The sequence below is a fragment of the Amycolatopsis sp. MEPSY49 genome (assembly GCF_051337345.1).
In the GTDB taxonomy this organism is placed as follows: Bacteria; Actinomycetota; Actinomycetes; order Mycobacteriales; family Pseudonocardiaceae; genus Amycolatopsis.
In genome coordinates, this window is record NZ_JBDLYJ010000004.1 from 677,383 (window position 1) to 784,190 (window position 106,808).

Consider the following 106,808-nt stretch of genomic DNA (forward strand, 5'->3'; position numbering starts at 1 on the left):
GGGGTAAGGGGTCTTCTCCAGGCGCGTTGTTCCTGAGTGGCTCAGTCGTGCGCCGGGCCGCCGGTCCGCACCGCGGCCAGCAGCCCCCGCCAACCCGACGCGGGCAGGCGGAACGCACCACCCTCGGGGTCCTTCGAGTCGCGCAGCGCGGCCCCACCGTCGACGAACGCGACCTCGACGCAGTCGTTCCCGCCGCCGCTGTGGCTGCTCTTGCGCCACCGCGCCCCGGAGAATCCGTCTTCCATCGTCCCCACTCCTTACTGTGTCCTCGGTTCCAGTTGGTGCACCGGAGCCGGTACGGCCGCCTGTTCGGCGAACCGCCCGGCGGCCTCGGCGATCAGGTCCACCGAGTCGTCCGGCTTCAGTGCGGCCGCGCGCAGATGGTCGAACATCAGCCCGTAGCGCCGGACGTCTGTGGGCTCCTCCAGGTAGAGGCCGCTGGACGTGCTGTCGTCGACGTAGACGACGTCCGGGTCGGCCTGTTCGGGGAACCCCATGATCAGGAAGGGGCCTTCCATGCCCGGGTGCGCGCCGGCCCCGAACGGCACGACCTGGATGGTCACGTTCGGCTTCTCGGCGACCGCGACCATGCGGTAGAGCTGCTCGGCCATCACCTCGGGGCCGTCGACGACCCGGCGCAGCACGGCTTCGTCCATCACCGCCCAGTACTCCGGCGGCGGGGTGTCCGACAGCAGCTCCTGGCGCGCCATCCGGGCGGCGACGCGGCGCCGGATCTCGGCGTCCTCGGCGTCCGGCCGCAGCGCCCGGATCACCGCGCGGGCGTAGCGCTCGGTCTGCAGCAGCCCCGGCACCAGCAGCGCCTGGAACGCGCGCAGCGAACTGGCGTCGGCCTCGAGCCCGACGAACGTGCCGGTGAAGACCTCGTTGTAGGCGTGCCACCAGCCGCGCTTGCGGGCCTCCCTGGCCAGCTGGACGAGCGCTTCCTGCTCGTCGCCGGTGATCCCGTAGAGGGCCAGCATGTCGCGGGCGTCGCGCGGGGTGACCCCGACGTGGCCGGTCTCGATGCGGCTGATCTTCGACGCCGAGCACTCGAGCTTTTCGCCCACCTCGTCGATCGTCAGGTCCGCGGCTTCGCGCAGCCTGCGCAGCTCGCCCGCGAGCCTCCGGCGGCGAACCGTGGGGCTCTGTCCCCTTGCCATGGCGCACCTCCGGGTGTCGACGGCGTCGTAGCCGAACGCTCGCTGCCAGTATCCAACATGAACGGTCGAGTAATCGCACGGCACCGATTACCCGAACCGGTCCCGCGTCGCTTCTGCAATTTGCAAAATGCTTCTGTATGCTCGCACCCTGCGCGACGACAGGCCGCAGCCAGGGCACGGCGGGCTTCTCCCCCAGCCCCGCGCCGAGCCTGTGATCAGCGTAGACGATGGCCGGGCGGTACGCCGCGCGATCATCGGCGGAGAGGCCCGGGGCCGTCCCCCGATCGGTCCCGGACCTCTTCCCCGGCCTCGATGCCCTATTGGCGGAATGATTATTCCGCGCATTTGTCGCCCGTAAGGGTGATTACCCGACCGGTGTCAGAGGACGCGCAGGAGTCCTTCTTGGACGACCGTCGCGATCAGCGTGCCGTCCTCGGCGAAGAACCGGCCCGTGGCCAGGCCCCGGGCACCCGACGCCGTCGGCGAGACGCTGTCGTAGAGGAACCATTCGTCGGCGCGGAAGGGCCGGTGGAACCAGAGCGCGTGGTCGAGGCTGGCGCCGAGCACCTTGTCGGTGTCCCAGTAGACGCCGTGGCGGGCGAGCACGGAGTCCAGCAGCGTCATGTCCGAGGCGTAGGTCAGCACGCAGACGTGCAGCAGCTGCTGGTCGGGCAGCTTCCCGTCGGCGCGCATCCACACCTGGTTGCGCGCGGGCAGCTCCCCGGTCTCGCGGGTGACCCACGGCGGTTCGTTGACGTAGCGCAGGTCGATCGGCCGCGGCCGGCTGTGCGCGCCGATCGCGTAGCCCTCGGCGCGTTCCATCAGCGTCGGCAGCGTTTCGGGCGCGGGCACGCCTTCCGGCATCGCCTCGGCGTGCTCGATGCCCGGTTCGTCCTTCTGGAACGACGCCGAGAGCGAGAAGATCGCCTTGCCGTGCTGGATGGCGACGACCCGGCGGGTGGTGAACGACCGGCCGTCCCGGATGCGGTCGACCTCGTAGATGATCGGGACGCTGGGGTCGCCGCCGCGGATGAAGTACGCGTGCAGCGAGTGGACCCGGCGTTCCTCTCCGACCGTGCGCCCGGCCGCGACCAGCGCTTGGCCGGCGACCTGCCCGCCGAACACCCGCACCGGCGAGTGGGCGGGCGAGACGCCGCGGAAGATGTTCTCCTCGATCTTCTCGAGGTCGAGCAGCGCGATCAGGCGGTCCAGCACCGGCTGGCCGCCACCCGGGATCTCCAGTTCGGTGGCGGCCGTCCTGGCCATTTCAGTCATGGCCAGACCCTATGTGCTGCGGGGGCGGGACGTCCCTTATGCGTGGTCGTCTTCACCGAGGCGGTGCACGTGGATCAGGTTGGTCGAGCCGACGGTGCCCGGCGGGGAGCCGGCGACGATGACGACCAGGTCGCCCTTCTGGTACTTGCCCATGTCGAGCATGGCGTGGTCGACCTGCTGGATCATCTGGTCGGTGGACTCCACGCGCGGCACGATGTGGGTGTTGGTGCCCCAGGTCATCGACAGCTGGCTGCGCACGCAGTCTTCCGGCGTGAACGCCAGCAGCGGCAGCCGCGTGTGCAGCCGGGCCAGGCGGCGCACGGTGTCGCCGGACTGCGTGAATGCGACCAGCGCCTTGGCGTTGAGGCGCTCGCCGATGTCGCGGGCGGCGTAGGAGATCACGCCGCGCTTGGTGCGCGGGACGTGCGTCAGCGGCGGGACGACCGGCGAGTCGGTCTCGACCGCCTCGATGATCCGGCCCATGGTCTGCACGGTCTCGATCGGGTACCGGCCGACGCTGGTCTCGCCGGACAGCATGACCGCGTCGGTGCCGTCGAGGACCGCGTTCGCCACGTCGGAGGCCTCGGCGCGGGTCGGCCGGGAGTTGTTGATCATCGACTCGAGCATCTGCGTCGCGACGATGACCGGCTTCGCGTTCTCGCGGCAGATCTGGATGGCGCGCTTCTGCACCAGCGGGACCTGCTCCAGCGGCAGCTCGACGCCGAGGTCGCCGCGGGCGACCATCACCGCGTCGAAGGCCAGCACGATGGCCTCGAGGTTGTAGACGGCCTCGGGCTTCTCGATCTTGGCGACGACCGGCAGCCGGCCCTTGCCGACCCGGTCCATCACCTGGTGGACGAGGTCGATGTCGGCGGGCGAGCGGACGAAGGAGAGGGCGATGAAGTCGACGCCCAGCTCCAGCGCGAACTCGAGGTCCTCGATGTCCTTGTCGGAGAGGGCGGGCACGGAGACGTCCATGCCGGGCAGCGAGACGCCCTTGTTGTTGCTGACCGGGCCGCCTTCGGTGACCTCGCAGACCACGTCCGGGCCCTCGACGCCCTTGACCACCAGGCCGACCTTGCCGTCGTCGACGAGCAGGCGGTCGCCGGGCTTGGCGTCCTTCGCCAGGCCCTTGTAGGTGGTCGAGACGCGGTCGTGGGTACCGGCGACGTCCTCGACGGTGATCCGGACGACGTCCCCGCTGTGCCACTCGACCGGCCCGCCGGCGAAGGTGCCCAGGCGGATCTTCGGGCCCTGCAGGTCGGCGAGGACGCCGACCGCCCGCCCGCTCTCGGCGGCGGCGGCCCGGATGAGGTCGTAGACCTCCTTGTGGTCGCTGTGGCTGCCGTGGCTGAAGTTCATCCTGGCCACGTCCATGCCAGCGTCGACGAGGGCCCGCATCTTCTCCGGCGTTGCGGTGGCGGGGCCCAGGGTACAAACGATCTTCGCGCGTCGGCTCACGTTCGCACAGCGTAGTCCCTCTTCGCGCGTTCGTCTGTACCGATCCCGAAAAGTTCAGAAAAACTGTTCAGAAACCGGTCGCGGCCAGGGGGCGTCTCCCGAGTTGCTCGGGTGCTGGGGTGGGGTCGGGCCGGCGGACATGACGTGAATGACTCATTCATGTCGCCTGGTGACATGAATGAGTCATTCACGTCATCCAGGGGCGGGGCCTGCCCGCGCGGCACAACCGAGCCGCCCGGCGCCTGTGCGGCTAGCGGCGAGGCAGCTCGCTCGGCCCGACGCGGTCACGGGCCCACTCGTTGAACTCGCGCACCTGCCGCCACGCCTTCTTCACCCGCTCGAGGGCGCCCCGCTCGTGCAGGACGTCGTCCGGCTCCCAGACGCGGACCGCGTAGACCGAGCGGTAGCGCAGCAGGTCGAGGCGCGGGTGGTCGGCGTCGAACCCGCGGGGCTTCGACTTCAGCCGGTCGCCGCGGATCTCCCAGCCGGCCTTCTCGAGCTTCTTCAAGATCTTCTCGAGCGCTTCGCCGTGCAGCTCGGTGTCGACGGCCTTCCGGAACCGCGCGATCTGGTCGGACGCCAGGTGGAAGCAGCCGCCGCCGACGCGCAGACCTTCGGGACCGACTTCGACGTAGTACGCGCCGCCGCCGCGGCCCTGCTCGATCACCGCGCCGCAGTGGGTCTTGTACGGCGTCTTGTCCTTGGCGAACCGGACGTCCCGGTAGGGGCGGAACACCTTGGGCTCGCCGAAGCCGTCGGAGAACTCCGGCGCGAGCTCGGCGAGCAGCGCCTCCATCGGGGCCCGGACGTCGGACTTGTAGGTCTCGACGTGGTCGTCCCAGTAGGGCTTCGAGTTGTCCTCCACGAGACCGTCGTAGAAGTCGACGGCGTACTCGCCGAATCCGCTGAACTTCACGGGGAGGAACGATAATCGGGGGCACCGACACTTTTCGCGCCGGTGCCCCCGGGGTCCTACTTGGCGACCGCCGTGATCAGCTCGCCGTTCGTGGTGTCGCCGGACAGCTCCCAGAACATCGCGCCGCCGAGCCCCTGCGTCTTCGCGTAGGAGATCTTGCCCGCGATCGTCGCCGGGGTGTCGTAGCTCCACCAGTTGCTGCCGCACTTGGCGTACGCGGTGCCGGCCACCGTGCCGGTCGACGGGCACGACGTCTTGAGCACCTTGTAGTCCTCGATGCCCTGCTCGTACTTGCCCGGCGCCGGGCCGGTCGCGGTGCCGCCCGGGGCGCTCTGCGTGACGCCGGTCCAGCCGCGGCCGTAGAACCCGATGCCCAGCAACAGCTTGCTCGACGGGACACCCTTGCTCTTCAGCTTCTGGATCGCCGCGTCGGAGTAGAAGCCGGCGGAGGGGATGCCGGAGTACGACGTCAGCGGCGAGTGCGGAGCCGTCGGGCCCTGCGCCGCCCAGGCGCCGAAATAGTCGTAGGTCATCACGTTGTACCAGTCGACGTACTGCGCCGCGCCGCCGTAGTCGGCCGCGTCGATCTTGCCGCCACTGGTGCCGTCGGCGGTGATCGCCGAGGTGACGAGCTTCGACCCGAACTTGGCGCGCAGGGCGGCCATCAGGTTCTTGTAGGCCGCGGCACCGCTGGTGTCACAGGAAAGGCCGCAGGAGTTGGGGTACTCCCAGTCGATGTCGATGCCGTCGAACACGCCGGCCCAGCGCGGGTCGTTGACGAGGTTGTAGCAGGAATTCGCGAACGCCGCGGGGTTCTGCGCGGCCTGCCCGAAGCCGCCGGACCAGGTCCAGCCGCCGAACGACCAGAGCACCTTCAGCCCGGGATGCTTGGCCTTGAGCTTCTTGAGCTGGTTGAAGCTGCCGGCGAGGGGCTGGTCCCAGGTGTCGGCGACGCCGTCGACGCTGCCCGCGGCGTCGTAGGTCTTCTGGTAGTCGGCGTAGGCGTCGCCGATCGCGCAGCCGCCGTTCGTCACGTTGCCGAAGGCGTAGTTGATGTGGGTCAGCTTGCTCGCCGAGCCGGAGGTCTCGATGTTCTTGACGTGGTAGTTGCGGTCGTAGACACCCCACTCGGTGAAGTAGCCGACCACCTTGCCGACGGAGGCCTCGGTGGCGGCGGTGGCCACCGGAGCGGCCGCGGCACCCGCGACGAGGCCCGCGGCGGCCGCCACGGTCAGCAGCGCCGAGAAGCTCTTCCTGCGGAAACGGGACATGCCTTCTCCCTTCGGAGAATTACTGACAACCAACGGGGACCACGTGGTGGAGACCACACCTACGGTAAGTGGACTAGACCACTAGGTCAATGGTTCAGACCAAGCAGCCCGGTGGTCGGCATGTGCATTCCTTGACAGGAATATGCCCGGCGGAGCACATTTCGGGGGTGATGCAGACGTTCGAGGTGCTGGCCGAGCCCCGCCGCCGCACGATCCTGGACCTGCTGCGCGACGGCGAGCGGTCGGTCGGCGAGCTGGTCGAGGAGCTGTCCCTCAGCCAGCCCGCCGTGTCCAAGCACCTGCGGGTGCTGCGCGAGGCGGGGCTCGTGACGGTGCGGGTGGCGGCCCAGCGAAGGTGCTACGCGCTGCGGCCGGAGCCCCTGGCCGAGGTCGACGCGTGGCTGGCGCCGTACCGCGCCTTCTGGTCGGACCGGCTGGACGCGCTGGAACGCCGGCTGGACGAGACCGATCCCCGCTGACGCCGCCGCGATGTCAGGAAAGGGTCGTTCATCGCGTCCGAGGACCTGAACGAGTCGTTCATGACCTCGCGTCAGGGCCGCTCGGGCGCCGGCGCCGGGCCGAAGGCCAGCCCGCGGTCCGCCGCGCGCCGCTCGCCCCACTCGTACAGCGCCTGCAGCGCCGGGCGCAGCTCCTCCCCCGCCTCCGTCAGGTGGTACTCGACGCGCGGCACCCGGCCGTCGAACTCCACGCGGCGCACGATGCCGTCCGCGGCCAGCTCGCGCAGCTGCTGGGTCAGCATCTTCTCGCTCACCCCCGGCATGCGCCGCCGGAGTTCGCCGTACCGGTGCGCACCCTCCTTCAGGTGCGCCAGGATCACCGGCTTCCACTTGCCGCCGATCAGGTCGACCGCCAGCTCCACCGCGCAGTGGTACCGCTTCATCTCGCTCCTACGCACCGGAAAGTACGTGGTTGCCCGCCCGGAAAACCACTGGTTGCCTGAGCGGGTGATCGTGCCAGAAACCCCCACCCTCTACGACTGGGCAGGCGGCCACGAAGCCCTCGTGAAGCTGTTGACGATCTTCTACGGCCACGTCCTGGAAGATCCGCTGCTCGAACCCGTCTTCCGCGGCATGGACCCGGAGCACCCGAAGCACGTCGCGGTGTGGCTCGGCGAGGTTTTCGGCGGGCCGGCCGAGTACTCCGCGAGCCGCGGCGGCCACGCCCACATGGTCGGGCGCCACCTCGGGCGCGCCATCACCGAAGAGCAGCGCCGCCGCTGGGTGACGCTGCTGCTCGACGCCGCCGACGAGGCCGGCCTGCCCGCCGACCCCGAGTTCCGCGCCGCGTTCGCCGGCTACCTCGAGTGGGGCAGCCGGCTGGCCGTCCTCTTCTCCGCGCCCGGCGCCGAACCGGACCCGCACGAACCCGTACCGCACTGGGACTGGCCCAGGCCGCCCTGGCAGCCACCCGCGTCCTAGCCGCATAGTGAGGGGCAGCTGAAAGGAGGCTGCCCTTGATCCGGGTGGACGGCCGGACCCTCAGGTGCGCCGACGTCGTGACCGCGGCGCGCACCGACGGGCCGCTGGGTATCGACGTCTCGATCGCCGCGCTGCGCGCCGCCGAGCACGCGTGGAAGCTCGCCGAGGACCTGAGCACGCGGCGGGTGGTCTACGGGCGCACGACCGGCGTCGGCGCGAACAAGGACGACACCGTCGAGAGCTCGCGCGAGCACGGCCTGCGCCTGCTGCGCAGCCACGCGGGCGGCAGCGGTGAAGAAATGCCGCCGGGCCAGGTGCGGGCGATGATGCTGATCCGCCTCAACCAGCTCCTCACCGGGCGCTCGGGGATCAGCCCCGAGCTGATCGGCGCGCTGGCCGACGCCGTCCGCACCGGCGCGCTGCCGCTGGTGCACCGGCTCGGCGCGATCGGCACCGGCGACCTCGCGCCGCTGGCCGAGACCGCGCTGGCGCTCACCGGGGAACGCGGCTGGGTCGGCGGGCACGTCCCGCCGGTGCCGGTGCACGCGGGCGACGCGCTGGCGTTCATGAGCAGCAACGCCGCGACGCTCGCCGAAGCGACCCTCGCCGCGATGCGGCTGGACACGCTGACGCGCGCGAGCCACGCCGTCGCGGCGCTGACGTACGTCGCGCTCGACGGCAACCCCGAGGCGTACGCGACGCCGGTGCACGAAGCGCGTCCGCACGCCGGGCAGGTCGCGTGCGCCGCGGAGATGCGGCGGCTGCTGGGCATGCACCAGACGCCGAAGCCGGGACGGCGGATCCAGGACCCGTTCGGGCTGCGGGCGTTCCCGCAGGTGCAGGGCCCGGCGCTGGACGCGATCCACTACCTGCGGGACGTCCTCGCGGTGGAGATCAACGCCAGCACCGAGAACCCGATGATCTCGACGGTCCACGGCGACGCGTACCACCACGCGCACTTCCACACGGCGTACGTGTCGACCGCGCTGGACCAGGCGCGCGCGACCGTGCACCAGGTGGCGGAGCTGTCGGTGGCGCGGCTCGGCGACCTCGTCGAGCCGGAGTTCACCGGGCTGCGGCCGTTCCTCGCGGCGGGTCCGGCGGGCAGCTCGGGCGTGATGATCCTGGAGTACGTGGCGCACGACGCGCTGACGGAACTGCGGCAGGCGGCGCTCCCGGCGACGCTCGGCACAGCGGTGGTGTCCCGCGGAATCGAGGACCACGCGAGCTTCTCGACGCAGGCGGCGCGCGCGGCGACGGCGGCGTGCGGGGCCTACCAGCAGGTGCTGGCGTGTGAGCTGGTGGCGGCGGTGCGCGCGCTGCGGATGCGCGAGGCCGACCTGGTGGACCTGCCGGTGCGCGACGCGTTCGAAGCGGCGTCTTCGGTGCTGGACGAGAGCGTCGACGACCGCCCGCTGACCGGCGACATCGCCGCCGCGGTCGGCGTCCTGGACACCCTCGCCCGGATCTAGCGTGAACCCGAACCGCCCGATCCGCCAATAACGGGAGCAAGTGGCGGACGACAGGCGGGCGGTTCATGAGTTCACCAGGCGCGGCCGACGCGGAGATCATCGCGGCGTCGCTGCGGCACCCCGAGCGGTTCGCGGCGGTCTTCGACCGGCACGCCGCGCACATTCACCGCTACCTGGCCCGGCGGCTCGGCGGCCAGCTCGCCGACGACGTCCTGGGCGAGACGTTCCTGGCCGCCTTCACCGGCCGCGGCCGCTACGACCCGGCCTTCCCGGACGCGCGGCCGTGGCTCTACGGCATCGCCACCAACCTGGTCGGCAAGCGCCGTCGCGAGGAGGCACGCGAGTACCGGCTGCGCGCCTCGCTCGGGCCGCCCGCCGCCCAGGAGGGGCACGCGGACCGGGTGGCCGCGCGGGTGAGCGCCCAGGCGATGAACGACCGGCTCGCCGCCGCGCTGGGCGGGCTCGCCCGGGGTGACCGGGACGTCCTGCTGCTGATCGCCTGGGAAGGCCTGGCCTACGACGAGGTCGCGGCCGCGCTGGGCATCCCCGTCGGCACCGTCCGGTCGCGTCTGAACCGGGCCCGCAAGAAGGTCCGCGCGGAACTCGCGCCCGCCGAGGAGGTCTTGAACCGTGGATGAGCTGCAGCTGCTGCGCGACTTCGCCGGACCGGCGGAGCTCCCGGCGCGCGACGACCTCGCCCGGCAGCGAACCGAGCTGCTCGCCGCCACGACCGCGCGACGGCCGGCGCGGCGCTGGGTGTGGGGCTCGGTCACCGCGGCCGGGCTCGCCGCGGCCGCCACCGCCGTCTTCGCGCTCACGCCGACGACCCCGCCGGCCCCGCCGGCGGTCGCCGGACCCGTCGACATCCTGTACCGGGCCGCCGCGGCGGCCCGGGCCCTGCCGGACGTCGAGCCCCGGCCGGACCAGTTCCTCTACAGCAGGACGCGGCTCGCGGACGGCCGGGAGAACGAGTTCTGGGCGTCGGCGGACGGGACCCACGACGGGCTCCAGGTCCTCTTCGGCCACGAAGCGGAAATCGCGGGCTGCCGCGACGGGAAGCGCGTGCAGCGGGAAGGCCGCGGGCGAACGGTGACCAGCCGGTGCGAGCCGCGTCCGGCCGCCCACCCGGACCTGCCGACGGACGCCGACGCCATGCTCGCCTACCTGCACCGGAGCACCTACGGCGAAGGGGACACCCTGCACGACCTCGGCAACGAGGTCGTCGAACTGGCCGGCGGCTACCTCCGGCCGGCGGCACGGGCCGCGCTCTACGAGGCCGTGGCGAAGGTGCCCGGGCTGGTCGCCCGCACCGACGCGAAGGACGCCGCGGGCCGGCCGGTCCTCGGGATCACCTGGGACAGCACGACCGAGCACGGGATCGGCAACCAGGACGAGTTCCTGTTCGACCCGGTCACTTTCGCCTACGTCGGCTCCGGAACGACCGGCGCGGTGGTGAGCCAGGGCATCGTCGACGAGGTGCGGCAGCGCCCCTGAACGCGCGAAGGGCCGCCCCGGAACTCCGGAGCGGCCCTTCGCGGCCGAGACTCAGCCGAAGAAGACTTCGGCTTCCTGGTAGCGCTCGGCCGGGACCGTCTTCAGCTCGGCCGTCGCCTCGGACAGCTTCACGCGGACGATGTCCGTGCCCTTCAGCGCCACCATCACGCCGAAGTCGCCGTCGGCCACCGCGTCGACCGCGTGCAGGCCGAAGCGGGTCGCCAGGACGCGGTCGTACGCCGTCGGGGTGCCGCCGCGCTGGACGTGGCCCAGGACCACCGCGCGGGACTCCTTGCCGGTGCGGTGGGCGATCTCGTCGGCGAGCCAGGTGCCGATGCCGCCGAGGCGGACGTGCCCGAAGGCGTCCTTCTCGCCGGTGAGCAGCTTCTCCTCGCCGCCCTCGGGCAGCGCGCCCTCGGCGACGACGATGATCGGCGCGAACTCCTTCTCGAAGCGGCTCTCGACGTAGGAGACGACCTGGTCGACGTTGAAGTGCCGCTCCGGCACCAGGATGACGCTCGCGCCGCCGGCGAGGCCGGAGTGCAGCGCGATCCAGCCGGCGTGCCGGCCCATGACCTCGACGACCAGCGCGCGGTGGTGCGACTCGGCGGTGGTGTGCAGCCGGTCGATCGCTTCGGTCGCGATGGAGACCGCGGTGTCGAAGCCGAAGGTGTAGTCGGTGGCGCCGAGGTCGTTGTCGATCGTCTTGGGCACGCCCACGACGCCGACGCCGTCGTCGGTGAGGCGCTTCGCGACGCCGAGGGTGTCCTCGCCGCCGATCGCGATCAGCGCGTCGACGCCCTGGTCGGCCAGGACCTGCTTGATCTTGTCGACGCCGCCGTCGACCTTGTACGGGTTGGTGCGCGAGGACCGCAGGATGGTGCCGCCGCGGGTCAGGATGTCCTCGACGTCGTTGAGGCCGAGCGGCCGGCTGTCCCCGGTCAGCGGGCCGTTCCAGCCGTTGCGGAAGCCCACGAGGTCCCAGCCGTGCACCTCGATGCCCTTACGCACCACGCCGCGGATCACCGCGTTGAGCCCCGGGCAGTCGCCGCCGCCGGTCAGCACACCGACACGCATGAGAAGCCTCCGTCTGTTCTCTGGAGATGACAGTCACATTTCGTCCAGGGCCAAGCGTAGCGGCAAACGTCTTGATCGGTGCAGCCCGGACCACCTGCCGAATCGGTCCGGCTCCGGGGTGTGCTACCTTGGCGCCGTGCAGCGCTATTTCTGGTTTACGAAGCCGGCCCCGGGTGGGCACGGCGGCGTGAACCTGCGCTGACCTCCACCCCGAGCCGGATCTCGAAACCGGCTCGGCGAATCTTCCGCGGGTCGGTGTCCACCAGGAAGGACCACCCCCGCGATGACGCTCTCCGCCGGACCCGCCGCCATCGGTGACCTCGACGCCGCCCGCACGACGTCGATCAGTCCGCTCATTTCGCCCGCGCTGCTGCGCGAAGACCATCCCGCCGGCCCCGCCGTCGCCAAAGTCGTGCGGCAGGGCCGCGCCGAGACGGTCGACATCCTCGACGGCCGGGACGACCGGCTGCTCGTGGTCGTCGGCCCGTGCTCGGTGCACGACCCGGAAGCCGCCCTCGACTACGCCCGCCGGCTGTCGGCGAAGGCCGACGAACTGCGCGACGACCTGCACGTCGTGATGCGCGTGTACTTCGAGAAGCCGCGCACCACGCTGGGCTGGAAGGGCCTGATCAACGACCCGGACCTGGACGGCACGTTCGCCGTCAACAAGGGCCTGCGGATGGCGCGCAAACTGCTGCTCGACGTCTCCGAGCTGGGGCTGCCGGTCGGCTGCGAGTTCCTCGACCCGATCACGCCGCAGTTCATCTCCGACATCGTGACGTGGGGCTCGATCGGCGCGCGGACCGCGGCGAGCCAGGTGCACCGCCAGCTGTGCAGCGCGCTGTCGATGCCGGTGGGCATCAAGAACTCGACCGAGGGCGACGTCCAGGTGGCGGTCGACGCGACCCGCGCGGCCGCGGCGAGCCACGTGTTCCCGGGCATCAACACCGACGGCCTGGCGGCGCTGCTGACGACGACGGGCAACCCGGACTGCCACGTGATCCTGCGCGGCCACAACGGCGGCCCGAACTACGACGCTTCGACGGTGGCGGACACCCTCGCGCGGCTGGCGAAGTCGGGGCTGCCGGAGCGGGTGATCATCGACGCTTCGCACGGCAACAGCGGCAAGGACCACGTGCGGCAGGCCGCGGTGGTCCGCGAGCTGGCCGCGCGGATCGGCTCGGGTGAGCGCGGGATCGCGGGGCTGATGCTGGAGAGCTTCCTGGCGGCGGGCCGCCAGGACCTCGACCTGGGGCACGCGGAGAAGCTGACGTACGGCCAGTCGATCACCGACGCGTGCTTGGCTTGGGACGACACGGCTCCGCTGCTGGACGAGCTGGCCGCGGCGGTCCGGGCGCGCCGCTGAGAGGTCCCCGGCCTGGGGGTCCCCCGGTTTTCACGTTACCGGGGACCCCCGACAGTTCCGGGCCTCGCGGAGGCCGGCGGCGCGAACGGTCCTTTCGCGCCGCCGGAAGATCAGCGCAGCAGCGGCAGTGCTCCGACCAGCCGGTCGACGCGTTTGCGCGGGCCGTGCAGGGCGACGCCGACGCCCGCCAGGTCCGCGGTGGCCGTGGCCGCCATCCTGGCCGTGTACTCCTCGTAGGTGCGGCAGCGCTGGGCGAGCGCGCTGAAGGCGACGAAGAACAGCTCGTCGTCTTCGGCGGCCGCCCGGACGATGGCGGCGATCTCCGCGCGCGAGGCCGTCAGGATCGGCAGCGGCACGTGGATGATCCCCGGGTGCGCGACGCCGTCGGCGTCCTCGACGTCGGCTCCGACGAGCCCCTCGACCCGGTGCCCGAGGGTCACCGAGAGGACGCCCGCGGCGTTGGCCGCCAAGCCCGCGGGCAGCTCGGCGCCGACCACGACCGCGCACTTGTGCCGCGCCTTCACTTCCGGCTCCCGAGGAACACGCCGGCGAGCACCACGGCTCCACCCAGCACCTGCCACGGCGTCACGCGCTCCCCCGCCAGCACCACCGCCCAGCCGAGCCCCGCCACCGGAACGACGTTGAGCAGGTTGACCGCGACGCTCGGCTCCAGCCCGCGCAGCCCGTGGTTGTACAGCAGAAAAGCGGCCACCGAGCAGAGCACCGCGAGAAAACCGATCCGCAGCACCGTTCCGCCGGAGGGGACGCTCCACCGGGAAGTCTCCGTCAGCGACAGCACGACGAAACCACCCGCGCCCGCCAGCGTCTGGTAGTACGTGACCACGATCGGCGACGCACCCGAGCCGTCGCGGCGCGCGACCACGTTGTAGGCCGCCCACGCGAAGCCGCCGGCGACCAGCAGGAGATCGCCCCACAGGCGGTGGCCGCCGGGCTGATCGCGCACCACCAGCCAGACCCCGGCGAGCGCCACCAGCATGCCCACCAGCCGGACCGGCGAAAACGCGGCGCGGCCGGACAGGGCCAGGGTGATGATCGGGTAGGCGGCGACGATCAGCGTCGCGTCGGACGCCGTCGCCAGGTCGACGCCCGCGTTCTCCAGCGCGAAGTACGCCGTGATCCCGAGCAGGCCGGCGAACGCGTAGGACATGCGCTGCCGGGTGGACGGCCGGGGAAAGCGGCGCGCCGCGACGCCGAGGACGAGCGCGGCGAGCACGAACCGCAGCGCGCCGAGCGTCATCGGCGGGACCTCCGCCAGCGCCACCTTGGTGACCGCGAACGAGCTGCTCCAGATCAGCGCGGCGGCCAGGACGGCGGCCACCGAGAGGCCACGCGTTTCTGTGATCATGGCGCGAGACTAAGCAGCGAACGGACGAACCCCGGCGAACGGCGTGTTAGATTCGGCAACCGACCGAGAACACCGAATCGGACACCAGTGCGAGGAGAGTACGGGCCGGATGGACGAACTGGATTCGGCGCTGCTGACCCTGCTGCAGGAGGACGCCAAGCAGACCAACAAGGAGCTGGCGCGCAAGCTGCACATCGCGCAGTCGACGTGCCTGGAGCGGGTACGGGAGCTGACCCGGCGCGGGATCGTGCGCGGACACCACGTCGAAGTCGATCTGAAGAAGATCGGCCGGCCGGTGCAGGCGATGGTGGCGGTGCGGCTGCGCCCGCCCGACCGCGCGGTGATCGAATCGTTCCGCGCGTTCGTGGCGGGGCTGCCGGAGGTGCTGTCGGTGTTCGTGATGTCCGGCAGCGACGACTTCCTGCTGCACATCGCGGTCGCCGACAACGACCACCTCAGCGGGTTCGTCCTCGACCGGCTGACCCAGCGCAAGGAGATCGTCGACGTGCGGACGTCGGTGATCTTCAGTCACGTCCGCCGCACGGTCGTCACGCCGGCGGACTGACCGTCAGCGGCGGTGGAAGTACTCGTCGATGACTTCCCAGCGCGCGAGGTTGTGCTTCGCGTCCGCCAGCGCGTCGTGCTGGTCGGTGGGGGCCGACGGCAGCTTCGGCTTCCCCGCGTCCTCCCAGCGCTGACGCAGATCGCGGGTGAACCGCGGCAGCTGGCGGGGCAGCGCCGGCATCGGGCCCCACAGCTGGGCGAGCGCCACGTGGTCGTACGCGGCGAACCAGGCCCACAGCTCGATCCCGCCCGGCGGCTTGCCGAAGAACTCCAGCAGGTCGGTGCGGATCTTCTCGCGGCTGCGCCACGCCTTGTCGGCCGGCGAGGGCAGCTTGTCCAGGACGTTGTCGCGGACCCACTGGCCCGCCTTCGCCGGGTCGAACTCCGTCGACACCGCGTAGAACTCGCGGCCCCGCTCGTCGACGACACCGATGGACACCAGGTCGATCGTCACGCCGTCTTCGATGAACTCGGTGTCGTAGAAAAAACGCACCGGTGAACCCTAGTGGTGGGTCAGCCGACCTTGGATTCGGGCACCCGGGCCGCGTCCCGCGAAGACGGCTGAGCGGGCACCTCGGGCTTCACCCCGGCGGCTTCGGCGGCCAGCAGCTCCTTGGCCTTCGCCGCGTAGATGTCCACGTACTCCTGGCCGGACAGCTCCATCAGCGCGTACATGATCTCGTCGGTGATCGACCGCTCGATGAAGCGGTCCCCCGCGAGGCCCTCGTAGCGCGAGAAGTCCAGGGGCTTGCCGAAGCGGACCTCGAGGCGGCGCGGCCACCACATCTTCGAGCCGATCGGGTTGACCTTGTCCGTACCGATCATCGCCACCGGGACGACGACGCCGCCGGACTCCAGGGCGATCCGGGCGACGCCGGTCTTGCCCTTGTACAGGCGGCCGTCCGGCGAGCGCGTGCCCTCCGGGTAGATGCCGAGCAGGTGGCCGTCCTTGACCAGGCGGGTCGCGGTGTCGAGCGCGGCCTGCGCGGCGTTGCCGCCGGACCGGTCGATCGGGAACTGGCCGACGCCGGTGAAGAACCACTTCTTGAGCAGGCCCTTGAAGCCGGGCTCGGTGAAGTACTCGGACTTGGCCGGGAAGGTCACCTTGCGCTTGACCCGCAGCGGCATGAAGAACGAGTCCGCGACCGCCAGGTGGTTGCCCGCCAGGATCGCGCCGCCGGTCTCCGGGATGTTCTCCGCGCCGACGACCTTGGTCGGCCACAGCGTCTTGAGCAGCGGTCCGATGAATACCCACTTCATGAGCCAGTACAGCACCGGTGCCTCAGTCCTCCATCGCAGCTCAGCCCCATTCACCCGCGCCGGACAGCCTACGAACCCCGGTGGCCGCCGCACAACGGAGACCACCCGGTTACCACGCGGGCGCGATCGATCTCACAGGGAATTCCGGGCCCGGCCGGACCCCCACAACGCCCGCGAGCCGTGAGAGCATGGACGAATCCACCGCTCACACGGAAGGCGATCGCATGGGCGTGCTCGCCGGCGCGGAACCGTTCGGCCACACCGGTTCGGCCGAGACCGGGTTCCTGCTCTGCCACGGGTTCACCGGCACCCCGGCGAGCATGCGGGCCTGGGGTGACCACCTGGCCCGGGCCGGGTTCACGGTGCGCTGCCCGCTGCTGCCGGGGCACGGCACCCGCTGGCCGGACCTCAACCGCACGACGTGGGAAGACTGGTACGGCGCCGTCCGCGAGGCGCTGCTCGCGCTGCTGTCGACGTGCCGGACGGTGTTCGTGGGCGGCCTGTCGATGGGCGGCACGCTCACCCTGCGCCTGGCCGAGGAGTTCGGCGACCGGATCGCCGGGATCGTCCTGGTCAACCCGTCGGTGACCCGGCTGAAGTGGGACACGCGGCTGCTGCCGGTGCTGGGCCGGATCGTGCCGTCGGTACCGGCGATCGCGAACGACATCAAGAAGCCGGGCGAGACGGAGCTGGCCTACCCGCGCACGCCGGTGCGGGCCGCGGCGAGCCTGGCGAAGCTGTGGGCGGTCGTGCGCGCGGACCTGGCGAAGGTGACCCAGCCGGTGCTGCTGCTGCACTCGTCGGTGGACCACGTCGTCGAGCCGGTGAACTCGCAGCTGGTGCTGCGGGGGGTGTCGAGCACCGACGTCACCGAGGTCGTGCTGGAGAACAGCTACCACGTCGCGACACAGGACAACGACGCCGAAGTCATCTTCACGCGTAGCGTCGAGTTCGCGAAGACGCACGCCGCACAGCCTGAGGAGACCGCATGAGCCGGGGGAAGGACGGGCCGGAGGACGTCGACGCGACGTTCGCCGAGATCGTCGCCGACCTGCGGGCCGACGGGTTCGGGCTTCCCGAAGAAGACACCGCGGGCACCGTCGACAAGGCGGAGCCCGGGCTGGGTGTGGAGAGCGAGTCGCGCCGGACGCCGGACCGGCCCGTGGAGCCGCCCGCCGCGGACACCCCGCCGGAGCCCGGCTGGCGGTCCGGGGGCACGTCGTGGGACACGACGATGTTCTCCGACGACCCCGCCGGCGACGACGAGCACTACATCCCGCCGGAGCCGCCGCCGCTGCCGCGGCCGAAGATGGGCGCGTTCCTGATCCTGCTGCTGTTCCTGGCCGGGCTGTTCCTGCTGATCCTGCCCGGCGCGATCGGCGTGGGCCCGACGGTGGCGACGCCGCTGGGCATCCTCGCGCTCGCGACGTCGATCGCGTTGCTGCTGCTGCGCGTCCGGCAGGGCCCGCCGCCCGGCGCCGACCCCAGCAACGGCGCCCAGGTCTGATCCGCCGAAGCGATGCACATCGAGTTCAGCCCTTCGCGGCGATCGACCGTCGGCGCGGAGTGGGAGCTCGGCCTGGTGGACCGGCGCAGCGGTGAGCTGTCGTCGGTCGCCGAGCAGATCCTCGAGGCCGTCCGGCCCGACGGGCGGGTCGAGCACCCGAAGATCAAGCAGGAGCTGCTGCTCAACACCATCGAGGTCATCACCGGCGTCTGCGACACGATCGCCGAGGCCAAGGCCGACCTGGCCGGGTCGCTCGACGTGCTGCACGGCGTCGCCGACCCGCTCGGCGTCGAGATGTTCTCGGCCGGGACGCACCCGTTCTCGAACTGGTACCAGCAGAAGGTCACCGACAAGGAGCGGTACGCGAAGCTGATCGACCGGACCCAGTGGTGGGGCCGGCAGATGCTGATCTACGGCGTGCACATCCACGTCGGGGTCGACCACCGCGACAAGGTGCTGCCGATCCTCGACGCGCTGCTGAACTACGCGCCGCACCTGCAGGCGCTCTCGGCGTCGTCGCCGTACTGGGGCGCCGAGGACACCGGGTACGCGTCGAACCGGGCGCTGATGTTCCAGCAGTTGCCGACGGCCGGGCTGCCGTTCCAGTTCCGGAAGTGGGCGGAGCTGGAGAGCTACGTCGAGGACATGTTCACCACGGGCGTGATCGACCACTTCTCGGAGATCCGCTGGGACATCCGGCCGGCCCCGCACCTGGGCACGATCGAGATGCGCGTCTGCGACGGGCTGCCGACGCTGGAGGAGGTCGGCGCGATCGCGGCGCTGACGCAGTGCCTGGTCGACGACTTCAGCGAGCGCCTCGACGACGGCGAGGTCCTCCCGGCGCTCCCGCCGTGGCACGTCCAGGAGAACAAGTGGCGCGCGGCCCGCTACGGCACCGACGCGATCATCATCCTGGACGCGGCGGGGCGCGAAAGGCTGGTCACCGACGACGTCGCCGACCTGCTGGACCGGCTGGAGCCGGTGGCGCGGCGGCTCGACTGCGTGGCCGAGCTGCGCGACGTCGAGACGATCCTGCGGTACGGGCCGAGCTACCGGCGGCAGCGGGCGGTCGCGGAGGCGCACAAGGGCAGCCTCAAGGCCGTGATGGCGTCGCTGGTCGCCGAGATGCGCGACGGCATCCCGAAGGACTAGAGCTTGTCGAGCCGGCTGCGCAGCGTGCCGGGGCCGAGGATCGACGCGCCGAGGGCTTCGACGCGCCCCTTGAGCTCCCGGTCGGCCGTCGCGACGAGGGTTTTCCCCTTTTGCTGCGCGACGACCTCGACGATCTTCGAGTCGCCATCGGTGTCGGCCGCGACGACCTCGACGCCTTTCGTTCCCGTGACGTGCTTGGCCTTGCCCTCGACGACCAGGATGATCCGGGGCCACCAGGACACGGTGGCGTCGCCGGGATCGGGCACGCCGGCTTCGGCGAGTTTCGCGAGCTGGTCGCGCAGCCGCTCGGCGGCGCCGTGCCGGTCGCGCCACCAGCCGTCCGGCCGCGAGCCGACGACGTTCGCGCCGTCGACGACGAGGACGAGCTCCTGCCCGACGCGGTCGCGAAGGGCGGGCCAGGCGGCGGCGAAGTCGCGGTGCAGCCGGTAGCCGGGCACGTCATCGGGGTCCACCCAGCGCACCTCCGCACTTTCGGTGTTGGCGACCCGCGCCTCGGCGCCGTCGGCGAGGGCGAGCACGGTGGTGTAGCTCCAGTCCCCATGGTCCACCACGGAGGCCGACACCGCTCGGAAGGCGTCGGCGGGAACGGAGGCTTCTTCGAAGGCTTCACGGGCGGCTGCGGTCACGGCGGTCTCGCCGGCTTCGATGGCCCCGCCGGGCAGCGCCCAGGTACGGCCGTGGTGCACCCACCAGGCCCGCCGCTGCAGGAGAACGCCGCGAGCGGGATCGACGAGCAGCAGGCCGGCGGCACCGTAGCGCCCCCAGTGCAGGTGCCCGCAGGAACACTTGACGAAGACGCTCGCGGACGGGGCACTCACCGCTCCAGCCTGTCACAGGTCGCGGCCGGATCGCTGGCCCGATCCAACCGCGGATCGTTCCGAGCAGCCCCCGTTTTCCACGCTACGGGGAGGCACCGACAGTTCCGCGCGGGTCGATGCCGGAAGGTCTTGAATGCCCTCCGCCGGCAAAGGGGTGTGGGCCCAGCTCGCGGCAAAAGGCCACGGCAGCAGACAGACCGGAACGGAAGACGGAGCCCACACCCCCGGCAACCCCGATCCGAAGCCAGAACACGGCCGGCGGCGCCGGGTCAAGGCATCTTTCCCGCCTTGACGCGGTGCCGCCGGCCGTAGTCACAATCGGGCTTCGGGGTTGCGGGAAGACTGCCATCGGGCGCGGCAAGCGCCACTGGGCGCGGCAAGCGCCACTGAGCGCGGCAAGCGCCACTGAGCGCGGCAAGCGCCACTGAGCGCGACAACTGCCGTTGGGCGCAGCAGGCGCCATTAGGCGCAGCAGCTGCGGTTGGGTGAGGCTGGCGCGGGTGGAACCAGGCGCTGAAGGGCCGACTGCTGGGTGGAGCGGCGACCGGTGGAGCGCCCGCTGCCAGTGATCGACCACGACACGAGGCGATCACCGAACGTGAGCGGCCGTTCCGAGCAGCCCCCGATTTCCACGCTACCGGGCACCACCGACAGTCCCGCGGGGTCGCGCCGGAACGACGTGAATGACTCATTCATGTCACCAGACGACATGAATGAGTCATTCACGTCACCTGCCGGGGTTCAGACCGGGGTCTTGGCCGCCTCCAACGCCAGCGCCGCCGCGCCGACGATCGCCGTGTCGTCGCCCAGGTGGGCCGTGCGGATCCGGGCCAACGGCCGGTGCCGCGCCCCCGTGATCGCGCCCGCGTAGTGCTCCCGAGCCTCGTCCAAGAACAACGGCGCCGACTCCGACACTCCCCCGCCGATCACGATGATCTCCGGGTCGAACACGTCCGCCACCAGCGCCAGGCCTTCGCCCAGCCACTTGGCCAACTCCGCCATCGCCAGCTGCGCGATCGGGTCACCGTCGCGAGCCGCACCCGCCACTCGCCGTCCCGTCACCGAGCCCGGGTCGCCCGCCACCTGCGGGGCCAGCACCGTCGAGCGGCCCGGATGGCGCGCCAGCAGCTCGACCGCCGTCGCCGCCAACGCCGTTCCGCTGCAGTAGCGCTCCCAGCAGCCGTACTTGCCGCACGGGCACGGCCGGCCGCCGCGGACCACCGTCAGGTGGCCCAGCTCCGGCGCCACGCCGTACGCGCCGCGGAACAGCTTGCCGTCCAGCAGCAGCCCCGCGCCGATGCCCGTGCCCAGTGCCACCAGCGCCGCGACGTGGGCGCCGCGTGCCGCGCCGAAGCGGTGCTCGCCCACCATCGCCGCGTTGACGTCGTGCTCCAGCAGCACCGGGAGGCCGACGCGCTTCTCGATCCGGTCCGCGACCGGCGCGCCGCGCCAGGCCAGGTGCGGCGCGAACATCACCGACCGGCGGTCGCGCGCCACGAATCCGGCCACGGCCAGGCCGACCCCGGCCACGTCGTGCCGGTTGCGCAGGTCCTCGACGACGCCCGAGATGGCGTCCTCGAGGGCGCCCTCCTCGCTCGGCGTCGCGACGCGCGCCGTGTCCAGCAGGGAGCCGCGCTCGTCCACCACGCCGGCCCGGACGCTCGTCCCGCCGACGTCCACCCCTATCGTCCGCACTCAGCTCTCCCACTCGTCTCGCCTGCGGACGGTGATGTGCTGCACCCGCACCGAAACCGAGGCGTCCGCCGGGGGCCGCGGCGCGGGCCGGAACCCGGGCATGTGCACGCCCTCGTCCGGCTCCCAGCGGTCCGCGAGCACCGCCCGGAGCAACGCCACGAGCTGGGCCAGCTGTTCCAGCAGCTTCGCGGCGAACTCGGGACGCTCACCCCGCACCACCGCGACGATCGCACACAGCGGGCACCAGCCGCACGCCGAGCCCTCGGCTTTCGCCTGGTCAGGGTCCCCGTGGCCGGCGGCGACGACGCCGTCCAGCCACGGCGCGGCCTTCTCCACGACCATCTCGACCAGCAGGCGGATCTCCTCCGCGAGCCGCGGCCCGGCCGTCTCGTCCTCTTCGCTCACCCGCGTCCCCGGTTCCCGGCCAGGCTCACGACCAGGCCGTCGGCGTCGGATTCCGCGCCGGTGATCCGGCACGGCCGCAGCGACTCCGGCAGGGCGATGAGCCTGCGGAAGCCGTCCACGGTGATCGCCAGGTCGTCGTCGACGCGGGCGAGGTCGACCTCGGCGTCCCGGCTGAGCGGGATCGCGATGCGCAGCGTGTACCCGTCCGGCGCCGGCCGCACGCGCAGCAGCGGGGTGACGGGGGTGCCGTCGCCGGCCAGGGGGTCGCCGCCGCGGTAGAGCTCGGCGGCGATCTCCAGCAGCGCGGGCAGCCCGACCGGTTCGACGGCCCGGTGCTCGACGCGCGACACGGCTTCGAACCCGGCTTTCGAGAGCTCGGCCAGCACGGCGTCCTGCTGGGTCCGGCGCGTGCGCAGCCACGACGCGGCGCCCCCGCGCCAGAACCCGGGCGCGGGCATCAGCCGGTTGGCGATCAGCCCGTCGACGGCGATCCCGCGCAGGGCCAGCGAGCTGAGCGTGCGCCGCGCCTCGGCGACGACCACCCGCTCCGGCGTCAGCACCAGCCGGACCGTGGTCACCGACGGCTCGGTGAGCAGCGCGCGCAGGCCGTCGAGGTGGGCGCCGAGCCGGCGCACGGAATCGGTGACGCGGCGGCCGAACACGCGGGTCAGGTAGCCCGAGACGGCTTCGGGCAGGGAGAGCAGCCGCAGCGTCTCGGCCGTCGGCCCGCAGTCGACGACGATGGTCTCCCACGGCCCGTCCTCGGCCAGCCGGCGGACCTCGGTGAGCGCGAGCAGCTCGTCGACGCCGGGCAGCACGGTGAGCTCTTCGGCGTCCAGGGTGTCGAGGCCCGCGCCGGACAGCGCCATCTGCAGCTCGGCGCGCAGCCGGTGCCAGGTGGTGTCCACCAGGGTGCGCGAGTCGATCTGCACGGCCGAAAGCAGCGCGTCCACTTCGGACGGTTCGGCGCCGAGGGTGTGGCCGAAGGCGTCGCCGAGCGAGTGCGCCGGGTCGGTGGACACGACGAGGGTCTTCCTGCCGCGGGCGGCGAGCGCGGCGCCGGTGGCCGCGGCCAGCGTGGTCTTCCCGACACCCCCCTTGCCGGTGAACAGCAGGATCCGCACGCGGCTACCCCTCGGCCCGCTTCTTCAGCTCCTTGAGCGCGGTGTCCATGACCATCTTCTCGGCCTTGCGGCGCAGCAGCCCGATCATCGGCAGCGCCAGCTCGACCGAGAGCGTGTAGGTGACCCGCGTCCGGCCGCCGAGGTCCTCCAGCGCGTACCGGCCGTTCTGCGCCTTCTGCATCTGGCCCTTGACCAGGTGCCAGCTGACGCCGAGGCCGTCGGCGTCCCAGTCGTACTCGAGGGTGTAGACGTCCTTGATCGGGCCCGCGTCGAGCGTGAGCTTGACCTGCTTGGCGCGCCCGTCACCGTCGGTGTCGAGGACCTCGGTCTGCCGGACGGCCTTGGCCCATTCCGGGTACGCGGGGAAGTCGGCGATCACGGCCATCACCCGGCTGGGCTCGGCGTCGACCTCGATGGACTGTGTGGACTGCTCGGCCATGGGACGAAGCGTAGCCGCCGCGGCCGGTCACCAACGCAGCACGTACGGCTGCCCGGTCTCCTTGAAGTGACCCACGTTGCGGCACTCGGTCAGGCCGACCCGGGCGCGCGGCGCCAGGGGCTGGTGGACGTGGCCGAACACCGACCAGCGCGGCCGCTGGGCGCGGATCAGGTCCAGCAGCGCCGTCGAGCCGATCTCGCTGCGGCGCGCGACGACGTCGTAGGTCAGCTCGGGCAGGGCGGGCGGGCCGTGCGTGCAGAGCACGTCGACCTCGGTCAGCGCGGCCACGCTCGCGTCGTAGTCCTCGCGATCCCGCAGGTAGGGGCGCCAGGCGGCGCCCTTGCGGCGGCGCGGGACGACCCCGTCGGGCAGCAGCGCGCCGCCGACGAATCCGAACCGCAGGCCGCCGATCTCGGCCACCTCGCCGTCGAGGACCTGGATGCCCTCGCCGGCGAACTCGGGCCACAGCGCCGGGGTGTCGACGTTGCCGGGGGTGGCGTAGGTGGGCGCGGTCATCGCCGCGAAGAGGGCCGCGTACTGGGTGCGGATGGCTTCGTCGACGGCGCTCGCCGGGTCGTCGAGGCTCGCCCAGAGCTCACGCGAGTAGGCAACGGTTTCGTCACGGGTGCCCTCGCGGCGGAGGCGGGCGAACCCGGCCACCTTCTCCGCGCCGAACAGGGCACCCATGATGCCCTTCTCGTGGTCGTGGTAGTCGACGAAGTCGATCAGGTCGCCGAGCACGACCAGGGCGTCGGCCCCGTCCCCGGCCCGCTTCAGCGCGTCCGCGTTGCCGTGCACGTCCGAGACGACGTGTACCCGCACCCCTGGCCCCCTAGCTCTCCGTTCGCGGAGGAACGCCGGGCTCGCGCCCGTCCTCCAGGATCTCCTTGAGCCCGAGTGCGATCCCCTTCGCCGCGCGGGCCCGCCGGTCGAACTCCCGGCGCAGGTCGCGCGGCGCCAGCGCACGAGGCGCCCCGGCCGCATCAGCAGGCGTCGCCCGCAGGAAGTAGTGCAGCAGGGTGCCGTCGAGCACCGGCTCGAGCCAGACCTCCATCGTACCGACGAGCGCGCCGCGCACGGTCCAGCGCAGGCCCTTGTCGCCCCGGTCGGTGTAGACCTCCAGGACCAGGTCGGGCCAGTAGCGCGTCCACGATCCGGGATCGGCGAAGACGGCGGCCACGGTGGACGGCGGGACCGCGAGGAACGTCTCGTCGACGACGTCGATGGCGGGCGGTGCGTTCACGTGCGAAGAATGTCACGCCCTCGCCGTGCAGGGTCGATCAGCATGGTCTTAAGGTGCTCACCACGCTAAGTTGACTGGCGGGTAACAGCGGTGTCGCCCACCGCACGCGTTGAACACGGAGGTCCACGTGCGCGAATACAGCGCTCCCGCCGGGAAGCCGGTGGCCGACGACGAGAACATGTCCGATGTCGTCTGGGCGAACGCCGAGCGGTTCTCGGACGTGGTGAGCTTCCGCCGCCAGGTCGACGGAACCTGGCTGGACGTCACCGCCAAGGAGTTCGCCGGCCAGGTGCTGGCCGTGGCCAAGGGCATGGCCAAGGCCGGGATCGGCCGCGGCGACCGGGTCGCGATCATGTCGAAGACCCGCTACGAGTGGACGCTGATCGACTTCGCGATCTGGGCGGCGGGCGCGGTGACCGTGCCGATCTACGACACGTCCTCGCCCGAGCAGGTGTACTGGATCCTGTCCGACTCGGCCGCGAAGGGCGTGTTCGTCGAGACGAACGCCCACGCCGGCGCGGTCAACGAGATCCGGGACCGGCTCACCGAGCTGGACAACACGTGGCAGATCGAGGGCGACTCCCCCGCCGTCGAAGAGCTGGCCGCGCTGGGCGCTTCGCTGTCCGACGACGAGCTGCACGAGCGCCGCCGCGAGGTCAGCGCCGACGAGCTCGCCACCATCGTCTACACCTCGGGCACGACCGGCCGCCCGAAGGGCGTCGAGCTGACCCACCGCAACCTGCTGGCCGAGATCCGCGCGGACATCGAGGCGTTCCCGCAGCTGATGGAGCAGGGCAACTCGCTGCTGGTCTTCCTGCCGCTGGCGCACGTGCTGGCCCGCGCGATCGCCGTGACCGCGCTCACCGCCCGCGTCACCCTCGGGCACACCCCCGACGTCAAGAACCTGGTCGCCGACCTGGGCACGTTCCGGCCGACGTTCGTCGTCGCGGTGCCACGCGTGTTCGAGAAGGTCTACAACTCGGCGAAGCAGAAGGCCCACGGCGACGGCAAGGGCAAGATCTTCGACGCCGCCGAGGCGGTCGCGGTCGAGTACAGCCAGGCGCAGGACACCGGCGGCGCCGGGTTCGCGTTGAAGCTCAAGCACCTGGCGTTCGACAAGCTCGTCTACGGCAAGCTGCGCGCGGCCCTCGGCGGCCGGTGCGTCGCGGCGGTGTCGGGCGGCGCCCCGCTCGGCGCGCGGCTGGCCCACTTCTTCCGCGGCATCGGCGTCCCGGTGTTCGAGGGCTACGGCCTGACCGAGACGTCCGCGGCGGCGAACGTCAACACGCAGACGGCGTTCCGCGTCGGCACGGTCGGCAAGCCGGTCAACGGCACCTCGGTCCGCATCGCCGACGACGGCGAGGTGCTGCTCAAGGGCGACGTCGTGTTCCGGGCGTACTACAACAACCCCGAGGCGACGAAGGAAGCGCTCACCGACGGCTGGTTCCACACCGGCGACCTGGGCGAGCTGGACTCCGACGGGTTCCTGAAGATCACCGGCCGCAAGAAGGAGATCATCGTGACGGCGGGCGGCAAGAACGTCGCCCCGTCCGGCCTCGAGGACACGATCAAGGCGGCCCCGCTGGTCAGCCAGGCGATGGTGGTCGGCGACCAGCGCCCGTTCATCGCCGCGCTGGTGACGGTGGACGAGGAGTACTTCCCGTCGTGGAAGTCCCAGCACGGCAAGCCCGCTTCGGCCACGGTGGCCGACTTGGCCGCCGACCCGGACCTCCTCGCGGAGATCCAGGCCGCGGTCGACGAGGCGAACAAGATGGTGTCCAAGGCCGAGGCGATCAAGAAGTTCACGGTGCTGGCCAACGACTTCACCGAGGCCGGCGGGGAGATCACGCCGAGCCTGAAGCTGAAGCGGAACGTGGTCTCGAAGAACTACGCGAACGACATCGAAGGCCTCTACAAGAAGTAAGCGTCACTCGAGCCGCTGGGCCGCGACGAAGTCGCGGTACCAGCGGAAACTCGCGCGCGGGGTGCGTTGCTGGGTCGCGTAGTCGACGTGGACCAGCCCGAACCGGTGCTTGTACCCGTGGGCCCACTCGAAGTTGTCCAGCAGCGACCAGCAGAAGTACCCCCGCAGGTCGACCCCCGCCGCCGCGGCCGTGCGGGCCGCCTCGATGTGCTCGTTCAGGAACGTGATCCGCTCGTAGTCCGCGAAGTCACTCCGGTCCGCGTACACGCAGCCGTTCTCCGTCACGTACATCGGGGGCAGCCCCGGGTAGCGGTTGTGCAGGCCCACCAACGCTTCCGTGAGCCCCTCCGGCTCCACCGGCCAGCCCATGCCCGTGCGCGGGACGTCCGGTAGGCGCGTCGTGTCCACCCCGATGTCGGTCACCGTGCGCTGCGCCGGGTCGGGCTCGCGGTGCGGGGCGTCCGCCACGTGCAGCCGGTAGTAGTAGTTGACGCCCAGGTAGTCCAGCGGCGCGCCGATCGTCTCGAGGTCGCCGTCGAGGCGGAACGAGAAGTCCGAGACGCCGCTGAACATCGCCGCCAGGCCCGGGGCGTACCGGCCGCCGAACAGCGGGTCGGTGAACTGGCGGCGCAGCAGCGTGTCCTGGCGGGCCGCCGCCGCGGCGTCCGCCGCCGAGTCCGACGCCGGGACCACCGGCGACTGGTTGAGCACGATCCCGAACTGGTGCTGCGGCGTCGCCTGCCCTCGCATCGCTCCGACGGCCAGGCCGTGCCCGAGCAGCAGGTGGTGGGCGGCGGCGAGCGCGCCGTGCCCCTCGCGCGCGCCCGGTGCGTGGCGGCCTTCGCCGTAGCCCGCGACCGCGCACGGGTACGGCTCGTTCAGCGTCGTCCAGTGGTCGACGACGTCGCCCAGCTCCTCGTGCACCAGCGCCGCGTACTCGGCGAACCGGTGCGCCGTGTCCCGGGACCGCCAGCCCCCTTCGTCTTCCAGCGCCTGCGGCAGATCCCAGTGGTACAGCGTCAGGAACGGCTCGATCCCCTGCTCCCGCAACGCCTCCACGAGCCGCCGGTAGAAGCCGAGGCCGCGACGCTCGAAGCGGCGCCCGTCCGGTTGGACGCGCGGCCAGGACACCGAAAACCGGTACGAGTCGACACCCAGTTCGCGGAGCAGGGCGAGGTCGTCGCGCCAGCGGTGGTAGTGGTCCGCCGCCGGCTCGCCGGTGTCGCCACCGGCCACCGCGCCGGGCACCCCGGCGAAGGTGTCCCAAATGGACGGTCCGCGGCCGTCCGCGGTGGTGGCGCCCTCGATCTGGAACGCCGAGGTCGCGACGCCCCAGCGGAAGCCGGGCGGGAAACTGGTGGTCACAGTGAGCTCCGGAGGGGTCAGCCCTTGAGCGCGCCCTGCATGATGCCGCCGACGATCTGGCGGCCGAACAGCAGGAACACGAGCAGGACGGGGACGGTGCCGATGGTCGCGGCGGTGAGCACGAGCGTGTAGTCGGTGGTGTACCCACTGGCCAGAGTGGACAGTGCGGTTTGGACGGTCGGGTTCTCCGGCACCAGCACGACCAGTGGCCAGAAGAAGTCGTTCCACGCCTGCATGAACGTGAACAGCCCGAGCACCGCCGCGGCCGGGCGGGCCGCCGGCAGCGCGACGTGCCAGAACAGCCGCAGCGAGCCGCAGCCGTCCATCCGCCCGGCCTCCAGCAGCTCCAGCGGCAGCGCGCGTTCGAAGTACTGGCGCATGAAGAACACGCCGAACGCGGTGACCAGGCCCGGCACGATGACCGCCTGCAGCTGCCCGGCCCAGCCGAAGTCGGCCATCATCATGTACAGCGGCACGACGCCGAGCTCGGTCGGGATCGCCTGGGTGGCGACGACGATGAGCAGCAGCAGGGTCCGCCCGCGGAAGCGCAGCTTGGCGAAGGCGAACCCGGCCAGCGTCGAGAACAGCACGACGGACACGGTGATCGTGCCCGCCACGATCAGCGAGTTCCCCAGCGCCAGCGCGAAGTCCGTCTCGTCGAAGACACGCGCGATGTTCTCGAACAGGTGCCCGCCGGGGACGAGCACCGGCGGCACGCTCCCGACCGCCTCCGTCGTCTGCGAGGAGACGACGAACGACCAGTACACGGGGAACGCCGAACCGGCCAGGATCGCGATCAGCGCGGCGTAGGTCCACGGGCTCGCGACCCGGCGCGCGATGCGCCGGGCCCGCCCGGGTACCGCCGGCGGCGCGGGTGCCGCCGGGGTCAGCACGGTGGTCATGTCCGCTCCTCAGTCCGTTTGGATGCGCCGGGTCACCAGGTACGACAGGCCCGCGACGAGCATCGTGGCCACGGCCAGGATCAGCGCGATCGCCGAGCTGTAGCCGAAGTCGTACTTGGTGAAGCCCTGCTCGTAGAGGTAGAGCGCGGCGGTCTGGAACTGCCGGTCCGAGCCACCGGTGGCGGCCGCCGTGCCGGGGTTGAACAGCAGCGGCTCGGCCAGCAGCCGCATGTTCCCGGTCGTCGCGATCACCGTGGAGAAGATGATCTGCGGCCGCAGCAGCGGGACGGTGATCCGCCAGAACTGCTGCCACCCGCGGGCGCCGTCGAGCGTCGCGGCCTCGTACATGCTCGACGGGATCGCCTGCATCGACGCCAGGAAGATCAGCGCGTGGTAGCCGGTCCAGCGCCACACCACCATCGCCGCGATGGCGGTGTGCGAGCTGGCGGTGCCGGCCTGCCAGTCGACCTGGCCGGCGCCGAACCAGCTCAGCACCCAGTTCACCAGGCCGAAGTCCCGGCCGAACAGCTGCGCGAAGATGATCGTCACCGCCGCCACCGAGGTGATGTTCGGCAGGATCATCCCCATCCGGAACAGCGTCCGCCCGCGCAGCCTGCGGTTGAGCAGGTGCGCGATGCCGAGCGCGAACAGGATCTGCGGGATCGTGGTCAGCAGCCACAGGCTGACCGTGTTCCCCATCGCGTTCCAGAAGTACGGGTCGTGGAACAGCAGCTGCCGGTAGTTGCCGAACCCGATGAACGTCGCGCCCTCGGCGTCGAGCAGGTTCCGGTCCTGCAGCGACACGAAAGCCGTGTACAGCAACGGGAACAGCCCGAAGACGCCGAAGATGAGGAAGTACGGGCTGATGAAGCCGAACGGCGACAGCTTGACGTCCCACTTGTGCCGCCGGTCGGCCCAGCTCAGCGTTTCCTTCAGTGCCATTACTTGATCTTCTTGACGTCGTCCACGAGCTGCTGCCACGCCGCCGCGCCGTCCTGCTTGCCCTGCTCCACGCGCTGCATCGCGTTGCCGAACTCGGTCTGCACGTCACCGGCCTTCGGGCCCTGGTACTGCGGGTTCAGCTTCTTGGCCGCGTCGGTGAAGAGCTTGCCCACGGGGGCGTTGTTGAAGAACGGGTTGGTGTAGCCGGTGATCTTCGGGTCGTCGTAGAGCGACGGCGTCGAGGGCAGCAGGCCCTGGCTGGTGAAGACCTTCGCCTGCTGCTCGGGCGCGGTCAGCCAGGCGGCGAGCTCGGCGGCTTCCTTGGTGTGCTTGCCCTGCTTCGGCACGGTCAGGTACGAGCCGCCCCAGTTGCCGCCCCCGCCGGGCACGGTCGCGACGTCCCACTTGCCGGCGGTGTCCGGCGCCTGGTCCTTGATCTTGGTCATCATCCAGGCCGGGCAGGTGACGGTGGCGAACTGGCCCTGGGTGAACCCGGTGTTCCAGGTCGGCGTGCTGTAGAGCAGGCCGGCGGAGAGGTTTGCCTTGACGGCGTCGACGACCTGGTCCCAGCCGGTGCGCAGCGCGGGGTTGCTGCCGACCACGAGCTGGTCGTTCTGGTCGTAGTAACCCACGGGCGCCTGGCCGAAGATCGCGTTGAGCACGGTCGGGCCGCCGTCCATGAACTTGACGCCGTTCGGCGCCTTGGCCTGGAAGCGCTTGCCGGTCTCGAAGAACGCCTGCCAGGTGGGCCAGAGCGCGGAGACGGCGTCGCGGTCGGCGGGCAGCTGGGCCTTCTCGAACAGGTCGCGGCGGTAGCAGATGGCCAGGCCGCCGACGTCGGTGCCGTAGCCGATCTGCTGCCCGCCCTTGCCGAGCGAAGCCGCCCACTTCCAGCCCAGCCAGCGGTCCTTGAGCTTGTCGCCGCCGACGGTGTTGAGGTCGACGAACTTGTCCGGGTTCGCCTTGAACTGGGCGACGTACCCGGTGTCGATCGCCTCGATGTCCGCGGCGCCGCCGCCGGTGGCCAGGTGCGCGGCGAGGTTCTTGTGGTGGTCGGAGTAGGACGCGGTCCGCTCGGTGATCTCGATGTCCGGGTGCGCGGCCTGGTACTCCTTGATCAGGTCGGTGTAGCCGAAGTTGCCGAAGAGGCCGAGGCTGAGCTTGACCTTCCCGCCACCGCCGGCGTCGCTGCTCCCGCAGGCGCTCAACGCGGTGACCGCGGCCAGGACAGCGCCCGCCACGGCGATCAGGCGGGTCCGTCGGGTTGTCGTTTTCGGGCGCATGAGATCTCCGTTGTTCTGCGGGCCGGTCGGAAAACGCGGGACCCATGAGAGCGCTCCCAGTGGTCATCCGTCAAGTAACGAAATAGTAACGCAGCTCGGCATTTACCCTGTCAGAGATCATGTGCTAACAATGTAACCGGTTACAGCTGCGCCATTCGAGGCTTCGCCTCGGTCGGGGGCTCCGCCACCCGAACCCCCGAAAAGCAGCAGTGGAGGTCAGGATGGTCACCGCCCGCGAGATCGCCCAGCTCTGCGGGGTTTCGGTCGCGACCGTGTCGCGGGTGTTCAACCGCCCCGCCACGGTCAGCGCGACGACGCGCGAGCACGTCGAGCGCGTCGCCCGGGAACTCGACTTCTCGCCGAACGAGTCGGCGCGGGCGCTGTCGCGGCAGCGCTCGGCGATGGTCGGGCTGGTCTGGGACACCGACCACCGGCGGCCCGGCTGGCGGCACCCGTTCCTGCAGGACCTGTTGCTGGGCCTCAAGTCCGCGCTCAGCTCGCACGGCTACCACCTGCTGCTGCTCGCGACGAGCGACGACGCCCGCGACCGCAACCCCGGCGTGTCGCTGGCCGACCCGGTCGCGTACGTGAGCATGACCCGCCGGCACCACCTGGCCGGGCTGGTGCTGATCGACAGCGGGACGGACGCCGACGCGTTCGGCACGTTCGCCCAGTCCGGGTTGCCGTGCGTCGCGGTGGACGTGGCGCTGTCCGGGCCGCGGGCGACCTACGTGACGTCGGACAACGCCGCGGGCGCGGCGGAGGCCGTCCGCCACCTGGCCGCGCTCGGGCACCGGCGGATCGCGACGATCACCGGCCCGCGCGGCAACGCCCCGGCGGCCGCCCGCACCGACGGCTACCTGCGCGGTCTGGCCGATGCCGGGCTGGCTGCACGCGAGGACTACGTGGTCACCGGGGACTTCTACCGCGAGAGCGGGTTCGTCGGGATGCGTCGGCTGCTGGCCCGCAAGGACCCGCCGACGGCGGTGTTCGCGGCCAGCGACGAGATGGCGGTCGGCGCCCTGCTGGCGGCCCGCGCGGCGGGGTTGCGGGTGCCGGACGACCTGGCGGTGGTGGGGTTCGACGACATCGAGGTGGCGTCCCTGGTGGACCCGGCGCTGACGACGGTGGCCCAGGACAAACCGGGCTTCGGCACGGCGGCGGCGGGCGCGCTGCTGGCGATGATCGACACGGGTGTGGCCCCGGACCCGGTGCGGCTGCCGACGAAGCTGGTGGTCCGCGACTCCTGCGGGGCGTGAGTCAGCTCTTGAGGTACTCCGCGCGGATTTCGCCAAGGACGCGCCGCGCTTCGGTGGCCTCGCGGTCGTCGCGGCCCCGGGTGCGGGCATAGGTGCCGAGCGCCTTCCAGAGCGCCCAGCCACGGCCGCGGGCCCACTCCGCGTCGTCGACGGCGAGGCGCTCGCGGAACGTCCGCCGGCCGTCGCCGGTCAGCAGCGTCCACGCGATCGCCAGGTCGCAGGCCGGATCGCCCACCCCGCACGTCCCGAAGTCGATGACCGCCGCCAATTCCCCGTCGGCGAGCAGGAGGTTTCCCTCGGCGACGTCGCCGTGGAACCAGCTCTCCACGCCGTCCCAGTGGGCGTCCAACGCGGTCTGCCAGACCTCGCGGGCCCAGTCCTGGCCGTCGAGCGAACGCCGGACCAGGTCGTCGAACGTCCGCAGGGTGCCGCCGCGGAACCAGTTGTGCTTGCCCGGCCGGGGCGCGCCGTCGGTGTCGATGCTCCGCAGCGCCGCCAGGAACCCGGCCAGGTCGGCCGTGAACCCGACGGGGTCGGCGACGCGCTCAAGCCGCGCGGGCTCGCCGGCCAGCCACGGGTGGATCGACCACGCGAAGGGGTAGTCCGCGCCGGGCCGGCCTTCCGCCAGCGGGACGGGGATCGGCAACGGCAAAAGCGGCGCGAGCACGGGCAGCCAGCGCTGTTCCTTGTCGACCGCCAACGCGTATTCGGCCGCGCTGGGCAGCCGCGCGGTCATCGCGTCGCCGAGGTGGAAGGTCCGGTTGTCCCAGCCTCCGTTCGCGACCGGCCGCACCGGGAGGTCCGCCCACCGCGGGAACTGCTCGGCGACGAGCCGGCGCACCTGGTCCGCGTCGACGGTGATGCGCTGGGACGGCGGACCGAGTGTGCTCACCAAGCGACCTTCGCGGCCCAGTCGATGTGGTGCTCGTAGACCCAGCCCGGCTTTTCGCCGACGTCCTGACCCGAACTCGACGCCACCAGCTTCTCGACGCGCTCGCGGCGAAGTCCTTCGTACGCCGCGAAAGCCGACGCCGGGTCCGGCAGGTCGCGCAGGCACTGCGCGAGGACGACGCCGTCTTCGATCGCCATCGACGCACCCTGCGCGTCGGCCGGGGCCGCGGCGTGCGCGGCGTCGCCGACGAGCACCATTTGCGGCGTCGACCAGATCCGCGTCCGCGGGAAGTCGTAGGAGTGGCCGCCGAACACCTCGTCCCCGGTGGCGGCGATGATGTCCGCGCAGGGCAACGGTTCCCCGGCGAACGCCGTGTGCGCGAATTCGCGCCATCCCGCCGGGGTCACGGCCGCGATCTCCTCGCGGGAGCGCTCGGCGTCCGGGATGCGGGCGAACCAGAACGTCGCGCCGTCCGGGCCCGTCGTGAAGCCGAAGGCCGCCTTGCTGCCGCGGACCATCCGGTAGATCCCGGCCGCCGACGGAAGCCCGGGCGCGCGCGTGTAGCCCCAGACGACGGTCTGGCCGGTGTAGCGCGGTGCGTCGGCGGCCGGGTCGATCAGCTGCCGGACGACCGAGTGCAACCCGTCCGCGCCGACCAACACGTCACCCGTTTCGGTGGTGCCGTCGGCGAACTCGGCCGTGACCCCGTCCGGGCCCGGTTTCGCGCCCACCAGGCGCTTGCCGCGCTCGATCGGGACACCCCGGCGCGCGGCTTCCTCTTGCAGGACGCGGTAAAGCGTCGCGCGGGTGAGCGTGCGCGGCCCGTCGAGGCCTTCGGTGCCGAACTCGCGCCGCCCGACCGTCTCCCCGGTCGGGGCGACCAGCTCGACGCCGTACGCCGCGAAGGAGCTGTCGATCACCGGCTGGTCGGCGCCGATCGCGCGCAGGGCGTCCATGCCGTTGTGCATGATCGTGAGGAAGGCGCCGATGTCGTCCCCGCCGGCCGCGTAGGCCTCGAAGACGACCGGGTCGTGCCCGGCCAGTTTCAGCGCCATCGCCGTGACCGTGCCGGAAATCCCGCCACCCGCGACCAGTACCCGCACTCCGCGCCCCCTCGTGAACTCCGCGTGCCGCCGCTCACGACGTTACCGTGAGGGCGGCACGCGGCGCTCACTCCTTGGCGCCACTGGTGGCGATGTCGCCGTTGAGGCCCCGGGGGTAGAAGCCGCCCGAGGACACCTTGTCCGGGTTGAGGTAGGCGATGTTGAGGACGCGGTCGGCCGAACGCCCGAACGCGATGCCGTTGGCGTCCGCGGGGACGAGGTTCGCCTTGCCGTCCTTGAGCACGCCTTCGTCGTCGTCCGCCTTGCCGTCGAGGCTGTCGCGGGCGTCGGAGATCTTGTTCGTGACGTCGCCGAGGCCGCGTTCGAACAGCTGTCCGCGCACGATGCCCGCGTGGTAGGCCTCGACCGCGAGGATGCCCGCCGCGGCGTCGAGGAACGTCTTGTTGTTGACCAGCGGCGCCGCGCCCTTGTAGGCCGACACGCCGACGTCCTCGAAGAGGAACGCGGCGAGCAGGAAGTTGTTCTCGCTGGCGAACGGGTCGAAGGTCTGCTTCTCGTTGATCACCCCGGCCGCCTGCATCGCGGCGGTGAAGCTGTTCTGGAAGTCGATCTCCGGCTGCGCGACGGCGGCTTTGTCGAGCGCCTTGCGCAGGAAGTTCACGTGCGCGACCTCGTCGCCGGCGATCTCCTGGACGATCTGCTTGGTGTGCTCGCTCTTGAACTTGACGGCGTGCCCGCCGGAGACCTTGCCGAGGTTGCCGACGCCGTTGACGTACTTCTCGTTCAGCCCGTAGCCGTAGGCGGCGAACGAGTACAGGTTCGCCTCGAGGTACTCCAGGTTGAGCGCGAAGTTCAGCACCGCGGCGTCGCTGGCGGCGGCGTCCTGCGCGTTCTGCTCCGGGTACTGCGAAGTCGCGCCCGCCGAGCCGAGGCCCAGCGACAGCGCGGTACCGAGCGCACCGGCGCCCGCGACGCCGAGTCCCGCCGCTCCCGCAGCCTTGAGGAAGCGGCGGCGGTCGGTCGCGTTCTCCGCGCTGCGCTCGATGAGCTGCTCTGTGTAGCGTTTTCCGAACACCGGGGGACGTCCTCTCGTGACGAGTTCGTCCACCTCACCCAACGGTCATACGTACCCGGACGGCCCCCGGCTCGGTCAAATCGGGAAAAAGTTCTTCCCGATTCTGTTTGTGCAGGTCAGGCGCGTTCCGCGGCGGCGAGCCGGACGCACACGGCGAGCGCGCGGACGGCCTCCTCGACGTCGGCGAGCTTCGGGAAGGTCGGCGCGATCCGGATCACGGCGTCGGCCGGGTCGGCACCGTGCGGGTGGGTCGCCCCGGCGGGGGTCAGCGCGACGCCGGCCTCCTTCGCCAGCCGCACGACCTCCTTCGCGGTGCCCTCGGGCACGGTCAGCGACACGAAGTAGCCGCCGGTCGGCTTGGTCCAGGACGCGAGGTCCGACAGCTCCTCGGTGAGGATGCGGTCGACGGCCTCGAACTTCGGGCCGATGATCTCGGCGTGCTTGCGCATGTGGGCGCGGACGCCGGCCTCGTCCTTGAGGAAGAGGGCGTGGCGAAGCTGGTTGACCTTGTCCGGGCCGATGGTGCGCTTGCCGATGTTGCCGATCCACCAGGCGAGGTTGGCCTCGGACGCGCCGAAGAAGCCCACGCCGGCGCCGGCGTAGGTGATCTTCGAGGTGGAGCCGAAGACGAACACGCGGTCGGCGTTCCCGGCCTCGGTGGCCAGGGCCAGGATGTCGGCCAGCGCCGGCTCGTCGTCGGTCAGGTGGTGCACGGCGTAGGCGTTGTCCCAGAAGATCCGGAAGTCGGGCGCCGCGGTGGTCATGGTGGCGAGCCGCCGCACGACGTCGTCACTGAACGTGACGCCGGTGGGGTTGCTGTACTTGGGGACGCACCAGATGCCCTTGACGGCCGGGTCCTCGGCGACCAGCGTCTCGACGGCGTCCATGTCCGGGCCCTCGGCGGTCATGGCGACCGGGACGAGCTCGATGCCGAAGCGCTCGGTGAGCGCGAAGTGGCGGTCGTAGCCCGGGACGGGGGCGAGGAACTTGAGGACGGGCTCGTCGGCCCAGCGGCGCTCGGCCCCGGGGAGCTTCGACAGCAGCGCCTGAACGACGGCGTCGTGCATCAGCTCGAGGCTCGAGTTGCCGGCGGCGAGCAGCTGCTCGACCGGGACCTGCAGCGCGCCGGCGAAGATGCGGCGCAGCTCGGGCAGGCCCTTGAGGCCGCCGTAGTTGCGCACGTCGGTGCCGTCCTCGGCCTTGAAGGAGCCGTCACCGGGGAGGGTCAGCAGGCCGTTCGCGAGATCGAGCTGCTCCGGGGAGGGCTTGCCGCGGGTGATGTCGAGGGAGAGGCCGCGGTCGACCAGGGCCGCGTAGTCGCGGCGGGCCGTGTCGACGTCGACGGAAGCAGTGGTCATGCCGTCAACGCTAAACCCGGCGTCGATACCATTTCGGGGCGGGTCCTGGCTAGGGTGGCAGGTGTGCATTTGGTAGTCCACGCCGACCAGCGCCAGTTCTCGTTGCGCGACTCGGGTTCCCGGCTGGACGGCAGCGGCTGGACGCCGTCGGCGGTCGAATCTCACCGGATCGGGGCCGAGCCGGGCGGAATCGCGATCGCGACGGCGCGGTCGGATCTGGTGGAGTCGTCGGTGGAGTTGCTGTCCTCGCCGCCGGCTTTGTCTTCGTCGGCCGAGCACGTCGTGGAAGCGGATCTTCCGGTTCCGAGCGGCCGGCTGGTGATTTCCGGGCCCGCGGACTACCCATCGCAGGAAAAGTTCTTTTCGGTGTTGCCGGGGTTGTACCGGGCGCGGGTGTCGTACGTGCCGGCCGGGCCGCCATCGGTCGACTGGAACGACCACGAGTACGGGGAGCACTACCGGTACGTGGTGGAGATGTGGCCGGTGTCATCTCCGTCGGGGGTCGAGGTGCTGAGGCAGGGCGCGTCCGTTTGGGACGGATAGGTGCGTTGGGTGGGTTCACCTGGTTCGGGGGGCGGTTGGTTCGGCAGCGGGGGTCGCGATGGGCTTGACGTTGCGGCCGGGGATGGCGCCCTGGTTTCTGGGCGGAGTTCGCCCGAATTCGTCGTGGTGCAGGCAACCGGCGGCAGATACAGACTCGGACGGCGAGCGCCGGATGCAGGGTCATCCTGTGCGGGGCGATTGCGGCCCTTTGAAAGATGTGGGTTGGCGGGGTGGTTTGGAGTTGCTACGCCTCGGAGCAACCGACAGCGCAGATCGGCGCGGCGCCCGGGTTGACTGCCCGATGCACGGTCACCTAGCGCGCGGCGAACGCGACCCTTGAAAGATGAGACCTGGCGAGGCGATTGGAGCTGCTACGCCTCAGAGCAGCTCGCGGGTGGCGGGCTCTCCTACGCGGGTCTGATTGGCTTCAGACGGAGCAGCGGCCGGAGTTGCGGTGTTCGGCGGAGCGCCTTCCCGGATGAGCGGTTGGCGTGGGTCGTGGGTGCTCGGGCGGGTTTGTGATCTGGACGTGGGTGTAGGCCCGTAGCCGTCTGGCTGCGGGCCTTTCCCGTATTCGGTTGTCACGCTGCGAAGGGCAGCGGGTCATGCAAGTTGTTGCGCCTGGGTTTTCGTTCCCTGTCCAAGAACGCTGGTGGCAGGAACTCCGGTAGACCGTCGGCGGCGATGCGGACTTCCCAGCCTGAGCGGTGCAGTAGCCGGTGGTGGTGGGCGCACATCAGGACCAGGTTGGTCAGGTCTGTTGCCCCGCCTTCGGACCAGTGGTGGATGTGGTGGCCCTGGCAATGCCTCGGTGGGCGGTGGCAGCCGGGGAAGGCGCAGCCTCGATCTCGCAGGTAGAGCGCTCGGCGCAGGCCCGCGGAGATCAAGCGGCGGAGGCGACCCAGGTTGAGAGGTTCGCTTTTCTCGCCGAGCACCGCGGGGATGATCATGGCGTCGCAGGCGTGGACCCGGGCCTCGGCCGCCGTCATCGTGCCGGTGTCGCCCAGCGTTGCCTCGCCGAGACCGGACTTCAAGTCCTTCAAATGCACCGCGACCATCACGTGGGCTCGCTCGCCCGCCTGCATCGGCAGGCTTGGCGAGTTGAGGGCCAGATCGACGGCGTCGGAGAACGCGTCGCCGTAGCGTTCCTGCGGCGACCGCAGGTCGGCGCCTTCGCCGGTGCTGGTGCGGCGTTCGGCCAACGCGTCGAGCAGGGCGCTGGCCCGGGTTCCCGTTTCGTCGTCGAAACGACCGTGCAGCTCCCACACTCCGGTTCTTTTGCGGCGGAGGGACAGTTCACGGTCGGGGATCGCGGGTTCGGCGGTGTCGGGTTCGGGGCCGTCGGGGTCGAGGTGGGCGATGATGCGCGCCCCCAGGGCGGCGACCTGCTTGTGGCCCGCGTCCTCGGCCAACCCCAGCAGGTGCTGCTCGGCATCCTCGCGATGCTCCGGCGGGATCTGCGTCAACGCTCCGACGATGGTGTCGATCATCGGGTTGCTCAGCCGGCCCTCGGCGGCGGCAGCAGCGGTCGCGGGCGCGACGGCGGGGGCGCTGTCGAGGTGGTGGCCGGGGTGGAGGGAGCGGGCTCGTTTGACCATCGTCTCGGCCGCGGACTTCGGGATGTCGGCCAGGTGCTCGAGAAGCCGCGCGACGGAGCGGTAGCCGAACAGCTCCATCACCCCGCGGGACTCGATTTCCGCCAGCAACGCACCGATCTCCGCCTCGGCGGAACGCACCACGGTGAGCAGCGCGCAGATGCGATCGGCCAGCACCGTCGCATCCGTCTGCCACACCGCTTCCGTTGCCATACAACAAGGTTAGCCGAACCCGAACGCATGATCATCACACGATCAGGTGCCGAACAAAACTCCGGCAGGGGCACCGCCGCGTGGGGAATCGGCGCTCTCGCACCCAGCGGCGAAAGACCATGAGAAGCGCCGATTTCCCACGCCCCGGCGAAGCCGTCATCTTGAAAAGCCGACCCACTACAAAGCAGTCAGAGAAGCAAGCTTCCACCGACCATCAACCCGCTTGGCAACAACACCAAGCTGAGCAACGGAAGAGGACGGCGCACCCCCACCCTGACCAACGGTCTGCTGATCCAAGAACAGCAAGAGCGAAGCATCATCCCCCACCAAAGACCGCACACCCACAGCCCGAACAGTAGTAGTCCGCACGAGCTTCTCGGCCACAGCCCGCGTACGAGCCGAAGCGAACTGGTCCCGATACTGACGGACCGCATCGCCCACCAGAACTTGAGAAGCCGCCCGCTCGGTACGATCCAGATTGGCGTAGTCGTAGGAGAAAACCGACTTCACGGCATCACTGACCTCAGCGGCAACGGAAGCAGTCCCAGCAGAATCCACCAAGGCCTGGTTGTCCCCCGGAGAAAGCGAAGCCGTCTCGATGCCGAACCAGACGGCGCACCCCAAGGCAAGAGCCACAACGACAGCCAACACCCGAGTCACGACCCGGCCGCCTGCACACCCGAGATCTTCCAGCCGTCAGGGGAACGGGAAACGTCCACAGTCAACCGGTTCAGGCGAGGAGCAGCAACCGATCCGCCCGTCGAGACCCGGACGTCCAGCACTGCCAGCAGCCGGGCCGAACCAGCGGCGACATCGATCTCCGTCACCGCCGCCTGAACCAGCGACGCGGAAGAGACCGTGCGAGCGGTGGAAGCCCGATCGATCTGCACCTGGCGGTCCCCGGCGAGATCCTTCCCGTACTGCCCCGTCGTAGCCGCGATCCACCGGTCCACGTCGGCGCCGGCCGAGCGGTAGTCGATCGTGTTCAGCGTCACCAGTTCCGGGCCCGCCGCCGCCAGGACCGCGTCACGCTCACGGCCGCGAGCGAAGGAATCGTCGGCGGCCGCCCGCCACCAGGACCAGCCCGAAAACGCGGCTGCCAGAACCGAAAGCACCGCGGCCACGACGAGAACTCTCACGGCGCGCCCAACAGCCGGCCGAGGCCCCCGGAAGAAGGACCGGTCAACAGGCTCAACATCCCCGGCAGCTGAGCCTGCGCAGGCGAAGACGCAGTCTGCGAAGGCGCAGCCGGGATGGCCGGCGGCTTACCCGCGTAAGGCGCGTTCTGAGCCCCGCGCACCCCGGTCGGGCTGCCCGGCGGCTCGGCGCAGTACGCGTTCATGTTCACCGGGCCCTCAGTGAGATCGTTCGCCGGACGCTGCTTCGTCCCCTCATACCCCTTCGTGCACGAAGCCGGGTCGAAGAAGTTGAACACCACACCCAAATGGCCCGTGCCGTCCGGGGACGTCGACGGCGAGAACGCCCCGATGATCGGGTACGCCACCAGCAGTTCCTCGAGGGAGTCGCGACGGGACGACGTGATTTGGGCCGTGGTGAGCAAGTTCGCGAACAGCACACCCAAGTCGGTGCCGGACGCGGCGAGCACGTCGCTGATCTGCCGGCTCAGCTGCGGCGCTTCCGCGATCACCCGCCGCAGGTCCGGATCGGACTTCTTGAGCTGACCCGCGATCGTCTTCAAACCCGCGGCGAAGTCGGTGATGTTCGCCGCCTGCCGCTGCTGCGTGTCCAGGACCACCCGCGAGTTCGACAGCAACCCCTGCGTCTGCGGGACGTACTGCGCGGCGACGGCGGTCAGCGAACCCGTGCTGTCCAGCAGCTGCTGCAGTTCCGGCCCCGCGCCCGCGAACGCGTTGTACGTCTCGTCCACGACCGTCCGCAGCGACTCCGGGTGCACGCTCGCCACCAGATCGTCCAAATGCGACAGCACGGTGTCCGGCGACGGCGGCAGCGACGTCTTGTCCGCCGTGATCACCGAACCGTCCTTCAGATAGGGCCCGCCGTCGTGCAACGGGAGGAGGTCGACGAACTGCTCCCCCACCGCCGACCGGTTCGCCACCTGCGCGTGCGCGTCGGCCGGGATGTCCGGGGCGCCCGCGTCGATGTCGAGCGCCACGTCGACGCCGTGCTCGGTCAGCGTCATCCCGGTCACCCGCCCGACCGTCACCCCCCGGTAGGCGACTTCGGAGTTGACGAAGATGCCGCCGGAGTCGGTCAGCTGCGCCGTGACGACGTAACCGCGGCTGCCGAAGAGCCGGTCCAGCCCCGCGTAGTGGCCGCCGGCGTACACGACCGACACCACGGCGATGACGACGAACGCGAACAGCTGGATCCGGATCTTGCGCGTGGTCACTTGCCACCGCCGATCAGGCCGAGCAGGCCGCCCAGCAGGTCGGGCCCCGCGGACTGCGGGACCGAACCGAGGTCGGGCAACGGCAGCGGTGGCGCGATGGTGGAAGGCTGCCCGGACGGCAGCGCGATCGGCGGTTGCGACGAGTTCGTGAAGTTCGAGATCAGCGTGTCGAGGTCGAGGTTCACGTTCGCCTCGACGTTCGCGTAGTCGCCCTTGACCACGTTGCCCGCGTAGTCCGGGAACGGGTACGTCAGCAGGATCTGCAACGCGTTCGGCAGATTGGAACCCGCTTCGCCGAGCTTCGTCAGCGTCGGCTGCAGCGCCTTGAGGTTCGCGACGAGCTGGTCGCGGCTCTTCGTCACGGTGTCGACGGCGACGCCGGACAGCGTGTTGAGCGCGTTCAGCATCCCGACGAGCTGGTCGCGCTGGTCGGTGACGACCTTCAGGCCCGGTGCGAGATTGTCGAGCGCGTTCGTCAGGTTCTGCGTCTGGCCGGCCAACGTCTGCGACAGCTTCCCGAGGCCGTCGATCGCGCGGAGGATCTCGGTGCGGTGCCCGTCGAGCTGGGTCGCCAGTTCGTCCACTCGCGACAGGAGCGCGCGGATCTCCGGCTCGTTGCCGGACAACGCGTCGTTCAGCTCGTGGCTGATCTTCTGGATCTGCTCGACGCCGCCGCCGTTGAGCAGCAGCGAAAGTGCGCCGAGCACCTCCTCGACTTCGGGGTTGCGGTTGGTGCGCCCGAGCGGGATCTGCGCGCCGTCGCCGAGGTGACCGGTGGCCGGCTCGGCCGTCGGCACGCTCAGCTCGACGAACTTCTCCCCCAGCAGTGACGACTGCTTCAGCTCGGCGCGCGCGTTGGCGGGCAGCGCGATGTCGCCGTTTACGGTCATCGCGACCAGCGCGGACCGCGTGTCCGGCGTCAAAGAAATCTTGTCGACCCGGCCGACGGCGACGTCGTTGACCTTGACGCTGGACTGCGGCACCAGGTCGAGCACGTCGGTGAACAGCGCGGTCACGTGGTACGGGTGGTCGCCGACGTCGGCGCCGCCCGGCAGCGGCGTGCCGTAGAGGCCGTTGAACCCGCCGTCGCTGCAGGCCGCCAGCACGAGCACCCCGGCGAGCACTCCCGCGAGCCGCTTCACTTCGCACCGCCCGAAAGCTGCTCCATGACGTCGACCAGCGGGAGCGGCAGCGGTGGGAGGGTCCCGTTCTGCAGCGAGTTGAGCACCTGCGGGATGGTCGGCAGCTTCAACGCGCCGTCCAGGACGGGCGCCAGCTGCTTGCAGATGTTCCCGAGCGTGTCGGGCACTTCCTTGGGCGTGAACGAGCTGATCAGCCGGCACACGGTGAGGATCGGCGGGTTGGTCAGCTCGTTGAGGTTGTCGCGGACGGCGATCGTGCCCGACGCCGCGTCGTAGGAGTTGATGAAGTTCGTCGCGCCGGTCGGGGCGATGTCGAGGACTTCGGCGAGCGCGGCCCGCTGGTCGACCAGCACCTTCGACAGCGACGCCAGCTTGTCCACATTGGACTCCAGGGCTGCCTTGTTGTCGTTGACGAACGTCTGGACGTCGCCGAGCGCCCCGCCGAGCGACTGCAAAGCGGCGCCGACGTCGGAAGAGTCCGCCGCGAGGAACTGGCTGACGTCGGCGACGCGGCCGTAGAACTCGTTGAGCTGCTGGTCGCTCTGAGCGAGTGCACCGGTGAAGGAGTTCAGGTTCTGCACGGTGGAGAACAGGTCGTCCTTCGAGCCGTCGAGGGTCTTGGCCAGCTCGGCAAGCTGTCCGACCGTCGAGTTCAGCGAAGCGCCGTTGCCCTTCAACGTGTTCGCCGCGGTGTCCAGAACGTCTGACAGGGCACCGTCCTTGTTGGCGCCGTTGGGTCCCAGTGCCGTCGACAGCTTGTCCAGGCTCGAGTACAGGTCGTCCAGTTCGACCGGTGTCGCCGTGCGGTCCTTCGCCAGCACCGTCCCCGAAGCCAGGACCGGACCGCTGTCGTACGCGGGAGTCAGCTGGACGTACCGGTCGCTGACCAGGCTCGGCGCGACGACGACCGCGCCGACGTCGGCAGGCAGTGACACGTCGTCGACGCGCATGTCCACGCGCACCGCGTCGCCCTGCGGCGTGACGTCGGTGACCTGCCCGACCGGCACGCCGAGCACCCGCACCGACGAACCCGCGTAGAGCCCGACGGTCTTGCCGAAGTAGGCGGACAGCTTCGTGCCGGTGGATTCCCGGAACACCAGCCACAGCCCGGCCGTCACCACCAACGCGAGCACGCAGGCGAACGCCAGCCACGTGACCAGGCTGCGGCCGCGGTAGGTCCGGATGGTCATCGGCCGCCCACCCCCTGGTTCGGCGCCGCGATCGGCGGGGTGCAGCCTTCGGGGTTGATGGTCACGACGCCGGCGTTGATGGTCGGCGGCAGCAGCCCGCACAGGTAGCCCTCGAACCAGCGGCCGTTGCCGGTCGCGTTCGCGCCGACGCGGGCGAACGGCGCCATCAGCTGCAGGCTCTTGTCGAGGTTGCCCTGGTTGCGCTGCAGGATGTCGGTCACCTTCCCCAGCTTGTCGAGCGTGGGCTTGAGCTGCGCGCGGTTGTCCTGGACGAGTCCGGTCAGCTGCTGCGAGAGCTGCTGGGTGCCGGTGAGCAGCGCGTTGATCGCCTTCTTGCGGTTCTGCAGCTCGCCCAGTAAGAGGTTTCCGTCGCTGATCACGCGTTGCAGCTGGGCGTTGCGGTCGGACAGCGTCTTCGACACCTGGCTCGTGTTGGCCAGCAGCGTGTGCAGGTCACTGTCGCGTGAGGACACCGTCTTGGCCAGCGACGACAACCCGGTCAGCGTGTCCTTCAGGTACTGCGGGCTGTCCTTGAGGCTGTCGGACAACGCGGTGAAGCTGTCCGCGAGCTGCTGGGTGTCGATGTCGCCAACCGTCGTCGACAGCTGCTCGAAGGCGTCCTGCAGCTGGAACGGCGTGCGCGTGCGGGCCTGCGGGATCGTCGAGTCCGGCTCCTGCGCGCCGTCGCCCTTCGGGTCGAGCGCGAGGTACTTCTCCCCCAGCAGCGTCTTGATTTCGATCGACGCCGTCGTGGCGTCGCCGACCCGGACGTCCTTGACGCGGAACCGGACCAGGACCTGCTTTCCCCGCAGGGAAACCGACGACACCGTGCCGACCTTGACCCCGGCGACCTCGACCTCGTTGTCCGGCGCCAGCCCGGCGGACTCGCCGAAGTACGCCGAGTACGTCGTGCCGTTGCCGAAGAACGGGAGCTGGTCGGAGAAGTACGTCGTGGCCGTGACGAGCACGATCAGCACGAGCGCGACCGCGCCGACGCCTGCCTGGTTGCGATCCTTCAGCGGCTTCACGGACCACACCTCTCCGCGCGCTGGGTGCCGGGAAGCGGGACGATCGGCACGGTGATGTCGAGCGAGGAAATGCCGATGGTGCCGGTGATCCCGCACAGGTAGTAGTTGAACCAGCTGCCGTAGCTCAGGGTCCGGGTGAACTTCTGCAGGTTGCCCGGCAGCACCTCGAGCAGGTGGTTGAGGAGTTCGCCGGAGTCGCCGAGGTTCTGCGACAGCACGCCGAGCTGCGCGACGTCGTCCTTGAGCGCCGGACGCGCATCGGCCAGCAGGCCCGTCGTGGACACGGCGAGGTCGCCGAGCGCGCTGACCGCGTCGCCGATCGGCTTGCGCTGCTCGGCCAGCCCGCTGACCAGCTTCTGCGTCTGCTCGATGAGGTCGCCGAGCTGCGGGCCGCGGGAGTTGACCGTGCCGAGCACGGTGTTGAGGTTCGCGATGACCTGGCCGATCACCTGGTCCTTGCTCGCGATCGCCGTCGTCAGCGACGCGGTGTGCTGCAGCAGGCTGGTGATCGTGCCGCCTTCGCCCTGGAAGACGCTGATGATCTCGGCCGAAAGCTGGTTGACATCCTTGGGGCTCAACGCCTTGAACAGCGGCTTGAAGCCGTTGAACAGCACGGTCAGGTTCAACGCGGGTTTGGTGCGTTCCGGCGGGATCGTGCCGCCGTCCGGCAGCGCCTTGTCCCCCGGGACGTCGGTGCCGAGCGCGAGGTACCGCTGGCCGACGAGGTTGCGGTACTTGATGGTCGCGGTCACCGTCTCCGGCAGCCGGTAGGTGTGCTCGACGTCGAACCGGACCTGGGCGAGGTTCCGCTCCCCCGCTTTGACTGCACTGACGACCTCGATCGTGTCGACCTGCCCGACCTTGACGCCGGCGATGCGGACGTCGTCGCCTTCCTTGAGCCCGGACGCGTCGGTGAACTTCGCCAGGTATCCCGACGTCTCGCCGAAGTTCGTGTTCGCGATGGTGGCCGCGAGGACCCCGGTGAGCAGCACGGTGACGACGGCGAACACCGCGAGCTTGATCAGCGACGGGACGAAACTCCTCACTTCAGCTCCACCTCCGCCCCGCGGTAGAGCGGCCCGACGATCAGGCCGGCCCAGCCGGGCACGTCACCCGGCGAGGTGCCGAGTGCGGGCGAGGCGAGCAGGTCGATCAGGTCGTTCTCGTAGGCCGAGCCGACGATCGTGCCGTCGCCGCCGATGGCGCCACCACCGGCGGGCAGCTCCTCGGGCGGGTACTTCGGCGGCGGAGGCTTGGTGGAGCCGTCCTTGATCGCGCCGTCCGGCGGGTACTGCGGCCACACCCCGGGATGCGGCACGCTCGGGTAGCAGCGCGGGCCGCGCTTGTCGTCGTACTTCGGCTCGTCGACGCCGGGGAGGTACTTCCCGCGGCTGGCGGCGAACTCGATGGTGACCCGGCTGACCTCGGGGTGCGCGGTGCCCTTGCCGAACGCCAGCTCCGCGCGCGGCACGGACTCCGCGAGCTGCCGCATCAGGCACGGGTACTCGGGCGCGTACTTCGCGAGGACGTCGAGCGTCGGCTGGACGGCCGTGGTGAGCCGGATCAGGTTGTCCTTGTTGACCTGCAGGAAGCTCGTGAGGTCCACGGAAGCCGCGGTGACGGTCGCGTAGAGGTCGGTCAGCTGCGCGCGCTGGTCGACGATCGTCCGGCTCGTCGTCGTCAGGTCCGACAGCGCCTGCAGGAGGTCCGGCGCCGCCTTGTCGTAGGTGTTCGCGACGTTGGCGAGCCCGGTGATGTCGGCCTTGACGTCCGGCAGCGACGGGTTCAGCTTGCCGAGGTAGTCGCTCAGCTGGACAAGCGTCTGGCCGAGCTGCTTGCCGCGGCCGTCGAGCGCGGTCGACACCGCCGTCAGCGTGCTCGCCAGCTTTTCCGGCTGGACGGCCTGCAGCAGCGGCATCACGTCGTCGAGGACCTTCTGCAGCTCGATCGCCGCGCTGCTGCGGTCCTGCGGGATGACGTCGCCGGCCTTGATCGGGCCCTCGGACGTCTCGGGCAGCTGCAGGGCGACGTACCGCTCGCCGAACAGCGTCTTCGGTAGCAAGCGCGCGGATACGTTTCGAGGGATGACGTGCGTCTTGTCCGGGTCGAGGGCCAGCTCCAGCTCGGCGTGGTCGCCCTTCGCCAGCACCGAGCGGACTTCGCCGACGAGCATGCCGCGTACCTTGACGTCGCCGCCCGTGCGCAGCTGGCTGCCGACGCGGTCGGTCTCCAGCTTCACGAGCGTCACCGGCGTGAACGCCTTGTTGTAGAGGGCGAGCGTGAACGCGATGAACAACGCGGCCACGAGCAGGAAGGCGAGCCCCAGCACCTGGTACCGGAGCCGCTGCCAGAGCTCGCGCCTCATCCGGAGATCCTCACCGTCGTGTTCGCGCCCCAGATGGCGAGGGACAGGAAGAAGTCCAGCACCGAGATCAGCACGATCGACGTCCGCACCGCGCGGCCCACGGCGACGCCGACGCCCGCCGGGCCGCCGCTGGCGTTGAAGCCGTAGTAGCAATGGGACAGGATCACGAGCACGCTGAAGACGATCACCTTCCCGAACGACCAGAGGACGTCGCCGGGGGGCAAGAACAGCGTGAAGTAGTGGTCGTAGGTGCCCGCGGACTGGCCGTAGAGCCAGATGGTGATCTGCCGGGACGCGAGGTAGCTCGACAGCAAACCGACCGCGTACAGCGGGATCACCGCGGCGACACCGGCGAGCACCCGCGTCGTCACCAGGTACGGCATGCTCGGGACGCCCATGACTTCGAGCGCGTCGATCTCCTCGGAAATCCGCATCGCGCCGAGCTGGGCGGTGAAGCCGCAGCCGACGGTCGCGCTCAGCGCGAGGCCGGCTGAGAGCGGTGCGACTTCGCGGGTGTTGAAGTAGGCGGAGATGAACCCGGTGAGCGCGGCCGTGCCGAGCTGGTTGAGCGCGGAATAGCCCTGCAGGCCCACGATGAGGCCGGTGAAGAGCGTCATCCCGATCATGACGCCGAGCGTGCCGCCGATGACGGCGAGGCCGCCGGTGCCGAAGCAGACTTCGGTGAGCAGGCGCAGGGTTTCCCGGCTGTAGCGGCGGATCGTGCGCGGCGACCAGGCGAGCGCTTTCGCGGCGAACGCGAGCTGCTTGCCGAGCCCTTCCAGGCTCTGGCCGGGGCGCGCGATGTACTCGAGCGTCCGGTCGGTGTCGACGGCGGTCATCACATGGCCTTCGGCGGGACGATCCGCAGGTAGATCGCGGTGAGCACGACGTTGATGAGGAACAGCAGCAGGAACGTGATGACGACGGCCTGGTTGACGGCGTCGCCGACGCCCTTCGGCCCGGGCGGCGGGTTCAGCCCGCGGAACGCCGCGACGACGCCGGCCACGAAGCCGTACAGCAGCGCCTTGATCTCGCTGACCCACAGGTCGGGCACCTGGGCGAGGGCGTTGAAGCTGGCCAGGTACGCGCCGGGCGTCCCGCCCTGCAGGACGACGTTGAAGAAGTAGCCGCCGAGCACGCCGACGACGCTGACCAAGCCGTTGAGCAGCACCGAAACGACCATCGCGGCGAGCACGCGCGGCACGATCAGGCGCTGGATCGGGTTGACGCCGAGGACCTCCATGGCGTCGATCTCTTCGCGGATCTTGCGCGCGCCGATGTCCGCGCAGACCGCGCTGCCGCCGGCGCCCGCGACGAGCAGCGCGGTGATCAGCGGGCTGGCCTGCTGCACGATGGCGAGCGCGCTGGCCGCGCCGGTGAACGACTGCGCGCCGATCTGCGCGGTCAGCGAACCGAGCTGCAGCGCGATCACCGCGCCGAACGGGATGGCCACCAGCGCGGTCGGCAGGATCGTGACGCTGGCGAAGAACCAGCACTGCTGGATCCATTCGCGGGCCTGGAACGGGCGTTTGAAGATCGCGCGCAGGACTTCCCAGGAGAGCGTCGCGAGGCGGCCGACCTGGGTCAGGGCCGCGGTTCCCGGGAGCGTGCCCGTGCTCTCGCTCACCACACCTCCCAGTAGGTCGTCGCTGACCTCCGAGTGTTCTCCATACCCGGTGCCCGATTTTCGTTAGCGGTGTTAACTGATCGTCAGAAGCTCAGGTTGAGCGCGTGCGACGCCGTGGCGCCGCCGTCCGCGACGAACTCCGCCCCCGTGCAGTACGCGCTTTCGTCGCTGGCCAGGAAGAGGACGAGCTTCGCGATGTCCTCCGGCTGCCCGACCCGGCCGAGCGCCACCTTCTTCCCGACGTACGACATGTCGACTTTCTGCCCGCCGGCGGCGGTCTCGACCATCCGGGTGTCGATCGCGCCGGGGTGCACCGAGTTGACGCGGATGTGCTTGCGGCCGAGCTCCATCGCGGCGACCTTGGTCATCCCGCGGATGGCGAACTTGCTCGCGGTGTAGGCGACGAGGTAGGGCATCCCGGCCAGTCCCTCCACAGAGGACACGTTGACGATGGAGCCACCGCCGGCGGCGGTCATCGGTTCAACGACCGAGCGCATCCCGAGAAACGCCCCGATCTGATTCACCCGGATGACGCGCTCGTAGTCGGCCAGCTTCGTCTTGCCGAGTTCGGAGAAGTGGAGGATCCCCGCGTTGTTGACCAGCACGTTCGGGGCGCCGAACTCGGTGGCCGCCCGGTCGACGGCAGCGGCCCAGCCGTCCTCGTCGCCGACGTCGAGGTGCTGGTAGACGGCCTGCTCCCCCAGTTCGGCGGCGAGCTGCTTGCCCTCGTCGTCGAGGATGTCGGCGATCAGCACCTTGGCGCCCTCGGCGACGAACGCGCGTGCCGCGGCCTCGCCCTGGCCGCGCGCGGCCCCGGTGATCAGGGCGATCTTCCCGTCCAGCCTCATGACTCTCCCAGGATCTCGGTGGCGGCGAACATCCGGCCGGGGTCGCGGCCGGCGAAGAAGGCGCTGACCGACGTCTCGAGCTCGTCGAGCGACCAGCGGTGCTCGATCCGCGGCGGCTCGACCAGGGCGACCGTGCCGCCGTGGACGACGAACACCTGCCCGTTGACGTGCTCGGCCGCGGGCGAGGCGAGGTAGGCGACGAAGGGGGCGACGTGCTCGACCGAGAGCGGGTCGGCGCCCTCGGCGGGAGGAGCACCGAACACGCCCTCGGTCATCGCCGTCCGCGCGCGCGGGCAGATCGCGTTGGCGCGGACGCCGTACTTGGCCAGGCCGCGGGCGGCCGACATGGTGAGCGCGGTGATGCCCGCCTTCGCGGCGGCGTAGTTGGGCTGCCCGGGCGAGCCGATGAGGAACGCCTCGGACGCGGTGTTGACCAGCCGGCCATACACCGGCCGACCGTCCGCTTTGGACTTGTCGCGCCAGTACTTGGTGGCGTTGCGGGACAGCAGGAAGTGCCCGCGCAGGTGGACGCGCAGGACGGTGTCCCACTCGTCGTCGGACATCGAGAAGAGCATCTTGTCGCGCAGCACGCCCGCGTTGTTGACCACGATGTCGAGCCCGCCGAGGTCGAGCGCGGCGGCCATGAGCGCGTCCGCGGTGGCCCGGTCGCCGACGTCGCCGGCGACCGCGACGGCCTTGCCGCCTGCGCCTTCGATCTCTTCGACGACGTCCTTGGCCTCGGTGATGTCGTTGACGACGACAGTGGCCCCGCGCGCGGCGAGGGCGAGGGCTTCGGCCCGTCCCAGTCCGGCGGCGGCGCCGGTTACGATCGCTGTCCTGCCGGTCAGGCTCACGCGAGGCCTCCTCATCGAGTCCTGTGACCGCGCCTACACTAGAATCTGTTCTTTCTCTTCGCAAGGGGTTCAGTGAACAGTGCTAACCGGCGATGAACAGGGCGTTCTTCGGACAGCCTTTGACTGCATCTGTAACTTGTTCTATCCGATCGGCCGGTACCGGACCCGGCTGGATGACGAGCTCCTCGTCGTCGTCCAGGTCGAAGACGTCCGGCGCGAACCCGACACACACCGCGTTCGCCTCGCAGAGCGAACGATCGACGCCGATCTCCATGCTTCCTCCGCCGCGTGAGTCCTGGTACAACTAGAACAGGTTCTACTATAACGCCGGATCGGGGTGACGGGTGCGGATCGACTACACGCCGGAGCAGCGTGCGCTGGCCGCGGAGCTTCGGGAGTACTTCGCCGAGCTGATGACGCCGGAGCGGCGGGAGAGCCTGCGCGCGGGTGGCGGCGAGTACGGCGACGGCTTGGCGTACAAGGAGATCGTCCGGCAGCTGGGCAAGGACGGCTGGCTCGCGCTGGGCTGGCCGAAGGAGTACGGCGGCCAGGACCGGTCGATGCTGGACCAGCTCATCTTCACCGACGAAGCCGCGATCGCCGGGGTGCCGGTCCCGTTCCTCACGGTCAACACCGTCGGGCCGACCATCATGCGCTACGGCACCGACGAGCAGAAGGCGTTCTACCTGCCGAAGATCGCCGCGGGCGAACTGCATTTCTCGATCGGCTACTCCGAGCCGGAGGCCGGCACCGACCTCGCGTCACTGAAGACGCGGGCGGTGCGGGACGGCGACGAGTACGTCGTCACCGGGCAGAAGATGTGGACGAGCCTGATCGAGTACGCCGACTACGTCTGGCTCGCCGTCCGGACCGATCCGGACGCGAAGAAGCACCGCGGGCTGTCGATGTTGATCGTGCCGACGTCCGCTGAAGGCTTCTCGTGGACCAAGGTGCACACGGTCGCGGGCGCGGGCACGAGCGCGACCTACTACGACGAAGTGCGCGTTCCGGTGTCGGCGCGGGTCGCCGAGGAGAACGCGGGCTGGCCGCTGATCACCAACCAGCTCAACCACGAGCGCGTCGCGCTGACGTCGGCGGCGCCGGTGCGCAAGGCCCTCGCCGACGTCCTGGCGTGGGCGAAGGAAACCGGCGCCATCGACCAGGAATGGGTGCGGGTGCACCTCGCGCGCGTGCACGCCGGAGCGGAGTACCTGAAGCTGCGGAACTGGCGGATCGCCTGGGCGGCCGCGGCGAGCGAGCTCGGGCCGGCGGAGGCGTCGGCGACGAAGGTGTACGGCACGGAGTTCGCGATCGAGGCCTACCGGCTGCTGATGGAGGTGCTGGGCGCGGCCGCCGTCGTGCGCGACGGCTCGCCGGGCGCACTGCTGGCCGGGCGGATCGAGCGGCTGCACCGGTCGGCACTGATCCTCACCTTCGGCGGCGGCACCAACGAGATCCAGCGGGACATGATCGCCGCGACCGCCCTCGGCCTGCCCGTCACGCGCTAGGAGCGTTCCATGGACTTCACCCCTTCCGAGGCGTCGGCCGACCTCGCCGCGCTGACCCGGCGGATCCTCGCCGGCAAGGCCACCCACGACCCGCACGGCACCGGCGGCTTCGACGCTCCTTTGTGGACGGCGCTGGGGCACGCGGGCGTGCTCGACGCGGCACTGCCGTCGTCGCTGGGCGGCGGCGGGTTCGGCCTGCTGGAACAGTGCGCGGTGCTCACCGAGATCGGCCGCGCGGTGGCGGCGGTCCCGTACCTGCCGTCGATCACGATGGCGGCGTCGGCGCTGGCCGAGTTCGGCACGCCGGAGCTGGTGGACCGCTGGGTGCTGCCGGTGCTGCGAGGAGAACGCGTTCTAGCGGTGGCGCTGTCCGGGTTCACCGCGACCGACGGTCTCCTGTCCGGTTCGCAACCCGCGGTCGCGTTCGGCGCGTTCGCCCACGGTTTCCTGGTCGCCGCCGCGGACGAGGTCTTCCTGGTCGACGCGACCGCGTCCGGGGTCTCGGTGCGGCCGCAGCAGACGACCGACCACGCGGACGCGTGCCTGCTGGAGCTTTCGGACGTAGCGGGGACTTCGCTGGGCGACATCGGCGAGTGGCTGCGGCTGCGCGGGACGGCCGGCGTGTGCGCGCAGCAGCTCGGCGTCGTCGAGCGATCCCTGGAGCTGACGGCGGCGTACGCGGCCGAGCGCAAGCAGTTCGACCACGTCATCGGCGGTTTCCAGGCGGTCCGGCAGCGCCTCGCGGACGCGTACGTCGACGTCGAGGCCGTCCGGCTGACGTCGCTGCAGGCCGCGTGGCAGCTGGCTTCGGACCTGCCCGCCGCGGAAGCGGTGGCGACGGCCAAGTTCTGGGCCGCGGAGGCTGGTCACCGCGTGGCCCACACGACGGTGCACGTCCACGGCGGCGTCGGCATCGACGTGGACCACGAAGTGCACCGCTACTTCACGGCGGCGAAGCGCCTCGAATTCGAGCTGGGCCCGGCGACCCCGCAGCTGCTGGCGCTCGGGAACCTGCTGGCCGGTTGATCGGCACCCCTGTCCCACCCCAGTAAACCGGTAGTTCGTTGATTACCAACGGTAACTTCGGGTGAGTGAAAATCGGACTGAACATCGGGTATTGGGGTGCCGGGGACGACTGGGCGAACCTCGAGCTGGCCGGGGAAGCCGACCGCCTCGGGTTTTCCGTGGTGTGGGTGGCCGAGGCCTACGGTTCGGACGCCGCGACCGTGCTGGCGTGGCTGGCGGCGCGGACCGAGCGGATCGAGCTGGGCAGCGCGATCCTGCAGATCCCGGCGCGCCGCCCGACGATGACCGCGATGACGGCGGCGACCCTGGACAACCTGTCCGGCGGCCGGTTCCGGCTCGGGCTCGGGGTTTCCGGCCCGCAGGTCGCCGAAGGCTGGTACGGCGTCCCGTTCGGGAAACCGCTGGAGCGCACGCGTGAATACGTGGAAATCGTGCGGAAAGCCCTGCGGTACGAACGGGTCCGCCACGACGGCGCCCATTTCCGGCTGCCGCTGCCCGGCGGCCCGGGCAAGGCTTTGCCGCTCGCGGTGCCGCCGGTACGCGAGCACATCCCGCTCTACCTGGCCTCGCTCGGCCCGAAGAACCTCGAACTCACCGGGGAAATCGCGGACGGCTGGCTCGGCCTGTTCTTCTCGGCGGAGCACGGCGGCGAGGCACTCGACCGGATCCGCGCGGGCCGCGCGAAGATCGGCGAAACCCTGGCCGGCTTCGACGTGGTGACGACGGTCCCGCTGGCGGTCGGCCCCGACTGGCGCCGGGCGGCCGACCACGCCCGGCCGTACGTCGCGGGGTTCGTCGGCGGAGCGGGCAGCCGGGAGCGCAATTTCTATCGCGACCTGGTGGCCCGCATGGGCTACGAAGCCGCGGCCGACGAGGTCCGCGAGCGGTACCTGACGATGGACTACGCCGGCGCGATGGCGGCGATCCCGGTGGAGTTCCTCGACGCGACGTCGTTGCTCGGCCCGAAGGAGCGCATCGCCGACGGGCTGCGCGCGCTCGCCGAGGCGGGGGTGACGACGTTGGCGGTGTCGCCGACGCATTCGGACGTGGAGGTCAACCGGGCGGCGCTGCGGTGCGCGGCGGAGGCTTTGGAGCTGGCCGGGGTGGGCGACTGACGCCGTCACTGCTCGGCGGCGTACTGCCAGAACTCCTGCATCAGCGGCGTCGGCTCCGGGCTCGTCATCTCGACCTGCGTCAACAACACCGTCACCGTGCCCGTCGCCGGGTGCAGGTGCCAGGCCGTGCCCGCGCCGCCGACCCAGCCGTAGCGGCCCGGGACCTCCCACGGCCGCGTCGCCTGGACGTCGACCGAGCCGCCGTAGCCCCAGCCCTGGCCGTGCAGGAACAGCCGGCCGGCTTCGCGCTGGGCCGGGGTCAGGTGGTCGGTCGTCATCCCGTGCACCGACTGCGCCGTCAGCAGCCGGTGGCCGTCGACCGTGCCTTCGGCCAGCAGGAACCGGGCGAACTTGAGCAGGTCGTCGGCCGTCGAAACCAGGCCCGCCGCGCCGGACGGGAACGCAGGCGGGCTGCTCCACCGGCCCTCCGGCGAGTCGATCAGCCGCAGCCCGCTCTCGCCGGGCCGGTACGCGCTGGTGAACCGGCCCAGCGCGGCGGTCGGCACCGCGAACCCCGTGTCGGCCATGCCCAGCGGCTCGAACAGCCGCTCGGCCAGGAACTCCGGCAGCGGCCGGTCCGCCACCCGCGCGATCAGCGCGCCCTGGATGTCCGAACCGGTGCCGTACAGCCACGCCTCCCCCGGCTGGTGCAGCAGCGGCACCTGCGCCAGCGCGGCCAGCCACTCGTCCGGCGCCAGCGCCCGCGGGGCCGCCGCCGGATGGCCCAGCACCTGCAGCAGCAGGTCGACCGCGGGCAGCGTCATGTCCGCCGCGAGGCCGTACCCGCAGCGGAACGTCAGCAGGTCGGCCACCGTGATCGGGCGGACGGCGGGCACGACGTCGTCGACCGGCCCGGCCGGCGTCCGCACGACCACCGGCGACGCCAGCTCCGGCAGCCACCGCGCGATCGGGTCGTCCAGCGCGAGCTCGCCGTCGTCGACGAGCAGCAGGACCGCCGCCGCGACGATCGGCTTGGTCAGCGACGCGATCCGGAACAGCGCGTCGCGCGCCATCGGCACGGTGCCCTCGGCGTCGGCCGAGCCGACGGCCGCCACTTCGAGCCGGCCGCCGCTCGCGACGAGCGCCACCGCGCCCGGCACGTCCTCGATGTGCTTGGCCAGCACCTCGGTCAAGGTCACCATGGTCAGTCCAGGGGGTTGATGGCGCGCAGGCGCCGCGGGCCGGTGTCGGGCCGCGACGGCGGCGGCCCCAGCACGAGACGGGCGTTGGCGACGAAGGCGCCGTCCGGCGACGCCAGGATCGGGTCGAGCACCAGTGACCGCACCTCCGGGTTGTCCTCGGCCAGCGCGGCGACGCGCAGCACCATGTCCTGCAGGGCGGCGAGGTCGGCGGGCTCGTCCCCGCGGTAGCCGGTGAGCAGCGGCGCCGTCCGCGGCTCGCGCAGCAGCGTGGCCGCGTCGACGTCGGTGAGCGGCACCGCCCGGTACGCGCGGTCGCCCAGCAGCGTGCTGACCAGCCCGGACAGCCCGAACGACACGAGCGTGCCGAACGACGGGTCGTCCTGCAGCCCGATCACGCACGACAGGCCCTTCGGTGCCATCCGCTGGACGTAGACGTCGTCGTCATCGGAGATCTCGCGCAGGGTTTCGTAGGCGGTGCGCACGGAATCCTCGGACGCCAGGTCGAGCCGCACGCCCGCCAGGTCGGGGCGGCCGCGCAGCCGCTCGTCGACGGCCTTGAGCGTCACCGGGTAGCCCAGCTCGGCCGCCGCGGCAACGGCTTCGTCCACTGTGGACGCCACGCGGAACGGGACGACGTCGATGCCGTAGCAGCCCAGCAACCGCACGACGTCGGTGTCGGACAGCAGCGTCGTCTTGCCGTTCTCCGCGTCGAGCAGTTCCCGCACGAGCCCCTGCGCCTGCTCGGTGTGGGTCCCGGCCGGCCGCACCAGCGTGCCCTGCGGGCGCTGCCGCCACGCCGCGTACCGGATGACCCCGGCGAGCGCGTTGACGGCGCGTTCCGGGCTCGGGTACGACGGGATCGAGCCGCGCGTCGGCACGCCGTCGCCGGTCGAGACGGCCAGTTCGTCGGGGACGCCTTCGGCGGCGAGGAACGTCGAGACGATCGGCTTGCGCTGCCCGAGTTCGACCACGGTTTCGCGCAGGGCGCGCGCGTACGCCGTGCCGGGGATGGCCACCGGCGGGGCGAACACGACGACCAGCGCGTCGGTGTCCGGCGAGGTGAGGGCTTCGCCGACCGCCTTGGCGAAGTCGTCCGGGCTGGCCTGCGGGCCGACGTCGACCGGGTCGAAGGCCAGCCGCAGCCCCTGCATCCGCGCGGTGTCGGCGGCCAGGAGCCCGATCGCGCTGGAGTTGCCGACGATCGCGACCCGCGGCCCGGCGGGCAGCGGCTGGTGGGCGAACACGAGCGCGGTGTCGAACAGCTGCGCCAGCGACTCCACCCGCACGACACCGGCCTGCTCGAACAGGGCTTGGACGCTGGCCTCGTCGATCTCCGTGGACGTCGCCGCGAGCTGTGGGCGGACCGCGTGCCGCCCCGACTTCACCGCGACGATCGGTTTCGTGCGGGCCAGCCTCCTCGCCAGCCGCGCGAACTTGCGCGGGTTGCCGAAGGACTCGAGGTACAGCAGGACCAGGTCGGTGTCCGGGTCGGTTTCCCAGTACTGGAGCAGGTCGTTGCCCGAGACGTCGGCGCGGTTGCCCGCCGAGACGAACGTCGACAGTCCGAGGCCGCGCGACTCGGCGTCGGCGAGGATCGCGGTGCCGAGCGCGCCGGACTGGCAGAAGAACCCGGTGCGCCCGCGCACGGGCAGGCGCGGCGCGAGGGTGGCGTTCAGCCGGACACCGGGCGCGGTGTTGAGCACGCCGAGGGCGTTCGGGCCGACGACGCGCATGCCGTGCGCCCGCGCCTCGCCGACCAGCCGCAGCTCGGCGTGCAGGCCGTGCGGCCCGGCTTCGGCGAAGCCGCTGGAGAGGATCAGCAGCGTCTTGACGCCCTTCGCGAGACAAGCGTCCAAAACGGACTCGACGGACTCGGCGGGCACCGCCACGACGGCCAGGTCGACCGGGTCCGGGATGTCCAGCACCGACGCGTACGCGCGGACACCGCGGACCGAGCGGTGCTCCGGGTTGACCGGGTAGACGGTGCCGGTGAACGCGGCGGCGAGCAGGTTCGCGAAGGCGACGTGGCCGACCTTGCCCGGCTCGGCGGACGCGCCGATCACCGCGACCGACGTCGGGTGCAGCAGGTTGTGCACGCTGCGCGCCTCGGCGGCCTGTTCCCGGGAGCGCGCGACCGCGAGGGACTCCTCGGTCGGGTCGATGTCGAACTCCAGGTGCAGCACGCCTTCTTCGATCTCGCGGCTGACCTGGTAGCCGGCGTCGCGGAAGACGCGGACCATGGCGGCGTTCTCGGCGAGCACCTCGGCGACGAACCGGCGCAGCCCGCATTCCGAGGCGGCCGCGGCGAGGTGTTCGAGGAGGATCGAGCCGAGCCCGCGGCCCTGGTGCGCGTCGCTGACGACGAAGGCGACCTCCGCCGACGGGCCGTGGTCGAGCCGTTCGTACCGGCCGACCGCGACGATGTCGTCGCCGAGGAAGGCGGCGAACGCGACGCGGTCGTGGTGGTCGACGGTGGAGAACCGCTTCAGGTCCTTCTCGGGGATCCGCGGGTAGGCGCCGAAGTAGCGGAAGTAGCGGGTGCGCTCGGACAGCTTGGCGTGGAAGGCGACCAGGCCGTCGGCGTCGGTGGGGACGATCGGGCGCAGGTGGACGGTGCCGCCGTCGGACAGCACGACGTCGGCTTCCCAGTCGCGGGGGTAGTCGAAGGGATCCCGGCCGGTCATCGTCAGTCCCTGGGGTCGTCCGGGTCGAGGCCGTGCAGGGGGAAGACGGCGCGGCGGGTGTCCCGGACGGCGACGTCGACCGGGTCGTCTTCGCCGTCGCCCCACGGCTTGAAAGCGGTCTCCCGGTCGTCGGTCATCGCGCTGGGGAGGTCGGCGTGCGGGGCGGCCTTGGTGACGGTTGAGACCCAGCCGGGCGGCAGCGGCGTCGCGGGGGCGACGTCCCGGTCGAGGACGGTGGCGATCAGGTGCGTCCACGACCGCGGGACGACGCGGATCAGCTGGTACCCGCCCCCGCCGACGGCGATCCACTTGCCGCCGGCGTAGGTCTCGGCGAGGTCGCGGAGGGTGGCGTAGATGGTGCGGTGGCCGTCGACGGAGAGCGAGAGATCGGCCAGCGGGTCTTCCTCGTGCGAGTCGACACCGCACTGGGTGAACAGCAGCTGCGGCTCGAAGTCGGCGAGGAGTGACGGCACGACGGCGTTGAAGGCGCGCAGCCAGCCGGGATCGCGGGTGCGTGGGGGCAGCGGGACGTTGACGGAGGTGCCGTCCGCTTTTCCGCGGCCGGTTTCGGCGGAGTAGCCGGTGCCGGGCCAGAGCGTGAAGGGGTGCTGGTGCATCGAGATGGTGAGGACGCGGGGGTCGTCGTAGAAAGCAGCTTGGACGCCGTCGCCGTGGTGGACGTCGGTGTCGATGTAGGCGATGCGCTCGAAGCCGTGGTCGAGCAGCCAGCTTATGGCCACGGCGCAGTCGTTGTAGACGCAGAACCCGGACGCCTGGTCGCGCATGGCGTGGTGCAGTCCCCCGGCGATGTTGACGGCCCGGGTCGCCTCCCCTTCGGCGATCTTCCGGGCGGCGAGGAGGGTGGAGCCGACGACGAGGGCGGAGGCGTCGTGCATGTCGGTGAAGACGGGGTTGTCGGCGGTCCCGAGCCCATGCCCGACATCCCACCCGACGAGCGGCGCCTCCCGCACGGCGGCGATGTATTCGGGGGCGTGGATCCGGAGGAGCTCCTCGTCGCCGGCGCCGGTGGGGATGAGCAGGGGGACGTCGTCGAGCACGCCGAGCTCGGTGGCCAGCCGGACGGTGAGCTCCAGCCGGACGGGGTTGAACGGGTGTTCGCCCCCCAGGTCATAACCGAGAAGGGCGGAGTCCCAAACGACGGCCGGCGACATGCGGTCGACTCTAGTGCCGATCGGGGGAACGCGTGGACCGGAAGTGGCGGGCGCGGGGTAGCCCACCGGGGCGGCGGCAGCTCGGCGGGCTACCCGGCGCCGGCTCGCGATGGCACGGCCGGGCAGGTCGCCGGCGCAGCCGGCTCACCGGCACGGCGGCGGCTCGATGCCGTGGACTGCCATCCGCCGGTCCGTGGTGGCGCAGTCAGGCAGCTGCCGCCACGGCCTGCTCGCCGAAGCGGGCGGCGGCACTAGCGCGATGGCTCAGCCAGTCCGGTGCTCGCCGTCCTCGGCGCAGGGCAGCTGCCCGCCGCTGCATCACAGGCCGGCAGGCTTATCTCCTGCGTCCCGGCTGCCCACCCACCGCTCCACGGTGGCGGCCGGGTGAGTCACCCCGCCGGCCTGCTGGTGCTCAGCCGGGCAGGTCGCCCGTCGCGGCCGGGCGCTGCGGGTCGCGGGACCAGTGGGACCACGAGCCCGCGTACAGGCCCGCGCCCGGGTGGCCTGCCAGCTCCAGCGCCAACACCACCGAACTCGCCGTCACTCCCGAGCCGCAGTACGCGCCGACCGGCTCGCCTGGCCGCAAGCCCAGGTCCGCGAACCGGGCGGCGAGCTGCTCGGGCGCGTGCCAGTGACCGTCGTCGGTTGTGTGGGCCGCGAACGGGGCGTTCACCGCGCCCGGGATGTGTCCTGCCCGCGGGTCGACCGGCTCGGTCTCGCCCGTGTAGCGCGGCTTCGCGCGCGCGTCCAGCAACAAGCCGTCGCGGGCCAGGGCCGCTGCCTCGTCCGCGTCGAGCACCGGCATGCCGCCCGGCCGGACCGTGATGTCGCCCGGCTCGGGCGCCGGCTGCTCCGTGCTCACCCGGTGACCGTCGGCGGTCCACGCAGCGTAACCGCCGTCGAGCACCGTCACCTCGTCGTGGCCGGCCCAGCGCAGCAGCCACCACGCCCGCGCGGCCACCGAGCCGTCGGCGTCGTCGTAGACCACCACCGGCGCGCCCGTGCGGACGCCGGCCGCGCGCAGGTCGCGCTGCAGGTCGGCCGGGTCGGGCAGGGGGTGCCGGCCGCCCTCGCCCGGCTCGGCCGCGAGCACGCGGTCGAGGTCGGTGAAGACCGCGCCGGGCACGTGGCCTTCGCGGTAGGAATCGGCGCCGGGCGGGCCGGCGAGCCGCCAGCGGACGTCGAGGACGACGGGCCGGTCCCCGGCCGGGCCGGCCAGCGCGGCGGCGAGGTCGGTGGTGCTGATCAGCGGACGCATGCCTCCCATCTTCCTGCGGCCGCCCGCCCGGCCGCGCCGGGGTGCGGACATGTCCGTCACCGGCGAGTTGTCACCGATCTGGCCGAAAGCAGGCGGAGACGGACCGGAGCGATCTCCTCGTGGTGCCGGTTTCCGCCGTGGCTGCCGGTCCGATCGGTAACCATCGGCGCAGTATCGCCAAGGCCCGCCGCCGCTGTCGGGGTCAACGACTACGATGAGCAACGCGGACGAAGGGGACAGCGTGAACGATCTCATCGACACCACCGAGATGTACTTGCGTACGATCTACGAGCTCGAAGAAGAAGGTGTCGTTCCGCTGCGCGCCCGCATCGCCGAGCGCCTGCAGCAGAGCGGCCCGACCGTGAGCCAGACCGTCGCCCGGATGGAGCGCGACGGCCTCGTCGTGGTCGCCGACGACCGGCACCTCCAGCTGACCGACCACGGCCGCGAGCTGGCCATCGCCGTCATGCGCAAGCACCGCCTGGCCGAGCGCCTCCTCGTCGACGTCATCGGGCTCGAGTGGGAGCACGTGCACAACGAGGCGTGCCGGTGGGAGCACGTGATGAGCGAGGCCGTCGAGCGCAAGCTGGTCAAGCTGCTCGACCACCCGACCACCTCCCCCTACGGCAACCCGATCCCCGGCCTGGACAAGCTGGGCGACGGCGACCCGGCCCCGCCCGCGGAGGCCGACCTCGTCCGGCTCGACGAGTTCGCCCGCACCGGCGGCGGCCGCGTCGAGATCCGGCGCATCGCCGAGCACGTCCAGCTGGACGAGTCGCTGATGACCGAGCTCAAGTCCGTCGGCATCGTGCCGGGCGGCACGGTCACCATCGGCAAGGCCAACGGCGGCACCGTCGAGGTCACCGGCGGCGAGACCACCGCCCAGGTCGCCAGCTCCGCGCTGCACGCAGTCCTGGCGCAGGCCAGGTGAGCCCCGCTTCGGAGGCCGTGGCGGCGTTCCGCACGGTCCACGGAGTCGCGCCCGCCGGCGTGTGGTCCGCGCCCGGGCGCGTCAACCTGATCGGCGAGCACACCGACTACAACGACGGCTTCGTGCTGCCGTTCGCCCTGCCGCACCGCCTGGCCGCGGCGGCCTCGCCCCGCGAGGACGGCGTACTGTCCGTGGCCACTCTGGGCGACGACGGCCAGCTCCAGCGCTCCGGCGAACTCAAGATCGCCGACCTTGCGCCGGGCACGGTCGACGGGTGGGCCGCGTACCCGGCGGGGGTTGCCTGGGTGCTGCGCGACCAGGGCTTCAGCGCCGGCGCCGACCTGGTCATCGCCGGGGACGTGCCGTCCGGCGCGGGCTTGTCCTCCTCCCACGCGCTCGAGTGCGCGGTCTCGCTGGCGTTGCTGGGCCTGGCCGGGCTGGAGCTCGGCGCCCCCGGCGACCGCGTCCCGACGCGTCCGCAGGTGGCGCGGTGGGTCCAGCGCTCGGAGAACGACTTCGTCGGCGCGCCCACGGGCCTGCTCGACCAGACGGCGTCCCTCTGCTGCACCGAGTCCCACGTCCTGTTCCTCGACGTGCGCTCCGGCGAGCAGGAGCAGGTGCCCTTCGGCCTGGCCGACGCCGGGCTGCAGGTGCTGATCATGGATACCCGCACGAAGCACTCGCACGCCGAGGGCGGGTACGGCGAGCGCCGCCGCGGCACCGAGCGCGCCGCCGAGCTGCTCGGGGTGAAGGCGCTGCGCGACATCACCGTCGAGGGGCTCTCCGCGGCTCTCGACCGGCTGCCCGACGACCTGGTGCCGCTCGTCCGGCACGTCGTCACCGAGAACCAGCGGGTGCTCGAGGTCGTCGAGCTGCTGCGCGCCGGACGGCTGGCCGACATCGGGCCGTACCTGGACGCCTCGCACGTCAGCATGCGCGACGACTACCGGATCTCCACGGCCGAGCTGGACCTCGCGGTCGACTCGGCGCGGGAGGCCGGCGCGCTCGGTTCGCGGATGACCGGCGGCGGCTTCGGCGGCTCGGCGATCGCGCTGGTCCGCGACGCCGACCTCGACGGGGTCAAGGCGGCCGTCGAAGCGGCGTACGAAAAGGCCGGCTACCGGCGGCCGCGGATGTTCACCGCGGTGCCGTCGCGCGGCGCGGGCCGCGACGAGGTCTGAGGCCGCGCGGGTCCGCGCGGGGCAACCCCCGGGCGGACCCGCGCGTCGGCCAGGGGGAAGACTGTGGCGCACAGTCACCCTCGACAGGAAGGCCTGGACGTGTCGGAGCAGAGCAACGCCCTGAAGCTGGTCGTGACGGGCGGAGCCGGGTACGTCGGCAGTGTCTGCGCCGCCCGGCTGATCGAGGCCGGGCACCAGGTCACCGTCGTCGACGACCTGTCCACCGGGCACGCCGACGCCGTCCACCCGGACGCGCGGTTCGTCGAGGGCGACGCCGCCGAGGTGGCGGGCAGCCTGCTGCGCGAGGGCTTCGACGGCGTGCTGCACTTCGCGGCCAAGTCGCTGGTCGGCGAGTCGATGACGGAGCCGGCGAAGTACTGGGAAGGCAACGTCGTCACGTCGCTGCGGCTGCTCGAGGCCATGCGCGAGCACGGCACGCCGCGCCTGGTGTTCTCCTCGACCGCGGCGACCTACGGCGAGCCGGAGCAGTCGCCGATCCCCGAGTCCGCGCCGACCCGGCCGACCAACACCTACGGCGCGACGAAGCTCGCGATCGACCACGCGATCACCAGCTTCGCCGGCGCGCACGGACTGGCCGCGGTGAGCCTGCGGTACTTCAACGTCGCGGGCGCGTACGGCGCGTTCGGGGAGCGCCACACCACGGAAACCCATCTCATCCCCCTCGTCCTCCAGGTCGCCACGGGCGACCGCGAAAAGATCCAGATCTTCGGCGACGACTACCCGACGCCGGACCACACGGCGATCCGCGACTACATCCACGTGGTGGACCTCGCGGACGCGCACCTGCTGGCGCTGAAGAGCGCGACGGCGGGTTCGCACCGGATCTACAACTTGGGCAACGGCACGGGGTTCTCCGTTCTGCAGGTGATCGAGGCTTGTCGTGAGGTGACGGGCCACCCGATCCCGGCGGCGGTGGCGCCGCGGCGGGCGGGCGACCCGTCGGTGCTCGTGGCGGCCAGCGACCGGGCCCGGGAGGACCTGGGGTGGAAGCCGGAGCGGACCGAGCTGGCGGAGATTGTGCGGGACGCCTGGGAGTTCACCCAGGCTCGACGGGGCTGAGGTCCCGGGTCGTTCGGACGGAGTCGCGTACTCCGGAGCTGGCAGGAACGGCTGCCAGCCGCGAGCCTGACCGCCGTCGACCGGCGGCGGTCAGGCTCGGCCGGCAGCACGCGGCCCCGGAACGCCTAGGACGCCAGGCAGCTCACCCGGACTCGACCGGGCGCGCACAGGGCGAAGAACCCTCTGCGCCCCACTCCGACTGGGCTCCCACCAACTCCGTGAGTCCACAATCGACAGTCACCGGCGAAACCGCCTCCGCCTCCTCGAACTCCGGTGGCTCCAGCCCGAACCCGGACACACCTGCCGGGTCCGCCGCCAACGCCAACCCCAGCAGCTGCTCGGGTGGCATGCCGCGGCGCAGCACTGTTCTCAACAACCCGGCCAGCACGTGATCCGGGTCCGCCTCCAGCGCGTTCTCCAAGGCCATGCCCGCGAAAGCCCCGTCGCCGCGCATGAAGGACGTGTATCCCAACAGTGTTGCCGCTTCGGCTCGCTCCGGTGCCGGGAGTTCCTGGACCAGCGTCAACCACAGCCGCTCGGCCTCGCGCGCCGGTGGGGTGTGGGGCGGGACCGCCATGCCCAAGCACGCGTCCCGGATTTCCGGGAGCGTCAACGCGCTCGCCAGCAGGACCGCTTGCTCGTCCGTCGGCGAGCCCGCGCCGCGGCGTTGGCGCTCGAACGCTGCTCGGATCACCGATGCCGCCTCGGAAACGCATGCCGGCTCGGGCCAGGGCAATGACGACGTGCCGGACAACGACGCACTCCGGCGGGCCACTGCTTCCGGGGAACGGGGAGCCAGCAGCGCCTCCAGCTCTTCACGGCTGTCGAACGCGACCCAACCGGCTTCCGTCGCCGACGCTGCCGCGACCGTCGCCCGGGGGTCCGGGAGCTCGCCGTGGCAGTCCGGGTCCGTGTAACAGCCCCACGGCGCTCCCTCGGTGATGTCCGCGGCCCACAACGCGTGCAGCACCGGGATGCCCAGCTCGTCCAGCGCGTCGGCCAGCTCGGCCGCGAAGCCCGCGTGCGGCGGCGGGCTGCCGGGTCTTCGGCCGCCGCCGATCAGCGCCAGGGTCACGGCCGTCGGCGGCGACAGGACGTACCTCGCCGCGAGCGCGCGGGCCTGCCGCGTCCGGTCTTCCGGGTGCGGGAGATCGCCGCGCAGGACCAGGCCCACGCGGTCGGTGCGGTGGCCGAGCAGGACGACGGAGTTCGCGGGCCGGAACCCGATCAGGTACGGGAGCGCGGCCAGCAGCAGCGCGGGATTTCGGAGTTCTACCGGCGGGCGGCCGGTCGGGGTGGAAGTGGTCATGCCTCCAGCGTGGGGCAGGACGGGGCCGGATGGGGCGGGGGCGGCGAATCTGTGGATGGCCGGGGCCGATGTGGACGGAACCGGGCGGGCGGCGCCCGGGCGGCGGGTTTTTGTCGGTGGGGCGGGCTAGGGTGCCCGGCCCCACCGACCGGTCCGACCTCAGCCGCAGTGCTCGAACCCGCTCTCGTAGGTGTTGCCGCCCACCGAGCCGCCCCACTTCACGCAGGTGGCGGCGGCGGTCTTCTTCACCGGCCCGGCGTAGTAGGTGAAGCTGCCGGAATCGGTCACCCGCGCGGAACCTTCGACCTCCAGGAACGCCGACACCGGGCTGGCCGTGCCGAGCGACGTCGCCTTCAGCGTCGTCACGCAGTTCGCCTTGGTCGAGGAGTTGTACAGCAGGTACGCCGTGCCCGAAGAGTTCGCCAGCGCCTGCTGGTCGACGACCGAGAAGCCGTCCCCGCAGACCTCTTCGGCGGAGTACGGGTTGCCGCCGCAGTTGTTCTTGCTCGTGAAGTTCGTGTGGCCGTAGTACGGCACGGCGACGCCGTTCAGCTTCGCCTTCTGCACCACGCCGTCCAGCCGCTCTTCGAAGTGCAGGTGCGGGCCGGTGACGCCGCCGGTCGCGCCCGCCTTGCCGATCTCCTTGCCGAGGGCCACGGACTGCCCGACCGAGACCTCCTGGGCCGACAGGTGCGCGTACCGGGTGCGCCAGCCGCCGCCGTGGTCCAGTTCGATCCACTTGCCGTAGCTCGTGCTGCCTTCGTCGGCCACCCGGGTCACCGTGCCGGACGCCGAGGCGAGCACCGGCATGCCGGTGATGCCGTCCTTCTGGAAGTCGACCGAGTACGCCGGGCTGTGGCCGCTGAACGTCGCCGCGGTCACGGTGACCCCGCACTTGAACGGCACCTGGAAGTTCGGCGCCGCCGACGCGGGCGCCTGGCCGGCGAGGGTGAGGCCGAGCGCGGGGAGCGCCGCGGCGGCGGCGAACACGGCGAGCCGTCGCAACCTGGACATGGGGCTTACCTCCTGACGAACGGGACAGCTTGACCCCACGAAGGGAAGCCCCCGTCGGTACATTTTCCGTACAAGCACCCGCGGAGGACACCCGGAATGACACCCCCACGACCTCGGTTCCCCACGGCGCAGGGCTGGCTGCGCTGGGGGCTCATCGCGGTGCCGATGGTCACCGCGATGCACCGCGCGGACGCGCTCGCCTGGGTGCTGATCGGAATCACCCTCGTCCTGTCGATCCCGATGCCCTGGATCGCCGACCTCGGCGCCCGGAGGACGTCGGCGGTCCTGTCGCTCGCCGTGATCGCGGCCGCGGGCGCGCTGTGGGTGGTCCTGCCGGGCAGCTGGGCGACGGTGGCGATGTTCAGCACGACGTTCTTCGTGGTGCTGCGGCAGTCCCCGGTGCCGGTCGTGCTGGCGGTCGTGCTGAACGCCGCGCTGATCACCGCGGCCTGGGTGGCCCACCAGGACCTCTGGGAAAGCGCCCTGTCGACGTATGCGGTCCTCGCCGTGATCGTGCTGATGGGGCTGAACCGGCGGACGCGCAACGCCCGGGTCGAACAGACCGAGCTGGCGCTGGCCCGCGCGCAGACCGCCAACGAGGAGCACGCCCGCGCGGCCGCCCTCGCCGAACGGGCCCGCATCGCCCGCGAGCTGCACGACGTGCTCGCGCACTCGCTGGCCGGGCTGTCCCTGAACCTCCAGGGCGCCCGGCTGATGCTGGTGCGCGACGGGGCGAGCCCGGACGCCGTCGCGCAGATCGAACGGGCGCAGAAGCTGGCGTCGGACGGCCTCGCCGAGGCCCGCCAGGCCGTGGCCGCGCTGCGCGAGGACGCCGTGCCCGTCGAACGCGCGATCGCCGACCTGCTGGCCGCCTACCGGCTGGACAGCGGGGCGCGGGCGGACCTCAAGGTCGAGGGCGAACCGCGCGAACTGGACGCGGCAGTCGGCACCGCGCTGGTCCGCGCGGTGCAGGAAGCGCTGGCCAACACGCGCAAGCACGCGGCGCAGGCCGACGTGGACGTCACGCTGGGGTACACCGACAGGTCGGTGGAGCTGACCGTGGCCGACCGGCAGGGCAGGCGGCCGCCCGACGCGCCGGCCGCAGGCTACGGTTTGCGCGGGATGAACGAGCGGGTCGCGCTGCTCGACGGGCGCCTGGACAGCGGGCCGGGGGAGGACGGATGGCGGATTCACCTGACGGTGCCGGCGTGACGCTGCGCGTCGTGCTGGCCGACGACCAGGCGGTGGTCCGGGAAGGCCTGGTCACGCTGCTCGGGCTGCTGCCCGGCGTCGAGGTGGTCGGCGCCGCCGCCGACGGCCTGACCGCGCTCGACCTCGTCGCCGAGCACCACCCCGACGTCGTCCTGGTCGACTTGCGGATGCCGCGCTGCGACGGCGTCGAAACCACCGAACGGATCCGCGCCGAGCACCCCGGCACCGAGGTCGTCGTCCTGACCACCTACGCCGACGACGAGTCGCTGCTGGCCGCGTTGCGCGCCGGCGCCCGAGGTTTCCTCACCAAGGACGCCGACGCCGAAGCCATCGCGCGGGCCCTGCGCTCGGCGGCCGCCGGGCAGTCCACAGTGGACGGCGAACTGCAGCGGCGGCTCGTCGAAGCCGCCACCCGCAGCACGCCCCGGCGGGTCAAGGAGGTCGAAGGCCTGACCGCCCGCGAGATCGAGGTGCTGCGGCTGATCGCGGCGGGCCTGTCGAACACGGAGATCGCGCGCACGCTCGTGGTGAGCGAGGCGACCGTGAAGACCCACGTGAACCACCTGTTCGCCAAGGCCGGGCTGCGGGACCGCGCGCAGGCGGTCGCCTTCGCCTACCGGGCGGGCATCGCGGACTGACTCACCCCGCGGGCGGGATGTTCGCGTTGTGGTGGAACACGTTCCGCGGGTCGTACTGCGCCTTGATCCGGGCGAGCCGCTCGTACTTCGCGGGCCCGTAGGCCGTCCGGACGCGATCCGCTTCGTACTCCGCCATGAAGTTGACGTAGCCGCCCGAGTTGTCCGCGAGCGGCGCCAGCGCCGCCCAGAACTCCCGCACCCAGGCCCGGTCGGCCGCGAACGACTCCGGCTCGGGGGCGACCGCGGAGATGCCGATGACGAGGCCGGGGCGCCGCGAGCCGCCGAACGCCGTCGCCTCGTCGTCCACCGCGTGGTACGCGCCGCGCATCGGGAAGATCGGCATGATCGACATCGGCGAGGTCTTCCGCGGCAGGAAGTCCGCGATGACGTCGATGACCTCGTCGGTGAACCCGTCGGCGTAGACGGCCTTCTCGTAGCCGAGGATGCCCCACGGCGCGGAGTCGTCGATCATCCGCTGCAGCTCGACGTACGGGATCGGCGAGACGAACTCGAACAGCGGCGCCGGCCCCGACCGCGCCGGCCGGATCGCCTCGGCGTGCTGCTCCTCCCCCGCGAAGCCGGCGATGATCAGGGCGTAGCCGGGGCGGAAGTGGTGCTCCTCGGGCACGAACGGCGCCGGTGGCGCGTTGAGCCCGGCGACCAGCGTGCCCAGCTCCGCCGGCAGGGTCTCGAGCACCTCGCGGATGTGGCGCAGCGCTTCCACCCCGTCTTCGGCCGGCCAGAAGAACATTCCCAGGTGGACGAGTGGGCCGACGGGGTGCAGCCGGAACTCGAACTCGGTGACGACGCCGAAGTTGCCGCCGCCCCCGCGCAACGCCCAGAAGAGGTCGGGGTGCTCGTCGGCGGACGCGCGCAGGACCTCGCCGTCGGCGGTGACGACCTCGGCCGAGAGCAGGTTGTCGCAGGACAGCCCGTGCTTGGCGGTGAGCCAGCCGAAGCCGCCGCCGAGGGTGAGCCCGCCGACGCCGGTGTGGCTGATCGTGCCGCCGGGCACCGCGAGCGCGTGCTCCTGCGCGGCGGCGTCGACCTGCGCCCACGTCGCCCCGCCGCCGACGCGCGCGGTCCGGCGCTCCGGCTCGACGCTGACCGCCTGGAGGGAGCTGAGGTCGATGCAGACGCCGCCGTCCACGACCGCGGCGCCGCCGAAGTTGTGGCCGCCGCCGCGCACCGAGACGTCGAGCGCAGCTTCCCGCGCGTACGCGAGCGCTGCCGCGACGTCCGCGGGCCCGGCGGGCCGCACGACGACAGCGGGACGGCGGTCGATCTCGCCGTTCCAGACCGATCGGGCGACGTCGTAGCCGGCGTCGCCGAGGGTGAGGAGCGATCCGGTCAGCTGGGCGCGCAAGCTCGCCAAGGTGGGTTCGGCGGTCGAGGTCATGGCGGTTCCTCTCGCAGCGGACAGAACCCCCATAAGTCGCCTGACCTGCGAAGATCGTTACATTGCGTGGTCTTCGGCGGCCGGGAGGAGACGCTGCGTGAACCCCGCCGCGGCCAGCCGGCCGAACGCCCGCTCGACGCCGGCCGGGACGGGCTGCGGGATCGCGAAGCCGCGCGCCGCGTACTCGGTGATCCGCTGGGTCTCGCCGACGAGCATGCTGACCACGCGCTCGACGTCCTCTTCGCCGGTGACGTGGTCCTCGAACGTGGCCGCTTTCGACGCGCATACGACGTCGACGCCGGGCCAGAGCCGCTTCGCCGTCGCGTAGGCCCGGCGCTGCTGGTACGGCCGCGTCACCAGCGTCACGGTCCGGATCCCCCGCTCGGCCAGCAGCCGCCGGGTGAACGCGATGTTGTCGCCGGTGTTGCGGGCCGCCGGCTCGACCAGGATCACGTCGTCGGGCACGCCCAGCTCCAGCGCGATTTCGCGGTAGTGGACCGCTTCGCCGCGCGGGAAGCGCTCCACCGTCGTCGGCGCGTTGGCGCCGGTGAAGACGACGAGCGGGAAGCGCCCGGCGTGGAACAGCTCGGCGGTGTGGACGGCGACGCCGGGATCGCGGCTGCCCAGCCCGATCCCGACGTCGGAACGCCGTGGTTCGTGCCGCAGGTCGTGGTACTCCCACAACGTGCGGACATCGGCGTCCAGGTGCTCCGGCAGCATCAGCCGAACGCGGCTCGCAGGGCCGGCTTGCCGCCCGTCACCGGCAGCGTCACCGACGTCTTCGTCAGGTCCAGCGCCAGCCCCGCGCCCGGCTTGGGGCGCAACGTGTAGTCGTGGTCGCTGGAGGCCAGCAGGAACTCCAGCCGGTGCCCGGCCGCGAGGACGTAGTCCTTCGGCATCAGCTCGACGCCGATCCGGTAGGTCTGCCCGGGCGTGATCGGCTCGGTGCGGGCGGGTGACGTCCGGTTCTGCGGGTCGGTCCAGCCGCGGCTGATGATGTGGGACGTGCCGTCGGGGGCGCGGTCGAGGAGGATCGCCGAGACGTTCGCCGCGGGCCGGTCGAACGCCAGCGCCAAGTCGGCGCGCGCGGTTCCGGAGAGGCGTACGGACTGCTTCGCCGCCGAAGTCGCGTACAGCAGCCGGTTGCCGGACGAAGCCAGGCCGGCCAGCTGCTCGATGGTCTTCGACGAGTCGTCCGCGAGGGTTTCGACGGCCGCGGTGCCCGGCACCGGGTGGCGGGTGTCGATGGCGCCCTTCGACTTGCCGCCCGGCCACGGGTAGACGCGGACGTCGGCGGTGCCCGGCGCCGGCCAGTCGGCCTCGTCGGTCCACGACAGGTCCTCGCGCTGGATCGTCGCCTTCGGCTCGTTCTGGATGCCGTTGTCGATGCCGTAGAGGTAGTGCGACATCCACTTGTTCAGCGTCGCGAGCCAGACGTCGCGCCGCAGCGAGTACGGGTCGGCGTGGCCGGCCTGGTGCAGCCAGATCTTGTGCTCGACACCGCGTGCCTTGAGCGCTTCGTACCACTCGGCGACCTGGTCGGTCTTGACGTTCCAGTCGTTGAGGCCGTGCACCGCGAGGACCGACGCGTGCACCTTGGCGACGTCGTTGCGGTAGTTGCGGACGTCCCAGAACGGCGTGTAGTCGCCGGTCACGCGGTCCTGGTCGCGAGTCAGGCCGTCGATCACCGGGCGGCAGACCTGGCGGTCGGCCCGGGTGTAGACGTACTCGGCGAGCACGTCGGCGTCCTCGCCCTGGAACCCGCCGGCCGCGACGACGGCGCCGTCGTTGCGGTAGTACTGGTACCAGCTGGAGATGGCGGCGATCGGCACGATCGTCTCCAGGCCCTCGACGCCGGTGCTCGCGACGGCGTTCGGCAGCGTCCCGTTGTAGGAGACGCCCATCATGCCGGTCTTGCCGGTGCTCCAATCGGCCTTCGCGGCGGCGCCGTTCGCGTCTTTCGCGGCCGCGCGGCCGTTGAGCCAGTCGACGACCGAGCGCGCGCCGATCGTCTCGTTGACGTCCCCGGTGGTCGGGCAGCCGGTCGAGAGGCCGCTGCCGAGCGACTCGCCGTACACGACGGCGAACCCGCGGGCGGTGAAGTAGTCCTGGTAACGCCAGGTGATGGGGGTGGCCGGGCCGACGCCGTGCGCGGCGACGCGCGGGCCTTCCGGGCCGCGGGCGTACCCGGGCGCGTACAGCTCGACGTCGACGTCGTGGTTCGCGATGTCGTTGCCGCCGGCGTAGTACGGGCTGGCCTGGTAGACGACGGGGACCTTCAGCCCCTGCTGCGTCGCGCGCGGGCGGACGATCTGGGCGTGCACGAGGTCGTCGGCGCCGTCGTGGTCGCTGTCGACCGGCGCGGTGACCCAGACGTCTTCGCGGACGACGTCGGCCGGGTCGAACACCGGTTGCGCCTGGCCGCCGGTGAAGACCGGGGCGGGCGGCGCGGCTTCGGCGGGCACCGCGGTCAGCGGCAGGGTCGCCAGTGCGAGGAGCAGGACTGCGGTTCGTGCGGCTTTCACTCAAACCCCCAAGCCGGGCGAAGCGGACGGGTTTCGAGACTTCCGTCCCGGCCGCGGGGGTGTCAAGAGACTAACGTCGGGGGCATGCCGACCGTGGAAGCGCCGATCGCCGCCGTGACCGTCTACCCGCAGCAGGCCCGGATCACCCGCCGAGGCCGCGTTTCGCTTGACGGCGGACCGCGAGTCACGTTCGCCGGGCTCCCCCTGTCGCTCGACCCGGGCTCGGTGCGCGTCACCGGCACGGGTCCCGCGCTGATCACGGGAGTCGACGTCCGCACCGAGCGGCACGCGTCCCCGGCCGACGCGGCGTTGCGGGCATTGGTGGAGCAGCGGCGCGCGGACCAGGCGACGCTCGACGGCGTCGTGGACGACGAAGCGGCCGAAGCGATGAAGGTGGATCTGCTGACTTCGCTCGCGAAGCGGAGTGGTGGCAGCTTCGCGAAGGCGCTGGCGGCGGGGACTGCCGAGCCGTCGCGCGTCACCGAGGTGACCGATGCTTTGAGTTCGCAGCTGGCTTCGGCGTTGAAGGCACGGCGGGTTCTTTCGGACCGGATCACGCGGCTGCGCGAGGACCTCGCCGCTTTGGATCGGCGCATCGAATCCCACAGTGCGCGGTCCGAAGAGGACAGTACGTCGGTGGTGGTGGAGCTGGAGATTTCGGATGCTTCCGGTTCTGCGGAGCTGGAACTGTCCTATGTGGTCCCCGGGGCCAGCTGGGAGCCGGGGTACGACGTCCGGGTGCGCGGGACCGAGGTGACGGTTCTTTCTTATGGTTTGGTCAGCCAGTACACGGGTGAGGACTGGCCGGAGTGCGAACTCGCTTTGTCGACCGCGCGGCCGGCGGTTTCGGTCGTGGTACCGGAGTTGTCGCCGTGGTATTTGGACCGGGTGCATCCGATCCCGGCGGCTCCGGCGGCGGCTTATGGCGGTTCGGGGGGCGGGATTCCGGAGGGGGCGCGTCTTCGTGGTTTCGCCGCTGCTGCCGCACCCATGGCGCCCAAGTTGGCTTCGGTCGAGCAGGGGACGACGGCGGTGACGTATCGACCTTCGCGTCCGGTAGCGGTGCCCTCGGGAGCGCAGGGGCACCGGACGACGTTGGCTCAATTGGATCTCACGGCCTCGCTCGGGTATGTCACCGCGCCGGTGTTGGCCGAGGAGGCGTACTTGCGGGCCACGGTTGTCAATACGTCTTCGTTCGCTTTGCGGCCGGGGCGGGCATCGGTGTTCCACGACGCCGAGTTCGTCGGGACTACTTCTTTGGAGGCTTGGGCGCCTGGGGAGGAGCTGGAGCTGGCGTTGGGGGTGGACGACCGGATCCGGGTCGAGCGGGAGCTGGTCCGGCGGACGGCTTCGAAGGCGACGTTGTCGGGACAGCGGCGGCGGGAGGCGGAGTACCGGATTTCGGTGGGGAATCACGGGCCGCGTTCTGCCGTCGTCACGGTGCTCGATCAAACGCCGGTTTCGCGGGATGACGGGATCACGGTTCGCGATGTGAAGACGTCGCCGGAGCCGGTGGAGACCTCGGAGCTGGGTGAGTTCACCTGGAAGTTGACGTTGGAGCCGGGGCAGACCGGTGAGGTGAAGCTGTCCTACCGGGTGGATGTGGCGAAGGGCGTGGAGCTGTCGGGCTGGCGGGAGTGACCCACGTACGAGATCAGTTCTTGTAGTTCTCCCAGTATCGGATCACGGCCTGGACAGCTGTAGCGGCGCCGGCCACGGCCAAGCCTGTCGGTGTGGAGAAACTGCTCAGTTTGGCGACCACGAAACCGGCCACCGGCAAAGCGATGATCGACAGCAATTCCGGCATCGAAAGGGAGTGCAGCCGCCACGCCCACGTCTTGAGCGGAGCGGAGCGCGCTGAGCAAGCGGCCGGAATCGCGCGGACGGCGCGCTCCAGCCGGACGTACGGGTCGGCTTCCATTACCGCGAGGGAAAGAACCGCCAGGAACTTACGGAGCTCTCTCCGTTCGGCTCCCGATTCCGGCCTCGGGACACTGGTCATGGCGTCGAGGAAAACGTTCTTCACCTTGTCGGTCGTGACCAGGTCGCCTGCTTGATGACCACGACCGCTCAGCCGCAACAGTTCGCCGGGAACAGTCGCCGCGGCCCGCCGCAGGAGGGCTCTGAGCTCCCGGATCCGGATCTGTTCGAGACGGGCCGGGTTGCCGTACCGACAACGAAAGGACGTACCGGATCCGACGAGGTCCACGCTGCCCAGCTCGTCCAACAGCTTCGCGATCTGGCGCTGGATCCGGTTGCCCGCGAACCGCGCACCCCAGGCACCCACGAACAAGTAGATCTGGGGAATCAGACTGGGGCCCATCGCGAGTGGCACAACCCCGAGCCACTCGTCGCGTGGCGCCGGCTGGACCAAATCGTACCCGAGATGACCCAGCACCAGGCTCGCTCCGACCAGGTAAAAGGGCCCGTACGCGAAGCGGTGGGCGCTCCAGCGCGCCCGCCGCGCTTCCGTAGCGGAACACAACCCTTCCTGGACGAACACCGCGAAGTCTCCTAGGTTTCTTTCGCGAAAAAGGCTGTTTCTCAAGCGTTCCAGCACCGCCGTCACACCGATTCCCTCTCGCCGAAGCCCTGCCGTCGGACCCTAGTGGGTGCCTACGACAGTTCGGGAGAACCGGAACAACGCCGAGGGCCGGCTACCCGTTGTCGGGTGAGCCGGCCCTCGCGCGCCAACGCTCCTCAGCCCTGGGAGATGTATGCCTCCAGCTGTTCCTGGCTCTTCTCCAGCTGCTCCATCCGGTTCTTCACGACATCCCCGATGGAAACGATCCCGGCCAACCGCCCCTCGGCCAACACCGGCACGTGCCGGATCCGCCTCTCCGTCATCAACACCGACAGCTGGTCCACCGAGTCATCCGGCGTGCAGCTCGCCACCAGCTTCGTCATGATCGATGACACCGGGCCCTCCAGCAGACCCGGGCCGTGCTCGTTCAGGCGCCGGACCACGTCTCGTTCCGACACGATCCCCGCTATCGATCCGTCCGGGGCGACTACCACCATCGCGCCCACGTTGTGTTCGGCCAGGCCGGCCAGCAACGCGGTCACCGTGGTCTCCGGGGTGACCGTTGCGACCGCCGACCCCTTCTTGCGCAGCAGATCCGCAATCCGCATGGCGATCCTTCCCGTCGGTGAGCTGGATCACCACAGGGTAAGGGTGCCGGGACCCGGGCGAAAGTCCGGCAAACGGGGCGTTCTCGTGGTATTCAAACCGATTCAGCCGAGACGCTCGGCCAGGCCGTCCAGTGCCGAGCGGATCCCCGCCGCGTAGTCGTCGTCGCAGAGGGCGTCGAGGCGGGCTCGGGCCAGTTCCAGCTGCTCACGGGCCGCCCGCAGGTCACCCAGTTTGCGGTAGTCCTCGCCCAGGTTGAGGTGCAACGACGGGTAGAACCCGCGCACGGCCAGCGACGAGTGGTACTCCTGGGCGCGCGAGTCGGTCAGTGAGTCCGCCGCCGCCAGTGCGCGCAGGTCCCACTCCAGCTCCTCCGCCGGGTCGTCGCAGACGTCGGCCATGTGGTGCGCCAGCGCGACGCGGTGCAGCGGGTCGCCGTCCGGGCCGATCGACGCCCACAACGCCGTGAACGTCGCGTACGCCCCCGCGCGGTCGCCGCCGATGTGCTGCCGCAGGCCGGCGTCGATCGCCACCATCACGTCGTCGGTCACGCCGCTCCCCCGTCCGCCAGCTCGCGCAGCCGGGCCAGTCCCGGCCCGATCCGCTCGGTCGCGACCGCACCGTAGCCGAACACCAGCCCGTGGCGGCGCTCGCCCACGGCGAAGTCGCCCAGCGAGTACAGCCGAACGCCGGCGCGGCGGGCGCGGCGCACCAACGACGACAGATCCACCGACGAAACCGCGCTCACGTGCAGGCCGGCCGAGGACGGCAGCAACCTCAAGAAGGACAACTCGCCGACGAGCGACGACAGCAGCTCGTGCCGCTCGCGGTAGACCTTCCGCATCCGCCGGACGTGCCGCGCGAAACCGCCCTCGGCCATGAACGCCGCCAGCGCCGCCTGCTCGACGTTCGGCGCGTGCCAGTCCGTGAGGTACCGGGCCTTCACCAGCGCCGGCACGAGCGACGGCGGCGCGACCAGGAACCCCAGCCGCAGCGCCGGCGAAAGCACCTTCGAGAACGACCCGACGTACACGACCCGGCCGCGGGAATCCAAGCTGTACAACGGTTCCAGCGGCCGTCCGGTGTAGCGGAACTCCGTGTCGTAGTCGTCCTCGACGAGCACGGCGTCGTGCCGCTCGGCCCAGTCCAGCAGCTCGAGACGACGCTCCAGCGACATCGACAACCCCAGCGGGTACTGGTGCGACGGCGTCACGTACACCAGCCGCGCCTCCGCCGGGATCGCGCTGACCACGATCCCCTGGGCGTCGACCGGCACCGGCGCCACCCGCACCCCGCGCGCGGCGAGCACCAGCCGCGGCGGCGGGTAGCCGGGGTCCTCGACGGCGGCCACGTCACCCGGACGCAGCAGCACGCGCCCGACCAGGTCCGTCGTCTGCTGGGCGCCGGCGGTGACGACGACCTGCGCCGCGCTCGCCCGGACGTCCCGCGACACCCCGACGTGCCGCGCGATCTGGTCGCGCAAGACAGCAAGTCCCTGCGGGTCGCCGTAGGTCATCAGGTCGGCCTGGCCCGCACGCAGCCGCTGCGTGACGAGCCGGCGCCACGTGTCGAACGGGAACCGCGTGAGGTCCGGGACGCCGGGCCGGAAGTCGAACTCCGGCGCCGGCGCGAACGGCGCGGGCGGCGCCGGCACCGCGTCCCACTCCGGCAGCGGGCGGACACCCGACACCGACGACGACGCGGGCCGCGTCTGGAACGAAGCCGTGACGAACGTGCCCGCGCCGACGCGCCCGGCGAGGAACCCCTCGGCGGTGAGCCGGTCGTAGGCTGCGCTGACCGTCGTCCGGGAGACCGCCAGCCGCTGCGCCAGCTCCCGCGTCGGCGGCAGTGCCTCGCCGGGCCGGATCCGGCCGTCCAGGATCGCCGCGCGCAGCTGCCGGTAGATCGCGTCGCGGTGCCCGCGTGTGCCGGTCAGGTCGATGTGGACGTCCACCACCCCAGATTGGCACACCGGAAGAGGCGTGGGTTTGGCACTTCTCGTGGTCCGCTCCCCCGCCTAGCGTGCGGAGCATGGATCTCCGCGAACTCGACCGCCGCACCCTGCTCGTCCTCGACAAGATCGTCGCCGCCGCCAAGCCGGAAGACCTCTCACGCCCGACCCCGTGCGTCGGCTGGACCCTGGGCGACCTCCTCCGCCACCAGGTCAGCGAGAACCACGCCTTCGCGACCGCGGCTCGCGAAGGCGAAGCCCCGGACTGGGACGCCGGGGACCTCGGCGACGACGCTGTCGCGGCCTACCGCGCCTCCGTCGACGACTTCCTCAAAGCCTTCGCCGACGACGCCGTGCTGGAGCGGCAGCTCACGATCAACCACTTCGGCACGTTCCCCGGCACGATCGCCGCGCACATGCACCTCGTCGACACCGTCGCGCACGGCTGGGACCTGGCCCGCACGCTCGGCCTGCCCTACGAGCCCGACGCCGAAGCCGTGCACGCCGCCCTGCAGCTGGCCGAGCGAATCCCGGACGAGGGTCGCGAGAAGAACGGCTCCTTCGCCCACAGCGTCGAGACAGGACCGGACACGAGCGAGCTCGACCGGTTCCTCGCCCTGCTCGGCCGCGACCCGGGCTGGACCGTCAGCTGATGTCGGCGGGCGCGGCGCTCCACGTGTCGCACGCCTTGGTGTTCTTGCCGTCGTAGCCCGCCTTCGCCCACGACAGCTGGTGCTCGCGGGAGCCGTGCGTGTCGCTGTCGTTCGCGCGGCCGTAGTCGGCCACGGCGGCGTTCGCCAGCGACCGGCTGATCGACCCCGAGCCGGCGACCGCGGCCAGGAACAGGGCGCCGAAGCAGTTCGCCTGCAGCTCGATCCGGCGGACGACCTCCTTGTCGGCCGCGCTGTCCTCGTCGGGCGAGGTCATCTTGTCCGCCGCCGCGGACAGGATGCCGCTCTCGCGCTGCACGTGGTGGCCGTACTCGTGGGCGATCGTCGCGATGTGGCGGGCCTTGTTGAGCCCGGCGTCCGAGAGCATCCAGTCGGTCGGGGCGTAGATCGTGGTGTCGCCGCCGCAGTAGTAGGCGACGGCCTCGTTCTCCGTCGGCGCCGCGCCGCACGCGCTGTGCTCGGGCAGCGTCACCGAGACCGTGGCGGTCAGCGTCGGCTCGTTCGCCCTCTGCAGCGCGGGGCGCCACGACTGCTCCAGGCAGTCGACGAGCGCGCTGTAGTACGCCTTGAGCTGCGCGGGCGCCCGGCCGAGGTCGGGCAGCGCGCACGTCGCGGGCCCGGGCGTGATGCCGGCCGACAGCAGCGGGTTGCGCGCCAGCTCCGGCACCGGCTTCGCGGGCTTGCCGTCCGAACCGCCGCTGTACGCGCGGCCGGTGTCGACGCCTTGGGCGACGTACGCGTGCCCGTCGACGCGGTGCGGGATGGTGGCCGCGATCAGCGAGATCGCCAGCACGACGATGAGCACCCCGGCGACCGCGCCCCAGAGCCGGCTGCGCGGCGGGGCGATCGGGACGGGCGGCGCGGCGGCCCAGTTCGGCGCCCAGGGGTTCGGCTCCGGGGCCCACGCGGGTTCCGGCGACCGGTCCGCGGCCGGCGGCGCGGGAAAACCGGACATTCCGTCGTCGTTCACGTGCTCCCCCTGCTCAATGGCATCAGCATACGGATCGCCGGAGAGGGAAGGATCACGAAACGGGAACACGTCCCGGTGGCCACCGGGACGGCCCTCGGACGAGACTGTGGGCATGAGTGTCGAGGACCCTTACCTGTGGCTGGAAGACGTGACCGGCGACGACGCGCTCGGCTGGGTGCGCGCCCGCAACGACGAGACGCTGGCCGAGCTGACCCGCGGCGCGCGTTTCGCCGAGCTTCGTGACGAGCTGCGCGAGGTGCTGGACGCCGACGACCGGATCCCGTACGTCCGCCGCCGCGGCGAGTTCCTCTACAACTTCTGGCAGGACGCGAGCCACCCGCGCGGCCTGTGGCGGCGGACGACGCTGGAGTCCTACCGGCGGCCCGAGCCCGAGTGGGAGCTGTTGATCGACGTCGACGCGCTGGCCGAGGCCGAGGGCGAGAACTGGGTCTGGCAGGGCGCGACCGTGCTGCGGCCGGACTACCGGCGTGGCCTGGTCGAGCTCTCGCGCGGCGGCGCGGACGCGACGGTCGTGCGCGAGTTCGACCTCGACGCGCACGAGTTCGTCGAGGGCGGCTTCACCGTGCCCGAGGCGAAGACGCGGATCGGCTGGATCGACGAGGACCGCGTCTACATCGGCACCGACTTCGGCGAGGGCACGCTGACCAGCTCGGGCTACCCGCGGCTGGCCAAGGAGTGGCGCCGGGGCACGCCGCTCGAAGAAGCCGTCACGGTCTACGAAGGCAAGCCCGACGACGTCTCGATCGGCGCGTCCCACGACCCGACCGAAGGCTTCGAACGCGACTTCGTCAGCCGCGCGATCGACTTCTACCGCTCCGAGCTCTACCTGCGGACGCCCGACGCGCTGGTCAAGATCGACGTCCCCGACGACGCGAGCGCGTCCGTCCACCGCGAATGGCTGCTGGTGCGGCCGCGGACGGCGTGGGCGGTCGGCGGCACCGAGCACCCCGCCGGGTCGCTGATCGGCATCCGGTTCGACGACTTCCTGGCCGGCGACCGCGCCTTCGCGACGCTCTTCACGCCCGACGACCACACCTCGCTCGACTACTGGGCCTGGACGCGCCACCACCTGCTGCTCGGCACGCTGCGCGATGTCCGGACCGAGCTGCGCACGCTGACGCCGGGCCCGGACGGCTGGACCGAGGAGCCGCTGTCGGGCGGGCCCGAGTTCGGCAGTGCGGACATCTTCGACACCGATCCCGACGTCAGCGACGAGTACCTGCTCAACTCCAGCGGCTTCCTCCAGCCGTCGACGCTGAGCTACGGCCATGTCGGCGAAGAGGTCGAGGTGCTGAAGCAGGCTCCGGCGTTCTTCGACGCTTCGGGCATGAGCGTCGCGCAGTACTTCGCGACGTCGGAGGACGGCACGAAGATCCCGTACTTCGTCGTCCGGCCGTCCGGCGCCGAAGGCGGCCCGACGCTGCTGACCGGTTACGGCGGCTTCGAGGTGTCGCTGACGCCGTCGTACAGCGGGATGATCGGCCGCGGCTGGCTCGCGCGCGGCGGCACGTACGTCGTCGCGAACATCCGCGGCGGCGGCGAGTACGGCCCGAGCTGGCACACGCAGGCGATCAAGGCCGAGCGTCACCGCGTGTACGAAGACTTCGCCTCCGTCGCCGCGGACTTGGTCGAACGCGGGATCACGACGCCGTCGCGGCTGGGGATCCAGGGCGGCAGCAACGGCGGCCTGCTGATGGGCGTGATGCTGACGCGCTACCCGGACCGGTTCGGCGCGATCGTCAGCCAGGTGCCGCTGCTGGACATGCGCCGCTACCACCTGCTGCTGGCCGGCGCGTCGTGGATGGCCGAGTACGGCGACCCCGACGAAGCCGCGGAATGGGAGTACATCGCGAAGTACTCGCCGTACCAGAACGTCCACAGTGGACGAACCTACCCGCCGTCGCTGTTCGTGACGTCGACGCGCGACGACCGCGTGCACCCCGCCCACGCCCGCAAGATGGTGGCGCGCATGCGTGAGCAGGGGCACGACGTCCGCTACCACGAGAACATCGAAGGCGGCCACGGCGCCGCGGCCGACAACGAGCAGCTGGCGTTCAAGTGGGCGCTGGTCTTCGAGTTCCTGTGGGAGCAGCTCACGAAGTACTGAGCCGTTGGTTACCAATCCGACCACAGTCACGGCCGGATGGCTTTCGTGGCAACGGTTGCCTGCCGCTCAGGGGCCGGCCTACTTCAGGTCGGATTGGTAACGCGGGCGAGCACGACGCCGCCGACGATCAGGGCCAGCGCGGCCACCCGGCCGACGCTGAGCGGGTCCTTGGTCACGACGACGCCGAGCACGATCGCGCCGACGGCGCCGATCCCGGTGAACACCGCGTAGGCGGTGCCCACCGGGACGGTGTCCATCGCGCGCGAGAGCAGGTAGACGGCGGCGGCGCCGAGCACGAAGCACAGGAGCGTCGGCCACGGCCGCGTGAAGTTCTCGGTCGGCTTGATGCTCTGCGACCAGGCGATCTCGACGAGCCCGGCGAAGACGAGCGTCACCCAGCCCATCAGAGCGCCTTCAGTGCGGCTTCGCGCGACGCGACCCGCTCGCCTTCGCGGGCGGCCAGGTGCGGGTCGACCAGGGCGTTGGTCAGCTCGGCGTGCACGAACCGGACGTCGTCGACGTCGTAGTGCCCGGCGATGAAGTCCCGCAGGTAGCGCTCGTGGTGGTCGAACGGCGCGCGGGGCGTTCCCGGCGCGTACGTCCCGCCGCGGGCGCCGGCGATGACGAACGCCTTGCCCCGCAGGGACATGCGCGGGAACGTCACCTGGTCGATCCACGTCTTGAGCGCCGCCGGGATCGAGAAGTTGTACATCGGCGCGCCGATCAGGACGACGTCGGCTTCGAGCAGTTCCGCGAGCAGCGGTTCGACGATCGCCCAGGCCTGCTTCTGCGAGGGCGTTTCGACGACGTCGGCGTAGTGCGCCGGGTCGGTGATCCCGGCCGTGAGCAGGGCGTCGCAGATCTCGGTCCACGCCTCGCCGATCACCGGGACGGGGTCGGCGGCGAGGTCGCGGTAGGTCCGGGTGCCCGTCCAGCCGGCGGCGTAGCGCGCGGACAGCTCGCGCGAGAACGACGTGCGGCGGGCGCTGGAGTCGAGGTGCAGCAGGTGGGTCACGGTTCCTCCTCAAGTGGACGCGGTGTCCGCTTGACATCAACTGGACGCCTCGTCCGCTTATTCCCTAGGCTGCCGCCATGCCCGAACGCGCCGACGCGGCCCGCAACCGCGCGAAGATCCTCGAGGCGGCGGAGGAGCTGTTCACCGCCCGCGGCGCGGCGGACGTGACGATGGAGGACATCGCCCGCGCGGCCGGCGTCGGCCGCGGCACGCTCTACCGCCGTTACCCGGACCGCGCGGCGATCGCCGTCGCGCTCCTGGACGAGCACGAGCGCCGGCTGCAGGAGTCCCTGCTGCGCGGTGACCCGCCGCTGGGCCCGGGCGCGCCGCCCGCCGAGCGGCTGGCCGCGTTCTACGCGGCGATGGTGGACCTGCTGGAGCGGCACGCGAACCTGGTGCTGGGCACGGAGGTCGGCCACTCCCGCTTCACGACGGGCGCGTACGGCTTCTGGCGAACGCACGTCAAGGTGCTGGCGGCGGGCGCACCGGACCCCGACGTCCTGGCCGACGTCCTGCTGGCCCCGCTCGCGCCGGAGCTGTACCTGCACCAGCGCGCGCGGGGCGTGACGCCGGAGCGGATCACGGCGTCGCTTTCGGAATTGGCCCGTCTCCTTTAGACGAGGCCCCGCGGCCGGGCGCGCTTCGGGACGTAGCGCGGCCTCGGCTTCGGCTCGTCGCCCCGGACCTGCGCGAGGGCGGCTTCGAAGGCGGTGAGGACGTCGGCGACGAAGACGAGCCGTCCGACGCCGAGCCGGTGCAGCGCCGGCCCGTGATCGGCGGCAACGGTGACCGCGACACCGAGCAGCAGTACCCGCCAGGCGCCGAACACCGCGGCGCGCACGGGTTTCGGGAGGCCCGCGAACCCGATCCGCAGGCGGTGGCAGTGGAAGGGCACGTGCCGCTCCTCGTCGGCGAGGATCCGGGCCGCGACCTGCGTGACGAGCGGATCGTCGCCGCCGTCGCGCAGCGCGCGGTAGTACCGCAGCGCGACGACCTCGGCGATGAGCAGCACCATCAGCTCCAGCCGCAGCCCGAGGGCTCGTCGCAGCCGGACGAACACGGTGTCGGACCAGTGCTGTTCTATCGTCGGCACGCCGGCGGCGTTCAGGAGTTCGGCGAGCATGCGCGCGTGGTTCTGCTCCTCGGCGACGAAGAGCTTGACGGCGGCGAGGTAGTCGCCGCCGCCGGCTTTCGCGATGAGGTTGGCGCCGTCCCCGGCCTCCCCGACCTGGAACCGCTGCACGCTCTTGGCGACGTCGGGGTGGAGCCGGGCCCCGCGCTCCCAGGGCGGGTCGTCCCGCCGGCGACGACGTTCGGCTTCCGCTTCGAATTCCCGCAACCAGTTCATCGGGCCCGATGATGCCGGGTCGTCGTGGACTTCCCGGGCGCGTCCGGTGGAGATCTCGTGAAGGTTGACGTGCTAGCTGTCTAGAATGCTAGCATGCTGTCATGGCGGACAAGGACGTCAAGCAGTTCAACGTGTACCTCCCCGTGGACCTGATCCGGGAGGTCAAGCACCACGCCGTCGACCACGGGCAGTCCCTCTCGGCCCTCGTGACCGACGCCCTGCGCCAGTACCTGGCCAAGACCGAAGGAGACCAGCGATGACCATCGAAGCCGTGTACCTCGAGACCCACAACTGGGGCAAGGCCGCCAAGTTCTTCCAGGCCCTCGGGTTCGAGCTCGACTTCGCCACCGACCACAACTCGGGGCTGCTGCGCAACGGCGACGGCCCCTACGTCTTCGTCGCCGAGGTGCCCGAGAGCCGGCCGACCGGGATGAAGATCGTCCTCAAGGGCGACGAAGTCACGCCCGACGTCGAGGTCGTCTCCCCCTTCGAGGACACCCACTTCGGGACGCGCGAGATGACCGTCCGCGACCCCGACGGGCGGGAGTGGATCCTGCAGGCCGGGAGCTGACGTGGAGCGCACCCTGGGGATGCTCGTCGTGATGACCGGCGTGCTGATCGCCGCGGTCGACGGGACGGTCGTCGTGCTCGCCCTGCCCGCCATCCAGGAGGACCTCGGCATCTCGCTGTCGTCGGTCACCTGGGTGGTCATCGGCTACCTGCTGGTCGTCACGGTGCTCGCGACGCAGCTGGGGCGGCTCGGCGACCTGTTCGGCCGGGTGCGGATGTACCGGGCCGGGTTCGCGGTGTTCGTCGCCGGCTCGGTGCTGTGCGCCCTCGCCTGGGACGGGGGTTCGATCATCGGGTTCCGGGTGGTGCAGGGCCTCGGCGCGGCGCTGATCGCCGCCAACAGCGGCGCGATCATCGCCGAGCTGTACCCGCCGGCCGAGCGCGGGCGCGCCTACGGGTTCAACGCCCTCGGCTACTCGGTCGGCTCGGTGGTCGGCGTGCTGCTCGGCGGCGTCATCGTGACGTCGGTGTCGTGGCGGTGGATCTTCTGGGTCAACCTGCCGATCGGCGCGGCGGCGCTCGTGCTGGCCCTGCGCGTCCTGCACGACCGCGGCGAGCGGACCCGACGGCGGCTGGACCCGGCCGGCATGGTCACCCTCGGCCTCGGCCTGTCCGGGGTGTCGTGGGCGATGACGTCGCTGGCCGCGGAACCGCTCCGGTGGACCCACCTCGCCCTCCTGGGCGGCGGCCTGCTGCTGCTCGGGGTCTTCGTGCTCGTCGAGCTGCGGCACCCGGAGCCGACCGTGGACCTGTCGCTGTTCCGGGTCCCCGCGGTGGCGCCGTCCCTGCTGGCGTCCCTGCTCCAGGGGCTCGGCAGCTTCGCGGTGCTGTTCCTGGTCATCATGTACCTGCAGGGGCCGCGCGGGCTGAGCCCGATCGACGCGTCCTTGCTGCTGCTGCCGGGCTACCTGCTCGGCGCCGCGGCCGGCCCGTACGCGGGGCGCCTCGCGGACCGCTTCGGGCCGGTGCTCCCCGCGACCGGCGGGCTCGCGCTCTCCGTCGTCGCGCTCGTGGTCTTCTCGCGGATGACGACGACCAGCAGCCTGTGGCTGCCGGCGATCGGCAACGTCGTGCTCATGATCGGCGGCAGCTTCTTCTACCCGGCCAACAGCTCGGCCGTGATGAAGGCCTGCCCGCCCGAGCGGCTGGGGATCGCCTCGGGGGTGCTGCGGACGTTCGCGAGCGTCGGCATGGTGCTCTCCTTCACGACGGCGATCCTCGTCGCGGCCCAGGCGGTTCCGCGCGGCACGGCGTTCGCCATCTTCGTCGGCACGGCCGGCCTGGACGGCCCGCTCGCGACGGCGTTCACCGACGGGCTGAGCACGGCGTTCGCCGCTTTGACGGTGGTCATGGCCGCCGCCGCGGTCCTTTCCGCGATCCGCGGCAGGCGCACCGAACCGTCGATTTCCGGGTTAAACAGTTGACTACCTGAGCGTGTGATTCAGCGCGATTCACACCGACATCATTTGGTGCCCGGCCTACGCTGTTCCGGTGCCTTTCCGCCGTTGTCCTCCGGCGGGCGGGTTCGCCGCACCGATCGGGTATCCACGCAGGTCAGAAGGCCGGTTTGCCGGGTACCGTCCGAAGTGGGCAGATGTTCTGTCCCGGCGCCCGGAAACCCCGAGAATTCCCGGGAGCCGCAGCCAGGAAGGAACCCCGATCAACCATGTCCACATTGCGTCGACTCGCCTTGGCGGGCGCATTCGCATTGCCGATTTCCCTGGTCGCCGTCGCCCCGTCGTCGGCCGGCACGTTCGACGGCCCCTATGAGCCCTGGACTCCCTGGAGCCACTTCGAAACCTCCGGCAGCTACGCCGGGATCGGCGGCGCGGCCACCACCGAGACCGAGGGCGGTTCCGACTGGTGGGGCCACCACTGGTCGGAGAGCGACAGCGCCTTCGCCGGCATCGGCGGCGCGGGCGTGACCCACAGCGAGGAGTCCGGCACCGACGACGACTGGGACGACGACGACAACGGCTGGTCCGGCGACTGGGACGACGACGATGTGGCCGTGACCCACCACGTCCACCACGCCGTGTCCCACCCGGACCCGGTGGACACCGCGGACCACGTCACCTACACCCAGCCCGCGGCCGACACCGACGACGATGACGACGCCGACGAAGCCGACGACAACGCCGGTTACGTCCACGAGGCCCACTGGGCCGGCGCGGACGGCGCGTCCTCGACGCACATCGCGAGCCACGCCGGTGACCACTACGCCACCTACGACTCGGGCCACCTGACGGCCGGTCCCGACGGCGCGTCGTCCGAGGGCGTCCACGCGCTGGCGGTGCCCGGGTACGCCGGTTACCACAACTGGTACACGGCGGCCGGCACGGGCGGCACGGCCGTGCACTCGGTGACCGCGGAAGCCGACGCCGACGCCGACGACCACGGCTGGCAGGACTACGACGAGGACTTCGACTACGACTCGTACGACGGCTGATCCGCGAACACCCGAGCCGGGCCCGCACACGCGGGCCCGGCTCGTTCGCGTTCAGGGCCGCGGCGCGCGGGCCGCGATGCCGTCGAGCACGACGGCCAGGCCGAAGGCGAACACCTCCTCGGCGGTCCGCTCCTCCCCTTCGATCACCCGGCGGGCGAACTGCGGGTACTCGCCGCTCTCGATGACTTCGCGGATGTACGGGCCGACGCTCGCCTGCCACTGTTCCTTCGTCAGTCCCGATCGGCGCTGGGCCTGCAGCTCGGCCAGTTCCTGCGTCACCGTGCCGAAGACGTACGCGAGCACCACGTCCACTGCCCCGGCCGCGAAGGTGATGTCGCCGGTCAGCGGCGCCGCCGCCGCGAGGGCGGCTTCGTGGCGGCGCAGCGAGTTCGTCCCCAACGCCGGGCGACCGGGGATCTCGCCGCTCAGCCACGGATGCCGTAGCAGCGTCGCGCGGACCTGGTGGGCGACGCTTGCCAGGTCGGCGCGCCAATCGCCGGTGAGCTCGGTGTGCTCGGCACCCTTGACCTCGTCGATCATCAGGTCCAGCAGCTCGTCGCGGCTCGCGACGTAGCGGTAGAGCGACGCCGTGCCCGAGCCGAGGTCGGCCGCGACCCGGCGCATCGAGAGCGCCGGCAGGCCCTCGGCGTCGGCGATCGCGATCGCCGTCCGCACGATCTGCTCGACGCTCGGTGCCTGGCGCCGCGGGCTGCGCCGCTCCTTGGCCCAGACCAGCGCCGGCTCGTCCGCCATCGTCGTCCTCCCGTCGTCCGTTGCGAACAGCGTACCGGAGTGGATACGGTGTAGCCATAGTGAGAACACCGTATCCACAACTGGGGGTCACCATGTCACGCGTCCTCGTCGCCGGCGGCGGCACCGTCGGCCTGTCCATCGCGCTCTTCCTCGCCTGCCACGGCGTGCCCGCGCTCGTCGTCGAACGCGCCGACGGGCCGTCCGCGCACCCGCGCGCCACCGGCCTCGGCTTCCGGACCTTGGAGTTCTTCCGTCAGGCGGGGATCGCCGACGCGGTCGAGGCGGTCGCCGTCCGGCGCTCCGCCAGCCTCGGCAAGATCTCCGCGCCGACCCTGCTCACCGCGGATCTGCCCGACACGCCACCCGCGACGCCGAACAGCCCGAACGTCGCCGCGTCCCGGCACAGCCCGAGCGTGCTGCGCGGCACCTGCCCGCAGGACCGGCTCGACTCGGTGCTCCTGACCGCGGCACGCGAACGCGGCGCGGCGGTCGAGTATTCGACGACGCTCGTCTCGTTCGAGCAGGACGGCACCGGCGTCACCGCGGTCCTCGACGGCCCGGGCGGGCGGCGGACCGAGCGTGTCGACTACCTGGTCGCCGCCGACGGCGGCCGCAGCGAGGTGCGGGCCGCGCTCGGCATCGGCACGACGGGGCCGGGCGCGCTCGGGCAGCCGCTGCTGAACATCCTGTTCCGCGCCGACCTGACGCCGTACACGAAGGGCCACCACTTCGCGAACTGCACGATCACGACGCCGGACGCGCCCGGGATGCTGGTGACCGTCGACGCCGAGAAGGACTGGATCTTCCACACCGGGCTCGGCGACGAGCCGGTGGACGCTTTCCCGCCCGCGCGCTGCATCGCGTTGATCCGGGCCGCGGTCGGCGTCCCGGACCTCGCCGTGGAGGTGCTGAGCGTGCTGCCGTGGCGGGTGCGGGGGCTGCTGGCGGACCGGTTCCGCGCCGGACGGGTGTTCCTCGCCGGCGACGCGGCGCACGCGGTGCCGCCGCTCGGGGCGTTCGGCGCGAACACCGGCATCGCCGACGCGCACAACCTGGCCTGGAAGCTGGCCGCGGTCCTCGACGGCACCGCGGGCCCGGCGCTGCTGGACACCTACGAAGCCGAACGCCGTCCGGTGGCGGCGCTCGCGTTGGACCAGGCGCTGCGGCGGCTGAAGGATCCGCGGCTGCACTGGGAGCAGGGTCCGGCGGCCGCCGCGGCCCGCGCCGCCGCGGGCGTGGTCAACGCGCCGGTCGTCCACCTCGGCTACCGCTACGACTCCGCGGCGGTGCTCGGCGCGCGGCCCGGGCTGCCGTCGACGGAGGACGTCGTGCTCGACGGGACGCCGGGGTCCCGGGTCCCCCACGCCTGGCTCGCCGACGACGTGTCCACAGTGGACCTGATCGGCCGGCGGCTCACGCTGCTCACCGGCCCCGGCCGTACCTGGCCACGGACCGGTGATTTCGACGTCCACGTCGTCGAGGACGAAGACTGGTTGCGCGCCACGAGCATCGCGGACGGCGGCGGGGTACTGGTGCGACCGGACCACTTCATCGCCTGGCGCGGGCAGCCCGAGGAATTCGACGGCGTGGTGGCGCGGGTCCTGGCGCGGCCGTTGTCCGGCGGCCGTCGCGGGAGGAAGCTGAACGCATGACGACCGCCGACGACTTCCGGGCCCTGCACGAGCGGCCCGAGCCCTTCCTGCTGCCGAACCCGTGGGACGCGGGAACGGCCCGGCTGCTGGCCGGGCTCGGTTTCGAGGCGCTGGCGACGACGAGCCTCGGCGTGGCCAACGTGCGAGGCCGGCCCCGCGCGACCCGGGCGGAGATCCTGGCCAACATCCGCGAGATCGCCGACGCGACGCCGTTGCCGGTGAACGCGGACCTCGAGAACGGCTTCGCCGACGAGCCGGCGGAAGCGGCGAAGATGATCGCCGCGGCCGCCGACGCGGGCGCGGTGGGCGCGTCGATCGAGGACCAGTCGAGCGACCCGGACAACCCGATCTACGACTTCGGCTTGGCGGTCGACCGGGTCCGCGCGGCAGCCGAGACGGCGCGAGCGCGTTCGGTGGTGCTCACGGCACGCACCGAAAACCAGCTGTGGGGCGCGAACGACTTCGCCGACACGATCAAGCGCCTGCAGGCGTTCGAGGAAGCGGGCGCGGACGTGCTGTACGCCCCGGGCCTGCGGACCCTCGAGGAGATGCGCGCGGTGGTGTCGTCGGTCGGCAAGCCGGTGAACGTGGTGATGGGGTTCGCCGATCCGTCGATCACGGTGGAGCAGCTGGCGGAAATCGGAGTCCGCCGCATCAGCATCGGCGCGGCGCTGTCCCGGCTGGCGTTGAAGTCCTTCATGGACGGTGCCCGGGAGATGCGCGCCGGGCGGTTCGGGTTCGTGGCCGATCTGCCGCCGGTTTCCGAACTGCAGCGGGCGTTCCGCTGACCCGGGTGGCGCCCACCCGGGTCAGCGGAGACCGTCAGCTACAACCGGACGTCGCGCCGCAGCCTTCGCAGGCGTAGCACGAGCCTGCCGGGCGCATCTTCGTTCCGCACGTCATGCACAGCGGGGCGTCCGCCGCCTTGCCGAGGCGCAGCTCCATCAGCTCCGTCGTGGTCTGGGCTTCGCGGTGCGGGTGCTCCGGTTCCTCCGCGTGCGGCTCCGGCGAAGAGTCCACTGTGGTGCTCAGCGCCTCGAGGTCGACGTTCGGCGCGCCGCCGTAGGTGGCCTCCACCTCCGCCGACCGCTCGTCCGCCGACAGGATGCCCAGCTGCGAACGCTTTTCGTACGGCAGGTAGTCCAAAGCCAGGCGGCGGAACAGGTAATCCATCACGCTCGTCGCGATGCGGATGTCCGGGTCGTCGGTCATGCCCGCCGGCTCGAAGCGCAGGTTCGAGAACTTCGAAACGTAGAACTCGAGCGGGATGCCGTGCTGCAGACCGACCGAAATGGACATCGAGAACGCGTCCATCACGCCGGCCAGCGTCGAACCCTGCTTGCCCAGCTTGACGAAGATCTCGCCGAGGCCGTCGTCCGGGTACGAACCCGCCGTCAGGTAGCCCTCCGCGCCGCCGACCGTGAACGACACCGTCTGGCTCGGGCGCTTCTTGGGCAGGCGCTTGCGGACCGGGCGGTACTCGACGACCTTCTCCGGTTCGGCGACCGCCTTTTCCTTCTTGGCCGTCGACAGCGGCTGGCCGACCTTACAGTTGTCGCGGTAGATCGCGAGGGCCTTGAGGCCGAGCTTCCAGCCCTGGAAGTAGATCTCCTCGACGTCTTCGACCGTCGCCGACTCCGGCATGTTGACCGTCTTCGAGATGGCGCCGGAGAGGAACGGCTGCACCGCGGCCATCATCCGGACGTGCCCCATCGGCGCGATCGAGCGCTCCCCGACCGCGCAGTCGAACACCTCGTAGTGCTCCGGGCGCAGGCCCGGCGCGTCGACGACGTGGCCGTGCTGCGCCACGTACTCGACGATCGCCTCGACCTGCTCGTCCTGGTAGCCGAGCGCGGTCAGCGCGCGCGGCACCGTCTGGTTGACGATCTGCATCGAGCCGCCGCCGACGAGCTTCTTGAACTTCACCAGCGAGAAGTCCGGCTCGATCCCGGTGGTGTCGCAGTCCATCATGAAGCCGATGGTGCCGGTGGGCGCGAGCACGGACGCCTGCGCGTTGCGCCAGCCGTGCTTCGTCCCGATGTCGATGCCCTTCTTCCACTCCTCCGTCGCCAGCGCGCGGACTGCGGCGTCGTTCGAGTGGTAGGTGCGGACGAGCTCGTTCGCCGCGGCGTGCTTGCGCATCACGCGCTGGTGCGACTCGGCGTTGCGCGCGTAGCCCTCGTACGCGCCGACGGCCTGGGCCATCTCCGCCGAGCGCCGGTACGAAACGCCGGTCATCAGCGACGTGATCGCCGCGGCGAGCGCGCGGCCGCCGTCGGAGTCGTACGCGTGCCCCAGCGCCATCAGCAGCGCGCCGAGGTTCGCGTAGCCGATGCCGAGCTGGCGGAACTTGCGCGTGGTGTCGGCGATCGGCTCGGTCGGGAAGTCCGCGAAGCAGATCGAGACGTCCATCGCGGTGATGACGAACTCGACCGCGCGCGCGAACAGCGGCGCGTCGAACGTGCCCTCGGGCGTGACGAACTTGAGCAGGTTCAGCGAGGCGAGGTTGCAGCTCGAGTTGTCGAGGTGCATGTACTCGCTGCACGGGTTCGACGCGGTGATCCGGCCCGACTCGGGGCAGGTGTGCCAGTCGTTGATCGTGCCGTCGTACTGGATGCCGGGGTCGGCGCACTCCCACGCGGCCTGCGCGACGCTGCGGAACAGCTTCTTCGCGTCGGTCCGGTCGATGACCTCGCCGGTGAGCCGGGCGCGCAGGCCGAAGTCGGTGCCGTTCTCGACCGCCTGCATGAACTCGTCGGACACGCGGACCGAGTTGTTCGCGTTCTGGTACTGCACGGAGGAGATGTCCGCGCCGGAGAGGTCCATGTCGAACCCGGCGTCGCGGAGGACCTTGATCTTCTCCTCTTCGCGCGCCTTCGTCTGGACGAACTCTTCGATGTCCGGGTGGTCGATGTCGAGCACGACCATCTTCGCCGCGCGCCGGGTGGCGCCGCCGGACTTGATGGTGCCCGCGGAAGCGTCGGCGCCGCGCATGAACGAGACCGGGCCGGACGCGGTGCCGCCGGAGGTCAGCAGTTCCTTCGAGGAGCGGATGCGGGAGAGGTTCAGGCCGGCGCCGGAGCCGCCCTTGAAGATCAGGCCCTCCTCGCGGTACCAGTTGAGGATCGACTCCATCGTGTCGTCGACAGCGAGGATGAAGCACGCCGAGACCTGTTGCTTCGACGCCGTGCCGACGTTGAACCAGACCGGGGAGTTGAAGCTGAAGACCTGGTGCAGCAGCATCCAGGTGAGCTCGTGCTCGAAGATCTCGAGGTCCTGCGGCGAGGCGAAGTAGCCGTGGTCTCGCGCGGCCTTGACGTACGTCTTCACCACGCGGTCGATGAGCTGCTTGAGGCTACGCTCGCGCTGCGGGCTGCCGACGGCGCCGCGGAAGTACTTGCTGGTGACGATGTTGGTGGCGTTGACCGACCAGAAGTCGGGGAACTCCACGCCGCGCTGCTCGAAGTTGACCGAGCCGTCGCGCCAGTTCGTCATCACGACGTCGCGCTGTTCCCAGGTCACCTGGTCGTAGGGGTGCTTCCCCTCGGTGGTGAAGACGCGCTTCACGCTCAGCCCGCCGGCCGCCTTGCTCTTCTTGCCGGCGGCCGTGCCGGCCCCGGTTCCCACGGTTTCGGTCATCGGTCGAACCCTCACTCCCGCAGCGGGACGGTCAATCGCCGTCTTCGCGCTGATCGCTCTCCTCCGGAGCAGCAGAACCCGCCATGGCCTCACGAAGATCGGCTATCTCCTTCTCGAAGTCCTCGACCGACGAGAAGGAGCGGTAGACGCTGGCGAACCGGAGGTAGGCGACCCCGTCGAGCTCACGCAGCGGGCCCAGGATGGCCAGGCCGACCTCGTGACTCGGGATCTCCGCCAGCCCGGCGGAGCGGATCGACTCTTCCACGCGCTGCGCGAGCTGCTGCAGCGCGTCGTCGTCGACCGGCCTGCCCTGGCAGGCGCGGCGGACGCCGCTCACCACCTTGTCCCGGCTGAACTGTTCGGTGACCCCGGACCGCTTGACGACGGCGAGCACCATCGTCTCCGAAGTCGTGAACCGGCGCCCGCACGACGCGCACGAGCGCCGCCGGCGGATCGCCTGGCCTTCATCCACCTCTCGCGAGTCGACGACCCGGGAGTCCGCATGCCGGCAGAACGGGCACCTCATCCGCCGATCACCTTCCCCTCCTCGCCGGCCGCCCGCGGTCGACGTCCCCGCGGCCACCACGCACCCCTGCACCTGGTGATCGTTTTGTGGACATCCGGTGGGTAAACGCCGACCAGCTGTGGACAACTGCTGTCCAGTCTACCCCAACCTGTGGACCAACTACAGCGGTGTAACTACTACATATAGCGGGCGAGCGTAGAACTCGGCGGGGGTGCGCGCAAGCGACGCGGCCGGTGCCGGACCCGCCCGGGTGAGGGTGTTCCGCGGGGGCCGAGGGCCGCGGCCGACGGGGTTTCGGGGTGGTCGCCCTGGTGGGGGCCGGGTTGGTCTGTTCGGGTGGCGCCGCGGGGCGCTGTTGCCGGGGGCCGGATCGGGCGGTCAGGTGGTTTCGGCGGCCGGCGGTTTCACCGGGGCGGGTGATTTCGCGACGGGTGGCCGCGGCGCTCAGCGGTGCCCGGCACTGAGACCGGGCGGCGTACGCGAAGCTCGCTCGGGCGCGACTCGCGCTCTGGGGCGACATTGATCATGGTGGCGACGGTCCGGCGGAGGCTCGATCGGCGCACGTGTGCCCGGGCTCCATCGCGACCGGGTCCAGAACGAGGTGCGGCCGGCGCACGAAGCCCGGCGCAAGGTTCATCCCGCCCACGAGGGCGGCCCGATCAACGCGACCACAGACCAGCGCAAAGCGCGGCCGACATACGAACCTCGCCACACCAGCCCGACGCAACGTTCACCCCACCCACGAGGCGACCCAATCAACGCGACCGCACACCAGCGCAAAGCGCGGCCGACATACGAACCTCGCCACACCAGCCCGACGCAAGGTCCACCCCACCCACGAGGGCGGCTCGATCAGCGCGGCCTGCGCGCAAACCTCGGCGCGCCCACTACCGGGGGGCCCAGCGGAAGGCACGAGCGCCAAGGAGCCGACGCCCTGATCCCACCCATGGCTCAGCCCGGACTCGGCAGCACTTACTCGTCCCGACCTCGCGGCCGGTGAGCGGTCACGGCGCGGGAACGTCGGCGACCGGGACCGTCAGCGGCAACCCCGGCACCAGCACAGCGTCGTCCAGCCGGTTCAGCTCCTTGATCCGGGCGACAACCGCGCCCGGGTCGCTGTCGGGCGCGAACCTCGCCGCGATCGACGAAAGCGTGTCGCCCTGGCCCACCGAAACCGTCGCCGTCTGCGCCGGGACCGGGGCTTCCGCCGTCCCTCCACCGAACAAGCCCAGGCCCGTGACCACCAGGCAGCTCGCCACCGCCAGCGCCGCCAGCCACGGCCAGCGCACCGGAACCCGGCGGGGCGCCGCGCAGGGCGCGCCGGACGGGCGGCGGCCCGCCACGACCCGCGCGCGTGTCGGCGGGCGCTGGACCTCGCCGCGGCGGCCGCGCAGGACGCGGACGGGACGGGGCTGTGCCGGGACCGGGGTCGCCGGGCGGGCGTGCCCGCGTTCGGCCAGAATGGACATCCGAACCTCCTCGAAACCCTGTGTCCGCCCGTTTCCATGGCCGGTGCCGGCCCGTGGATCAAGGTCGAACAGGCGTTCTATCGAACGCCCGTGCGAAGGTCTACCACCTACCACCGACAAAATCGAGCGGACACGGCGTGTCGATCGAACAGATGTTTGAAATCGTCGTGCCCGGGGGCTAACGTCGGTGACCAGGGCATCTGCCGGGCAGATGCCGCCGGCGAGGCTGCCCGCACCCGGCGGGCGGCGGCCGGCGCGCGATACGTGCAGCGAACGTCTGGGAGGCGACGCAGTGGCGAAGGAGAACAAGGCGGGCAGGACCAGTGGGTCCCCCGGGGGCAGTGTGCACCCCATGCCCGAGGTCTACGACGTGGACGAGACCCTCACCGTCCGCCAGCAGCAGGTGCTCGACGTGATCCGCTCGTGGGTGAGCCGGTTCGGCTACCCGCCGAGCGTCCGCGAGATCGGCGAGGCGGTCGGACTGACGTCCACTTCGTCGGTCTCGCACCAGCTGCGCGCCCTGCAGCGCAAGGGTTACCTGCGCCGGGACGCGAACCGTCCCCGCGCGGTGGGCGTCCTCTCGGCGACCGACGACAACCCCATGGGCATCGAGATGGACCAGCAGCCGGTCATGCCGAAGGCGGCGTACGTGCCGCTGGTCGGCCGGATCGCCGCCGGTGGCCCGGTGCTGGCCGAGCAGGCCATCGAGGACGTGTTCCCGCTGCCGCGGGAGATCGTCGGCGAAGGCGAGCTGTTCCTGCTGAAGGTCACGGGTGACTCGATGGTCGACGCGGCCATCACCGACGGCGACTGGGTCGTGGTCCGCCAGCAGCCCGACGCGGACAACGGCGAGATCGTCGCGGCGATGATCGACGGCGAGGCCACGGTCAAGACGTTCAAGCGCAAGGGCGGCCACATCTGGCTGATGCCGCACAACGAGGCGTACGAGCCGATCCCCGGCGACGACGCCACGGTGCTCGGCAAGGTCGTGGCGGTGCTCCGGCGGTTGTGACGAGCGGGTTGGGGCGAGGTGTGTCCGCGGAAAGCGCGGACCACGGCACTCGTCACAAGTGTCTTCTGGGGGTGCAACCCCCAGACCCCGCCCGGGGGCGAGCCCCCGGACCCCCGCCTCGGTCGCCTTGGCGTTGACGCCAGGGATTCGCACCGCCGAGGCAGGCGTTTTGAGGTTCACCGGATCGGATGATCTTCGGCCGTGGGGAGCCGAGATCGGGAAGCGAGCCTGACCGCGGTGCGGCGGGTGGACGGGATGCCCGGCCCTGTCCGCCGCCGCAGCGGTCGAGGTTTCCTTCGCGCGGTGCGCAGGACGCGCGGCTCACGCGGCCGCGCCCCGCACCGCGCGAAGGACGATCCCTTGTGGACAGCGGTTGCGAGCGGGCCGCTCGTGCCCGCCACGCACCACGAGGAGCGTGGGCGAGCGCCAAGCGGCGCCAACTGACCGCTCGTGCCCGCCCCCGCCGCGCGAACGGTCCGTTCGCGCCCCAAGCAGCACTCAGCCCCTCCGGCGGCGCAGCCTGCTGAATCCGAACCAGCCGAGCCCCACCACGGCCACCGCGATCCCCGCCGCCGGCAGCACCGGCACTCCCCCACCGTCCGAACCGGACTCACCACCCGCGTTCGCCGTCGGCTTGCCGTCCGAAGAAGGCGCAGGCGCCAACGCAGCCGCCCCGCGCACCGCGCGGATCGGCTCGCCCACCCCTTCGCTCCCCGACAGCAACGTCCCGTCGGGGTCGAACGCGATCGCCTCGCCCTGCTTCTCCCCCGGCAACGGGATCCGGACCGGCGTCCGCTGCAACGCCGCCAGCACATCGCCGTCCGGGGCCGCGTACACGTACGCGTCCGTGTAAGTCCGCAACGCCACCACGGTTCCGTCGGCCGACGACGCGCCGCCCGTCACCAGCACCGAACCGATCGAGCCCACCGGGCCGCCCTGGGTGTCCGTCGTCGCGATCTTCACCGTGCCGACCTTCTCCAGGTTCGTCGGCCCCGGGCTCCCCAGCGGCCCCTGCGGCCGGTACACCCGGGCCTCGCCCAGGATGTCCTTGGTGATCAGGTACGGCGTCCCCGCCTTGTCCATGATCAGCGCTTCGGTGTCGTGCTGACCGTCCGGGTACGTGAGCCGGTGCAGCGTCACCTTGCCCTGCGGATTCATCTCCAGGAGCGCGACCGTCAGCCGCCCCTTGTTGTTGTCGCCCGTGTCCGACAGCCACAACGTCCCGTCCGGGGTCCGGGCCAGGTCCTCGACGTCGAACGGGTCCGTGCGGTCGGTCAGGACCTTCTGGACCTTGCAGTCCCGCCCGAGCACGAACACCTGGACCTTGCTGCCGCCGTCGTTGATCCCGTAGAGCTTCGAACCGTCCGACGCCAGGCCGGACAGCTCGCCGATCCGGGAGTCCTTCATCGTGCACAACGGCTCCGGAGCCGGAGCCGCCCAGGCGGGGACCGCCCCGCCCAGCACGGCCGTGAAGACCAGAACGACAGCCCAGCGCACCCAGCCACCTCCGTAGTGTGCGACCCCTCTGGTCGCACACTACGGAGACGTGTCAGGCCCGGGTCGAGTTGGTCTCGTAGTCGCGCAAAGCCGCGGCGAGGTCCGGGCGGACCCGCACCAGCAGGCGCGTGCCGTCCGCGACGTGCTCCTCTTCCAGCACCTCGCCGTCCGCGTGCGCCCGCGCGACCAGCTCGCCGCGCGAATACGGCACNCGAGTTGGTCTCGTAGTCGCGCAAAGCCGCGGCGAGGTCCGGGCGGACCCGCACCAGCAGGCGCGTGCCGTCCGCGACGTGCTCCTCTTCCAGCACCTCGCCGTCCGCGTGCGCCCGCGCGACCAGCTCGCCGCGCGAATACGGCACCAGGACGTCGACCGTGACCTCCGGCCGCGGCAGGCGGTCGGCGATCACCTCGACGAGCTCCGCGATGCCCGCCCCGGTCCGCGCCGACACCGGCACCGAGCCGGCCAGCGCGTGCCGCAGCCGGGCGAGGCTGACCTCGTCGGACGCGTCGATCTTGTTGATCACCAGCAGCTCCGGCGGGAGCGGCTCCTTGCGCTTGCGCGTGATCTCGCCGAGCACCTCGCGCACGGCGCTGACCTGCTCCTCCGGCGCCGGGTCGGACCCGTCCACCACGTGCAGCAGCAGGTCCGCGTCCGCGGCCTCCTCCAGCGTCGAGCGGAACGCGTCCACCAGCTGGTGCGGCAGGTGCCGCACGAAGCCGACGGTGTCGGTCAGCGTGTAGCCGCGGCCGTCCGCGGTCTGCGCGCGCCGCGTGGTCGGGTCGAGGGTGGCGAACAGCGCGTCCTCCACCAGCACCCCGGCCCCGGTCAGCGCGTTGAGCAGGCTCGACTTGCCGGCGTTGGTATAGCCGACGATCGCCACGCTGGGCACCTCGTTGGCCAGCCGCCGCCCGCGCTTGGTCTCGCGGATGGTGTCCATGGCCGCGATCTCGCGACGCAGCTTCGCCACGCGCTTGTTGATCCGCCGCCGGTCGGTCTCGAGCTTCGTTTCACCGGGACCACGCAGGCCCACGCCGCCGTTCGCGCCGCCGGCGCGCCCACCGGCCTGCCGGGACAGCGACGCACCCCACCCGCGCAGCCGCGGGATCAGGTACTGCAGCTGGGCCAGCTCGACCTGCGCCTTGCCCTCCTTGGACCGGGCGTGCTGGGCGAAGATGTCGAGGATCAGCGCGGTCCGGTCGATGACCTTCACCTTCACCTTCTCCTCGAGCTGCCGCAGCTGGCCCGGCGAGAGCTCGCCGTCGCAGATCACCGTGTCGGCGCCGGTGGAGCCGACGATGTCCCGCAGCTCCTTGACCTTGCCCGAGCCGATGTAGGTGGCCGGGTCCGGCTTGGGCCGGCGCTGGATGAGGCCTTCGAGGACCTCCGAGCCCGCCGTCTCGGCCAGGCGCGCCAGCTCGGCCAGCGACGCCTCGGACTGCAGGGCCGTGCCCTCGGTCCACACGCCGACCAGCACGACGCGTTCCAGCCGCAGTTGCCGGTACTCGACCTCGGTGACGTCCTCGAGCTCCGTGGACAGTCCCCGGACCCGGCGCAGTGACGCGCGGTCCTCGAGCTCCATCTCGCCTGTCGACGGGTCGTACAGGTCGTCGTCGTGGTCTTCGGTGTGTGTCAGTTCTGTCATCGTGCCTCCATGTTCCCACGTTTCGCCGCGGGAACCGAACTTTTACGTGCTGGGATAGGTGGCGAGGTAGATCGCGGTGCGTTCCGCGCCGGTACGGCGGGGACGCGAACGGAACTCCTCGAGCAGGGCGTTGAGCCGCGTTTCCAGCTCGGCCCGCTCCTCGGGGGCCACCTGGACGACCAGGCGCGACTGGTGCACGCCCTCGAATCCGGTCTCGGCGATCTCGGCCAGATAGGCCTCGAGAACCGCCTGTTCCACGCCCTTGTCACCGCATGAGTCGAGTGTCCACGAAAGGCCCGTCGAAAGATACGGGATTTCCTTGGCGCCCCGGGCTCCGCGGCGCGGCGGCTGCGCGGCGAGGAAGCCGGTCTCGACGAGCTTGCGCACGTGGTGCAGCGTCGTCGCCGGGTCCCGGCCCAGCCTTTCGGCGAGCTCCTTGTTCGTCAGCGCCTCCGAGAAGGTCAACCGGATGATGCGCAGCCGTATTCCGGAGGCCAGCGCGGCGGCCTCGGCTTCGGTCGCGGCACGTCGTTTCGCGGGGAGCACGCGGGACAGCTTAGAGCGAACAGTGATTGACACTTTCCAATCACTCGGGCCAGACTCGGGAACCATGCACCGGGGGTCACTCTTCCATCACGCCGACTTCAGACGGCTCTTCGCCGGCGACACCGCCAGCCAGTTCGGCGTGTTCGTCGGGAACACCGCCGTCCCGCTGCTCGCGGCGGTCACGCTCGCCGCGACGCCGTTCGAGATGGGCCTGCTCACCGCGGCCGAGACGCTCGCCTTCCTGCTCATCGGGCTGCCCGCGGGCGTGTGGGTCGACCGGATGCGCCGCCGCCGGGTCATGCTCACCGCCGACTTCACGCGGGCGGCGCTGCTGCTGAGCGTGCCGGTCGCCTGGTGGGCGGGGGTGCTGACGCTCGCCCAGCTGCTCGTCGTCGTGTTGTTCGTCGGCATCGCGACGGTGTTCTTCGACATCGCCTACCAGTCGTACCTGCCCTCGCTCGTCGGCCGGGAGCACCTCCTCGAGGGGAACGCCAAGCTGCAGGCCGTCCAGTCGACCGCGCAGATCGCCGGGCCGAGCGCGGCCGGCGTGCTGGTCCAGCTGGTGACCGCGGCGAACACCGTGCTGGTCACCGGCCTAGGCTTCCTCACCTCGGCGCTGTGCCTGCTGCGGATCCGCGCGGAGGAACCGGCGCCGGAGCGCGACGGCCACGCCCGGCTGCTCCCGCAGATCGCCGAGGGGCTGCGGTTCGTCTTCTCCGACAAGCCGTTGCGGGCGATCGTGGGCACGACGGCGACGGCGAACTTCTTCAACGGCGCGTTCATCGCCGTGAACGTGCTGTTCCTGACCCGGACCGTCGGGCTGCCGCCGGCCGCGGTGGGCGCCCTCATGGCGGTCGGCGGCGCCGGCGGCATCCTCGGCGCGGTCTGCTCGGGCGCGGTCACCCGCCGGGTCGGGCAGTCCCGCGCGATCTGGCTGGTCCCGCTGGTCACCGCGCCGGCCTACCTGCTGGTCCCGCTCGCCGCGCCGGACTGGCGGCTCGGGCTCTCCGGGTTCGGGCTCGTCGCCAGCGGGTTCGGGATCATCATCTACAACATCGCGCAGGTTTCGTACCGGCAGGCGATCTGCCCGGACCGGCTGCTCGGCCGGATGAACGCGAGCGTGCGGTTCGTCGTCTGGGGCACGATCCCGCTCGGCGGCCTGCTCGGTGGCGCGCTCGGCGAAGGACTCGGGCTGCGCGGCGCGATGTGGGTCGCCGTCGCCGGCGAGGCCGCCGCGGTCCTGTGGGTCGTGTGCTCGCCCCTGCGGCACATGCGCGATCTGCCGACCGAAGCGAAAACCCATTCCGGCGCACCCTAGAGTTGTTTCATGAATACTCCATACGAGCGCCCGCGAGTCCCGGACAAGGTCGGTGTCGACGGTCTGGAGGCCAAGTGGGTACCCGTATGGGAGTCCACCGGCGCCTATCGCTTCGACCGCACCAAGACCCGGGCCGAGATCTACTCGATCGACACTCCCCCGCCGACGGTCAGCGGGTCGCTGCACATCGGGCACGTCTTCTCCTACACCCACACCGACGTGCTGGCGCGGTTCAAGCGGATGCGCGGGTTCGAGGTGTTCTACCCGATGGGGTGGGACGACAACGGCCTGCCGACGGAACGCCGCGTGCAGAACCACTTCGGCGTCCGCTGCGAGCCGTCGCTGCCCTACGACCCGGACTTCCGCGCCCCGGAGAAGCCGGGCAAGGACGTGGTCTCGATCTCGCGGCGCAACTTCGTCGAGCTGTGCGAAACCCTCACCGAGACCGACGAAAAGGTCTTCGAGGAGCTGTGGCGGCGGCTCGGGCTGTCGGTCGACTGGACGATGACCTACCAGACGATCGGGCACGACTCGCGGTTGATCTCGCAACGCGCGTTCCTGCGCAACCTCGAGCGCGGCGAGGCGTACCAGGCCGAAGCGCCGACGCTCTGGGACGTGACGTTCCGGACCGCCGTCGCCCAGGCCGAGCTGGAGGACCGCGAACGCCCGGGTGCCTTCCACGACCTGGCGTTCACCGGGCCCGACGGCGCCGACGTCGTGATCGCGACGACCCGGCCGGAGCTGCTGCCCGCGTGCGTCGCGCTGGTCGCGCACCCCGATGACGAGCGGTTCAAGCCGCTGTTCGGGAAGACCGTGAAGACGCCGGTGTTCGGCGTCGAGGTGCCCGTGGTGGCGCACCACCTGGCGGACCCGGAGAAGGGCCGCGGCATCGCGATGGTGTGCACGTTCGGCGACACCACCGATGTCACGTGGTGGCGCGAGCTGCGCCTGGCGACGCGGGTGGTGCTGGGCCGTGACGGCCGTTTCCTGCCCGACGCGCCCCACGACGTTCCCGCGGAGGCGTACGCGCCGCTGGTGGGCAAGACCGTCCACACGGGACGCGAGATCATGGTGCGCCTGTTGCGCGAAGCCGGTGCCCTGCGAGGTGAGCCGCGGCCGATCGCGCATTCGGTGAAGTTCTACGAAAAGGGCGACAAGCCACTCGAGATCGTCGCCAGCCGGCAGTGGTACCTGCGCAACGGCGGGACCGACGTCCCCTTCCGGGAGAAGATGCTCGCCCGCGGCGAAGAGCTGAACTGGGTGCCGAAGCACATGAAGGTGCGCTATTCGTCGTGGGTGGAGAACCTCGCCGGCGACTGGCTGATCAGCCGTCAGCGCTTCTTCGGCGTGCCGATCCCGCTGTGGTACCGCCTCGACGCGAACGGCGAGCCGGACTACGACGCCCGTCTGCTGCCGGAAGACCTGCCGGTCGACCCGAGCAGCGACGTCCCGCCGGGGTTCACCGAGGACCAGCGCGGCGTGCCGGGCGGGTTCGTCGCCGAGGCCGACGTGATGGACACGTGGGCGACGTCGTCGCTGACGCCGCAGATCGTCGGCCGCTGGAGCCTCGACGACGACCTGTTCGCGCGCGTGTTCCCGATGGACCTGCGGCCGCAGGCGCACGAGATCATCCGCACCTGGCTGTTCGCGACGGCGGTGCGCGCGGAGCTGGAGCACGGCGTGCTGCCGTGGCGGGAGACGTCGATCGCGGGCTGGGTGCTCGACCCGGACCGCAAGAAGATGTCGAAGTCCAAGGGCAACGTGACGACCCCGGTGGACATGCTGGAGCGGTTCGGCTCGGACGCGGTCCGGTACTGGGCGGCGAGCGCGCGCCCGGGCGTCGACACGGCGGCGGACGAAGGCCAGATGAAGGTCGGCCGCCGCTTGGCGACGAAGCTGCTCAACGCGAGCCGGTTCGTGCTCGGCCTGGGCGTGCCTTCTCCTTCCGCGGTGGCGACCGAGCTGCTGGACCGGGCGCTGCTGGCGTCGCTGGCCGTCGTCGTCGAGCAGGCGACCACGGCGTTGGAGGCGCTGGACTACGCGCGGGCGTTGCAGGTGACGGAGACGTTCTTCTGGACGTTCTGCGACGACTACGTCGAGCTGGTGAAGGGCCGCGCCTACGGCGACCTCGGCCCGGCCGAGGCAGCTTCGGCGCAGGCCGCGCTGGTGACGGCGTTGTCGGCGGTGCTGCGGCTGTTCGCGCCCTTCCTGCCGTACGCGACCGAGGAGGTCTGGTCGTGGTGGCAGGAGGGGTCGGTGCACCGGGCTTCGTGGCCTTCGGTGGCTCCCGTCGAGGGTGACCCGGAGCTGCTCGCGCTGGCGGGTCAGGTGATCGCGGCGGTGCGCCGGGCGAAGACGGACGCGAAGGTGTCGATGCGGACGGCCGTCGAGACGCTCACCGTGACCGGGCCGGCCGAGGTGCTGGCCCGGTTCGCGGCCATCGAGCCGGACATCCGCACCGCGGGCGCGATCACGTCGGTGGAGACGCGCGAAGGCGACTTCGCGGTGGAAGCGAAGGTCTGACGCCGGTGGGCCCGGCGGAATTCCTGCCGCGGAAACGGGAATTCCGCCGGGTCGGACCGTTAATCTCTCGCCATGAGTACGGATGCGCCGGGCGGGGAGCGTCCCGCGGCCACCGGAGACGAGTTCGTGTTCGCCGCCGCTGACCTGCTGCGACCGTTCCGGCCCTTGGTCCAACCGGCTGCGGCCGAGCTGTCCCCCGAGCCCACGCGGCAGCTGGCGGACTCCATCGGACGCGCGATCGACGGGTTCTGGCCCTGGGTCGAACGAACGGCCAGGGCCTCGGGCAAGAGGGTCGACGAGCTCCATCGACGGGCCGCTCCGCCGAACTGGGTCTCCGATGGCAAGGCGGACGTCGACTACTTCGCGGCCGTCCGGCTCTCGTTGGCGCACGGCGTTCCCCTGGCCTGGGTGCCCGACCCGGAAACCGTCAAGCTGCTCCTGGCCGCCCACGACGACGAAACGGTCTCGGTCCACGCCGTTCTCGACGACCGCCGCGAGCCGATCCTCGACCACTGCGACAGCCGCCTGGACGAGGTGGACCGGGCCCCCGCGGCGGCACCGTCGGTCCGGGTCGCCCGGGAAGCGGTCCAGGCACTTCGTCTCGATCTTCCGGCGCCGGCCCAGTCGGCGGCCGCGAACCTCATCGACGAGCTCGCCCGCACCGCGTTCACAATCGTCTACGGCGATCGGCACAGCCACGCCCCGACGCTGAGCCGCGTCCAGACGTTGTCGGAACGCGCCCGCAGCGCGGGGTTGTCCTTCTTCGCTTCGCTCGGCATCTTGCGCGAACTGGCCACCGTGATGCCCTTGCTGAACGCCATGACACCGTGGTCGCCGGGCAGCGGCGCGCCCGCCCCGACGAGCTTCAGCCGGCAGGTGACCATCCACCACATCACCGCGCCGGGCCAGGTCACGCGCACCAACGCGCTCGTGGCGGTGCTGACGGCCGTTTCCTTGCTCTGCCAGGAGCACGACTCGCACTGGCACACCTGGAAGATCCTGAACGCCCTCGAAACCGGCTGACGCCGTCACGAACCGGCGGCGGCCCACCAGGCTTCGTCGATCTCGCCGCGCGCCACGATCTCCGCGGGTCCCGACAGCGTCGACGCGCCGCGGGACACCGTCACCGACACCCGGCCGCCCGGGATGTCCACTGTGGACGCACCCGTGTCCGTGCCCGCCAGGTGGAACGCCGCCGCCACCGCGGCGACCGTGCCCGTCCCGCACGCCCGGGTCTCCCCCACCCCGCGCTCGTGGACGCGCATCCGCAGCGCGCCCTCGCCGAGGCGGTTGACGAACTCGAGGTTGACCCCGTGCGGGAAGACGTCGTGGTCGAAGTCGGGCTGGTCGCGCAGGTCCAGGTCCGCCACGTCCTCGTCGATCAGCGACACCAGGTGCGGGTTGCCGACGTTCACCGCGACCCCCGAGAACGGGCGGCCGGCCACCACCGTCACCGACGTGCCGGTGATCGTCGCCGGCCCCATCTGGACCGTCACCGAGCGGTCCGGGTGCACCACCAGCGGGCGGTCGCCCGCGCGGGTGCCGATGACGAACTCGCCTTCGCGCTCCAGGCCGGAGTCGACGAGGTAGCGCGCGAACACGCGGGTGCCGTTGCCGCACATCTCGGCGATCGACCCGTCGGCGTTGCGGTAGTCCATGAACCACTCGCCCGCGGACGGCTCGTCGATCGCCGCGGCGCGGACGACGCGCAGCACGCCGTCGGCGCCGAGGCCGCGGTGGCGGTCGCACAGCGCGGCGACCCGGGCTTCGGTCAGCTCGAGGCGGCCCGCCGGGTCGGGGAGCAGCACGAAGTCGTTCTGCGTGCCGTGCCCCTTGAGGAACTCGATTCCGCCCATAGGGGCAAGATTACCGGCCCAGGGTATCCAGGACGCGCGCGGCCAGCCCCGGCTCGGCGCCGTCGAACCAGTGGATCCGCTGGTCGCGCCGGAACCAGGAACGTTGCTTCCGGACGAAGCGCCGGGTGGCCTGCGCCGTCGCCGCGGCGGCCGCCTCGAAGTCGCCTTCGCCGTCCAGTTCGGCGAGCACCTGTTGGTAGCCGAGGGCCCGCGACGCCGTCTTGCCGTCGCGCAGGCCGCGCTTCTCGAGTTCGCGCACCTCGTCGACCAAGCCGGCCTCGAACATCCGCCGGACGCGCTCGTTCACGCGCTCGTCGAGCTCCTCGGGGGCGCGGTCGACGCCGATCACGACCGTGCCGTAGCGGGCCGGGCCCGGCTTGGGCAGGTTGGCCGAGAACGGCTCGCCGGTGATCTCGATGACCTCGAGGGCGCGCACGATCCGGCGGGTGTTGGTCGGCAGGATCGCGGCCGCGGCGGCGGGGTCGCGTTCACCCAGCCGGGTGTACAACGCGGGGGTGCCGAGCTGCTCGGCTTCCGCGTCGAGCCGGGCCCGGACGACCGGGTCGGTGCCGGGGAACCGCAGGTCGTCGAGCACCGCCTGGACGTAGAGGCCGGACCCGCCGGCCAGCACCGGCACCTTGCCGGCGGCCAGCAGCCGCTCGATCTCGGCCCGCGCGTGCCGCTGGTAGGCCGCGACGGACGCCGTCTCGGTCACGTCCAGGACGTCGAGCAGGTGGTGCGGGACGCCGTGGCGTTCGGCCTCGGTGGCCTTCGCGGTGCCGATGTCCATGCCCCGGTAGAGCTGCAGGGCGTCGGCGTTGACGACTTCGCCGCCGAGTTCGCGGGCCAGGTCCACGGCCAGCGCGGTCTTGCCGGTGGCCGTCGGGCCGACCACCGCGACGGGGCTGTTCACGGCGGCTGACGATACCGGCGGGCCGACACGGAGCGTCCACCGGAAGTAGGATCACGAGCTTCGAGTGGCTCATCCGGTACCACGGTGCGCGCTGAGCTGCTTGAATGCCGCGTGGAGGCCGTAGCATCCGAGCACGGCCCGTGACGACCGCATTACCCGGCCCCGCTTCGCGGCGGGGCGCCCGCGCGAGCGGGCGTACAGGCGATAAGGAGCCTGCGATGGCCCAGGAGAACACTTCCACCGGTACCCCGGCCCCGCACCCGGTGCCGCACGCGCTGCACGCCGGGCACGCCGCCCCGCCCGTGCCGCCCGCCGAACCCACCCCGTCGACCTGGGGCCGGATCGACGACGAGGGCACCGTCTACGTCATCACCGCCGAGGGGGAACGCGCCGTCGGCGTCTGGCAGGCAGGCAGCCCCGACGAGGGCCTCGTGCACTACGCCCGCCGCTTCGACGACGTGCGCACCGAGGTCGAGCTGCTGGAGACCCGGCTGGCGTCCGGCGCCGGCGACCCGAAGCACGCGCTGTCGAGCGCCACGCAGATCCGCGACGGGCTGGCCGAGGCCGCCCTGGTCGGCGACCTGGCCGCGCTCGCCGCGCGGCTGGAGTACGTCATCGGCCACGCCGAGAAGGCGCTCGCGAGCGCGAAGGCGGAGCGCGAGGAGGCCCGCGCGGCCGCCGTCGCCCGGAAGCAGGAGCTGGCCGAAGAGGCCGAGAAGATCGCCGCCGACTCCACCCAGTGGAAGGCGGCGGGCGACCGGCTGCGCGCGATCCTCGACGAGTGGAAGACGGTCAAGGGCGTCGACCGCAAGACCGACGACGAGCTGTGGAAGCGGTTCTCCAAGGCCCGCGAGGCGTTCAACCGCCGCCGCGGGTCGCACTTCGCCGAGCTGGACAAGCAGCGCGCGTCGGCCAAGCAGCGCAAGGAAGAGCTCATCGCCGAGGCCGAGGCCATCAGCGAGTCCGAGGACTGGGGCGAGACGGCGGGTCGCTACAAGGACCTGATGACCGAGTGGAAGGCCGCCGGCCGCGCGCCCAAGGACAGCGACGAGGCGCTGTGGCAGCGGTTCCGCGCGGCGCAGGACAAGTTCTTCGCCCGCCGCTCGGCGGTGTTCTCCGAGCGCGACGCGGAGTTCTCGCAGAACGCGGCGCGCAAGGAAGAGCTGCTGGTCGAGGCCGAGAAGATCGACGCGGCTGCGAACCTGGAGGCGGCGAAGAGCGCGCTGCGGCGCATCCAGGAGCAGTGGGACGAGATCGGCAAGGTCCCGCGCGAGCGGATCCGTGAGCTGGACGGACGGCTGAAGGCGGTTCAGGACGCGGTCAAGTCGGCGGAGGACACCCGGTGGCGGCGGACCGACCCGGAGGCTCAGGCCCGGGCGGCTCAGTTCCGGGAGCGGGTGGCGCAGTTCGAGTCCCAGGCTGCGAAGGCGCGCGCTGCCGGGGATGAGCGGCGGGCCAAGAAGGCCGATGAGCAGGCCGCGCAGTGGCGGGAGTGGCTGCAGGCCGCGGAAGCCGCGGTCGCGGACCGCTGAGGTTTCCGGTCGGATCGCGCTTGCCGGTCGCTGAGATTTCCGCCTGCTCGCGCTTTCCGGCCACCGAGCATCCCGGCCAGCTTGTCCGGCCGGCTTGTCCCTGCCGGCTTGTCCACATCACGGTGCTGGTGTGGACAA

Annotated in this window: 102 protein-coding genes and 2 pseudogenes; 36 read left to right on the forward strand and 68 right to left on the reverse strand. The window is 71.3% G+C overall.

Going from position 1 to position 106,808, the window contains the following annotated elements; genetic code table 11:
- Positions 1-41 precede the first annotated feature (41 nt).
- From ABFJ78_RS22640 to ABFJ78_RS22665, 6 genes are all read right to left on the reverse strand, one after another.
- The gene (locus ABFJ78_RS22640; RefSeq protein ID WP_372668432.1) at positions 42-245 is read right to left on the reverse strand and encodes a DUF397 domain-containing protein; all 204 of its coding nucleotides are present in this window, start codon (positions 243-245) and stop codon (positions 42-44) included.
- Positions 246-257: 12 nt separating this feature from the next.
- Positions 258-1,160, reverse strand: a complete 903-nt coding sequence (locus ABFJ78_RS22645; protein ID WP_086678774.1) for a helix-turn-helix domain-containing protein — start codon at positions 1,158-1,160, stop codon at positions 258-260.
- Positions 1,161-1,538: 378 nt separating this feature from the next.
- Positions 1,539-2,435, reverse strand: a complete 897-nt coding sequence (locus ABFJ78_RS22650; RefSeq protein WP_436388321.1) for an acyl-CoA thioesterase — start codon at positions 2,433-2,435, stop codon at positions 1,539-1,541.
- Positions 2,436-2,471: 36 nt separating this feature from the next.
- Positions 2,472-3,896 (reverse strand): pyruvate kinase, encoded by a 1,425-nt coding sequence (gene pyk, locus ABFJ78_RS22655; protein ID WP_436388322.1) that lies wholly within the window; start codon positions 3,894-3,896, stop codon positions 2,472-2,474.
- Positions 3,897-4,146: 250 nt separating this feature from the next.
- Positions 4,147-4,812: a DUF2461 domain-containing protein gene (locus tag ABFJ78_RS22660; protein WP_400889443.1), complete on the reverse strand. Its 666-nt coding sequence runs from the start codon at positions 4,810-4,812 to the stop codon at positions 4,147-4,149.
- Positions 4,813-4,868: 56 nt separating this feature from the next.
- Entirely contained in the window at positions 4,869-6,083 is a 1,215-nt protein-coding gene (locus ABFJ78_RS22665) for a glycoside hydrolase family 18 protein (protein ID WP_436388323.1), read from the reverse strand.
- A gap of 170 nt (positions 6,084-6,253) precedes the next feature.
- On the opposite strand from ABFJ78_RS22665, the gene ABFJ78_RS22670 reads away from it, so the two are divergent.
- The gene (locus tag ABFJ78_RS22670; RefSeq protein WP_436388434.1) at positions 6,254-6,562 is read left to right on the forward strand and encodes an ArsR/SmtB family transcription factor; all 309 of its coding nucleotides are present in this window, start codon (positions 6,254-6,256) and stop codon (positions 6,560-6,562) included.
- 71 nt (positions 6,563-6,633) lie between these two features.
- On the opposite strand, the gene ABFJ78_RS22675 is transcribed toward ABFJ78_RS22670, so the two are convergent.
- Complete coding sequence (locus ABFJ78_RS22675) at positions 6,634-6,984, reverse strand: winged helix-turn-helix transcriptional regulator (RefSeq protein ID WP_436388324.1); 351 nt, start codon at positions 6,982-6,984, stop codon at positions 6,634-6,636.
- Between the two features lie 64 nt (positions 6,985-7,048).
- Here ABFJ78_RS22675 and ABFJ78_RS22680 point away from each other — a divergent pair, with 64 nt between their 5' ends.
- From ABFJ78_RS22680 to ABFJ78_RS22695, 4 genes are all read left to right on the forward strand, one after another.
- The gene (locus ABFJ78_RS22680) at positions 7,049-7,522 is read left to right on the forward strand and encodes a group II truncated hemoglobin (protein ID WP_436388325.1); all 474 of its coding nucleotides are present in this window, start codon (positions 7,049-7,051) and stop codon (positions 7,520-7,522) included.
- A 35-nt stretch (positions 7,523-7,557) separates the two neighbouring features.
- Entirely contained in the window at positions 7,558-8,994 is a 1,437-nt protein-coding gene (locus tag ABFJ78_RS22685; RefSeq protein ID WP_436388326.1) for an aromatic amino acid ammonia-lyase, read from the forward strand.
- A 65-nt stretch (positions 8,995-9,059) separates the two neighbouring features.
- Positions 9,060-9,632 (forward strand): RNA polymerase sigma factor, encoded by a 573-nt coding sequence (locus tag ABFJ78_RS22690; protein ID WP_436388327.1) that lies wholly within the window; start codon positions 9,060-9,062, stop codon positions 9,630-9,632.
- Positions 9,625-10,488 carry a CU044_5270 family protein gene (locus tag ABFJ78_RS22695; protein WP_436388328.1) on the forward strand — a complete coding sequence of 288 codons (864 nt, stop codon included), beginning with the start codon at positions 9,625-9,627 and terminating at the stop codon, positions 10,486-10,488. Before ABFJ78_RS22690 ends, ABFJ78_RS22695 begins: the two co-directional genes overlap by 8 nt.
- A gap of 51 nt (positions 10,489-10,539) precedes the next feature.
- On the opposite strand, the gene ABFJ78_RS22700 is transcribed toward ABFJ78_RS22695, so the two are convergent.
- Entirely contained in the window at positions 10,540-11,565 is a 1,026-nt protein-coding gene (locus ABFJ78_RS22700) for a 6-phosphofructokinase (protein ID WP_436388329.1), read from the reverse strand.
- A gap of 283 nt (positions 11,566-11,848) precedes the next feature.
- Here ABFJ78_RS22700 and ABFJ78_RS22705 point away from each other — a divergent pair, with 283 nt between their 5' ends.
- Positions 11,849-12,931, forward strand: coding sequence for a 3-deoxy-7-phosphoheptulonate synthase (locus ABFJ78_RS22705; protein WP_436388330.1), 1,083 nt, complete (start codon positions 11,849-11,851; stop codon positions 12,929-12,931).
- Between the two features lie 110 nt (positions 12,932-13,041).
- Here ABFJ78_RS22705 and ABFJ78_RS22710 read toward each other — a convergent pair whose 3' ends face one another.
- Entirely contained in the window at positions 13,042-13,455 is a 414-nt protein-coding gene (locus ABFJ78_RS22710; RefSeq protein ID WP_436388331.1) for a DUF2000 domain-containing protein, read from the reverse strand.
- Positions 13,452-14,297 (reverse strand): DMT family transporter, encoded by an 846-nt coding sequence (locus ABFJ78_RS22715; protein WP_436388332.1) that lies wholly within the window; start codon positions 14,295-14,297, stop codon positions 13,452-13,454. Before ABFJ78_RS22715 ends, ABFJ78_RS22710 begins: the two co-directional genes overlap by 4 nt.
- Before the next feature lie 109 nt (positions 14,298-14,406).
- Between ABFJ78_RS22715 and ABFJ78_RS22720 the strand changes: the two genes are divergently transcribed.
- Positions 14,407-14,862: an Lrp/AsnC family transcriptional regulator gene (locus tag ABFJ78_RS22720; protein ID WP_436388333.1), complete on the forward strand. Its 456-nt coding sequence runs from the start codon at positions 14,407-14,409 to the stop codon at positions 14,860-14,862.
- A 3-nt stretch (positions 14,863-14,865) separates the two neighbouring features.
- Here the strand turns inward: ABFJ78_RS22720 and ABFJ78_RS22725 are convergent, their stop codons facing one another.
- Both ABFJ78_RS22725 and ABFJ78_RS22730 read right to left on the reverse strand, forming a co-directional pair.
- Complete coding sequence (locus tag ABFJ78_RS22725) at positions 14,866-15,354, reverse strand: polyadenylate-specific 3'-exoribonuclease AS (RefSeq protein ID WP_436388334.1); 489 nt, start codon at positions 15,352-15,354, stop codon at positions 14,866-14,868.
- Positions 15,355-15,374: 20 nt separating this feature from the next.
- On the reverse strand, positions 15,375-16,136 hold the full coding sequence (locus tag ABFJ78_RS22730; RefSeq protein ID WP_436388335.1) for a lysophospholipid acyltransferase family protein: 762 nt from the start codon (positions 16,134-16,136) through the stop codon (positions 15,375-15,377).
- Positions 16,137-16,345: 209 nt separating this feature from the next.
- Between ABFJ78_RS22730 and ABFJ78_RS22735 the strand changes: the two genes are divergently transcribed.
- From ABFJ78_RS22735 to ABFJ78_RS22745, 3 genes are read left to right on the forward strand one after another with little or no spacing between them, the layout of a single operon-like run.
- Positions 16,346-17,113, forward strand: coding sequence for an alpha/beta hydrolase (locus ABFJ78_RS22735; RefSeq protein ID WP_436388336.1), 768 nt, complete (start codon positions 16,346-16,348; stop codon positions 17,111-17,113).
- Positions 17,110-17,628: a hypothetical protein gene (locus ABFJ78_RS22740; RefSeq protein ID WP_436388337.1), complete on the forward strand. Its 519-nt coding sequence runs from the start codon at positions 17,110-17,112 to the stop codon at positions 17,626-17,628. The genes ABFJ78_RS22735 and ABFJ78_RS22740 overlap by 4 nt, the downstream gene beginning before the upstream one ends.
- Before the next feature lie 12 nt (positions 17,629-17,640).
- Positions 17,641-18,780, forward strand: a complete 1,140-nt coding sequence (locus ABFJ78_RS22745; RefSeq protein WP_436388338.1) for a glutamate--cysteine ligase — start codon at positions 17,641-17,643, stop codon at positions 18,778-18,780.
- Here the strand turns inward: ABFJ78_RS22745 and ABFJ78_RS22750 are convergent.
- The 7 genes from ABFJ78_RS22750 to ABFJ78_RS22780 form a co-directional block, all read right to left on the reverse strand.
- Positions 18,777-19,619, reverse strand: a complete 843-nt coding sequence (locus ABFJ78_RS22750; protein WP_436388339.1) for an NUDIX domain-containing protein — start codon at positions 19,617-19,619, stop codon at positions 18,777-18,779. The genes ABFJ78_RS22745 and ABFJ78_RS22750 overlap by 4 nt on opposite strands.
- A 741-nt stretch (positions 19,620-20,360) precedes the next feature.
- Entirely contained in the window at positions 20,361-21,299 is a 939-nt protein-coding gene (locus tag ABFJ78_RS22755) for an ROK family protein (RefSeq protein WP_436388435.1), read from the reverse strand.
- Between the two features lie 15 nt (positions 21,300-21,314).
- Positions 21,315-21,719 carry a hypothetical protein gene (locus ABFJ78_RS22760; RefSeq protein ID WP_436388340.1) on the reverse strand — a complete coding sequence of 135 codons (405 nt, stop codon included), beginning with the start codon at positions 21,717-21,719 and terminating at the stop codon, positions 21,315-21,317.
- Positions 21,716-22,843 (reverse strand): ArsA family ATPase, encoded by a 1,128-nt coding sequence (locus ABFJ78_RS22765; RefSeq protein ID WP_436388341.1) that lies wholly within the window; start codon positions 22,841-22,843, stop codon positions 21,716-21,718. The genes ABFJ78_RS22760 and ABFJ78_RS22765 overlap by 4 nt, the downstream gene beginning before the upstream one ends.
- 4 nt (positions 22,844-22,847) lie before the next feature.
- Entirely contained in the window at positions 22,848-23,282 is a 435-nt protein-coding gene (locus ABFJ78_RS22770) for an SRPBCC family protein (RefSeq protein ID WP_410668972.1), read from the reverse strand.
- Between the two features lie 27 nt (positions 23,283-23,309).
- Positions 23,310-24,104, reverse strand: coding sequence for a metallophosphoesterase family protein (locus tag ABFJ78_RS22775; protein WP_372668475.1), 795 nt, complete (start codon positions 24,102-24,104; stop codon positions 23,310-23,312).
- A gap of 10 nt (positions 24,105-24,114) precedes the next feature.
- Positions 24,115-24,525 carry a polyketide cyclase / dehydrase and lipid transport gene (locus ABFJ78_RS22780; RefSeq protein WP_436388342.1) on the reverse strand — a complete coding sequence of 137 codons (411 nt, stop codon included), beginning with the start codon at positions 24,523-24,525 and terminating at the stop codon, positions 24,115-24,117.
- A gap of 127 nt (positions 24,526-24,652) precedes the next feature.
- On the opposite strand from ABFJ78_RS22780, the gene ABFJ78_RS22785 reads away from it, so the two are divergent.
- On the forward strand, positions 24,653-26,449 hold the full coding sequence (locus ABFJ78_RS22785) for an AMP-dependent synthetase/ligase (RefSeq protein WP_436388343.1): 1,797 nt from the start codon (positions 24,653-24,655) through the stop codon (positions 26,447-26,449).
- 3 nt (positions 26,450-26,452) lie between these two features.
- Here ABFJ78_RS22785 and ABFJ78_RS22790 read toward each other — a convergent pair whose 3' ends face one another.
- From ABFJ78_RS22790 to ABFJ78_RS22805, 4 genes are read right to left on the reverse strand one after another with little or no spacing between them, the layout of a single operon-like run.
- Positions 26,453-27,814 (reverse strand): GH1 family beta-glucosidase, encoded by a 1,362-nt coding sequence (locus ABFJ78_RS22790; RefSeq protein ID WP_436388344.1) that lies wholly within the window; start codon positions 27,812-27,814, stop codon positions 26,453-26,455.
- 17 nt (positions 27,815-27,831) lie between these two features.
- Positions 27,832-28,716, reverse strand: a complete 885-nt coding sequence (locus ABFJ78_RS22795) for a carbohydrate ABC transporter permease (RefSeq protein ID WP_436388345.1) — start codon at positions 28,714-28,716, stop codon at positions 27,832-27,834.
- Positions 28,717-28,725: 9 nt separating this feature from the next.
- Complete coding sequence (locus ABFJ78_RS22800) at positions 28,726-29,658, reverse strand: carbohydrate ABC transporter permease (protein ID WP_436388346.1); 933 nt, start codon at positions 29,656-29,658, stop codon at positions 28,726-28,728.
- Complete coding sequence (locus tag ABFJ78_RS22805) at positions 29,658-30,941, reverse strand: ABC transporter substrate-binding protein (RefSeq protein ID WP_436388347.1); 1,284 nt, start codon at positions 30,939-30,941, stop codon at positions 29,658-29,660. Before ABFJ78_RS22805 ends, ABFJ78_RS22800 begins: the two co-directional genes overlap by 1 nt.
- Before the next feature lie 221 nt (positions 30,942-31,162).
- Between ABFJ78_RS22805 and ABFJ78_RS22810 the strand changes: the two genes are divergently transcribed.
- A complete protein-coding gene (locus ABFJ78_RS22810) occupies positions 31,163-32,200 on the forward strand; it encodes a LacI family DNA-binding transcriptional regulator (protein ID WP_436388348.1) in 1,038 nt (345 codons plus the stop codon).
- A 1-nt stretch (position 32,201) separates the two neighbouring features.
- On the opposite strand, the gene ABFJ78_RS22815 is transcribed toward ABFJ78_RS22810, so the two are convergent.
- The 4 genes from ABFJ78_RS22815 to ABFJ78_RS22830 all read right to left on the reverse strand — a co-directional run bounded on the left by ABFJ78_RS22815 (position 32,202) and on the right by ABFJ78_RS22830 (position 36,589).
- The gene (locus ABFJ78_RS22815) at positions 32,202-33,092 is read right to left on the reverse strand and encodes an aminoglycoside phosphotransferase family protein (RefSeq protein ID WP_436388349.1); all 891 of its coding nucleotides are present in this window, start codon (positions 33,090-33,092) and stop codon (positions 32,202-32,204) included.
- Positions 33,089-34,195, reverse strand: coding sequence for an FAD-dependent monooxygenase (locus ABFJ78_RS22820; protein ID WP_436388350.1), 1,107 nt, complete (start codon positions 34,193-34,195; stop codon positions 33,089-33,091). Before ABFJ78_RS22820 ends, ABFJ78_RS22815 begins: the two co-directional genes overlap by 4 nt.
- A gap of 67 nt (positions 34,196-34,262) precedes the next feature.
- The gene (locus ABFJ78_RS22825; protein ID WP_372668496.1) at positions 34,263-35,231 is read right to left on the reverse strand and encodes a ferritin-like domain-containing protein; all 969 of its coding nucleotides are present in this window, start codon (positions 35,229-35,231) and stop codon (positions 34,263-34,265) included.
- A gap of 116 nt (positions 35,232-35,347) precedes the next feature.
- Positions 35,348-36,589, reverse strand: coding sequence for an aminotransferase class I/II-fold pyridoxal phosphate-dependent enzyme (locus ABFJ78_RS22830; RefSeq protein ID WP_436388351.1), 1,242 nt, complete (start codon positions 36,587-36,589; stop codon positions 35,348-35,350).
- Between the two features lie 63 nt (positions 36,590-36,652).
- Between ABFJ78_RS22830 and ABFJ78_RS22835 the strand changes: the two genes are divergently transcribed.
- Positions 36,653-37,132, forward strand: a complete 480-nt coding sequence (locus tag ABFJ78_RS22835) for a hypothetical protein (protein ID WP_436388352.1) — start codon at positions 36,653-36,655, stop codon at positions 37,130-37,132.
- A gap of 581 nt (positions 37,133-37,713) precedes the next feature.
- Here ABFJ78_RS22835 and ABFJ78_RS22840 read toward each other — a convergent pair.
- The 14 genes from ABFJ78_RS22840 to ABFJ78_RS22905 all read right to left on the reverse strand — a co-directional run bounded on the left by ABFJ78_RS22840 (position 37,714) and on the right by ABFJ78_RS22905 (position 50,639).
- Positions 37,714-38,940, reverse strand: coding sequence for a DUF222 domain-containing protein (locus tag ABFJ78_RS22840; RefSeq protein WP_436388353.1), 1,227 nt, complete (start codon positions 38,938-38,940; stop codon positions 37,714-37,716).
- A 177-nt stretch (positions 38,941-39,117) separates the two neighbouring features.
- The gene (locus ABFJ78_RS22845; protein WP_436388354.1) at positions 39,118-39,600 is read right to left on the reverse strand and encodes a hypothetical protein; all 483 of its coding nucleotides are present in this window, start codon (positions 39,598-39,600) and stop codon (positions 39,118-39,120) included.
- Complete coding sequence (locus tag ABFJ78_RS22850; RefSeq protein ID WP_436388355.1) at positions 39,597-40,064, reverse strand: hypothetical protein; 468 nt, start codon at positions 40,062-40,064, stop codon at positions 39,597-39,599. The genes ABFJ78_RS22845 and ABFJ78_RS22850 overlap by 4 nt, the downstream gene beginning before the upstream one ends.
- Positions 40,065-40,075: 11 nt before the next feature.
- Entirely contained in the window at positions 40,076-41,311 is a 1,236-nt protein-coding gene (locus ABFJ78_RS22855; RefSeq protein ID WP_436388356.1) for an MCE family protein, read from the reverse strand.
- On the reverse strand, positions 41,308-42,453 hold the full coding sequence (locus tag ABFJ78_RS22860; RefSeq protein ID WP_436388357.1) for an MCE family protein: 1,146 nt from the start codon (positions 42,451-42,453) through the stop codon (positions 41,308-41,310). Before ABFJ78_RS22860 ends, ABFJ78_RS22855 begins: the two co-directional genes overlap by 4 nt.
- Positions 42,450-43,643, reverse strand: a complete 1,194-nt coding sequence (locus ABFJ78_RS22865; protein WP_436388358.1) for an MCE family protein — start codon at positions 43,641-43,643, stop codon at positions 42,450-42,452. Before ABFJ78_RS22865 ends, ABFJ78_RS22860 begins: the two co-directional genes overlap by 4 nt.
- Positions 43,640-44,671: an MlaD family protein gene (locus ABFJ78_RS22870; protein ID WP_436388359.1), complete on the reverse strand. Its 1,032-nt coding sequence runs from the start codon at positions 44,669-44,671 to the stop codon at positions 43,640-43,642. Before ABFJ78_RS22870 ends, ABFJ78_RS22865 begins: the two co-directional genes overlap by 4 nt.
- Positions 44,668-45,717, reverse strand: a complete 1,050-nt coding sequence (locus ABFJ78_RS22875) for an MCE family protein (RefSeq protein ID WP_436388360.1) — start codon at positions 45,715-45,717, stop codon at positions 44,668-44,670. The genes ABFJ78_RS22870 and ABFJ78_RS22875 overlap by 4 nt, the downstream gene beginning before the upstream one ends.
- Positions 45,714-47,036, reverse strand: a complete 1,323-nt coding sequence (locus ABFJ78_RS22880; RefSeq protein ID WP_436388361.1) for an MCE family protein — start codon at positions 47,034-47,036, stop codon at positions 45,714-45,716. Before ABFJ78_RS22880 ends, ABFJ78_RS22875 begins: the two co-directional genes overlap by 4 nt.
- The gene (locus tag ABFJ78_RS22885; RefSeq protein WP_176175936.1) at positions 47,033-47,875 is read right to left on the reverse strand and encodes an MlaE family ABC transporter permease; all 843 of its coding nucleotides are present in this window, start codon (positions 47,873-47,875) and stop codon (positions 47,033-47,035) included. The genes ABFJ78_RS22880 and ABFJ78_RS22885 overlap by 4 nt, the downstream gene beginning before the upstream one ends.
- Positions 47,875-48,663 (reverse strand): MlaE family ABC transporter permease, encoded by a 789-nt coding sequence (locus ABFJ78_RS22890; protein ID WP_086674213.1) that lies wholly within the window; start codon positions 48,661-48,663, stop codon positions 47,875-47,877. Before ABFJ78_RS22890 ends, ABFJ78_RS22885 begins: the two co-directional genes overlap by 1 nt.
- An 83-nt stretch (positions 48,664-48,746) precedes the next feature.
- A complete protein-coding gene (locus ABFJ78_RS22895; RefSeq protein ID WP_436388362.1) occupies positions 48,747-49,511 on the reverse strand; it encodes a glucose 1-dehydrogenase in 765 nt (254 codons plus the stop codon).
- The gene (locus tag ABFJ78_RS22900; protein ID WP_436388363.1) at positions 49,508-50,365 is read right to left on the reverse strand and encodes a 3-oxoacyl-ACP reductase; all 858 of its coding nucleotides are present in this window, start codon (positions 50,363-50,365) and stop codon (positions 49,508-49,510) included. The genes ABFJ78_RS22895 and ABFJ78_RS22900 overlap by 4 nt, the downstream gene beginning before the upstream one ends.
- Positions 50,366-50,447: 82 nt before the next feature.
- The gene (locus tag ABFJ78_RS22905; RefSeq protein ID WP_329049800.1) at positions 50,448-50,639 is read right to left on the reverse strand and encodes a ferredoxin; all 192 of its coding nucleotides are present in this window, start codon (positions 50,637-50,639) and stop codon (positions 50,448-50,450) included.
- A 70-nt stretch (positions 50,640-50,709) separates the two neighbouring features.
- On the opposite strand from ABFJ78_RS22905, the gene ABFJ78_RS22910 reads away from it, so the two are divergent.
- The 3 genes from ABFJ78_RS22910 to ABFJ78_RS22920 all read left to right on the forward strand — a co-directional run bounded on the left by ABFJ78_RS22910 (position 50,710) and on the right by ABFJ78_RS22920 (position 54,014).
- Positions 50,710-51,873, forward strand: a complete 1,164-nt coding sequence (locus tag ABFJ78_RS22910; RefSeq protein WP_436388364.1) for an acyl-CoA dehydrogenase family protein — start codon at positions 50,710-50,712, stop codon at positions 51,871-51,873.
- A 9-nt stretch (positions 51,874-51,882) separates the two neighbouring features.
- On the forward strand, positions 51,883-52,899 hold the full coding sequence (locus ABFJ78_RS22915; protein ID WP_436388365.1) for an acyl-CoA dehydrogenase family protein: 1,017 nt from the start codon (positions 51,883-51,885) through the stop codon (positions 52,897-52,899).
- Positions 52,900-52,964: 65 nt separating this feature from the next.
- Positions 52,965-54,014 (forward strand): LLM class F420-dependent oxidoreductase, encoded by a 1,050-nt coding sequence (locus tag ABFJ78_RS22920; RefSeq protein WP_436388366.1) that lies wholly within the window; start codon positions 52,965-52,967, stop codon positions 54,012-54,014.
- A gap of 5 nt (positions 54,015-54,019) precedes the next feature.
- On the opposite strand, the gene ABFJ78_RS22925 is transcribed toward ABFJ78_RS22920, so the two are convergent.
- From ABFJ78_RS22925 to ABFJ78_RS22940, 4 genes are all read right to left on the reverse strand, one after another.
- Positions 54,020-55,156, reverse strand: coding sequence for a serine hydrolase domain-containing protein (locus ABFJ78_RS22925; protein ID WP_436388367.1), 1,137 nt, complete (start codon positions 55,154-55,156; stop codon positions 54,020-54,022).
- A 2-nt stretch (positions 55,157-55,158) separates the two neighbouring features.
- Positions 55,159-57,840 (reverse strand): bifunctional acetate--CoA ligase family protein/GNAT family N-acetyltransferase, encoded by a 2,682-nt coding sequence (locus ABFJ78_RS22930; RefSeq protein ID WP_436388368.1) that lies wholly within the window; start codon positions 57,838-57,840, stop codon positions 55,159-55,161.
- A gap of 2 nt (positions 57,841-57,842) precedes the next feature.
- The gene (locus ABFJ78_RS22935) at positions 57,843-59,012 is read right to left on the reverse strand and encodes an acetoin utilization protein AcuC (RefSeq protein ID WP_436388369.1); all 1,170 of its coding nucleotides are present in this window, start codon (positions 59,010-59,012) and stop codon (positions 57,843-57,845) included.
- A 412-nt stretch (positions 59,013-59,424) separates the two neighbouring features.
- Positions 59,425-60,270 (reverse strand): sulfurtransferase, encoded by an 846-nt coding sequence (locus ABFJ78_RS22940; RefSeq protein ID WP_436388370.1) that lies wholly within the window; start codon positions 60,268-60,270, stop codon positions 59,425-59,427.
- A 214-nt stretch (positions 60,271-60,484) separates the two neighbouring features.
- On the opposite strand from ABFJ78_RS22940, the gene ABFJ78_RS22945 reads away from it, so the two are divergent.
- From ABFJ78_RS22945 to galE, 3 genes are all read left to right on the forward strand, one after another.
- Entirely contained in the window at positions 60,485-61,201 is a 717-nt protein-coding gene (locus ABFJ78_RS22945) for a metal-dependent transcriptional regulator (RefSeq protein ID WP_364445806.1), read from the forward strand.
- On the forward strand, positions 61,198-62,382 hold the full coding sequence (galK, locus tag ABFJ78_RS22950; RefSeq protein WP_436388371.1) for a galactokinase: 1,185 nt from the start codon (positions 61,198-61,200) through the stop codon (positions 62,380-62,382). The genes ABFJ78_RS22945 and galK overlap by 4 nt, the downstream gene beginning before the upstream one ends.
- Before the next feature lie 99 nt (positions 62,383-62,481).
- Positions 62,482-63,462 carry a UDP-glucose 4-epimerase GalE gene (galE, locus tag ABFJ78_RS22955; protein ID WP_436388372.1) on the forward strand — a complete coding sequence of 327 codons (981 nt, stop codon included), beginning with the start codon at positions 62,482-62,484 and terminating at the stop codon, positions 63,460-63,462.
- A gap of 142 nt (positions 63,463-63,604) precedes the next feature.
- On the opposite strand, the gene ABFJ78_RS22960 is transcribed toward galE, so the two are convergent.
- A complete protein-coding gene (locus tag ABFJ78_RS22960; RefSeq protein ID WP_436388373.1) occupies positions 63,605-64,771 on the reverse strand; it encodes a DUF4192 domain-containing protein in 1,167 nt (388 codons plus the stop codon).
- Positions 64,772-64,930: 159 nt separating this feature from the next.
- Positions 64,931-65,785, reverse strand: coding sequence for a M23 family metallopeptidase (locus ABFJ78_RS22965; protein ID WP_436388374.1), 855 nt, complete (start codon positions 65,783-65,785; stop codon positions 64,931-64,933).
- A 96-nt stretch (positions 65,786-65,881) separates the two neighbouring features.
- On the opposite strand from ABFJ78_RS22965, the gene ABFJ78_RS22970 reads away from it, so the two are divergent.
- Together ABFJ78_RS22970 and ABFJ78_RS22975 are read left to right on the forward strand one after the other, a co-directional pair.
- On the forward strand, positions 65,882-66,997 hold the full coding sequence (locus ABFJ78_RS22970) for a sensor histidine kinase (protein ID WP_436388375.1): 1,116 nt from the start codon (positions 65,882-65,884) through the stop codon (positions 66,995-66,997).
- The gene (locus ABFJ78_RS22975; RefSeq protein WP_436388436.1) at positions 66,994-67,635 is read left to right on the forward strand and encodes a response regulator; all 642 of its coding nucleotides are present in this window, start codon (positions 66,994-66,996) and stop codon (positions 67,633-67,635) included. The genes ABFJ78_RS22970 and ABFJ78_RS22975 overlap by 4 nt, the downstream gene beginning before the upstream one ends.
- A 1-nt stretch (position 67,636) precedes the next feature.
- Here ABFJ78_RS22975 and ABFJ78_RS22980 read toward each other — a convergent pair whose 3' ends face one another.
- From ABFJ78_RS22980 to ABFJ78_RS22990, 3 genes are read right to left on the reverse strand one after another with little or no spacing between them, the layout of a single operon-like run.
- Positions 67,637-69,034, reverse strand: a complete 1,398-nt coding sequence (locus ABFJ78_RS22980) for an FAD-binding oxidoreductase (protein ID WP_436388376.1) — start codon at positions 69,032-69,034, stop codon at positions 67,637-67,639.
- 57 nt (positions 69,035-69,091) lie between these two features.
- Entirely contained in the window at positions 69,092-69,754 is a 663-nt protein-coding gene (locus ABFJ78_RS22985; RefSeq protein ID WP_436388377.1) for a YdcF family protein, read from the reverse strand.
- Complete coding sequence (locus tag ABFJ78_RS22990; RefSeq protein WP_436388378.1) at positions 69,754-71,559, reverse strand: Xaa-Pro dipeptidyl-peptidase; 1,806 nt, start codon at positions 71,557-71,559, stop codon at positions 69,754-69,756. Before ABFJ78_RS22990 ends, ABFJ78_RS22985 begins: the two co-directional genes overlap by 1 nt.
- Before the next feature lie 84 nt (positions 71,560-71,643).
- Here ABFJ78_RS22990 and ABFJ78_RS22995 point away from each other — a divergent pair, with 84 nt between their 5' ends.
- A complete protein-coding gene (locus ABFJ78_RS22995) occupies positions 71,644-73,200 on the forward strand; it encodes a mucoidy inhibitor MuiA family protein (protein ID WP_436388379.1) in 1,557 nt (518 codons plus the stop codon).
- A gap of 13 nt (positions 73,201-73,213) precedes the next feature.
- Here the strand turns inward: ABFJ78_RS22995 and ABFJ78_RS23000 are convergent, their stop codons facing one another.
- The 4 genes from ABFJ78_RS23000 to ABFJ78_RS23015 all read right to left on the reverse strand — a co-directional run bounded on the left by ABFJ78_RS23000 (position 73,214) and on the right by ABFJ78_RS23015 (position 76,643).
- Positions 73,214-74,128: a hypothetical protein gene (locus ABFJ78_RS23000; protein WP_436388380.1), complete on the reverse strand. Its 915-nt coding sequence runs from the start codon at positions 74,126-74,128 to the stop codon at positions 73,214-73,216.
- 131 nt (positions 74,129-74,259) lie between these two features.
- Positions 74,260-74,691 (reverse strand): CBS domain-containing protein, encoded by a 432-nt coding sequence (locus tag ABFJ78_RS23005; RefSeq protein ID WP_436388381.1) that lies wholly within the window; start codon positions 74,689-74,691, stop codon positions 74,260-74,262.
- Positions 74,692-74,793: 102 nt separating this feature from the next.
- Entirely contained in the window at positions 74,794-75,240 is a 447-nt protein-coding gene (locus ABFJ78_RS23010; RefSeq protein ID WP_436388382.1) for a hypothetical protein, read from the reverse strand.
- On the reverse strand, positions 75,237-76,643 hold the full coding sequence (locus ABFJ78_RS23015; protein WP_436388383.1) for a PLP-dependent aminotransferase family protein: 1,407 nt from the start codon (positions 76,641-76,643) through the stop codon (positions 75,237-75,239). Before ABFJ78_RS23015 ends, ABFJ78_RS23010 begins: the two co-directional genes overlap by 4 nt.
- A 77-nt stretch (positions 76,644-76,720) precedes the next feature.
- On the opposite strand from ABFJ78_RS23015, the gene ABFJ78_RS23020 reads away from it, so the two are divergent.
- Complete coding sequence (locus ABFJ78_RS23020) at positions 76,721-77,293, forward strand: TIGR03086 family metal-binding protein (protein WP_436388384.1); 573 nt, start codon at positions 76,721-76,723, stop codon at positions 77,291-77,293.
- On the opposite strand, the gene ABFJ78_RS23025 is transcribed toward ABFJ78_RS23020, so the two are convergent.
- Positions 77,286-78,266, reverse strand: a complete 981-nt coding sequence (locus ABFJ78_RS23025) for a neutral zinc metallopeptidase (RefSeq protein WP_436388437.1) — start codon at positions 78,264-78,266, stop codon at positions 77,286-77,288. The two genes, ABFJ78_RS23020 and ABFJ78_RS23025, sit on opposite strands and share 8 nt — an antisense overlap.
- Positions 78,267-78,393: 127 nt before the next feature.
- Here ABFJ78_RS23025 and ABFJ78_RS23030 point away from each other — a divergent pair, with 127 nt between their 5' ends.
- Complete coding sequence (locus tag ABFJ78_RS23030; protein ID WP_436388385.1) at positions 78,394-80,409, forward strand: prolyl oligopeptidase family serine peptidase; 2,016 nt, start codon at positions 78,394-78,396, stop codon at positions 80,407-80,409.
- An 83-nt stretch (positions 80,410-80,492) separates the two neighbouring features.
- Here the strand turns inward: ABFJ78_RS23030 and ABFJ78_RS23035 are convergent, their stop codons facing one another.
- Positions 80,493-80,813: a DMT family transporter gene (locus ABFJ78_RS23035; RefSeq protein WP_436388386.1), complete on the reverse strand. Its 321-nt coding sequence runs from the start codon at positions 80,811-80,813 to the stop codon at positions 80,493-80,495.
- Positions 80,813-81,424 (reverse strand): FMN-dependent NADH-azoreductase, encoded by a 612-nt coding sequence (locus ABFJ78_RS23040; protein WP_436388387.1) that lies wholly within the window; start codon positions 81,422-81,424, stop codon positions 80,813-80,815. Before ABFJ78_RS23040 ends, ABFJ78_RS23035 begins: the two co-directional genes overlap by 1 nt.
- Positions 81,425-81,501: 77 nt before the next feature.
- Between ABFJ78_RS23040 and ABFJ78_RS23045 the strand changes: the two genes are divergently transcribed.
- Positions 81,502-82,041: a TetR/AcrR family transcriptional regulator gene (locus ABFJ78_RS23045; protein ID WP_436388388.1), complete on the forward strand. Its 540-nt coding sequence runs from the start codon at positions 81,502-81,504 to the stop codon at positions 82,039-82,041.
- Here ABFJ78_RS23045 and ABFJ78_RS23050 read toward each other — a convergent pair.
- Positions 82,038-82,772: a ferritin-like domain-containing protein gene (locus ABFJ78_RS23050; protein WP_436388389.1), complete on the reverse strand. Its 735-nt coding sequence runs from the start codon at positions 82,770-82,772 to the stop codon at positions 82,038-82,040. The genes ABFJ78_RS23045 and ABFJ78_RS23050 overlap by 4 nt on opposite strands.
- Positions 82,773-82,873: 101 nt before the next feature.
- On the opposite strand from ABFJ78_RS23050, the gene ABFJ78_RS23055 reads away from it, so the two are divergent.
- From ABFJ78_RS23055 to ABFJ78_RS23070, 4 genes are all read left to right on the forward strand, one after another.
- Complete coding sequence (locus ABFJ78_RS23055) at positions 82,874-83,032, forward strand: ribbon-helix-helix domain-containing protein (RefSeq protein ID WP_364445769.1); 159 nt, start codon at positions 82,874-82,876, stop codon at positions 83,030-83,032.
- Positions 83,029-83,343, forward strand: coding sequence for a VOC family protein (locus ABFJ78_RS23060; RefSeq protein ID WP_436388390.1), 315 nt, complete (start codon positions 83,029-83,031; stop codon positions 83,341-83,343). The genes ABFJ78_RS23055 and ABFJ78_RS23060 overlap by 4 nt, the downstream gene beginning before the upstream one ends.
- A 1-nt stretch (position 83,344) precedes the next feature.
- Complete coding sequence (locus ABFJ78_RS23065) at positions 83,345-84,766, forward strand: MFS transporter (RefSeq protein WP_436388391.1); 1,422 nt, start codon at positions 83,345-83,347, stop codon at positions 84,764-84,766.
- 242 nt (positions 84,767-85,008) lie between these two features.
- The gene (locus tag ABFJ78_RS23070; RefSeq protein ID WP_436388392.1) at positions 85,009-85,791 is read left to right on the forward strand and encodes a hypothetical protein; all 783 of its coding nucleotides are present in this window, start codon (positions 85,009-85,011) and stop codon (positions 85,789-85,791) included.
- 51 nt (positions 85,792-85,842) lie between these two features.
- Here ABFJ78_RS23070 and ABFJ78_RS23075 read toward each other — a convergent pair whose 3' ends face one another.
- Entirely contained in the window at positions 85,843-86,544 is a 702-nt protein-coding gene (locus ABFJ78_RS23075) for a TetR/AcrR family transcriptional regulator (RefSeq protein ID WP_436388393.1), read from the reverse strand.
- A 92-nt stretch (positions 86,545-86,636) separates the two neighbouring features.
- Here ABFJ78_RS23075 and ABFJ78_RS23080 point away from each other — a divergent pair, with 92 nt between their 5' ends.
- Positions 86,637-88,196 carry an FAD-dependent monooxygenase gene (locus tag ABFJ78_RS23080; protein WP_436388394.1) on the forward strand — a complete coding sequence of 520 codons (1,560 nt, stop codon included), beginning with the start codon at positions 86,637-86,639 and terminating at the stop codon, positions 88,194-88,196.
- Positions 88,193-88,984 carry an isocitrate lyase/PEP mutase family protein gene (locus tag ABFJ78_RS23085; protein ID WP_436388395.1) on the forward strand — a complete coding sequence of 264 codons (792 nt, stop codon included), beginning with the start codon at positions 88,193-88,195 and terminating at the stop codon, positions 88,982-88,984. The genes ABFJ78_RS23080 and ABFJ78_RS23085 overlap by 4 nt, the downstream gene beginning before the upstream one ends.
- 34 nt (positions 88,985-89,018) lie before the next feature.
- On the opposite strand, the gene ABFJ78_RS23090 is transcribed toward ABFJ78_RS23085, so the two are convergent.
- From ABFJ78_RS23090 to ABFJ78_RS23100, 3 genes are all read right to left on the reverse strand, one after another.
- Complete coding sequence (locus ABFJ78_RS23090) at positions 89,019-91,835, reverse strand: vitamin B12-dependent ribonucleotide reductase (RefSeq protein WP_436388396.1); 2,817 nt, start codon at positions 91,833-91,835, stop codon at positions 89,019-89,021.
- Between the two features lie 31 nt (positions 91,836-91,866).
- The gene (gene nrdR, locus ABFJ78_RS23095) at positions 91,867-92,361 is read right to left on the reverse strand and encodes a transcriptional regulator NrdR (protein WP_086676168.1); all 495 of its coding nucleotides are present in this window, start codon (positions 92,359-92,361) and stop codon (positions 91,867-91,869) included.
- A 1,004-nt stretch (positions 92,362-93,365) separates the two neighbouring features.
- On the reverse strand, positions 93,366-93,830 hold the full coding sequence (locus ABFJ78_RS23100) for a LysM peptidoglycan-binding domain-containing protein (protein WP_436388397.1): 465 nt from the start codon (positions 93,828-93,830) through the stop codon (positions 93,366-93,368).
- A gap of 352 nt (positions 93,831-94,182) precedes the next feature.
- On the opposite strand from ABFJ78_RS23100, the gene lexA reads away from it, so the two are divergent.
- Positions 94,183-94,842, forward strand: a complete 660-nt coding sequence (gene lexA / locus ABFJ78_RS23105; RefSeq protein WP_051736098.1) for a transcriptional repressor LexA — start codon at positions 94,183-94,185, stop codon at positions 94,840-94,842.
- Positions 94,843-95,340: 498 nt separating this feature from the next.
- Here lexA and ABFJ78_RS23110 read toward each other — a convergent pair whose 3' ends face one another.
- From ABFJ78_RS23110 to ABFJ78_RS23125, 4 genes and pseudogenes are all read right to left on the reverse strand, one after another.
- Positions 95,341-96,339, reverse strand: coding sequence for a hypothetical protein (locus ABFJ78_RS23110; protein ID WP_436388398.1), 999 nt, complete (start codon positions 96,337-96,339; stop codon positions 95,341-95,343).
- A 52-nt stretch (positions 96,340-96,391) separates the two neighbouring features.
- Positions 96,392-96,550: pseudogene (locus tag ABFJ78_RS23115) on the reverse strand (GTPase HflX); the annotation flags it as partial.
- Positions 96,543-97,982, reverse strand: a pseudogene (hflX, locus tag ABFJ78_RS23120) (GTPase HflX); the annotation flags it as partial. The pseudogenes hflX and ABFJ78_RS23115, both read right to left, overlap by 8 nt.
- A 42-nt stretch (positions 97,983-98,024) precedes the next feature.
- Positions 98,025-98,528 (reverse strand): ArsR/SmtB family transcription factor, encoded by a 504-nt coding sequence (locus ABFJ78_RS23125; protein WP_436388399.1) that lies wholly within the window; start codon positions 98,526-98,528, stop codon positions 98,025-98,027.
- Between the two features lie 64 nt (positions 98,529-98,592).
- Here ABFJ78_RS23125 and ABFJ78_RS23130 point away from each other — a divergent pair, with 64 nt between their 5' ends.
- From ABFJ78_RS23130 to ABFJ78_RS23140, 3 genes are all read left to right on the forward strand, one after another.
- Positions 98,593-99,846, forward strand: coding sequence for an MFS transporter (locus ABFJ78_RS23130; protein ID WP_436388400.1), 1,254 nt, complete (start codon positions 98,593-98,595; stop codon positions 99,844-99,846).
- A 9-nt stretch (positions 99,847-99,855) separates the two neighbouring features.
- The gene (valS, locus tag ABFJ78_RS23135; RefSeq protein WP_436388401.1) at positions 99,856-102,369 is read left to right on the forward strand and encodes a valine--tRNA ligase; all 2,514 of its coding nucleotides are present in this window, start codon (positions 99,856-99,858) and stop codon (positions 102,367-102,369) included.
- A gap of 72 nt (positions 102,370-102,441) precedes the next feature.
- Positions 102,442-103,392, forward strand: coding sequence for a hypothetical protein (locus ABFJ78_RS23140; RefSeq protein ID WP_436388402.1), 951 nt, complete (start codon positions 102,442-102,444; stop codon positions 103,390-103,392).
- A gap of 5 nt (positions 103,393-103,397) precedes the next feature.
- Here ABFJ78_RS23140 and dapF read toward each other — a convergent pair whose 3' ends face one another.
- Positions 103,398-104,225, reverse strand: a complete 828-nt coding sequence (gene dapF / locus ABFJ78_RS23145; RefSeq protein ID WP_436388403.1) for a diaminopimelate epimerase — start codon at positions 104,223-104,225, stop codon at positions 103,398-103,400.
- A gap of 10 nt (positions 104,226-104,235) precedes the next feature.
- Positions 104,236-105,138: a tRNA (adenosine(37)-N6)-dimethylallyltransferase MiaA gene (gene miaA, locus ABFJ78_RS23150; RefSeq protein ID WP_436388404.1), complete on the reverse strand. Its 903-nt coding sequence runs from the start codon at positions 105,136-105,138 to the stop codon at positions 104,236-104,238.
- Positions 105,139-105,356: 218 nt separating this feature from the next.
- Between miaA and ABFJ78_RS23155 the strand changes: the two genes are divergently transcribed.
- Positions 105,357-106,670: a DUF349 domain-containing protein gene (locus ABFJ78_RS23155; RefSeq protein ID WP_436388405.1), complete on the forward strand. Its 1,314-nt coding sequence runs from the start codon at positions 105,357-105,359 to the stop codon at positions 106,668-106,670.
- The last annotated feature ends 138 nt before the right edge of the window (positions 106,671-106,808 follow it).

Bases quoted from the DNA above. Each gene is read 5' to 3' on its own strand.
- ABFJ78_RS22640 (WP_372668432.1), bottom strand. From the start codon at position 245: ATGGAAGACGGATTCTCCGGGGCGCGGTGGCGCAAGAGCAGCCACAGC.
- ABFJ78_RS22645 (WP_086678774.1), bottom strand. From the start codon at position 1,160: ATGGCAAGGGGACAGAGCCCCACGGTTCGCCGCCGGAGGCTCGCGGGC.
- ABFJ78_RS22650 (WP_436388321.1), bottom strand. From the start codon at position 2,435: ATGACTGAAATGGCCAGGACGGCCGCCACCGAACTGGAGATCCCGGGT.
- ABFJ78_RS22665 (WP_436388323.1), bottom strand. From the start codon at position 6,083: ATGTCCCGTTTCCGCAGGAAGAGCTTCTCGGCGCTGCTGACCGTGGCG.
- ABFJ78_RS22670 (WP_436388434.1), top strand. From the start codon at position 6,254: ATGCAGACGTTCGAGGTGCTGGCCGAGCCCCGCCGCCGCACGATCCTG.
- ABFJ78_RS22675 (WP_436388324.1), bottom strand. From the start codon at position 6,984: ATGAAGCGGTACCACTGCGCGGTGGAGCTGGCGGTCGACCTGATCGGC.
- ABFJ78_RS22690 (WP_436388327.1), top strand. From the start codon at position 9,060: ATGAGTTCACCAGGCGCGGCCGACGCGGAGATCATCGCGGCGTCGCTG.
- ABFJ78_RS22700 (WP_436388329.1), bottom strand. From the start codon at position 11,565: ATGCGTGTCGGTGTGCTGACCGGCGGCGGCGACTGCCCGGGGCTCAAC.
- ABFJ78_RS22705 (WP_436388330.1), top strand. From the start codon at position 11,849: ATGACGCTCTCCGCCGGACCCGCCGCCATCGGTGACCTCGACGCCGCC.
- ABFJ78_RS22715 (WP_436388332.1), bottom strand. From the start codon at position 14,297: ATGATCACAGAAACGCGTGGCCTCTCGGTGGCCGCCGTCCTGGCCGCC.
- ABFJ78_RS22720 (WP_436388333.1), top strand. From the start codon at position 14,407: ATGGACGAACTGGATTCGGCGCTGCTGACCCTGCTGCAGGAGGACGCC.
- ABFJ78_RS22735 (WP_436388336.1), top strand. From the start codon at position 16,346: ATGGGCGTGCTCGCCGGCGCGGAACCGTTCGGCCACACCGGTTCGGCC.
- ABFJ78_RS22740 (WP_436388337.1), top strand. From the start codon at position 17,110: ATGAGCCGGGGGAAGGACGGGCCGGAGGACGTCGACGCGACGTTCGCC.
- ABFJ78_RS22745 (WP_436388338.1), top strand. From the start codon at position 17,641: ATGCACATCGAGTTCAGCCCTTCGCGGCGATCGACCGTCGGCGCGGAG.
- ABFJ78_RS22770 (WP_410668972.1), bottom strand. From the start codon at position 23,282: ATGGCCGAGCAGTCCACACAGTCCATCGAGGTCGACGCCGAGCCCAGC.
- ABFJ78_RS22795 (WP_436388345.1), bottom strand. From the start codon at position 28,716: ATGACCACCGTGCTGACCCCGGCGGCACCCGCGCCGCCGGCGGTACCC.
- ABFJ78_RS22800 (WP_436388346.1), bottom strand. From the start codon at position 29,658: ATGGCACTGAAGGAAACGCTGAGCTGGGCCGACCGGCGGCACAAGTGG.
- ABFJ78_RS22805 (WP_436388347.1), bottom strand. From the start codon at position 30,941: ATGCGCCCGAAAACGACAACCCGACGGACCCGCCTGATCGCCGTGGCG.
- ABFJ78_RS22810 (WP_436388348.1), top strand. From the start codon at position 31,163: ATGGTCACCGCCCGCGAGATCGCCCAGCTCTGCGGGGTTTCGGTCGCG.
- ABFJ78_RS22830 (WP_436388351.1), bottom strand. From the start codon at position 36,589: ATGACCACTGCTTCCGTCGACGTCGACACGGCCCGCCGCGACTACGCG.
- ABFJ78_RS22840 (WP_436388353.1), bottom strand. From the start codon at position 38,940: ATGGCAACGGAAGCGGTGTGGCAGACGGATGCGACGGTGCTGGCCGAT.
- ABFJ78_RS22865 (WP_436388358.1), bottom strand. From the start codon at position 43,643: ATGACCATCCGGACCTACCGCGGCCGCAGCCTGGTCACGTGGCTGGCG.
- ABFJ78_RS22880 (WP_436388361.1), bottom strand. From the start codon at position 47,036: ATGAGGCGCGAGCTCTGGCAGCGGCTCCGGTACCAGGTGCTGGGGCTC.
- ABFJ78_RS22885 (WP_176175936.1), bottom strand. From the start codon at position 47,875: ATGACCGCCGTCGACACCGACCGGACGCTCGAGTACATCGCGCGCCCC.
- ABFJ78_RS22895 (WP_436388362.1), bottom strand. From the start codon at position 49,511: ATGAGGCTGGACGGGAAGATCGCCCTGATCACCGGGGCCGCGCGCGGC.
- ABFJ78_RS22905 (WP_329049800.1), bottom strand. From the start codon at position 50,639: ATGGAGATCGGCGTCGATCGTTCGCTCTGCGAGGCGAACGCGGTGTGT.
- ABFJ78_RS22915 (WP_436388365.1), top strand. From the start codon at position 51,883: ATGGACTTCACCCCTTCCGAGGCGTCGGCCGACCTCGCCGCGCTGACC.
- ABFJ78_RS22925 (WP_436388367.1), bottom strand. From the start codon at position 55,156: ATGGTGACCTTGACCGAGGTGCTGGCCAAGCACATCGAGGACGTGCCG.
- ABFJ78_RS22930 (WP_436388368.1), bottom strand. From the start codon at position 57,840: ATGACCGGCCGGGATCCCTTCGACTACCCCCGCGACTGGGAAGCCGAC.
- ABFJ78_RS22935 (WP_436388369.1), bottom strand. From the start codon at position 59,012: ATGTCGCCGGCCGTCGTTTGGGACTCCGCCCTTCTCGGTTATGACCTG.
- ABFJ78_RS22940 (WP_436388370.1), bottom strand. From the start codon at position 60,270: ATGCGTCCGCTGATCAGCACCACCGACCTCGCCGCCGCGCTGGCCGGC.
- ABFJ78_RS22945 (WP_364445806.1), top strand. From the start codon at position 60,485: ATGAGCAACGCGGACGAAGGGGACAGCGTGAACGATCTCATCGACACC.
- ABFJ78_RS22960 (WP_436388373.1), bottom strand. From the start codon at position 64,771: ATGACCACTTCCACCCCGACCGGCCGCCCGCCGGTAGAACTCCGAAAT.
- ABFJ78_RS22965 (WP_436388374.1), bottom strand. From the start codon at position 65,785: ATGTCCAGGTTGCGACGGCTCGCCGTGTTCGCCGCCGCCGCGGCGCTC.
- ABFJ78_RS22970 (WP_436388375.1), top strand. From the start codon at position 65,882: ATGACACCCCCACGACCTCGGTTCCCCACGGCGCAGGGCTGGCTGCGC.
- ABFJ78_RS22980 (WP_436388376.1), bottom strand. From the start codon at position 69,034: ATGACCTCGACCGCCGAACCCACCTTGGCGAGCTTGCGCGCCCAGCTG.
- ABFJ78_RS22985 (WP_436388377.1), bottom strand. From the start codon at position 69,754: ATGCTGCCGGAGCACCTGGACGCCGATGTCCGCACGTTGTGGGAGTAC.
- ABFJ78_RS22995 (WP_436388379.1), top strand. From the start codon at position 71,644: ATGCCGACCGTGGAAGCGCCGATCGCCGCCGTGACCGTCTACCCGCAG.
- ABFJ78_RS23005 (WP_436388381.1), bottom strand. From the start codon at position 74,691: ATGCGGATTGCGGATCTGCTGCGCAAGAAGGGGTCGGCGGTCGCAACG.
- ABFJ78_RS23020 (WP_436388384.1), top strand. From the start codon at position 76,721: ATGGATCTCCGCGAACTCGACCGCCGCACCCTGCTCGTCCTCGACAAG.
- ABFJ78_RS23025 (WP_436388437.1), bottom strand. From the start codon at position 78,266: ATGTCCGGTTTTCCCGCGCCGCCGGCCGCGGACCGGTCGCCGGAACCC.
- ABFJ78_RS23030 (WP_436388385.1), top strand. From the start codon at position 78,394: ATGAGTGTCGAGGACCCTTACCTGTGGCTGGAAGACGTGACCGGCGAC.
- ABFJ78_RS23035 (WP_436388386.1), bottom strand. From the start codon at position 80,813: ATGGGCTGGGTGACGCTCGTCTTCGCCGGGCTCGTCGAGATCGCCTGG.
- ABFJ78_RS23045 (WP_436388388.1), top strand. From the start codon at position 81,502: ATGCCCGAACGCGCCGACGCGGCCCGCAACCGCGCGAAGATCCTCGAG.
- ABFJ78_RS23050 (WP_436388389.1), bottom strand. From the start codon at position 82,772: ATGAACTGGTTGCGGGAATTCGAAGCGGAAGCCGAACGTCGTCGCCGG.
- ABFJ78_RS23055 (WP_364445769.1), top strand. From the start codon at position 82,874: ATGGCGGACAAGGACGTCAAGCAGTTCAACGTGTACCTCCCCGTGGAC.
- ABFJ78_RS23060 (WP_436388390.1), top strand. From the start codon at position 83,029: ATGACCATCGAAGCCGTGTACCTCGAGACCCACAACTGGGGCAAGGCC.
- ABFJ78_RS23070 (WP_436388392.1), top strand. From the start codon at position 85,009: ATGTCCACATTGCGTCGACTCGCCTTGGCGGGCGCATTCGCATTGCCG.
- ABFJ78_RS23075 (WP_436388393.1), bottom strand. From the start codon at position 86,544: ATGGCGGACGAGCCGGCGCTGGTCTGGGCCAAGGAGCGGCGCAGCCCG.
- ABFJ78_RS23080 (WP_436388394.1), top strand. From the start codon at position 86,637: ATGTCACGCGTCCTCGTCGCCGGCGGCGGCACCGTCGGCCTGTCCATC.
- ABFJ78_RS23085 (WP_436388395.1), top strand. From the start codon at position 88,193: ATGACGACCGCCGACGACTTCCGGGCCCTGCACGAGCGGCCCGAGCCC.
- ABFJ78_RS23090 (WP_436388396.1), bottom strand. From the start codon at position 91,835: ATGACCGAAACCGTGGGAACCGGGGCCGGCACGGCCGCCGGCAAGAAG.
- nrdR (WP_086676168.1), bottom strand. From the start codon at position 92,361: ATGAGGTGCCCGTTCTGCCGGCATGCGGACTCCCGGGTCGTCGACTCG.
- ABFJ78_RS23100 (WP_436388397.1), bottom strand. From the start codon at position 93,830: ATGTCCATTCTGGCCGAACGCGGGCACGCCCGCCCGGCGACCCCGGTC.
- lexA (WP_051736098.1), top strand. From the start codon at position 94,183: ATGCCCGAGGTCTACGACGTGGACGAGACCCTCACCGTCCGCCAGCAG.
- ABFJ78_RS23130 (WP_436388400.1), top strand. From the start codon at position 98,593: ATGCACCGGGGGTCACTCTTCCATCACGCCGACTTCAGACGGCTCTTC.
- valS (WP_436388401.1), top strand. From the start codon at position 99,856: ATGAATACTCCATACGAGCGCCCGCGAGTCCCGGACAAGGTCGGTGTC.
- ABFJ78_RS23140 (WP_436388402.1), top strand. From the start codon at position 102,442: ATGAGTACGGATGCGCCGGGCGGGGAGCGTCCCGCGGCCACCGGAGAC.
- dapF (WP_436388403.1), bottom strand. From the start codon at position 104,225: ATGGGCGGAATCGAGTTCCTCAAGGGGCACGGCACGCAGAACGACTTC.
- ABFJ78_RS23155 (WP_436388405.1), top strand. From the start codon at position 105,357: ATGGCCCAGGAGAACACTTCCACCGGTACCCCGGCCCCGCACCCGGTG.